Source organism: Salinicola sp. 4072 (assembly GCF_036663415.1).
GTDB classification, from domain to species: Bacteria; Pseudomonadota; Gammaproteobacteria; order Pseudomonadales; family Halomonadaceae; genus Salinicola; species Salinicola salarius_A.
This window is the reverse complement of the sequence record NZ_JAXOVV010000001.1, coordinates 335919-451261: the sequence shown is the minus strand read 5'-3', so window position 1 is coordinate 451261 and position 115343 is coordinate 335919. Positions and strand designations below refer to the sequence as shown.

103 protein-coding genes (2 of these 103 cut by a window edge) are annotated in these 115343 nt (G+C 63.6%); 51 read left to right on the top strand and 52 right to left on the bottom strand.

Features of this window, described 5'->3' with window-relative positions:
* On the bottom strand, positions 1-993 hold the 5' portion of the coding sequence (acnA, locus tag R3F72_RS01930) for an aconitate hydratase AcnA (protein WP_332778797.1). Its footprint begins 1770 nt before the window's first position; only the first 993 of its 2763 coding nucleotides appear in the window; it begins with the start codon at positions 991-993; the stop codon falls past the left edge of the window.
* A 433-nt stretch (positions 994-1426) separates the two neighbouring features.
* Between acnA and R3F72_RS01925 the strand changes: the two genes are divergently transcribed.
* From R3F72_RS01925 to trxB, 3 genes are all read left to right on the top strand, one after another.
* A complete protein-coding gene (locus R3F72_RS01925) occupies positions 1427-1633 on the top strand; it encodes a CPXCG motif-containing cysteine-rich protein (RefSeq protein ID WP_087717623.1) in 207 nt (68 codons plus the stop codon).
* Between the two features lie 145 nt (positions 1634-1778).
* The gene (locus R3F72_RS01920; protein WP_087717624.1) at positions 1779-2381 is read left to right on the top strand and encodes a peroxiredoxin; all 603 of its coding nucleotides are present in this window, start codon (positions 1779-1781) and stop codon (positions 2379-2381) included.
* A 179-nt stretch (positions 2382-2560) separates the two neighbouring features.
* Positions 2561-3511, top strand: a complete 951-nt coding sequence (gene trxB, locus R3F72_RS01915; protein ID WP_087717625.1) for a thioredoxin-disulfide reductase — start codon at positions 2561-2563, stop codon at positions 3509-3511.
* A 199-nt stretch (positions 3512-3710) separates the two neighbouring features.
* Here trxB and R3F72_RS01910 read toward each other — a convergent pair whose 3' ends face one another.
* Positions 3711-3989, bottom strand: a complete 279-nt coding sequence (locus R3F72_RS01910; protein ID WP_303853181.1) for a SlyX family protein — start codon at positions 3987-3989, stop codon at positions 3711-3713.
* 131 nt (positions 3990-4120) lie between these two features.
* Between R3F72_RS01910 and R3F72_RS01905 the strand changes: the two genes are divergently transcribed.
* Complete coding sequence (locus R3F72_RS01905; protein ID WP_087717627.1) at positions 4121-4603, top strand: cold-shock protein; 483 nt, start codon at positions 4121-4123, stop codon at positions 4601-4603.
* A gap of 67 nt (positions 4604-4670) precedes the next feature.
* Here the strand turns inward: R3F72_RS01905 and R3F72_RS01900 are convergent, their stop codons facing one another.
* From R3F72_RS01900 to R3F72_RS01880, 5 genes are all read right to left on the bottom strand, one after another.
* Positions 4671-5612 carry a cation diffusion facilitator family transporter gene (locus R3F72_RS01900; protein WP_087717628.1) on the bottom strand — a complete coding sequence of 314 codons (942 nt, stop codon included), beginning with the start codon at positions 5610-5612 and terminating at the stop codon, positions 4671-4673.
* 49 nt (positions 5613-5661) lie between these two features.
* A complete protein-coding gene (locus R3F72_RS01895) occupies positions 5662-6054 on the bottom strand; it encodes a hypothetical protein (RefSeq protein WP_087717629.1) in 393 nt (130 codons plus the stop codon).
* Positions 6038-7219: a succinyl-diaminopimelate desuccinylase gene (dapE, locus tag R3F72_RS01890; RefSeq protein WP_087717630.1), complete on the bottom strand. Its 1182-nt coding sequence runs from the start codon at positions 7217-7219 to the stop codon at positions 6038-6040. The genes R3F72_RS01895 and dapE overlap by 17 nt, the downstream gene beginning before the upstream one ends.
* Before the next feature lie 35 nt (positions 7220-7254).
* On the bottom strand, positions 7255-8280 hold the full coding sequence (gene dapD / locus R3F72_RS01885) for a 2,3,4,5-tetrahydropyridine-2,6-dicarboxylate N-succinyltransferase (protein WP_332778796.1): 1026 nt from the start codon (positions 8278-8280) through the stop codon (positions 7255-7257).
* A gap of 70 nt (positions 8281-8350) precedes the next feature.
* A complete protein-coding gene (locus R3F72_RS01880) occupies positions 8351-8713 on the bottom strand; it encodes an ArsC family reductase (protein ID WP_087717632.1) in 363 nt (120 codons plus the stop codon).
* Between the two features lie 212 nt (positions 8714-8925).
* Between R3F72_RS01880 and copM the strand changes: the two genes are divergently transcribed.
* Positions 8926-9333: a CopM family metallochaperone gene (gene copM, locus R3F72_RS01875; RefSeq protein WP_087717633.1), complete on the top strand. Its 408-nt coding sequence runs from the start codon at positions 8926-8928 to the stop codon at positions 9331-9333.
* A gap of 55 nt (positions 9334-9388) precedes the next feature.
* Here copM and R3F72_RS01870 read toward each other — a convergent pair whose 3' ends face one another.
* Positions 9389-12064, bottom strand: a complete 2676-nt coding sequence (locus R3F72_RS01870) for a [protein-PII] uridylyltransferase (RefSeq protein WP_332778795.1) — start codon at positions 12062-12064, stop codon at positions 9389-9391.
* A 39-nt stretch (positions 12065-12103) separates the two neighbouring features.
* Positions 12104-12895, bottom strand: a complete 792-nt coding sequence (gene map, locus R3F72_RS01865; protein WP_087717635.1) for a type I methionyl aminopeptidase — start codon at positions 12893-12895, stop codon at positions 12104-12106.
* 353 nt (positions 12896-13248) lie between these two features.
* Here map and rpsB point away from each other — a divergent pair, with 353 nt between their 5' ends.
* From rpsB to tilS, 18 genes are all read left to right on the top strand, one after another.
* A complete protein-coding gene (rpsB, locus tag R3F72_RS01860) occupies positions 13249-13989 on the top strand; it encodes a 30S ribosomal protein S2 (protein ID WP_071231810.1) in 741 nt (246 codons plus the stop codon).
* 172 nt (positions 13990-14161) lie between these two features.
* Positions 14162-15031 carry a translation elongation factor Ts gene (gene tsf, locus R3F72_RS01855; protein WP_332778794.1) on the top strand — a complete coding sequence of 290 codons (870 nt, stop codon included), beginning with the start codon at positions 14162-14164 and terminating at the stop codon, positions 15029-15031.
* A 159-nt stretch (positions 15032-15190) separates the two neighbouring features.
* On the top strand, positions 15191-15946 hold the full coding sequence (gene pyrH, locus R3F72_RS01850; protein WP_332778793.1) for a UMP kinase: 756 nt from the start codon (positions 15191-15193) through the stop codon (positions 15944-15946).
* Between the two features lie 10 nt (positions 15947-15956).
* Positions 15957-16514 (top strand): ribosome recycling factor, encoded by a 558-nt coding sequence (gene frr / locus R3F72_RS01845; protein ID WP_087717638.1) that lies wholly within the window; start codon positions 15957-15959, stop codon positions 16512-16514.
* 63 nt (positions 16515-16577) lie between these two features.
* Positions 16578-17339: a polyprenyl diphosphate synthase gene (gene uppS, locus R3F72_RS01840; protein WP_332778792.1), complete on the top strand. Its 762-nt coding sequence runs from the start codon at positions 16578-16580 to the stop codon at positions 17337-17339.
* Positions 17332-18132 carry a phosphatidate cytidylyltransferase gene (locus tag R3F72_RS01835; protein WP_332778791.1) on the top strand — a complete coding sequence of 267 codons (801 nt, stop codon included), beginning with the start codon at positions 17332-17334 and terminating at the stop codon, positions 18130-18132. Before uppS ends, R3F72_RS01835 begins: the two co-directional genes overlap by 8 nt.
* A gap of 7 nt (positions 18133-18139) precedes the next feature.
* Positions 18140-19354 (top strand): 1-deoxy-D-xylulose-5-phosphate reductoisomerase, encoded by a 1215-nt coding sequence (gene ispC, locus R3F72_RS01830; RefSeq protein WP_332778790.1) that lies wholly within the window; start codon positions 18140-18142, stop codon positions 19352-19354.
* Complete coding sequence (gene rseP, locus R3F72_RS01825) at positions 19354-20709, top strand: sigma E protease regulator RseP (RefSeq protein WP_332778827.1); 1356 nt, start codon at positions 19354-19356, stop codon at positions 20707-20709. The genes ispC and rseP overlap by 1 nt, the downstream gene beginning before the upstream one ends.
* Before the next feature lie 173 nt (positions 20710-20882).
* Positions 20883-23219, top strand: coding sequence for an outer membrane protein assembly factor BamA (bamA, locus tag R3F72_RS01820; RefSeq protein WP_256960996.1), 2337 nt, complete (start codon positions 20883-20885; stop codon positions 23217-23219).
* A gap of 92 nt (positions 23220-23311) precedes the next feature.
* Positions 23312-23815: an OmpH family outer membrane protein gene (locus tag R3F72_RS01815; protein WP_087717642.1), complete on the top strand. Its 504-nt coding sequence runs from the start codon at positions 23312-23314 to the stop codon at positions 23813-23815.
* A gap of 22 nt (positions 23816-23837) precedes the next feature.
* On the top strand, positions 23838-24878 hold the full coding sequence (gene lpxD, locus R3F72_RS01810; RefSeq protein WP_332778789.1) for a UDP-3-O-(3-hydroxymyristoyl)glucosamine N-acyltransferase: 1041 nt from the start codon (positions 23838-23840) through the stop codon (positions 24876-24878).
* Positions 24879-25060: 182 nt separating this feature from the next.
* Complete coding sequence (gene fabZ, locus R3F72_RS01805) at positions 25061-25504, top strand: 3-hydroxyacyl-ACP dehydratase FabZ (protein WP_071231920.1); 444 nt, start codon at positions 25061-25063, stop codon at positions 25502-25504.
* On the top strand, positions 25501-26268 hold the full coding sequence (lpxA, locus tag R3F72_RS01800) for an acyl-ACP--UDP-N-acetylglucosamine O-acyltransferase (RefSeq protein WP_087717644.1): 768 nt from the start codon (positions 25501-25503) through the stop codon (positions 26266-26268). The genes fabZ and lpxA overlap by 4 nt, the downstream gene beginning before the upstream one ends.
* Before the next feature lie 9 nt (positions 26269-26277).
* Positions 26278-27444 (top strand): lipid-A-disaccharide synthase, encoded by a 1167-nt coding sequence (lpxB, locus tag R3F72_RS01795; RefSeq protein ID WP_087717645.1) that lies wholly within the window; start codon positions 26278-26280, stop codon positions 27442-27444.
* Positions 27445-27455: 11 nt separating this feature from the next.
* Entirely contained in the window at positions 27456-28097 is a 642-nt protein-coding gene (gene rnhB, locus R3F72_RS01790) for a ribonuclease HII (protein ID WP_303853156.1), read from the top strand.
* A gap of 140 nt (positions 28098-28237) precedes the next feature.
* The gene (dnaE, locus tag R3F72_RS01785; protein WP_332778788.1) at positions 28238-31747 is read left to right on the top strand and encodes a DNA polymerase III subunit alpha; all 3510 of its coding nucleotides are present in this window, start codon (positions 28238-28240) and stop codon (positions 31745-31747) included.
* A 134-nt stretch (positions 31748-31881) separates the two neighbouring features.
* Positions 31882-32835 carry an acetyl-CoA carboxylase carboxyl transferase subunit alpha gene (gene accA / locus R3F72_RS01780; RefSeq protein ID WP_332778787.1) on the top strand — a complete coding sequence of 318 codons (954 nt, stop codon included), beginning with the start codon at positions 31882-31884 and terminating at the stop codon, positions 32833-32835.
* Positions 32836-33004: 169 nt separating this feature from the next.
* A complete protein-coding gene (gene tilS, locus R3F72_RS01775) occupies positions 33005-34297 on the top strand; it encodes a tRNA lysidine(34) synthetase TilS (RefSeq protein ID WP_332778786.1) in 1293 nt (430 codons plus the stop codon).
* 30 nt (positions 34298-34327) lie between these two features.
* Here the strand turns inward: tilS and R3F72_RS01770 are convergent, their stop codons facing one another.
* Entirely contained in the window at positions 34328-35836 is a 1509-nt protein-coding gene (locus R3F72_RS01770; RefSeq protein WP_332778785.1) for a Ppx/GppA phosphatase family protein, read from the bottom strand.
* 191 nt (positions 35837-36027) lie between these two features.
* Here R3F72_RS01770 and R3F72_RS01765 point away from each other — a divergent pair, with 191 nt between their 5' ends.
* The 5 genes from R3F72_RS01765 (at position 36028) to folM (ending at position 41318) form a co-directional block, all read left to right on the top strand.
* A complete protein-coding gene (locus R3F72_RS01765) occupies positions 36028-36360 on the top strand; it encodes a thioredoxin family protein (protein WP_332778784.1) in 333 nt (110 codons plus the stop codon).
* A gap of 407 nt (positions 36361-36767) precedes the next feature.
* Positions 36768-38027 carry a transcription termination factor Rho gene (gene rho / locus R3F72_RS01760; RefSeq protein ID WP_087717652.1) on the top strand — a complete coding sequence of 420 codons (1260 nt, stop codon included), beginning with the start codon at positions 36768-36770 and terminating at the stop codon, positions 38025-38027.
* 245 nt (positions 38028-38272) lie between these two features.
* A complete protein-coding gene (gene ubiD, locus R3F72_RS01755; protein ID WP_087717653.1) occupies positions 38273-39790 on the top strand; it encodes a 4-hydroxy-3-polyprenylbenzoate decarboxylase in 1518 nt (505 codons plus the stop codon).
* 20 nt (positions 39791-39810) lie between these two features.
* A complete protein-coding gene (locus tag R3F72_RS01750; RefSeq protein ID WP_087717654.1) occupies positions 39811-40629 on the top strand; it encodes an FAD-binding oxidoreductase in 819 nt (272 codons plus the stop codon).
* A complete protein-coding gene (gene folM, locus R3F72_RS01745) occupies positions 40626-41318 on the top strand; it encodes a dihydromonapterin reductase (protein WP_087717655.1) in 693 nt (230 codons plus the stop codon). The genes R3F72_RS01750 and folM overlap by 4 nt, the downstream gene beginning before the upstream one ends.
* 16 nt (positions 41319-41334) lie before the next feature.
* On the opposite strand, the gene R3F72_RS01740 is transcribed toward folM, so the two are convergent.
* On the bottom strand, positions 41335-42042 hold the full coding sequence (locus R3F72_RS01740; RefSeq protein WP_303853146.1) for an anti-sigma factor: 708 nt from the start codon (positions 42040-42042) through the stop codon (positions 41335-41337).
* The gene (locus tag R3F72_RS01735; RefSeq protein ID WP_276233241.1) at positions 42021-42575 is read right to left on the bottom strand and encodes a sigma-70 family RNA polymerase sigma factor; all 555 of its coding nucleotides are present in this window, start codon (positions 42573-42575) and stop codon (positions 42021-42023) included. The genes R3F72_RS01740 and R3F72_RS01735 overlap by 22 nt, the downstream gene beginning before the upstream one ends.
* 234 nt (positions 42576-42809) lie before the next feature.
* On the opposite strand from R3F72_RS01735, the gene R3F72_RS01730 reads away from it, so the two are divergent.
* From R3F72_RS01730 to R3F72_RS01720, 3 genes are all read left to right on the top strand, one after another.
* Positions 42810-42935 (top strand): hypothetical protein, encoded by a 126-nt coding sequence (locus R3F72_RS01730; RefSeq protein ID WP_256961000.1) that lies wholly within the window; start codon positions 42810-42812, stop codon positions 42933-42935.
* A gap of 130 nt (positions 42936-43065) precedes the next feature.
* Positions 43066-44142, top strand: coding sequence for a 3-deoxy-7-phosphoheptulonate synthase (locus tag R3F72_RS01725; RefSeq protein WP_332778783.1), 1077 nt, complete (start codon positions 43066-43068; stop codon positions 44140-44142).
* Between the two features lie 98 nt (positions 44143-44240).
* Positions 44241-46376 carry a PhoX family protein gene (locus tag R3F72_RS01720; protein ID WP_332778782.1) on the top strand — a complete coding sequence of 712 codons (2136 nt, stop codon included), beginning with the start codon at positions 44241-44243 and terminating at the stop codon, positions 46374-46376.
* Between the two features lie 108 nt (positions 46377-46484).
* On the opposite strand, the gene ppk1 is transcribed toward R3F72_RS01720, so the two are convergent.
* From ppk1 to R3F72_RS01645, 15 genes are all read right to left on the bottom strand, one after another.
* Entirely contained in the window at positions 46485-48713 is a 2229-nt protein-coding gene (gene ppk1, locus R3F72_RS01715; protein ID WP_332778781.1) for a polyphosphate kinase 1, read from the bottom strand.
* Between the two features lie 39 nt (positions 48714-48752).
* Positions 48753-49760: a porphobilinogen synthase gene (gene hemB, locus R3F72_RS01710; protein WP_087717661.1), complete on the bottom strand. Its 1008-nt coding sequence runs from the start codon at positions 49758-49760 to the stop codon at positions 48753-48755.
* Positions 49761-49964: 204 nt separating this feature from the next.
* Complete coding sequence (gene tatC, locus R3F72_RS01705; RefSeq protein WP_087717662.1) at positions 49965-50738, bottom strand: twin-arginine translocase subunit TatC; 774 nt, start codon at positions 50736-50738, stop codon at positions 49965-49967.
* Positions 50735-51163: a Sec-independent protein translocase protein TatB gene (gene tatB / locus R3F72_RS01700; RefSeq protein ID WP_087717663.1), complete on the bottom strand. Its 429-nt coding sequence runs from the start codon at positions 51161-51163 to the stop codon at positions 50735-50737. Before tatB ends, tatC begins: the two co-directional genes overlap by 4 nt.
* A 5-nt stretch (positions 51164-51168) precedes the next feature.
* The gene (tatA, locus tag R3F72_RS01695; RefSeq protein WP_071231840.1) at positions 51169-51450 is read right to left on the bottom strand and encodes a Sec-independent protein translocase subunit TatA; all 282 of its coding nucleotides are present in this window, start codon (positions 51448-51450) and stop codon (positions 51169-51171) included.
* A gap of 39 nt (positions 51451-51489) precedes the next feature.
* Entirely contained in the window at positions 51490-51831 is a 342-nt protein-coding gene (locus tag R3F72_RS01690; protein ID WP_087717664.1) for a phosphoribosyl-ATP diphosphatase, read from the bottom strand.
* 132 nt (positions 51832-51963) lie between these two features.
* The gene (gene ubiB, locus R3F72_RS01685; protein WP_332778780.1) at positions 51964-53586 is read right to left on the bottom strand and encodes a ubiquinone biosynthesis regulatory protein kinase UbiB; all 1623 of its coding nucleotides are present in this window, start codon (positions 53584-53586) and stop codon (positions 51964-51966) included.
* Positions 53583-54206, bottom strand: coding sequence for a ubiquinone biosynthesis accessory factor UbiJ (locus R3F72_RS01680; protein WP_332778779.1), 624 nt, complete (start codon positions 54204-54206; stop codon positions 53583-53585). The genes ubiB and R3F72_RS01680 overlap by 4 nt, the downstream gene beginning before the upstream one ends.
* Before the next feature lie 11 nt (positions 54207-54217).
* A complete protein-coding gene (ubiE, locus tag R3F72_RS01675; RefSeq protein ID WP_087717826.1) occupies positions 54218-54964 on the bottom strand; it encodes a bifunctional demethylmenaquinone methyltransferase/2-methoxy-6-polyprenyl-1,4-benzoquinol methylase UbiE in 747 nt (248 codons plus the stop codon).
* A gap of 244 nt (positions 54965-55208) precedes the next feature.
* A complete protein-coding gene (locus tag R3F72_RS01670) occupies positions 55209-55592 on the bottom strand; it encodes a DUF971 domain-containing protein (protein ID WP_303853130.1) in 384 nt (127 codons plus the stop codon).
* A 139-nt stretch (positions 55593-55731) separates the two neighbouring features.
* Complete coding sequence (gene hslU, locus R3F72_RS01665; protein ID WP_332778778.1) at positions 55732-57108, bottom strand: ATP-dependent protease ATPase subunit HslU; 1377 nt, start codon at positions 57106-57108, stop codon at positions 55732-55734.
* A 15-nt stretch (positions 57109-57123) separates the two neighbouring features.
* Entirely contained in the window at positions 57124-57642 is a 519-nt protein-coding gene (gene hslV, locus R3F72_RS01660) for an ATP-dependent protease subunit HslV (RefSeq protein WP_303856887.1), read from the bottom strand.
* A gap of 300 nt (positions 57643-57942) precedes the next feature.
* The gene (locus R3F72_RS01655; protein ID WP_332778777.1) at positions 57943-58641 is read right to left on the bottom strand and encodes an SPOR domain-containing protein; all 699 of its coding nucleotides are present in this window, start codon (positions 58639-58641) and stop codon (positions 57943-57945) included.
* A gap of 3 nt (positions 58642-58644) precedes the next feature.
* Entirely contained in the window at positions 58645-60330 is a 1686-nt protein-coding gene (argS, locus tag R3F72_RS01650) for an arginine--tRNA ligase (protein ID WP_087717670.1), read from the bottom strand.
* Positions 60331-60625: 295 nt separating this feature from the next.
* Positions 60626-62875 (bottom strand): primosomal protein N', encoded by a 2250-nt coding sequence (locus tag R3F72_RS01645; RefSeq protein ID WP_332778776.1) that lies wholly within the window; start codon positions 62873-62875, stop codon positions 60626-60628.
* 204 nt (positions 62876-63079) lie between these two features.
* On the opposite strand from R3F72_RS01645, the gene rpmE reads away from it, so the two are divergent.
* Positions 63080-63295 (top strand): 50S ribosomal protein L31, encoded by a 216-nt coding sequence (rpmE, locus tag R3F72_RS01640; RefSeq protein WP_087717672.1) that lies wholly within the window; start codon positions 63080-63082, stop codon positions 63293-63295.
* A gap of 350 nt (positions 63296-63645) precedes the next feature.
* The gene (locus R3F72_RS01635; protein WP_332778775.1) at positions 63646-64914 is read left to right on the top strand and encodes a malic enzyme-like NAD(P)-binding protein; all 1269 of its coding nucleotides are present in this window, start codon (positions 63646-63648) and stop codon (positions 64912-64914) included.
* A 176-nt stretch (positions 64915-65090) separates the two neighbouring features.
* Here the strand turns inward: R3F72_RS01635 and R3F72_RS01630 are convergent, their stop codons facing one another.
* Together R3F72_RS01630 and R3F72_RS01625 are read right to left on the bottom strand one after the other, a co-directional pair.
* Positions 65091-65837, bottom strand: a complete 747-nt coding sequence (locus tag R3F72_RS01630; protein ID WP_332778774.1) for a DUF481 domain-containing protein — start codon at positions 65835-65837, stop codon at positions 65091-65093.
* 90 nt (positions 65838-65927) lie between these two features.
* Positions 65928-68450, bottom strand: a complete 2523-nt coding sequence (locus R3F72_RS01625) for a penicillin-binding protein 1A (RefSeq protein ID WP_332778773.1) — start codon at positions 68448-68450, stop codon at positions 65928-65930.
* 232 nt (positions 68451-68682) lie between these two features.
* Here R3F72_RS01625 and pilM point away from each other — a divergent pair, with 232 nt between their 5' ends.
* The 10 genes from pilM to R3F72_RS01575 all read left to right on the top strand — a co-directional run bounded on the left by pilM (position 68683) and on the right by R3F72_RS01575 (position 82395).
* Positions 68683-69735 (top strand): type IV pilus assembly protein PilM, encoded by a 1053-nt coding sequence (gene pilM / locus R3F72_RS01620; protein ID WP_442978318.1) that lies wholly within the window; start codon positions 68683-68685, stop codon positions 69733-69735.
* Complete coding sequence (locus R3F72_RS01615; RefSeq protein WP_303855733.1) at positions 69732-70301, top strand: PilN domain-containing protein; 570 nt, start codon at positions 69732-69734, stop codon at positions 70299-70301. The genes pilM and R3F72_RS01615 overlap by 4 nt, the downstream gene beginning before the upstream one ends.
* Positions 70298-70972 (top strand): type 4a pilus biogenesis protein PilO, encoded by a 675-nt coding sequence (locus R3F72_RS01610; RefSeq protein ID WP_087717677.1) that lies wholly within the window; start codon positions 70298-70300, stop codon positions 70970-70972. The genes R3F72_RS01615 and R3F72_RS01610 overlap by 4 nt, the downstream gene beginning before the upstream one ends.
* Positions 70969-71529 (top strand): pilus assembly protein PilP, encoded by a 561-nt coding sequence (locus R3F72_RS01605; RefSeq protein ID WP_087717678.1) that lies wholly within the window; start codon positions 70969-70971, stop codon positions 71527-71529. Before R3F72_RS01610 ends, R3F72_RS01605 begins: the two co-directional genes overlap by 4 nt.
* A gap of 11 nt (positions 71530-71540) precedes the next feature.
* On the top strand, positions 71541-73598 hold the full coding sequence (gene pilQ, locus R3F72_RS01600) for a type IV pilus secretin PilQ (RefSeq protein ID WP_332778772.1): 2058 nt from the start codon (positions 71541-71543) through the stop codon (positions 73596-73598).
* Positions 73598-74158, top strand: a complete 561-nt coding sequence (aroK, locus tag R3F72_RS01595) for a shikimate kinase AroK (RefSeq protein WP_087717680.1) — start codon at positions 73598-73600, stop codon at positions 74156-74158. The genes pilQ and aroK overlap by 1 nt, the downstream gene beginning before the upstream one ends.
* Before the next feature lie 87 nt (positions 74159-74245).
* Positions 74246-75358 (top strand): 3-dehydroquinate synthase, encoded by a 1113-nt coding sequence (gene aroB / locus R3F72_RS01590; RefSeq protein ID WP_087717681.1) that lies wholly within the window; start codon positions 74246-74248, stop codon positions 75356-75358.
* Positions 75359-76036: 678 nt separating this feature from the next.
* Complete coding sequence (gene gltB / locus R3F72_RS01585; protein WP_332778771.1) at positions 76037-80488, top strand: glutamate synthase large subunit; 4452 nt, start codon at positions 76037-76039, stop codon at positions 80486-80488.
* 99 nt (positions 80489-80587) lie between these two features.
* The gene (locus tag R3F72_RS01580) at positions 80588-82018 is read left to right on the top strand and encodes an FAD-dependent oxidoreductase (RefSeq protein WP_332778770.1); all 1431 of its coding nucleotides are present in this window, start codon (positions 80588-80590) and stop codon (positions 82016-82018) included.
* Between the two features lie 137 nt (positions 82019-82155).
* Complete coding sequence (locus tag R3F72_RS01575; RefSeq protein WP_332778769.1) at positions 82156-82395, top strand: hypothetical protein; 240 nt, start codon at positions 82156-82158, stop codon at positions 82393-82395.
* 130 nt (positions 82396-82525) lie between these two features.
* Here the strand turns inward: R3F72_RS01575 and R3F72_RS01570 are convergent, their stop codons facing one another.
* Positions 82526-83731 (bottom strand): NAD(P)/FAD-dependent oxidoreductase, encoded by a 1206-nt coding sequence (locus R3F72_RS01570; RefSeq protein ID WP_332778768.1) that lies wholly within the window; start codon positions 83729-83731, stop codon positions 82526-82528.
* A gap of 277 nt (positions 83732-84008) precedes the next feature.
* Between R3F72_RS01570 and R3F72_RS01565 the strand changes: the two genes are divergently transcribed.
* The 4 genes from R3F72_RS01565 to eno all read left to right on the top strand — a co-directional run bounded on the left by R3F72_RS01565 (position 84009) and on the right by eno (position 89452).
* Positions 84009-85316 carry a solute carrier family 23 protein gene (locus R3F72_RS01565; protein ID WP_071231863.1) on the top strand — a complete coding sequence of 436 codons (1308 nt, stop codon included), beginning with the start codon at positions 84009-84011 and terminating at the stop codon, positions 85314-85316.
* Between the two features lie 134 nt (positions 85317-85450).
* Positions 85451-86176 (top strand): gamma-glutamylcyclotransferase, encoded by a 726-nt coding sequence (locus R3F72_RS01560; protein WP_071231864.1) that lies wholly within the window; start codon positions 85451-85453, stop codon positions 86174-86176.
* 138 nt (positions 86177-86314) lie between these two features.
* Positions 86315-87973 carry a CTP synthase gene (locus R3F72_RS01555; protein WP_071231865.1) on the top strand — a complete coding sequence of 553 codons (1659 nt, stop codon included), beginning with the start codon at positions 86315-86317 and terminating at the stop codon, positions 87971-87973.
* 186 nt (positions 87974-88159) lie between these two features.
* On the top strand, positions 88160-89452 hold the full coding sequence (gene eno, locus R3F72_RS01550; protein ID WP_332778767.1) for a phosphopyruvate hydratase: 1293 nt from the start codon (positions 88160-88162) through the stop codon (positions 89450-89452).
* Between the two features lie 285 nt (positions 89453-89737).
* Here the strand turns inward: eno and fdxA are convergent, their stop codons facing one another.
* Positions 89738-90061 (bottom strand): ferredoxin FdxA, encoded by a 324-nt coding sequence (gene fdxA / locus R3F72_RS01545; RefSeq protein ID WP_071231867.1) that lies wholly within the window; start codon positions 90059-90061, stop codon positions 89738-89740.
* Between the two features lie 241 nt (positions 90062-90302).
* Positions 90303-92885 carry a DNA mismatch repair protein MutS gene (gene mutS / locus R3F72_RS01540; RefSeq protein WP_332778766.1) on the bottom strand — a complete coding sequence of 861 codons (2583 nt, stop codon included), beginning with the start codon at positions 92883-92885 and terminating at the stop codon, positions 90303-90305.
* A gap of 222 nt (positions 92886-93107) precedes the next feature.
* On the opposite strand from mutS, the gene R3F72_RS01535 reads away from it, so the two are divergent.
* The gene (locus R3F72_RS01535) at positions 93108-93293 is read left to right on the top strand and encodes a hypothetical protein (RefSeq protein WP_087717688.1); all 186 of its coding nucleotides are present in this window, start codon (positions 93108-93110) and stop codon (positions 93291-93293) included.
* A gap of 122 nt (positions 93294-93415) precedes the next feature.
* On the opposite strand, the gene fabG is transcribed toward R3F72_RS01535, so the two are convergent.
* From fabG to hexR, 17 genes are all read right to left on the bottom strand, one after another.
* Entirely contained in the window at positions 93416-94153 is a 738-nt protein-coding gene (fabG, locus tag R3F72_RS01530; RefSeq protein ID WP_087717689.1) for a 3-oxoacyl-ACP reductase FabG, read from the bottom strand.
* A gap of 42 nt (positions 94154-94195) precedes the next feature.
* Positions 94196-94720 (bottom strand): ApeP family dehydratase, encoded by a 525-nt coding sequence (locus tag R3F72_RS01525; protein ID WP_332778765.1) that lies wholly within the window; start codon positions 94718-94720, stop codon positions 94196-94198.
* Between the two features lie 50 nt (positions 94721-94770).
* Positions 94771-95952: a beta-ketoacyl-ACP synthase gene (locus R3F72_RS01520; RefSeq protein WP_332778764.1), complete on the bottom strand. Its 1182-nt coding sequence runs from the start codon at positions 95950-95952 to the stop codon at positions 94771-94773.
* A 19-nt stretch (positions 95953-95971) separates the two neighbouring features.
* The gene (locus R3F72_RS01515; protein WP_332778763.1) at positions 95972-96559 is read right to left on the bottom strand and encodes a DUF3261 domain-containing protein; all 588 of its coding nucleotides are present in this window, start codon (positions 96557-96559) and stop codon (positions 95972-95974) included.
* Positions 96556-97854, bottom strand: coding sequence for an NAD(P)/FAD-dependent oxidoreductase (locus R3F72_RS01510; RefSeq protein WP_332778762.1), 1299 nt, complete (start codon positions 97852-97854; stop codon positions 96556-96558). The genes R3F72_RS01515 and R3F72_RS01510 overlap by 4 nt, the downstream gene beginning before the upstream one ends.
* On the bottom strand, positions 97847-100177 hold the full coding sequence (locus R3F72_RS01505) for an MMPL family transporter (RefSeq protein ID WP_332778761.1): 2331 nt from the start codon (positions 100175-100177) through the stop codon (positions 97847-97849). Before R3F72_RS01505 ends, R3F72_RS01510 begins: the two co-directional genes overlap by 8 nt.
* Entirely contained in the window at positions 100174-100728 is a 555-nt protein-coding gene (locus R3F72_RS01500) for an outer membrane lipoprotein carrier protein LolA (protein ID WP_179208805.1), read from the bottom strand. The genes R3F72_RS01505 and R3F72_RS01500 overlap by 4 nt, the downstream gene beginning before the upstream one ends.
* Positions 100729-100769: 41 nt before the next feature.
* Entirely contained in the window at positions 100770-101759 is a 990-nt protein-coding gene (locus R3F72_RS01495; protein WP_332778760.1) for an LpxL/LpxP family acyltransferase, read from the bottom strand.
* A complete protein-coding gene (locus R3F72_RS01490; RefSeq protein ID WP_332778759.1) occupies positions 101756-102511 on the bottom strand; it encodes a glycosyltransferase family 2 protein in 756 nt (251 codons plus the stop codon). Before R3F72_RS01490 ends, R3F72_RS01495 begins: the two co-directional genes overlap by 4 nt.
* 3 nt (positions 102512-102514) lie before the next feature.
* Positions 102515-104263, bottom strand: a complete 1749-nt coding sequence (locus R3F72_RS01485) for an AMP-binding protein (protein ID WP_332778758.1) — start codon at positions 104261-104263, stop codon at positions 102515-102517.
* Complete coding sequence (locus R3F72_RS01480; protein WP_303856169.1) at positions 104250-104876, bottom strand: hypothetical protein; 627 nt, start codon at positions 104874-104876, stop codon at positions 104250-104252. Before R3F72_RS01480 ends, R3F72_RS01485 begins: the two co-directional genes overlap by 14 nt.
* Positions 104877-104892: 16 nt before the next feature.
* A complete protein-coding gene (locus R3F72_RS01475; RefSeq protein ID WP_071231880.1) occupies positions 104893-105159 on the bottom strand; it encodes a phosphopantetheine-binding protein in 267 nt (88 codons plus the stop codon).
* 150 nt (positions 105160-105309) lie between these two features.
* Entirely contained in the window at positions 105310-106011 is a 702-nt protein-coding gene (locus tag R3F72_RS01470; protein ID WP_332778757.1) for a beta-ketoacyl synthase chain length factor, read from the bottom strand.
* Between the two features lie 250 nt (positions 106012-106261).
* A complete protein-coding gene (locus R3F72_RS01465) occupies positions 106262-107758 on the bottom strand; it encodes a PhnE/PtxC family ABC transporter permease (protein ID WP_332778756.1) in 1497 nt (498 codons plus the stop codon).
* Positions 107755-108453 (bottom strand): ATP-binding cassette domain-containing protein, encoded by a 699-nt coding sequence (locus R3F72_RS01460; protein ID WP_332778755.1) that lies wholly within the window; start codon positions 108451-108453, stop codon positions 107755-107757. The genes R3F72_RS01465 and R3F72_RS01460 overlap by 4 nt, the downstream gene beginning before the upstream one ends.
* Before the next feature lie 6 nt (positions 108454-108459).
* The gene (locus R3F72_RS01455; RefSeq protein ID WP_332778754.1) at positions 108460-109323 is read right to left on the bottom strand and encodes a putative selenate ABC transporter substrate-binding protein; all 864 of its coding nucleotides are present in this window, start codon (positions 109321-109323) and stop codon (positions 108460-108462) included.
* Positions 109324-109470: 147 nt separating this feature from the next.
* On the bottom strand, positions 109471-110331 hold the full coding sequence (gene hexR, locus R3F72_RS01450) for a transcriptional regulator HexR (protein ID WP_332778753.1): 861 nt from the start codon (positions 110329-110331) through the stop codon (positions 109471-109473).
* 234 nt (positions 110332-110565) lie between these two features.
* Between hexR and zwf the strand changes: the two genes are divergently transcribed.
* The 3 genes from zwf to R3F72_RS01435 all read left to right on the top strand — a co-directional run bounded on the left by zwf (position 110566) and on the right by R3F72_RS01435 (position 113457).
* Complete coding sequence (gene zwf / locus R3F72_RS01445; protein WP_332778752.1) at positions 110566-112050, top strand: glucose-6-phosphate dehydrogenase; 1485 nt, start codon at positions 110566-110568, stop codon at positions 112048-112050.
* Positions 112037-112711: a 6-phosphogluconolactonase gene (gene pgl / locus R3F72_RS01440; RefSeq protein ID WP_087717705.1), complete on the top strand. Its 675-nt coding sequence runs from the start codon at positions 112037-112039 to the stop codon at positions 112709-112711. The genes zwf and pgl overlap by 14 nt, the downstream gene beginning before the upstream one ends.
* Before the next feature lie 83 nt (positions 112712-112794).
* Positions 112795-113457: a bifunctional 4-hydroxy-2-oxoglutarate aldolase/2-dehydro-3-deoxy-phosphogluconate aldolase gene (locus tag R3F72_RS01435; RefSeq protein ID WP_332778826.1), complete on the top strand. Its 663-nt coding sequence runs from the start codon at positions 112795-112797 to the stop codon at positions 113455-113457.
* Positions 113458-113548: 91 nt separating this feature from the next.
* On the opposite strand, the gene R3F72_RS01430 is transcribed toward R3F72_RS01435, so the two are convergent.
* The 3 genes from R3F72_RS01430 to R3F72_RS01420 form a co-directional block, all read right to left on the bottom strand.
* A complete protein-coding gene (locus tag R3F72_RS01430) occupies positions 113549-113836 on the bottom strand; it encodes a DUF4235 domain-containing protein (protein WP_179208808.1) in 288 nt (95 codons plus the stop codon).
* Between the two features lie 187 nt (positions 113837-114023).
* Entirely contained in the window at positions 114024-115196 is a 1173-nt protein-coding gene (locus R3F72_RS01425) for an acetyl-CoA C-acetyltransferase (protein ID WP_332778825.1), read from the bottom strand.
* Between the two features lie 22 nt (positions 115197-115218).
* Positions 115219-115343 carry the end of a CoA transferase subunit B gene (locus tag R3F72_RS01420; RefSeq protein WP_332778751.1) on the bottom strand. The gene runs 523 nt beyond the window's last position, so the window shows 125 of its 648 coding nt (coding positions 524-648); its start codon lies off the right edge, out of view — the gene reads right to left on this strand; its stop codon occupies positions 115219-115221.

Below are 115343 nucleotides of genomic sequence, written 5' to 3'. Positions count from 1 at the left end.
GCGGCCGGTCAGGCGCAGGTAGTTGAGCGTCTCGTCGTCGACCGGGAAGAAGCCGCAGGTCGCGCCGTATTCGGGCGCCATGTTGGCGATGGTGGCGCGGTCCGCCAGCGGCAGGTCATCGAGGCCATCACCGTAGAATTCGACGAATTTGCCCACGACGCCTTTCTTGCGCAGCATCTGGGTGACGGTGAGTACCAGGTCGGTGGCGGTGATGCCTTCGTTGAGCTTGCCGGTCAGCTTGAAGCCGACCACTTCCGGGATCAGCATCGAGACGGGTTGGCCGAGCATTGCCGCTTCGGCTTCGATACCGCCGACGCCCCAGCCGAGAATGCCCAGGCCGTTGATCATGGTGGTGTGGGAGTCGGTGCCGACCAGCGTGTCCGGGAAAGCGTAGGTCTTGCCGTCGACTTCCTTGGTCCACACCGTCTTGCCGAGGTATTCCAGGTTGACCTGGTGGCAGATGCCGGTACCCGGCGGCACGACGCGGAAATTATCGAAGGCGTTCTGGCCCCAGCGCAGGAATTCGTAGCGCTCGCGGTTGCGCTCCATCTCGATGGCGACGTTGTCCTTGAATGCGGAGGCGTCGCCGAAGTGGTCGACCATCACCGAGTGGTCGATGACCAGGTCGACCGGCGAGAGTGGGTTGATGCGGTCGGCCTTGGCACCGAGCTTCTTGACCGCGTCACGCATGGCGGCCAGATCGACTACCCCGGGCACGCCGGTGAAGTCCTGCATCAGTACGCGCGCAGGGCGATAGCCGATCTCGCGAGTCGACTTGCCTTCCTTGAGCCAGTCGGCCAATGCCTGGATGTCTTCCTTCGCCACGGTGGGGTCGTCGGCATAGCGCAGCTGGTTTTCCAGCAGCACCTTGAGCGTCATCGGCAGCTTGTCGATGTTGCCAAGCGTCTCGGCCGCCTTGGGCAGGCTGTAATAGTGAAAGGTCGTGCCTTTGACGTCGAGCGTCGCCAGCGTATGACTCGGGTCTGTAGACATCAGGGTGGTCCTCCTCATGGCGGCGGCTGGGCCCGATACTCGGCACCAGCGAGCCTGTCCGGTTCCTTAACGGCGATACGTCAGCCTTTCTGCTTTCTGACCGTCGCTCGCCTGTCGATGGGGTGTCTTTACACCGCTCTTGTCTCGGTTACTGCCAATCCGCTTCGCCATGTCGAACGAAATCGCACGGTGTCATTCGGCGACCCGGCAAGCGCCATTGCGCAGACTTTGCCGGGCGAATCGGGTTGTCGACAATAATCATGGGCACGATAACACGCATTTTCAATCGGAGGCTTCGCGACTATCGTCCGGTACGGCCTTGAAAGTGGCTGTCGTTGCCACCAGTTTCAGCGTAGTCCGTGGCGACAGACTCTGCAGCGCTACCTGCCTGGCAGCCTGTAGACGCTACCCATTGTGTTTCGGGAGGTTGCTCATGTCGCAGGAGAGAGTTATCGACTGGCCGGTTCACTGCCCGTATTGCGATGCGCCTTTTTCGCTACTGCTGGATGTGAGCGAGGGCGGTTACGACACCTGGGAAGATTGCGCCGTCTGCTGCCAGCCGATTCACGTCGTGGTGGAAACGACGCACGAAGGCGAGTTGGCTACCGTCACCCTGGCCAGTGACGACGATGTGGTGTGAGCGGCCTCGATAGAGATACTGTAAAGACCTGATAGTTAATTGCTATGCGATCTATTACGGCAATTAAATTGGAGTATGGGCGATTAGCCATTAGTCTAGTCGTTCCAGATTCGTAACCCACGACAACCCACTTCAGGAGAAGCTCATGAGCGTACTCGTAGGACGCCAAGCCCCGGATTTCGAAACGGCAGCCGTGATGCCTGACGGTTCCATCAAGGACGATTTCCGCCTGTCCGACAGCAACGGCAAGCTGCGCGTGCTGTTCTTCTGGCCGCTGGACTTCACCTTCGTCTGCCCGTCCGAGATCATCGCCCACGACAACCGTCTGGCGAAGTTCAAGGAACTCGGCGTCGAAGTGATCGGTGCTTCCATCGATTCGCAGTACACGCACCACGCATGGCGCAAGACGTCTCCGGACGCTGGCGGCATCGGTGAAGTCGGCTTCCCGGTCGTGGCCGACGTCAAGCACGAGATCTGCCAGGCATACGGCATCGAGCACCCGGAAGCCGGTGTCGCACTGCGCGCCTCTTTCCTGATTGACGAAGATGGTGTCGTCCAGCACCAGACCGTCAACAACCTGCCGCTGGGCCGTAACGTCGACGAGATGCTGCGCATGGTCAAGGCGCTCAAGTATCACCAGACTCACGGCGAAGTCTGCCCGGCAGGCTGGGAAGAAGGCCAGGAAGGTATGAAGGACACCGCCGAAGGCGTGGCCAAGTACCTGGGCACTCACGCCGGCAACCTGTAAGCGGCGTGATCATCGAAGGCGGCCCGTCGGGCCGCCTTTGTCGTTTCTGGTATCATTTCGCCGATTGCAGTGTCCTGTGGCATGACCCGGCTGCGGGCGTGACTCGATAGCGGAGTCATGCCACAGGACGTTGAGTATCGATATACGCCAACCAAATCGTTGATTGAATCGAGGTAGTCATGAGCGACGCGCGCCACGAACGTTTGATTATCCTGGGCTCCGGGCCAGCCGGTTACACGGCCGCCGTCTACGCCGCGCGGGCGAATCTCAAGCCGTTGCTGATCACGGGCATGCAGGCCGGCGGGCAGTTGACCACGACCACCGACGTCGACAACTGGCCGGGCGACGAGGAAGGTGTCCAGGGTCCCGAGCTGATGGAACGCATGCGCAAGCATGCGGAGCGTTTCCAGACCGAAGTGCTGTTCGATCATATCAATGAGGTCGAACTGCGCGAGAAGCCGTTCACACTCAAGGGGGACAACGGCACCTACACCTGCGATGCGCTGATTATCGCCACCGGTGCCAGCGCCCGATATCTGGGGCTGCCTTCGGAGCAGCAGTTCATGGGGCAGGGCGTTTCCGCCTGTGCTACCTGCGATGGCTTCTTCTACCGCAACCAGCATGTCGTCGTGGTTGGCGGCGGCAATACGGCGATGGAGGAAGCGCTCTATCTCTCCAATATCGCCTCGAAAGTTACGCTGGTTCATCGGCGCGATAGCCTTCGTGGCGAGAAGATCCTGCAGGATCGTCTGCACGAAAAGGTCGAGAGCGGCAACATGGCAATCGAGTGGAATCACACCCTTGACGAGGTGCTGGGCGACGGCAGCGGCGTTACCGGTGTCCGGTTGCGTTCCACGCTGAGCGGCGAAACCAGGCAGCTCGATGCCATGGGTGTGTTCATCGCCATTGGCCATACGCCGAATACCGGTATCTTCGAAGGCCAGCTCGATATGGCCAACGGATACATCCGCGTTCAGTCCGGGCTGGAAGGTAACGCCACGGCGACGAGCGTCCCCGGCGTATTCGCGGCGGGTGATGTCATGGATCACGTCTATCGTCAGGCCATCACTTCCGCGGGCAGCGGCTGCATGGCGGCGCTCGATGCGGAGCGGTTCCTGGACGATTTGTAAGCCGGGCTGCGCTCGGAGTTTGAAGAGCGGCAGTGCGTGCCTGAGAGAGATAGGCTGAAAGAAAGGTCAAAATCTTCGAACGAAACATGCCAGCGACGGACGGATACGTCGCTGGCATTTTACGTTTAGGGGCCGTTGCATCCTGATTTTCGTGACTCGTGACTCGTGGCTCGTGGCTCGTGGCTCGTGGCTCGTGGCTTTAGTAATGGGGTGGCAGCTCGTCTTCAGGCCGTGGCGTATCCCCGCCCAGGTCGTCGATTGCCTGGCGCTGTTCGCTGAGTCGTTCACGCATCAACTGATTGAGACGGGTGAGTTTTTCCAGCTCGCTTGCCTGCTCTCTGACCAACCTGTCGAGTGTCTCCAGCCAATCGTCCTGGAACGCCACACGGCTCTCCAGGGCATCGAGCCGGGCTTCCAGGGACGTGCGCGAGGGCGGCTCTACCGTGTTAGACTTCCGAGGCTGTGTGTCATCTTTCATTCACGGCACCTTTAGTGACAATAGGTTGGTTAATAAAAGTAAGTTAATGATATCAGGTAAGAAAACCGCCCCTGCCCGAATTCAAGAGCAGGGCGTTTTCCTTGTTCCGACGTCTAGAGATATGAGAATCCATGAATAGCAAGGTAATTCTGCGTTGTACGCTGATCAGTCTACTCCTCTCGATACCCTCGCCATTACTGATTGGTCTCTTGATCACGCTGATCAGTAGCGTATTGGCCACCGACCTGACCTGGTTCTTGAACGTGGAAGGCGTCTCGGCCATGTACGCTGCCACGGTGATCGCCGTCTTCATCGTGCTGTGGCTGGGCACCCTGGCCATGGCGCTGTTGGCGCCGGCGACCCCGAAGACGGCCACCGCCGCCATGCTCGCCGATGTCGAAAACGACGATCGTGAGCTGGGCGAGGTCAAATGGTTCAACGTCAATAAAGGCTACGGTTTCATTACCCGAGCCGATGGCGAAGATGTCTTCGTGCATTTTCGCGCGATTCGCGGCAAGGGGCATCGAACCTTGGCCGAGGGTCAGAAAGTGCGTTATCACGTGATCGAGAATGATCGTGGGCTGCAGGCGGATGACGTGACCGTCATCACCTGAGCCGACAGCTGAACGATCGATACCCCTCGCAGGCAAGCCCTCCGAGGGGTATTTTTTCGCCACTGATTCAACTGGCGGCGTGGGATTCCGGTGGTATCTCGTCGACCCCGGCGCGGGCCTCGGCCTCGACGAACACGCGCTTGACGCTGTCGTGAGCCTGTTTGATCTCCCGGTCGAGCCTGGCGATGGTTCGCTCGATCTGCTCTGCGGTAGCGCCGCGAGCGAAGCGGACGCTGAGATTGACCAGAATGAAATTGGGTCCCATGTGCATGGTCAGCACTTCATTGACGCCCTCGACGCCATCGGCGCTCCCCGCCAGCTGCCGGATGTTTTCGACTACATTCTGGTTGGCGCTTTCGCCGATCAGCAGGCTCTTGGTTTCCTTGGCCAGCCAGATCGCGGTGCCGCCCAGCAGCAGACCGATGATGACCGAAGCGATGCCATCGAACAGCAGAATGCCGGTCCACTGCGACAGCGCCACGCCGGCCAGGGCTACCATCAGCCCCAGAAGCGCCGCCGAATCCTCGAAGATCACCACGAACATCGACGGATCCTTGCCGCGATGCACGGCCTCCACATAGCCCCATTTGCCCTTGGTCTTGCGAAACTCGTTGAGCGCGAAGGCCCAGGAGGCACCTTCGAACAGAATGCCCAGGCCCAGCACGACATAGTTGACCAGCGGCGACTCGATCGGTTCGGGGTGCAGGATATGTATCACCCCTTCGTACAGGGAGACACCGGAGCCGATCGCAAAGATCAGCAGTGCGACCACGAAACTCCAGAAGTAGATTTCCTTGCCGTGGCCGAACGGGAACTGGGGGCTCGGAGGCCGTTTGGCGCGTTTCATGCCCAGCAGCAGCAGAATCTGGTTGCCGGTATCCACCACCGAATGGATGCCTTCGGATAGCATCGCCGAGCTGCCGGTGATGGTGGCCGCCACGAATTTGGTCACCGCGATGAGCAGGTTGCCGCCCATGGCGGCATAGATGACTGCTTTGGATTCCGCCATTCGATTGACTTCCTGTCAGATGGGCCGCGTTTCGGCGGCCAGGGCGTAATTAACGGCCCGAGTCCGGCCACTCCATGATGTTCTCGCTGCCATCCGGCAGGACTTGCCAGAAGCGATCAGGATCGTCGCCGGGTTGCCAGCCGCCGAGAGAACAGCGTGCCTCGCAGCCCAGTTCGCGAGCGGCGTCACGCGCGCAGTCGGCATCCCTGGGCCAAGGAGTGGCATCGCAGTCGAACCACAGGCTGGCGTAGCCGTCAGCGGCTCGCTCGACGAGCATGATGCCGATTCCGCCTTCGGCACCCGATGCTCTGCCACGCCAGATTCCCTTGCCGGCGCGGCCCAGTGTCATCTCCTCATCGCCCAGGGCGCCCCTGAGCCATCGGGTGATGGCGTCGACATCAGCGACGGCGAGATAGATTTCGATGTCAGGAAAACGCTCCATGGGTTCCTCTGGTGAACAGCCGCTCGAGTGTCGCTTCGTAGATGCGGCTCAGGGTATCGAGGTCGTCGGCACGGATGCGTTCGTTGACCTGGTGGATAGTGGCATTGACGGGGCCCAGCTCGATCACCTGTGTGCCCAGTGTAGCAATGAAGCGACCGTCCGACGTGCCGCCCGAAGTCGAGAGCGTCGGCCGGTGTCCGGTGACGCTCTCGCAGGCGTGCTGCGTCGCCTCGAGCAACTCGCCGGCTGCGGTCAGGAACGGTTCGCCGTTGAGCGTCCAGTCGATCTGGTAGTCGAGTCCGTGAGCGGAGAGCTTCCGCTCGACCCGTTCGCGTAGCTGAAGATGCGTCACTTCGCTGGAATAGCGGAAGTTGAACGTCACTTCCAGTTCGCCGGGAACGACATTGGTGGCGCCGGTTCCCGCATGCAGGTTGGAGATCTGGAAGCTGGTCGCCGGGAAGAAATCGTTACCGGCATCCCAGGACTCGTTCACCAGCTCGGACAGGGCCGGCAGCGCCTGATGGATCGGGTTGCGGGCCAGGTGCGGATAGGCCACATGACCCTGAATGCCGCGCACGCGAAGCACGCCGCCTAGCGAGCCGCGGCGCCCGTTCTTGATCACGTCGCCGAGATGGCTGGTGGAGGAGGGCTCGCCGACAATGCAGTAGTCCAGCGCTTCATTGCGCTCGCGCAGCCGTTCGACGACCGCGCGAGTGCCGTGGACCGCTGGCCCCTCTTCGTCGGCGGTGATCAGGAAACCGATCCTGCCGTGGTGATCCGGATACGCGGCGACGAAGCGCTCGACTGCCGTTACCATCGACGCCAGGCTGCCCTTCATGTCGGCGGCCCCCCGGCCGCAGAGAAAGCCCGTCTCATCGATCAGCGGCTCGAAGGGCGAATGTTTCCATTCGCTCTCCGGGCCGCTGGGCACGACATCGGTATGGCCGGCAAAGGCCAGCATCGGCCCGTGCTGGCCCCGAGTGGCCCAGAAGTTGTCGATGCCGCCGATCGACATGCGCTCGACCTGGAAACCGATCCGCTCCAGCCGCTCGATCATCAATGCCTGGCAACCATGGTCGTCCGGCGTCACCGAAGGCCGCCTGAGCAGTTCCAGGGCCAGGGCCAGCGTGTCGGAAGGCGCGGTCGTCTGTGACGCGTCAGGCATGCAGTTCTCCAGGGCAGGCGGCCGGTCGGTCCGGATCAATTGTGAGCGTGCAGGGATTCGTTGAGCGCCACGGCACTCTTGTTGGTGCGGCACTCCAGTCGCCCGGTCACCGAGTGGCGAATGAACAGAAGATCGTCCTGGCCTGCGAGTTCGCGGGCGGCGACGGTCTTGACGGCCTCGCCCTTGTCGTCGAGCACGGTCACCTTGGAGCCGGCGGTGACATAGAGGCCCGCTTCGACGGTGCAGCGATCGCCGAGGGGAATGCCGAGGCCGGCGTTGGCGCCGATCAGGCAGTTCTCGCCGATCTTGATCACCACGTTGCCGCCGCCCGAGAGCGTGCCCATGGTCGAGCAGCCGGCGCCCAGATCCGAGCCCTTGCCGACGAAGACGCCGGCGGAGATTCGGCCTTCTACCATGCCCGGACCTTCGGTGCCGGCATTGAAGTTGCAGAAGCCTTCGTGCATGACCGTGGTGCCTTCGCCCAGGTGGGCGCCGAGACGCACGCGGGCGGTGTCGCCGATCCGGATACCCTTGGGCACGACGTAATCGGTCATCTTGGGGAACTTGTCGACGCAGTCCACGGAGAGCGCACGTCCCGCGAGACGGGCCTTGAGACGACGTGCCGACAACTCTTCGACATCGATGGCGCCTTCGTTGGTCCAGGCGATGTTCTTGAGCAGGCCGAACATGCCGTCGAGCTTGGTGCCGTGTGGCTTGATCAGGCGATGGGAGAGCAAGTGCAGCTTGAGATAGACCTCCGGCACGCTGGTCGGCGCATGATCCTCGCTCAGAAAGACCGCGACCAGCGGACGCTGCGCGTCGGCGAAGGTCTCGGCGATATCGGCCTGATCGGTGGCGCCAGCGTCGCGCAGGGCCTTGGCAAGGGGGGCTGCGTATTCCGGCAGGAAGCTGACGACTTCCTCGACCTCGTCAGCACCCAGCGCCTGGCGTGCAGCGGCGACGAGCTTGGCGTCGGGCTGGTGCAACGGAGCCGGGTAGTAGACTTCGAGCCAGTCGCCCTGACTGTTCTGGGTGCCGATTCCTAGCGCGAAGCTCAGCATCGCAGGTTCCTCATGATGGTTGTCGAAAGGTGTCGTCGAGATGATCGTGGATCAGGCGCGCCGGGCCCATTCAGGAAGCCAGCGCTGCATAGCGGACAGGGTCGAAACCGACGATCAGCGTGTCGTCGCTTTCGGGCTTCGTCCTTTGCAGTACCGGGCGCTTGATCAATGTCGGATGGGCGAGCATCAGCTCCCGCGCCCGCTCGGCATCCAGCGGCTGCTTGTCCGCGGCATCGAGCTGGCGCCAGGTCGTGCTCCGGGTGTTGAGCAGCGTTTTCCAGTCGGCCAGGCTCAGGAAGGCATCCAGTTGCCGTGGCTCGAGGCCGTCCTCGCGCAGATCGTGGTAGCGATAGGCGATGTCCTGTTCCTCGAGCAGGCGCCGGGCCTTGCGGCAGGTATCGCAGGTCTTGATGCCGTAAACGGTGATGGTCATGCAGCGGGCCGTCGAGCGTCTCTGAAGAAGCGGACGATTATAGGCGTCCGTGCACGGTGGCTCAAACCGCGCCGGTTTGCCGCGGGGTCCAGATCGGGAAAACTTGGCTGGCTCGGCCCGGGCGGTGAGATAATCGGAACCGTCAGGTCGCGCTTGACCTGTGAGTTACACCTCGGTGCTAATGTCGCATTTTTCCTGGGGAGAGATAACGAATGATGACTTCAAAGCGCTGGATGGCCGGTATCGTGGCGGCTGGCTCGCTGGTTTTCGCCGTTGGGGGTTTTGCCCAGTCCGGTGGCGGTAGTGGGGACCACCAGGTCCACTCCGGCTCGGATATCCATGCCGACCTCAGCGAGGCCGGCAATGCCTATCGCGAGGCGGCGGCGATCATGCAGCATGACATGGAGCAGGCGAATACCGGCGACCCCGATGTCGACTTTGCCACCGGCATGCTGGCGCATCACAAGGGGGCGGTCGCGATGGCCCAGGTCGAGCTGGAGTATGGCAATGACCCGGAGATGCGGGCACTGGCTCAAAAGATCATCGAGGCCCAGCAGGCAGAAATAGAACAGATGCAGGCGTGGCTGAAAGCCAACGCCGATCCTGCACCGGTCGACTGAGGGTGTTGGTGGCTGCCCCGTGAGCCATGCCTCGGGGCTTCATACGCCTGGCACTTCATACGTCTAGCACTTCGTACAGGCGCTCGCGCAGGCGCGCCTGGGCTTCCGGGTCGGTCAGCGGCTGGCCGCGCTTGTCGGTGATGAAGAAGACGTCCTCGACGCGCTCGCCGAGAGTGGCGATCTTGGCCGCCGACAAGGCGATATCCTGCTCCATGAAGATGCGTCCGACGCGAGCCAGCAGCCCCGGGCGGTCCGGGGCGATCAGCTCCAGTGACGTACGGGCATTGGCGGGGTCCTGCTCGATGATGACCTCGATCGGCACCCGGAAATGCTTCAGCTGTCGCGGGGTATGGCGACTGACGATCTGTGGATAGTCGTCCGGATCGTCGAGCTCCTCGACCAGATGACGGCGGATCGTTTCCAGTCGTCCCGGGTCGCGAATGGCTTCGTCGTCGTCATCCAGCAGGATGAAGGTATTGAGCGTCCAGTCGTCGCTGGACGTGGCGATGCGCGCATCGTGAATCGACAGGCCCAGTTGCTCGATGGCAGCAGCCGTGGCGGCGAACAGGTCATCGGCGGAGCGGGTATGGATGAACAGCTTGGTGCCGCCCTCGGTCATGTCCTCGCTGGGCGCGCTGACCAGGATCAACGGCAGATGATCATCACGATGGGCGAGAATGCCCTGGGTCTGCCAGACGATTTCGCTGGGCGTGTACTGGAGGAAATAGTCCTCGCCGAAGGTTTGCCAGAGTGCGGTGACACGGGCGATATCGGCGCCGACGGCCCGCAGCAGGCCCGACGCTTCCTCGCGGGTTTCGCTGGCCCAGCCCTGGCGATCGACGGTGTTGTCGAGCCCGCGGCGCAGCACGCGACGGGTCTCGATGTAGAGCTGGCGCATCAGCGATGCTCGCCAGCCGTTCCACAGCGTGGGATTGGTGGCGCTGATGTCGGCGACGGTCAATACGTAGAGGTAGTCGAGATGGGTTTCGTCGCGCACCGTACGGGCGAAGGCGTGGATCACGTCCGGGTCGGAGATATCGCGCTTCTGTGCGGTCTTCGACATCAGCAGATGATGCTCCACCAGCCACGCGACCAGGCGCGTATCCCAGTTCGACAGCGCGTGGCGTCGGCAGAATTCGGCGGCATCGACCGCGCCGAGCTCCGAGTGATCGCCGCCGCGGCCCTTGCCGATATCGTGGTAGAGACCGGCGATCCACAACAGTTCGAGCTTGGGCAGCTTCTGAATCACGTCGATCGCGACGGTGTACTCATCGGTGTCCCGCTCGTCACGGAAGCGCTGAAGGAAGCTCAGGAGACGCAGCGTATGCGCGTCGACGGTATAGATGTGAAACAGGTCGTGCTGCATCAGGCCGACGGCTTCGCCGAACTCGGGCAGGTACTTGCCCAGAACCCCGTAGCGGTTCATGCGGGTCAACTGGGTCGGCACATCGCCGCCGCTGCGTAACAGCTCCATGAACAGGCTCTGATGGCGCAGGTCGTCGCGGAAGGCGTCATCGATCAGATGGCGGTGATCGCGAATCTGGCGGATGGTGTCGGCGCGCACGCCTTCGATTTCCGGATGCTGCGCCATCACCAGGAACAGCTCCAGCAACGCGCCGGGGCGGTGGAGAAAGACGTTGGGATGGCGCAGCTGGATGTAGCCGCCTCGAATCTCGAAGCGTGCGTTGATCGGCTTGACCTCGAGCGACTCGCCCGCGTGGAGAATCACCTCGTCAAAATGCTGCAGCAGCATGTCGTTGAGCCCGGCCAGCGCGGTGACATGGCGATAGTAGGCCTTCATGAACTGCTCGACCGCGAGACGCTGCGGCGTGTCGGCGTAGCCGAACAGCTTGGCCAGGGCGCGCTGATGATCGAACAGCAGGCGGTCTTCGGCGCGTTCCGCGATCATGTGCAGTGCATAGCGCACCTGCCACAGAAAGGCCTGGCCCTGACTCAGAATCCGCAGTTCGGCGTCGTTCATGAAGCCTTGGGCGACGACGTCCTCGTAGCGCAGCGGCCCGAAATGGCGCTTGGCCACCCAGCCGATCATCTGGATGTCGCGCAGCCCGCCTGGCGCGCTCTTGAGGTTGGGCTCGAGGTGATACTCGGAGTTGTTGTGCTTGAAGTGGCGGGTAATCTGCTCCTGCCACTTGCCCTCGAAAAACGCGGCCGAGGACCACATGTGCCGGGTCGACAGCCGTTCCCGCATCGCCTCGCGCAGACTTTCCGGCCCCGCCAGCGTCCGGGTTTCCAGGAGGTTGGTGATGACGGTGATGTCGCCTCGGGCCTCGCGTTCGCAGTCGTTGAGCGAGCGTACGCTCTGGCCGATCTCGAGGCCGATGTCCCAGAGGAAGGTAATGAAGCCGGTCAGCGACTCGCGATACGGCGTGTCATCGTCGGTGCCCAGCAGCAACAGCAGGTCGATGTCGGAGTAGGGGTGCAGCTCGCCACGGCCGTAACCGCCGACGGCGAGCAGCGCGACGTTATCGTCCGGCCACTCGAATCGTTCCCAGGCAATTTCGAGCAACCGGTCCAGGCACCAGGCGCGACCGTAGACCAGATCGCGCACGTCGGCACCGGCGCGGAAGCGCTCGTCGAGGCGCTCCCGGATTGTCCTGAGTGCCTGTTTGAACAGCGGGATCGGTTGACGATCCCGCGCCAGCGCCTCGCGAAAGGCCGTTGCATCGAATAGCGTCGGGTCTGGGGGAAAGCGATAGTGATGCAGCAGCATGCGGCATGCGTCTCCGGTGGCGGGGCGTTGGCTGAACGATCAGGACGCCAGGAAGCTGAAGTCTTCGTCGGAACGGGCCGTCAGGACTTCCACGCCGGAGGCGGTAACCAGCAGGGTGTGCTCCCACTGCGCAGACAGGCTCTTGTCCTTGGTCACGGCTGTCCAGCCATCCTTCAATACCTTGGTGCGATAGCCGCCGGCGTTGAGCATCGGCTCGATGGTCAGGCACATGCCTTCGGCGAGTTCGACGTCGGCCTCCGGAGCATAACCGTCGTAGTGCAGCACCTGCGGTTCCTCGTGGAAACCGGCGCCGATGCCGTGGCCGCAGAAGTCGCGCACCACCGAGTAGCCGGCTTTCTCGGCGTGTGCCTGGATGACGCGGGCGATGGTCGATAGCTTGACGCCCGGTCGAACCTCGGCGATACCTTTATATAGGCTCTCCTGGGTGATACGACACAGGCGCTCACCCTGGATCGTATCCCCGATCACGAACATCATGCTGCTGTCGCCGTGATAGCCATCGGGTGTCTTCACGGTAACGTCGATATTCATGATGTCGCCATTCTTGAGCTTCTTGTCGAAGTCCGGAATGCCGTGACAAACCACATGGTTGATCGACGTGCAGATAGACTTGGGGAAGCCGTGATAATTGAGCGAGGCGGAGATCGATCCGAGTTCCTGGACCACGAAGTCATCGCAGAGTTTGTCGAGTTCGCCAGTGCTGACGCCTGCCCGCACATGTGGCGTGATCATTTCCAATACAGCGGCGGCTTGGCGTCCGGCCTCGCGCATTTTCTCGATTTCTTCGGGGGTCTTGCGTGGAATGTTCATGCGCTCTCTCGATGGGGCGGTAGGATTGACGAGTCGTTTCGGGTGTCGGTGAGTGGCTTCCTCTGGCGAGAGGGTTAGACGACCGGCGACTTCATCTTGCGTGCGTTCTATGGTATAAATCCGCGCGCTCGACTGCAATTGCCCGTCTTCAGGGCGCGCAAGCTGGCATGCGATATGCATCATATCGTTGTCATCGCGGTAGTGGGGCAGTAGCGACGAGGGCTTTCCAGCGATTGCCGCGTCATCAAAAACACACACGCACCGACACATGGTCCCGGGTGCCGTGACGGCTTGGCCGAGCGGTCGGATCCATGGGGTGTGTGGAGGCCTAACCCGATTCTTCAGGAGTCATCATGGCACAAGTCAATATGCGTGACCTGCTCAAGGCAGGCGCACACTTCGGTCACCAGACCCGTTACTGGAACCCGAAGATGGGTCAGTACATCTTCGGCGCCCGTAACAAGATCCACATCATCAACCTCGAGCACACGCTGCCGGCACTGCTGGAAGCGACGAGCGTCGTCGAGAAGATGGCCTCTTCCAACAACAAGATCCTGTTCGTCGGCACCAAGCGTTCCGCCAGCAAGATCATCAAGGAAGAAGCCAATCGTGTGGGTCAGCCGTTCGTCAACCATCGTTGGCTCGGCGGTATGTTGACCAACTACAAGACCATTCGTCAGTCGATCAAGCGTCTGCGCGAGCTCGAGACCATGCGCGAAGATGGTACGTTCGAGAAGCTGACCAAGAAAGAAGTCCTGATGGCGACTCGCGAGCAGGACAAGCTCGAGCGCTCCATCGGCGGCATCAAGGACATGGGCGGTCTGCCCGATGCACTGTTCGTGATCGACGTCGACCATGAGCGCATCGCGATCAACGAAGCCAACAAGCTGGGCATTCCGGTGATCGGTGTGGTCGATACCAACTCCAATCCGGACGGCGTCGATTACGTCATCCCGGGTAACGACGACTCCATTCGTGCCATCCAGATCTATGTGCAGGCGATCGCCGATGCCTGCGGCAAGGCGAAGGAAGGCCGTCCCGACGAGTTCGTCGAGGTGAGCGAGACAAGTGAGACGAGCGACGCCGCCCAGTAACGCAAGATGGAAACGGCATCGAATCTGCGCTGAGCATGCTCCCGCAGGGCGGCAGTCGGTTTGCCGATATCGGCGCAGATAAAAGGGGGCTCTATAGCCCCCTTTTTTCACCCGGAGCGGCGCTCGCGTGGCGCCGCTCGTCAGACGAAACAGCGATTCTCAGGGGTAGAACATGGCAGCTATCAGCGCTTCTCTAGTCAAGGAACTGCGTGAGCGTACCGGTCTCGGCATGATGGAGTGCAAGAAGGCACTGACCGAAGCCGACGGTGATATCGAGCGTGCGATCGAAGATCTGCGCAAGAACTCCGGCTTGAAGGCCGCCAAGAAAGCGGGCCGTACCGCCGCTGAAGGTGCGATCCTGACCCAGGTTTCCGAAGACGGCAGCTACGCCGCGATGCTGGAAGTCAATTCGGAGACCGACTTCGTCTCCCGTGATGACAATTTCAAGGGCTTCGCCTCGAAGGTTCTGTCCAAGGTTTTCGAGACCAAGTCCGAAGACATCGCTGCGATCATGGACGGCGAGCTGGAAGATGCTCGCAACCAGCTGGTGCAGAAGATCGGCGAGAACATCTCCGTGCGTCGCGCGGTCGTCGTTGACGCACCGGAAGGCGGCGTCGTCGGTGCCTACGTCCATGGCGACCGTATCGGCGTTCTGACCGTTCTCAAGGGCGGCAACCCGGAAGTGGCCAAGGACGTGTCCATGCACGTGGCCGCGATCAACCCGGTCGTCGCGCGTCCGGAAGACATGCCGCAGGCGCAGCTGGACAGCGAGAAGGCAATCATCCTGGCGCAGCCGGACATGGCAGGCAAGCCGGCGGAAATCGCCGAGAAGATGGTCCAGGGTCGCCTCAAGAAGTACTTGGCCGAGAACAGCCTGACCGAACAGCCGTTCGTCAAGGACCCGAATCAGACCGTCGCGGAATATGCCAAGGCCGCTGGCGGCGAAGTCGTCGGGTTCACGCGCTTCGAGGTCGGTGAGGGCATCGAGAAGGAAGAAGTCGACTTCGCCAAGGAAGTGATGGAACAGGCTCGTCGCAGCTGAGTTTCCTGTAATGCCTGGGGTTGAGAGTCAGGTATCATCGCCTGGTTCCAGCCCCATCGATGGCGTGCGCGAAAGCGCACGCCATCGCGTATCCGGCAGATGAGAAGTTCATCTGTCATGACCTGCCGAAACCGACTCGTCAAACCAGGAGAGAGCGTCATGCCTGAAGTCATCGATCGACCCAACAAGCCCAATGAGCGTGGCGATAAGTCGAAGTACAAGCGCATATTGCTGAAGCTGTCAGGTGAGGCGCTGACCGGTGAGCAGGACTTTGGCATCGATCCCAAGGTGCTCGATCGCATGGCGCTGGAAATCGGCCAACTGGTGGGCATCGGTGTCCAAGTCGGGATCGTGATCGGCGGCGGCAACCTGTTCCGAGGCGCGGCGCTGCATGCGGCGGGCATGGAGCGGGTCACCGGCGATCATATGGGCATGCTGGCCACGGTGATGAACGCGCTGGCGATGCGCGATGCGCTGGAGCGTTCCAACATCCGTTCGCGGGTGATGTCGGCGATTCCCATGAGTGGTGTCGTCGAGCACTATGATCGGCGTACCGCGATTCGCTATCTCACGTCCGGTGACGTGGTCATCTTCTCTGCCGGTACGGGTAACCCGTTCTTTACGACCGACTCTGCCGCCTGCCTGCGAGGCATCGAGATCGACGCCAATGTGGTGGTCAAGGCAACCAAGGTTGATGGTGTCTACGACAAGGATCCGGTCAAGCATCCGGAAGCCGTCAAGTACGAGCGTTTGAGCTACGATGACGTGCTGGACCAGAAGCTTGGCGTAATGGATTTGACCGCCATCTGCCTGGTACGGGACCATGACATGCCGGTTCGCGTCTTCGACATGACCAAGCCTGGGGCGCTGTTGAATCTGGTAGTCGGTGGGCGAGAAGGCACGCTGATTGATTGAGGTTTAGGACATGATCGACGATATCAAGAAAGACGCTAGCGCGCGCATGAAGAAGAGCCTGGAAGCGCTCCAGAACAACTTCCACAAGATCCGCACGGGCCGGGCACACCCGAGCATTCTCGACGCGGTGATGGTCGAGTATTACGGCAGCAACATGCCGATCAATCAGGTCGCCAACGTCACGATCGAAGATGCTCGTACCCTGGCGGTAACGCCTTGGGAGCGGCCGATGGTGCCGAAGGTCGAGAAGGCGATCATGATGGCCGACCTGGGGCTGAACCCTGCCACGGCGGGCAATGTGATCCGGGTTCCGATGCCGCCGTTGACCGAGGAGACACGCCGCAACTATATCAAGCAAGCGCGTGCCGAGGCCGAAAACGCGCGCGTTGCGATCCGTAGCATACGCCGTGACGCCAATGGCGACCTCAAATCGTTGCTCAAGGACAAGGAGATCAACGAAGACGAGGAGCGCCGCGGCGAAGAGGAAATCCAGAAGCTGACCGATAAGCACGTCGCCGACATCGACCGGCTCCTGGAAACCAAGGAACACGATCTGATGCAGGTATGAGGGTCGGGCTGCCCGGGTTCGATAGGGTCCGGGCGCCACTGCCCACCTGTCTTGCGAGCTATCATGACAGACATGCAGTCGCGTGACGTTCAAGCGATGTCGCCGATGCCTCGCCACGTGGCGATCATCATGGACGGCAACAATCGCTGGGCGCGCGCCAGAGGACTTTCCAGCGCGCAAGGACATCGTGCTGGCGTCGAATCGCTGCGTGCGGTCATTCGACGTGCGGCAGAGCAACGTATCGAGACCCTTACGCTCTTCGCCTTTTCAAGTGAAAACTGGCGCCGGCCCTCGGCCGAGGTCAGTGCGCTGATGGAGCTTTTCATGCTGGTGCTCAAGCGCGAGGTGAAAAAGCTTCACGAGAACGACATCCGTCTCAGCATCATTGGTGATCGTCAGCGTTTCTCGTCGTCTCTGCAGAAGTCGATGAGTCGTGCCGAAGCACTGACTCGCGACAATTCGGGGATGCATCTCGTGGTGGCTGCCAATTATGGCGGCCGTTGGGACATCGCTTCCGCAGCACAGCGCCTGGCGCGCAAGGTTGCCGAGGGTGTGATGAGTCCCGATGCCATCGATGAGACGGCGCTGGATCGCGAGATATGCCTGAGTCAGGAGCCGCCGATCGACCTGTGCATTCGCACCAGTGGGGAGCAACGAATCTCTAATTTCCTGTTATGGCAGCTTGCCTACGCGGAGTTCGTCTTCGCGCCGGAGCTATGGCCAGACTTCGACGGCACGGCGTTCGACGCGGCGCTCGAGGCCTTTCAGCAACGTCAGCGCCGTTTCGGCATGAGCCAGCAGCAGATCGAGGCCCAGGGTGCTTAAGCAGCGCATATTGACGGCGCTGGTATTGGCGCCTCTGGCACTCGGTGGCCTGTTCGGGTTGTCGGGGGGCGGCTTTGCGACGTTTACCGCCCTGGTGGTGCTGCTTGGCGCGTGGGAGTGGGCGCGTCTCGCCGGGTTTGACGACGTCAAGCCGCGACTGCTCTACACCGTCGGTCTCGGGCTGTTGCTATCGATTGCCTGGTGGGCGGATTGGATGCTGGATCGTTGGCCACTATGGATCGGCGCCATTGGCTGGTCGATCAACGCCTGGTGGGTTTCGCGCTATCCCCAAAAGACCGAACAGTGGCAGCCGCCGGCGCTGCGCCTTGGCATGGGAGCTTGGGTGCTGTTGCCTTGTTGGGTCGGGCTCTACCAGTTGCGGCAGGACGGTAGCGAGTGGCTGCTGTTCGTACTGCTGCTGGTCTGGGTGGCAGACATCGGTGCGTATTTCTCCGGTCGGCGCTTCGGCCGCCGCAAGCTGGCGCCGCACGTCAGTCCGGGCAAGTCCTGGGAAGGCGTCTACGGTGGCTGGGTAGCCGTGGCGATCCTGGTCTTCATCTACGCCGCGTGGTTCTCGCTCGACAGTCGTCAGACGCTGGCCTTGCTGGCCGTGGCGCTGGTCGTGGCGTTCATTTCCGTCATCGGGGATCTACTCGAAAGCATGCTCAAGCGCTTTCGCGGCCTGAAGGATTCCAGTCATCTGCTACCGGGGCACGGGGGCGTTCTCGATCGTATCGATAGCCTGACCGCTGCCGTTCCGCTCTTCGCTCTGATTCGCCCTTGGCTGGGATAGTACGCTGATGCCCTCATCATCTTCTCGCAAGGTCACCCTGCTGGGTGCAACCGGCTCCATCGGTCGCAGCACGCTGGACGTGATCGCTCGGCATGCCGACCTGTATCAGCTCCATGCGGTGACCGCGCATCGTTCCCGAGAAGCGTTGCTGGAAATCTGTCTGCGCTTCGAGCCGGAACGAGCGGTGATCGGCACGGCCTGCGACGCACAGTGGCTGAGATCCCAGTTGCGAGAGGCCCGCCTCGCTCATATCGATGTCAGTCATGGTGAGGCGGCGCTGCTGGAGGTGTCTCGGGCGCCCGAGGTGGATGTGGTGATGTCGGCGATCGTCGGCGCAGCCGGCCTGTTGCCGACGCTGGCAGCCGTGGAAGCCGGCAAGCGTGTCCTGCTGGCCAACAAGGAAGCGCTGGTGATGTCCGGTGGATTGTTCATGGATGCCGTATCGCGCCACGGCGCCACACTTTTGCCCATCGACTCGGAACATAATGCCATCTACCAGTGTCTTCCTATGCAGCATCGTGGCGGGTTGTCCCGTCACGGCGTGTCGCGGCTACTGTTGACCGCCTCGGGCGGGCCGTTCCGGGAGTGGTCTCGGGAGGCGCTGGAAGCGGTGACGCCGGAGCAGGCCTGCGCCCATCCCAACTGGTCGATGGGTCGCAAGATTTCGGTGGACAGCGCGACCCTGATGAACAAGGGGCTCGAATTGATCGAGGCCTGCTGGCTGTTCGATGCCGAACCCGATCAGGTCGAGGTGGTCGTCCATCCGCAAAGCATCGTTCACTCGATGGTCGGCTATGCCGACGGCTCGGTGCTGGCGCAGATGGGGAATCCGGACATGCGGACACCGATTGCCTATGGGCTGGCGTGGCCGGCGCGAGTCGAAGCCGGGGTCGAGCCTCTCGACCTGTTCGCGGTATCCCGGCTCGATTTCGAGGCGCCGGACGAAGCGCGCTTCCCCTGCCTGCGACTGGCACGAGAGGCCATGACGGCAGGCGGTACCGCGCCGGCGAGCCTCAATGCCGCCAATGAAGTGGCGGTGCAGGCGTTCCTCGATGGAGAGCTCTCTTTCCTGGGTATTGCCCGGCTGGTCCAGGCGACCCTGGAGGCCACCGAGGTGCGCGCGGCCGACTCGCTCGACGTGGTATTGTGCGAGGATGCACGGGCACGGCAGTTGGCCGAGCGTTTGCTGCGTCAGCGGTCTTTCCAGGAGGGGTGGACGTGATGGATACGATCCAGAACGTGCTGGCGGTCATCGTCGTACTCGGACTGCTGATCACGTTTCACGAGTTCGGGCATTTCTGGGTGGCTCGGCGCTGTGGCGTCAAGGTGCTCCGCTTTTCGGTCGGTTTCGGCAAGCCGCTGTGGTCGCGCTTCGATCGGCAGGGTACGGAATATGCCATCGCCGCCATCCCGTTGGGCGGGTACGTCAAGATGCTCGACGAGCGCGAGGGGCCGGTGGCGCCGGAAGAGCTCGGCCAGGCTTTCAATCGCAAGAGCGTCTGGGCCCGGATCGCGATCGTGGCGGCGGGACCGACTGCCAATTTCCTGCTGGCCCTGGTGGCCTACTGGGCGCTGTTCGTCTACGGCTCGACCACGGTAGCGCCGGTGGTCGGCGATGTGGCGCCGGATTCGCTCGCGTTCCAGGGCGGTTTGCGCAGCGGTCAGGAGATCGTCAGCATCGAGGGTCACGAGACGCCATCGTGGAACGAGGTGAATCTGCAACTGATCGCCGCAATCGGCGCCGATGGCGAGCTGCGGTTCACGACTCGTGATCCCTCGGGTGGCGCGACGCGAACGCACGACGTGCCGGTGCAGCGGTGGTTGGTACGTCAGGATCCGCCGCAGCCGATGTCGTCTCTCGGCATTACGCCATGGCGGCCCGAAGTCCCGGCGGTGCTGGGACGCGTGCTCGAGAATAGCCCCGCGAGCCGTGCCGGACTGGAAGCGGGCGATCGGATCGTCAGCGTCGATGGTGAACCGGTTGCCGATTGGGTGGCGTTCGTCGATGTCGTTCGCAGCCATCCTGGTGCCGAGCTTTCCCTGAACGTCGAGCGAGATGGCGCGACACGCAGCGTCACGTTGCGGCCCGAGTCGAGGCAGGCCGAAGATGGCGAGCACATCGGTTACGTTGGTGCCGCATCACAAGCGGTGGAGTGGCCTGAGTCCTATCGCCGGGAGATTCGCTATGGTCCGATCGAGGCGATCGGGCAGGCAGTGACCAAGACGGGCGAGATGACGTGGCTGACAGCGGACTCGATCCGCAAGATGATCGTCGGCTGGATATCGCCTTCGAACCTGTCGGGGCCGATCACCATTGCTCGCATTGCCGGAGATTCGGCACGCAGCGGGGTCGAGACATTCATCGGCTTCCTGGCTTATCTGTCGATCAGCCTGGGGGTTCTGAACCTGTTGCCGATTCCGGTACTCGATGGGGGGCATCTGGCCTATTACCTGATCGAGCTGGTTCGAGGCAAGCCGGTGTCGGAAACCGCCCAGGCGATGGGCCTGCGCGTCGGCGTGGCGCTGGTCGGGTGCCTGATGATGATGGCGCTCTACTTCGATCTGATGCGACTGTGATGACAGGGATTTGATGCGGCGCTAGCGACGGGATGTCGTTGGCGGTCAGTGTCGAGGATGTCGGTGCACGGGAAGACCCCACGTGTGGCAGGCGCGAGCTTGTCAGTCGTAGGGAGAAATGTATAAGGTGCCTGTTCGATACGCGGGCGGACCCCACAGAAGCGATTGATTGCATGAAACTCAAGACCATCGGATTGGCAGGACTACTGCTGGCCAGCTCTCCCGTTGCGCTGGCGGCACCTTTTGAGATTTCGGATATTCGTGTAGAGGGGCTGCAGCGCGTCTCGGCTGCATCCGTTTTCAACGCTTTCCCCGTCAGCGCCGACCAGACGGTCGATGAGCAGAAGCTGGGCGAGGCTGCCCAGCAGCTATTCGACACCGGGCTGTTCGACGACATTCGGCTTTCCCGCGATAACGACGTGCTGATCGTCAACGTGGTCGAGCGGCCATCCATTGCCGAGATCAATATCGAAGGCAACTCGCAGATTTCCGACGATGACCTGCGCACGGGTCTGACCGACGCCGGCCTGGCCGAAAGTCAGGTGCTGCAGCGTTCGACGCTGGAGGAGATGCAGCGCGAACTCGAGCGTCTCTACCAGTCTCAGGGGCGTTACAGCTCGAACATCAAGACCTCGGTCGAACAGCTCGAGCGCAACCGGGTCCGCGTCAATATCGATATCAACGAAGGGGAAGTGGCGAAAATTCGCCAGATCAACGTCGTCGGCAACGAAGCCTACGACGACGACACCCTGAGCGATCTGTTCCAGCTCGAGGACAAGCCGGGCTGGTTCTTCGGCTGGTTCTCCGACGACGAGTATTCCCGCGAAGCCTTGTCCGGCGATCTGGAGACGCTGCGTTCCTGGTACCTCGACCGCGGTTACGTCAACTTCGCGATCAGCTCGACTCAAGTGTCGATCAGTCCGGATAAGTCGCGGATCTTCGTCACCATCAATGTCGATGAAGGCAAGCGCTACAAGCTCGACGAGATCAGCTTCGATGGTGATCTGAAGATCGACGAGTCTACGGCGCGCTCGCTGGTGACGGCCAAGTCGGGTGAATATTTCTCCCAGAGCAAACTGACCGAATCCTCGGAAGCGCTGCGTCAGAAGCTCGGTGCCGAGGGCTTTGCCTTCGCGGATATCCAGGCGGTGCCTACCGTGGACGAGGCGGGCGATACCGTGGATATCACCTTCCGTGTCGATCCCGGCCGCCGTGCGTACGTTCGCCGGATCAACTTCGAAGGCAACACCACGACACAGGACGAAGTGCTGCGTCGTGAAATGACCCAAATGGAAGGGGCACCTGCCTCGACCGATCAGATTTCGCAGTCACGTCAACGTCTCGAGCGGCTCGGTTTTTTCAAGCAGGTCGACGTGGACACCCGGCCGGTGGCCGGCGAGCCGGATCAACTGGACGTAACCTACAACGTTCAGGAGCAGCCGTCGGGCTCCATCTCGGCGAGCGTCGGTTTTTCTCAGACGGCCGGAGTCATCTACGGCGCGGCGCTGTCCCAGAACAACTTTTTGGGGACGGGTAACCGGGTCAATATCGGCGCACAGCGAAGCGACACCTTCACCAACATCAATTTCGGTTTCACCGATCCGTACTGGACGCTCGACGGCATCTCGCGCGGCTATAACGTCTTCTACCGCGAGACCGATTACGAAGATTCCTACATCTCGACCTACTCGACCGACTCCTATGGCGGCAACATCAATTTCGGCTACCCGATCAACGACCTGTCGCGCCTCAACTTCGGTGTCGGGCTCGAGAACCTCTCGATCGATACCTACGACGACACGTCGGCGGAGATCGTCCAGTACACCGATGATCAGGGCGAAGACTTCTTCAACTACAAGCTGACAGCCAGCTGGACCCGCAACAATCTGAACCGCGGGATCATGCCGACGGCGGGCAGCTATCAGCGGGTCTCGCTGGAAGCCGCCATCCCGGGGTCGGATGCGGAGTATTACAAGCTGCGCTACCGTGGCCAGAAGCTGTTCGAACTCAATCCCGACTGGTCGCTCAAGTTCAGCAGCAATCTGGGCTATGCCGATACGCTCGGCTCCAACGATCCTTACCCGTTCTACGAGAACTTCTACTCGGGCGGTCTGGGCTCGGTGCGCGGCTACACCGGCAATACGTTGGGACCGAAGACGACGGAGCGTGGCGATGGCGACGACGATACCCTGGGCGGTAACGTCCTGGTCGAAGGGTCTGCCGAGTTGATCTACCCGTTCCCGTGGATCGAGGACCGCCGGTCCCTGCAGACCAGCATCTTCCTCGATGGCGGTAATACTTACCTGACCGACTGCTACGCCGTCCCGGACGGCTACACGTCGAGCTGCGACAGCGGGGTCAATCTCGATGACCTGCGCTATAGCGTGGGCCTGGGGCTTTCCTGGCTGACGCCGGTCGGACCGCTGACGTTCAGCGTGGCCAAGCCACTGAACGAGAAGGACGGCGACGACCCGCAGGTGTTCCAGTTCTCGCTGGGTCAGACGTTCTAATATCATGCCCTGGATTCACGGCATCCTGGTGGCGTCGTGAGTCCAGACCGATTTTCAGACAGTTGGTCTGTCTAGTTTCAAGGAGATGCCGCATGCGCAAGATAGCAGGAGTTCTCGGGCTCGGTTTGCTGACGATGGTTTCCGTACCGGCGATGGCGACGGAAGTGGGCGTGCTCGATTGGCGTGAAGCGCTGATGTCTTCCAATTCTGCCCAGGCATCGATGAATCAGCTGAAAAACCGTATCAGCGCTCAGCAACAGCAGGCGCAGTCGTTGAGCCAGGAGCTGCAACAGCTGCAGCAGCGTTTGCAGAAGGACGGGGACGTGATGTCCGAGTCCGAGCGCAATTCGGTAACCCAGCAGCTGCGCCAGAAGGGCGGCCAGTTCCAGCAGCTGCGGGGCCAGATTTCCCAGGCGCAGCAGCAGGCCGAACAGCAGTACCTGAAGAGCGCCAAGCCCAAGCTCGACCAGGCGATTCAGCAGGTCGTCGACGAGCGCGATCTGGACATGGTCGTGGATCGTGATGCCGTGGTCTATTCGGGTGACAGCCTCGATATTACCTCCGAAGTCACGCAGATCTTCAATTCGCTCAACTAATGGTTCAAACCGGCGCCCGTTCATGAAGAGAGATGCTTCTACCTCTTACACGCTTGGCGAACTCGCCGAGCGGATCGACGCTCGCGTGGTCGGTGACGCGAACCTGCGTGTCAGCGGGCTGTCGACGCTGACCGATGCCGGCCCGTCGGATCTGGCATTTCTCGCCAATCGGGCTTACCTGAAGTATCTGGCCACGACTCGCGCCGGTGCCGTGCTGGTCAATCCGGCTCATGGCGACAGCTGCCCCTGTCCGCGACTGGAGCTGGACAACCCCTATCTGGGCTACGCCAAGCTGTCGCGGCTGTTCGATCCGCTGGTCAATCAGGTCTCTCGAGGCGTGCATTCGACGGCGGTGGTATCGCCCGAGGCGACCCTGGGCGAGGGTGTCGAGATCGGTGCCCATTGCGTCATCGAAGCCGGCGTCGTCCTTGCTGATGACTGCGTCATCGGCGCAGGGTGCTTCATTGGCGCCGATACCACGATCGGTCGCGGCTCCCGGCTCCATGCCAACGTGACGCTTTATCACGGCGTGATCATCGGCGAGCGTGCCATCCTGCACAGCGGTTGTGTCATCGGCGGTGACGGGTTCGGATTCGCCCACGACGGCAAGCACTGGGAGAAGATCGCTCAACTGGGCGGTGTGACGCTGGGTGACGATGTCGAAGTCGGCAGCTGCTCGAGCATCGATCGCGGGGCGCTGGGCGACACGCAGATTGGCAGCGGGGTCAAGATCGACTCCCAGGTCCAGATTGCCCACAACGTGCAGATCGGCGACCACAGCGCGCTGGCAGGCTGCGTCGGAATCGCCGGTTCCACCAAGGTCGGCCGTCACTGTCTGCTGGGCGGCGGCGTCGGGCTCTCCGGTCATCTGACCCTGGCCGATGGCGTCCAGGTGACCGGCATGAGCTTGGTCACGAACTCGATTCTGGAACCTGGCGTCTATTCCTCCGGCACCGGTTCGATGTCGAATAGTCAGTGGCGAAAAAACGCTGTACGCTTCAAGCAGCTCGACGAAATCGCCAAGCGATTGACCCGTCTCGAGCGCAATATTCGCGACGCCTGAGGGTTCTCTGATGGATCCGGGGAGCCCTCCCGGGCCATCTCGATCACGCCCCCGAAGCTGGCAGTCGTCCGGTGCGCCTGTATAATGCCCGCCCAAATGGGTGAACGCCGTTTTGCCTCCCTGTGCCTGCCCTTGGTCAAAAGTGCAGGGGCAGGCATTTCGTTATTTCAGAGGTTGTATTGATGATCATGGACATCAACCAGATTCGCGAGTATCTACCGCATCGTTATCCGTTTTTACTGGTAGATCGCGTGATGGAGATCACGCTGGGCGAATCGATCGTGGCGTACAAGAACGTCAGCATCAACGAACCTTTCTTCAACGGCCATTTCCCTCATCATCCGATCATGCCCGGTGTGCTGATCATCGAAGCGATGGCGCAGGCTTGTGGCATCCTCGGCTTCAAGACGGTCAACAAGCTGCCGGCCGACGGCTACGTCTATTATCTCGTCGGCAGCGATAACGTACGCTTCAAGCGTCCGGTCATGCCGGGAGACCAACTGCGTCTCGAGGCCAATGTCATCAAGGGCAAGAGAGGCATCTGGAAGTTTGCCTGCCGAGCCACGGTCGATGGCGAATTGGCCTGCGAAGCCGAAATCATCTGTGCCGAGAGGAAAGTCGCTTGATTCATCCCTCCGCCATCGTCGATCCCTCCGCCCGACTGGCCGATGACGTCGAAGTCGGTCCCTTCAGCGTGATCGGACCCGACGTCGAAATCGACGCCGGCTGCGTGATCGGACCGCACGTGGTGATCAAGGGGCCGACTCGAATCGGTAAACGTAACCGGATCTTCCAGTTTTCGTCGGTCGGAGAAGAGTGCCAGGACAAGAAGTACGCTGGTGAAGCGACACGGCTCGAGATGGGCGACGATAACGTCGTTCGCGAGAGCGTGACGATTCACCGCGGCACCATTCAGGATCGCGGCGTGACCACCATCGGTAACCGCAATCTGTTCATGGCGTACTCCCACGTGGGCCATGACTGCCTGATTGGCAGCGATTGCATTCTCGCCAACCAGGCCACGCTGGCCGGCCACGTGACGCTGGGTGACTTCGCCATCATGGGGGGGCTCTCGGCCATTCATCAGTTTGCCCACATGGGTGAGCATGCCATGGCGGGTGGTGGATCGATCATCACCAAGGATATTCCCGCGTTCATCATGGTCAACGGTAACCCTGCCGCGGCGCATGGCCTGAACTCCATTGGCTTGAAGCGTCGCGGTTTCTCGGCGGAAGCGGTGCGGGCGCTGGGCGAATGCTATCGTCTGGTCTACCGCAAGGGGCTGACGCTCGAGCAGGCCATCAGCGAAATGGAGAGCCGCTTCTCGTTCGACGAGACGCGCCGCTTCGTCGATTCGTTGAAAGCCTCCAAACGTGGAATCACCCGTTAGGGTGGGCGCATGCGCGTCTATCTCGTCGCGGGCGAACTCTCGGGGGATATTCTCGGCGCCGGCCTGATGCAGGCGCTCAAGCGCCGGCATCAGCAGATCGAGTTCAGAGGCATTGGCGGTCCGCGGATGCAGGCGCAGGGGCTCGAGTCGCTCTACCCGTTGGAAACCCTGTCGGTGATGGGGCTGGTCGAGGTGTTGAAGCACCTGCCGGGCCTGATCAAGGTGCGTCGCCACCTCAAGCGCGATGCCCTGGCGTGGCGGCCGGATATCATGGTGGGCATCGACGCCCCGGACTTCAATATCGGTCTCGAGCGTCAGCTGCACGATCAGGGCATCCGTACGGCACACTACGTCAGTCCGTCGGTCTGGGCCTGGCGCCAAGGGCGGGTCAAGAAGATCGCCAGGGCGGTCGACGGGATGTTGACCTTTCTGCCATTCGAGGCGGATTTCTACGCCGATCACCATGTGCCGGTCGCTTATGTCGGCCATCCGCTGGCCGACGAGCTGCCCCTGGTCAACGATCGGGCGTCGGCGCGGCAGGCTCTCGGGCTTGCTCTCGATGTGCCGACCCTGGCCGTCCTGCCGGGTTCTCGCGGCAATGAAATTCGCTTCCAGGGAGAGATATTCCTGCGGACGGCGGCTGCGTTGCGTGAGCGCCTTGGCGCGCTTCAGGTAGCGATCCCCGCAGCCTCGCCCGAACGTCGGCAGGAGCTCGATTCCCTGCTCGAGCGGTTTCCGGAACTGGCGGCCAGCACGGTCGTCGTCGAGGGGCGTTCGCGTGAGGTGATGACCGCATCGGATGCCGTGCTGCTGACCTCTGGTACGGCGGCGCTGGAAACCATGCTCTGTCATCGTCCCATGGTGGTCGCCTACCGCATGGCACCGGCGACCTACTGGCTGGCCAGACGAATGGTCAAGACGCGCTGGATCTCGTTGCCGAATCTGATCGCGCAGGAAACACTGGTGCCGGAGCTGATTCAGGACGCCGTGACTGCCGAAGCGCTGGTCGATACGCTACTGCCGTGGTTCGAGGACGAACAGGCGCGCTCGGCGCTCGAACAGCGCTTCGCGGCACTCCACGCCGAACTTCAGCGCGGGGCCAGCGAGCGAGCCGCCACGGCCGTCACCTCGTTGGTCGAGCACGGGTCGCTGGATCCTGAAACTGGAAAGGTCTGACGAGAGAAGTCATGTCATTGAAGTCTCCGATTTCCGCCTGGCCGGACATCGTCATCGAATATGATGGGCATCTGATTGCCGGCGTCGACGAGGTCGGGCGAGGACCGCTGATCGGTTCGGTGGTAGCCGCGGCCGTGATTCTGGATCCTGATTGCCCGATCGAGGGTCTGACCGATTCCAAATGCCTGAGTGCGGCACGGCGCGAAGCCTTCGATTTGCAGATCCGGGAATGCGCGCTGGCCTTCGCCATTGGTGAAGCCACGCCGCAGGAGATCGATTCACTCAATATCTATCACGCCACGCATCTGGCGATGCGTCGTGCCATCGATGCGCTGCCGACACCGGCCGAATACCTGCTGGTGGATGGCAACCGGCTGCCGGGACATGCGTGCCCGGGGCAGGCCGTGGTCAAGGGCGACCTTCGTCACCCTGCGATCAGCGCGGCATCGATTCTGGCCAAGGTGGCTCGAGATGCGCAGATGGTCGCGCTCGACGCGCGCTATCCGGACTACGGCTTCTGTCGCCACAAGGGATATCCGACGCCGGAGCATCTCGAGGCGCTGGTCAAACTGGGTCCGCTGGGAGAACATCGCAGCTCTTTCGCCCCCGTTCGTGAGCGGCTTGCCGAGAGCGAACGCTCGATTTGCCGATAGGCCATTGTGGCCTGTCCCACCTTTAGGCATGCTGATCCTGCCGGTGCGCTGACCATGGTAGACGCTACGGCGTCACCGGCAGCATGACGGGATCGCGTGCCCGATATCCGCATTCATTCGCCGCCTGACTCGAGTTCGTCATGACAACACCCTTCGTTCATCTTCGTGTCCACAGCGAATACTCCTTGGTCGATGGCCTGGTCCGGCTCAAGCCGCTGATCAAGGCAACGGCCGAGGCCGGCATGCCGGCGGTGACCGTGACCGACGACACCAACCTGTTCGGCCTGGTCAAGATCTACAAGGCAGCCCAGGGCGCCGGGTTGAAGCCGATCATCGGCGCCGACCTGTGGCTGCACAATGCGCACGACGAAAGCCATCCCTATCGTTTGACGCTGCTGGCGATGAACGATACCGGCTATCGCAACTTGACCGAGCTGATCTCGCGAGCCTGGACTGAAGGTCAGCGCCAGAACATGGCAATCCTCGACAAGACTTGGGTCTTCGAACAGAGCGAAGGGCTGATCGCGCTGTCCGGCGCCCGGGAAGGGGAGATCGGCCGGTTTCTGATCGCTGAGCACATCGACACGGCACGCCAGCTGCTGGCGGAGTGGCAGCAGCACTTCCCCGGCCGCTTCTATCTGGAACTGCAGCGTACCGGCCGCCAGTACGACGAAGAGTGCGTGCACCATTCGGTGCGGCTGGCCAGCGAGAGCGGTACGCCGGTGGTAGCGACCAACGATGTTCGCTTTCTCAAACGCGAGGACTACTGGGCTCACGAAACCCGCGTCTCGATCGGCGAAGGCAAGGCGCTGGAAGATCCCCGGCGCGAAAAACGCTATAGCGAAGAGCAGTATCTCAAGACGCCCGAAGAGATGGCCGAGCTCTTTGCCGATATTCCCGAGGCGCTCGAGAACAGCGTAATGATCGCGGCGCGCTGTAGCGCCAGCGTGCGCCTGGGCGAGATTTTCCTGCCGGAATACCCGGTCCCGGAAGGAATGACCCAGGACGAGTTCTTCCGCAAGATCTCTCACGATGGTCTCACCGATCGTCTCAATCAGCTGTTCGGCGGCGATACCCCGATCTATCCGGGGCGATCACTGGCCGAGCACGAGCCCGCCTATCGCCAGCGGCTCGACTTCGAGCTCGATATCATCCTCAAGATGGGGTTCCCCGGTTACTTCCTGATCGTGATGGACTTCATTCAGTGGGCCAAGGACAACGACATCCCCGTCGGCCCCGGGCGAGGGTCGGGCGCCGGTTCGCTGGTGGCCTACGTGCTCAAGATCACCGATCTCGATCCGCTGGAATACGACCTGCTGTTCGAACGCTTCCTCAACCCGGAGCGTGTCTCCATGCCCGACTTCGACGTCGACTTCTGCATGGAGAAGCGCGATCGGGTCATCGACTACGTGGCCGATCGCTACGGCCGCAATGCGGTATCGCAGATCGTCACCTTTGGCACCATGGCCGCCAAGGCGGTAGTGCGTGACGTGGCACGTGCCCAGGGCAAGCCGTATTCGATGGGTGACAAGCTCTCCAAACTGATCCCGTTCGAGGTCGGCATGACGCTGGCCAAGGCGATCGAGCAGGAGCCGCAGCTCAAGGAGTATCTCGAATATGACGAAGAGGCTGCCGAAATCTGGGAGATGGCACTCAAGCTCGAGGGCATCACCCGCGGTACCGGCAAGCACGCCGGGGGCGTGGTCATTGCGCCGACCAAGCTGACCGATTTCTCGCCGCTGCTGTGCGAGGAAAACGGCTCCGGCCTAGTAGTGCAGTTCGACAAGAACGATGTCGAGGATGCCGGGCTGGTCAAGTTCGACTTTCTCGGCCTGCGCACGCTGACGATCATCGACTGGGCGTTGGAGATGGTCGACGTGGTGCGTGCCCGCGATGGTGTCGGCCCGCTCGATATCAGCACCATTCCGCTGGACGACAAGCCGACCTTCGACATGCTCAAGAAGGCCGAGACCACGGCGGTGTTCCAGCTCGAATCCCGCGGCATGAAGGAACTGATCAAGCGCCTGCAGCCGGATTCGCTGGAGGACATGATCGCGCTGGTGGCGCTGTTCCGCCCGGGGCCGTTGCAGTCCGGCATGGTCGACGACTTCATCAATCGTAAGCATGGCCGTGCCGAGCTCGCCTATCCCAGCGCGGATTACCAGCATGAACTGCTCAAACCGGTACTGGAGCCGACCTACGGCATCATCCTGTATCAGGAGCAGGTGATGCAGATTGCCCAGGTTCTGGCCGGCTATACCCTGGGTCAGGCGGATATGCTGCGGCGTGCCATGGGCAAGAAGAAGCCCGAGGAGATGGCCAAGCAGCGCGCCGGCTTCATGGAAGGGTGTGCGGCCAACGGCATCGACAAGGACCTGGCCGGCAACCTGTTCGACCTGGTGGAAAAATTCGCCGGCTACGGCTTCAACAAGTCCCACTCGGCCGCCTACGGCCTGGTGTCGTATCAGACCGCCTGGCTCAAGGCGCACTATCCGGCGCCCTTCATGGCGGCGGTGCTCTCGACCGAGATGGACAACCTCGACAAGGTCGTGCCGCTGATCGAGGAGTGCCGTCATATCGGGCTGACGGTGACGCCGCCCAACGTCAACGTGGGGGCCTACAAGTTCACCGTCGACGAAGGCGGCCAGGTCGTCTACGGGCTGGGCGCGATCCGTGGCGTTGGTGAAGGGCCGATCGGTGCCATCGTCGAAGCACGCGAAGCGGATGGCGAGTTCACGGACCTGTTCGATTTCTGCCGTCGTATCGATGGCAAGCGCATGAACAAGCGCACCCTCGAAGCACTGATTCGCTCCGGCGCGCTGGACACGCTGGGGCCGTCCCGCGCGGTACTGGCGGCGTCGCTGGATGCCGCGATCAAGGCCGCGTCGCAGAACCAGACCAACCAGAACCTGGGCATGATGGACATGTTCGGCGAGGCCTTCGCCGAAGCCGACGAGAATCAGGACATCTACGCCGACTACCGCCACGCGCGCGAGTGGAGCGACAAGGAGCGCCTGGCCGGCGAGAAGGACACACTCGGGCTCTACCTGACCGGTCATCCGATCGACGAGTACGAGCATGAACTCAAGCGCTTCGTGGCGACGCGCATCGTCGACCTCAAGCCCTCTCGCGAACCGCAGCGGGTCGCCGGGCTGGTCGTGGCGATGCGGACCATGAAGTCGAAGCGCGGCGACACCATGGCGTTCGTCACCCTCGACGATCGCACCGGGCGCATCGAGGCCTCGCTGTTCGGTGAGCTGTTCGACCAGGTCCGCGGGAAGTTGACTGCCGACCAGGTGCTGATCATCGAAGGCGAAGTCTCCAGCGACGACTATTCCGGCGGTTTGCGTCTGCGCAGCAAGGACGTCACCCTGATGGCCGACGCTCGCGCCCGCTTCGGCGAGGCGGTAGAGCTTTCGGTGGATGGCGGGCGTCTCAACGGCCAATTCTCGCGTTCGCTGCATGATAGCCTGTCGCCATGGCTGAGCGACGGCGGCCTGCCGGTCCGCGTACGTTATCGTAACGCCAAGGCCAGTGGCTGCTTCGAGCTTGCGGAGGCGTGGAAAGTCTCGCCCAGCGACGAGTTGATGATGGCCCTGCGCGAAGTCGAGGGTTACGAAAAGGTTGCGCTACGCTATCGGGGTGGTTGACCCGCCGAAGCAGGGCGCCTCCTTGCTAACACTCGTGGAGGTGCGATAATAATCCGTTTCGCGGCACGCCAGTCGCCCGTGTTTCGCTCGTATTCAGAAACCGAAGCTTGCCAGGATCACACAGTAGAAGCTCTATGAATCCCAATTATCTAGACTTTGAACAACCGATTGCCGAACTCCAGGCCAAGATCGAAGAGCTGCGACTGGTCGGCAACGATAGCCGCATCAGCCTGAGTGACGAGATCGGTAAGCTCGAAGAGAAAAGCCGTAAACTCACCGAGCAGATCTTTCGTGACCTGACCGCCTGGCAGGTGACGCAACTGTCGCGTCATCCTCAGCGCCCTTACACGCTCGACTATCTGGACAACATCTTCACCGATTTCGACGAAATGCACGGCGATCGCAATTTCGCCGACGATGCAGCCCTGGTCGGTGGTGTGGCGCGTCTCGACGACAAGCCGGTAATGGTCATCGGCCACCAGAAGGGGCGCGACGTCAAGGAGAAGGTGCGCCGCAACTTCGGCATGCCGCGCCCCGAAGGGTATCGCAAGGCGTGTCGTCTGATGGAGATGGCCGAGCGCTTCAAGATGCCGGTACTGACGTTCATCGACACCCCTGGCGCCTATCCCGGCATCGATGCCGAGGAGCGCGGCCAGTCGGAAGCGATCGCCTACAACCTCGCCGTCATGTCGCGCCTGAAGACGCCGATCATCGCCACGGTCATTGGCGAAGGCGGTTCCGGCGGCGCTCTGGCCATCGGCGTCTGCGACGAACTGCAGATGCTGCAGTATTCCACCTATTCGGTTATCTCGCCGGAAGGGTGCGCCTCGATTCTCTGGAAGAGCGCCGAGAAGGCCTCCGAAGCCGCTCAGGCCATGGGCATTACCGCCTCGCGCCTAAAAGAGCTCGGCTTTGTCGATTCACTGATCGAAGAGCCGCTGGGCGGCGCGCATCGCAATCCGCGCAAGACCGCCAATCAGGTCAAGGAAGCGTTGACGGATAGCCTCGATCGGCTGCGGGCGATGGATACCGAGACGCTGCTGGAGCGAAGGTATGAGCGCTTGATGAGCTACGGCGCCCCTTCGTGAAGATGACCGGCTGCGCTCACTCATACGGCGTTGAGCGCTCACTCGGTCTGCTCATGTAGTGAACTACACTGCGCGCCCTCGATCGCGCTCGCCTTGTCTAAGTATCGCTCGCACGGTCACGCGGCGGTATGGGATTTTGTCGAAAGGTCGAGCGTCCAGGAGCCTCGCGTTGCAGCATTCTCTAGAAGCTCTCATTGATAACGCCCTGGCATGTCACGTGCCGGGGCGTGTCGTCTGGGTGGCGCTTTCCGGCGGTCTCGACTCTTCCTTGCTGTTGAGCGTGGCGGCGCCGCTGGCGCGCAAGGCCGGGGTCGAGCTGCGTGCAATTCACGTCAATCATGGCTTGCAGGCGGCGGCGGGCGGCTTCGAGACGACTTGCCGCGAACTGTGCGATTCGCTGGCCGTGCCGTTGACCGTGGCTTCGGTCCGGGTCGACGCCGCGGGGCAGGGGATCGAGGCGGCCGCTCGGGAGGCCCGTTACCAGGCTTTCGCGACGCATCTCTCTCCGGGTGACCGCTTGTGGCTGGCGCAACATGCGGACGATCAGGTCGAGACCTTTCTGCTGGCCGCACTGCGCGGTAGCGGCGTGCGAGGGCTGGCCGGCATGCCTTCCCGGCGCGAGTGGCGAGGCATCCAGATCGAGCGGCCCTGGTTGAGCCTCGCCCGGTCGGTCTTGCTGACAGAAGCGCATCAGCGTGGGCTCGAGTGGTTCGAAGATCCGACCAATACCGACCTGGCGTTCGATCGAAACTACCTGCGCCATCGGGTGGTGCCGCCACTGCGCGAGCGTTGGCCGGGCGTGGCCGGGGCATTCGGACAGAGTGCCGAGTGGCTGCAGGAAGCCGACGAGCTGCTGGCAGAGCTGGCGGCGATCGATCTGGATCAGGCCGGGGGCGAGCCCGGTCGCTTGCGGTTGGCGACGCTGGCCGCGCTAAGCACTTCTCGCCGTCGCCTGCTGATTCGTCATGCGCTCGAATGTCTGGGTATTCCCGCGCCGCCGGCTGCGCGCCTGATCGAGCTCGAACGGCAACTGACGATGGCGGGGGCGGATCGCCTGCCGGTCATTCGTTGGCCGGGCGGCGAGGCGCGGGTCTGGCGGCATCATCTCTATCTGATGGCGCCGCTGTCGCCGGTGGATCCCGCTTGGCAGACGGCGTGGAACGGGCAGTCGCCGCTCGTCACCCCCTGGGGCGTGCACCGCGTGAGCCTCCATCGACCGCACGGGGCTGCCACGCCAGCGCTGCGGGTCGGGCTGCGTCAGGGGGGCGAAAGCCTGCGACTGGCGGGGCGTGGCAGCCGCGATCTCAAGCGCCTGCTGCAGGAGGCTGGGATTCCTCCATGGCAGCGTGATCGTCTGCCGTTGATCTGGTGCGGAGACGAGCTGGTGGCCGTGCTCGGCATCGTTTCGGCCGAAGGTTGGCATCAATCGCCGGCATCGCCTGATCCCGAAGCAGAAACGTGAACGTGTCTCCCGACGGTCACGACGCAGGCATCAGGCGTCGTAGTTCAACGTCAGTCCCGCAGCCTTCTGGTAGGCCGCTTCCTGTTCCAGATCATTGAGCAGCAACGCCTGATGCCGGGTTTCCGGCAGCGTGAGATGCAGGGTGTCGCCGTCGCAGGCGAGACGGAAGTCGATGATCGCCTGTTCCGGCCGGGCGTGGTTGAGCATCACGGCGAGCCGGAGCAGGCGGGCCAGTCGTTGGTAGGTCGCCTGCACGGCGCTGGGCAGCGCCTCCAGCTCCTTCTGGGCGAATTTGCGCCGATGGGCGCGTACCAGAAACGCCAGCGCCTGCTGCTCGGGACGGGAAAAGCCGGTCAGGTCGGAGTACTCGATGAGATAGGCACCGTGGCGATGAAACTGGCTGTGGGAGATCGCCAGGCCGATTTCATGCACCTGAGCTGCCCAGTAGAGAAACAGGCGCTGCTCTTCGCCAACTGCCCAGGCATCCCGGACCTGATCGAAGGCGGCCATGGCGGTCGCTGCCACATTTTCGGCATGGACCGTCTCGACGCTGTAGCGCCGCATCAGCAGGTCGACGCTGTGGCGGCGGGAATCCTCGGGAGTGTTGCGTCCGATCAGGTCGAACAGCACGCCTTCACGCAGTGCGCCGTCGGAATAGCGCATGCGTTCCAGGTCGAAGGCTTCGAAGACCGCACAGAGGATGGCAACACCGGCCGGGAAGACCCGCGCCCGATCCTCCTTGAGGCCTTCCATCGCGACCTTGTCCAGGTGGCCGAAGCCGATCAGCTTCTTGCGCAGTTTCATCAAGGCTTCGCGCTCGATCAGCGTAGCGTCGCCATCGCCTCGGGCAGCGATGACCGCTGCCGCGGCCTTGATCGTGCCACTGGAGCCGATCGGATCCTGCCATCCCAACTGGCGGTAATGGCGCTGGATGTTGGCCAGTTCGGAAAGCGCGGCCATCTCGGCGCGCCGGAAGCGCTTTTCGCTGAGCTCGCCGTCGGTGAAAAAGGCGCCGGTATAGGCCACGCAGCCCATATGGAGACTCTCCAGCGCCTGCGGCTCGAAGTCCTCACCGATGATGAACTCGGTGGAGCCGCCACCGATATCGACGATCAGGCGCCTGCCGTGTACTTCGGCCAGCGAATGAGCGGCGCCGAGATAGATCAGGCGCGCCTCTTCGCGGCCGCCGATGATCTCGATGGTGTGGCCGATCAGCGCTTCGGCGCGATCGATCAACGCCTGGGCGTTATGGGCTGCGCGAAGGGCGTTGGTGCCGACGATACGCAGGTCGGCGGGCGAGACGCCTTCGAGAAAAGGGGCAAAGCGCTCAAGGCAGCCGAGCGCACGATCCATGGCGGCTTCGGTAAAATTTTCGTCGGCATCGAGGCCGGCGGCGAGCTGCACTTTTTCGCCCATCTTGGCGACGACCTGGAGTTGGCCGTGCTGGTAATTGGCGACCAACAGGTGGAAGCTGTTGGAACCGAGATCGATAGCGGCCAGACGGCGCGTCGCGTCTTCGGCGGTCGAATTCCCGCTCATGGCGTGGCGTCCTCGAAAGCTGGCAGTAGACAGGCGCGCGCTGAGCGTCGCGACATAGAGTCGTTCCAGAGCCTGTTGCCGTTTCAGCGCGTCGGGTGCACCAAGATTGCGGCGGGGGCGCGGCCTTGTCAATCGCTGAGGCGGCAGGCATGCTGGCGGCACCGGCATCATACCCACCGAGAATCGAGCACATGCAGCCACAGCGGCGCCATCTGGACAGCGAAGCATTCGAGCGTCAGCGCGAAGAAGCGCAAGCACCCTGGCTGGCGGTCTTCGTTGCCGACTGGTGTCAACCCTGTGAAACACTGCTGTCTCGGCTCTCGTCGGCTTCGCAGGAGTCGATCCGCGCGCTGCCGGTGGCGGTCGTGGATATCGATCGCGAGCCGGCACTGGCAGAGCGCTACGGCGTCAAGGGGACGCCGACACTGATCCTGTTCGTCGACGGCGAACCTCGGCTGACGCGTGTCGGGGCGTTGTCGGAACAGCAACTGCTGCAGATCGGTGAAGAGTGCGGGCGCCATTAGTCGAGGGCACTTGATAATGCAGCCGGTGATCGCCATATCGATACTTGCTTTCGGAAGATAGCTTGTCTACCATCTGGACGTTCGCCTGTTCCGAATGCTTCTCGACCGCGTCGCGGTCCCCCAAGTCGTCAGTCAATCCCAGTACCGATCTTTGGATAGTGACCACTCTCTCGGATGACACTTTCCGCGAGATGGCAGGCGAATCGAACCGCTCTCCCGGCACCTTCGTCACACGGCCAGTCGGCATCCCGACATGCGTCGACGCTGGGCCAACAGACCATACGAATGCCTGACATCCTGGGACGACTGAACGCGCCGCGCGGCGTTTGAACTGACCGCCTCTTGTCCTTCTTTTCTATCTCGGCAAAAGTCATTGCCTGCGACACGAGCCTTCTCTGACCGAACTCATGAATCTAACCGAACTCAAGCAAAAATCCGTTCCTGAACTGCTGGATATCGCCCGCGAAATGGGCATCGATAATCTGGCGCGCTCACGCAAGCAGGACATCATCTTCGCCATCCTGAAAAAACATGCGAAGAGTGGCGAGGACATTTACGGCGATGGCGTCCTGGAGATTCTGCAGGACGGATTCGGTTTCCTGCGTAGCGCCGACTCCTCCTATCTGGCCGGCCCCGACGACATCTACGTCTCGCCGTCCCAGATTCGTCGCTTCAATCTGCGCAAGGGCGACTCGATTGCCGGCAAGATCCGCCCGCCGAAGGAAGGCGAGCGCTACTTCGCGCTGTTGAAAGTCAACGAGATCAACTTCGACAAGCCGGAAAACGCCAAGCACAAGATCCTGTTCGAGAACCTGACGCCGCTGTTCCCGCAGGAGCGCATGGTGATGGAGATCGGCAACGGCTCTACCGAGGACATCACCGCGCGGGTCATCGATCTCACCGCGCCGATCGGCAAGGGCCAGCGTGGCTTGATCGTTTCGCCGCCCAAGGCCGGTAAGACCTTGATGCTGCAGAACATCGCCACCTCGATCACGCGCAACAACCCCGAATGTCACATGATCGTGCTGCTGATCGACGAGCGTCCGGAAGAGGTGACCGAAATGTCACGGACGGTGCGCGGTGAAGTCGTGGCATCGACCTTCGACGAGCCGCCGGCCCGTCACGTCCAGGTGGCCGAGATGGTCATCGAGAAGGCCAAGCGTCTGGTCGAGCACAAGAAGGACGTGGTCATCCTGCTCGACTCCATCACCCGCCTGGCGCGCGCCTACAACACCGTGGTGCCGTCTTCCGGCAAGGTGCTGACCGGTGGTGTCGACGCGCATGCCCTCGAGAAGCCCAAGCGCTTCTTCGGCGCCGCGCGTAACATCGAAGAGGGCGGCAGTCTGACCATCCTCGCCACGGCGCTGGTCGATACCGGCTCGAAGATGGACGAAGTGATCTTCGAGGAGTTCAAGGGTACCGGCAACATGGAAGCCCATCTGGATCGCAAGCTGGCCGAGCGCCGCGTCTATCCGGCTCTAAACATCCGTCGTTCCGGCACCCGGCGCGAGGATCTGATCGCCTCCGAGGAAGAAATGCAGCGCATGTGGATCCTGCGCAAGCTGCTCAACCCGATGGACGACGTGGCCGCTACCGAGTTCCTGATCGATCGCCTCAAGGACACCAAGACCAATCTCGAATTCTTCGAAGCCATGAAAAGACGTTGATTCCGGCTGGCTGCACTCGATGATACTGCGTTGGAAAATCGCTCAAGCTGCTCATTTACTCCCGTAAACTCCGCGCTCTCGCGATTTTCCGCCTTGTCTCATCTTCGTTCGCTCAGCCAGCTCTCAACGCTTCGTGAGATCTTGGGGTCAAAGCAGAAAATAAAGGGCAGCATGTTATGCTGCCCTTTTTGCGTTCTGGGCCGCCGGGCGTAGTGGAAAGAGTGGGGAGGGATACGGGCAACGCCATGAAATATCATGATTTACGGGACTTCATCGCGGCGCTGGAAGCACGCGGCGAGCTCAAGCGCGTCACGGTGGAGGTGGATCCCTACTTGGAGATCACCGAGATCTGTGATCGCACGCTGCGAGCCGGTGGGCCTGCGCTGCTGTTCGAGAACGTCAAGGGTAGCGAGATGCCGGTGCTGGGGAACCTGTTCGGTACCCCGGAGCGCGTGGCCATGGGCATGGGGCAGGAAAACGTCGAAGCGTTGCGTGAGGTGGGCAAGCTGCTGGCTTTCCTGAAGGAGCCCGACCCGCCCAAAGGTCTCAAGGATGCCTGGGAGAAGCTGCCGATCTTCAAGCAGGTCATGAGCATGGGACCGAAGACGTTGCGTTCGGCGCCGTGCCAGCAGGTCGTTCTCGAAGGCGATGAGGTCGATCTCGATCGTCTGCCGATTCAGCACTGCTGGCCGGGCGACGTGGCGCCGCTTGTGACCTGGGCGCTGGTGGTGACCAAGGGGCCGCACAAGTCGCGCCAGAACCTGGGGATCTATCGTCAGCAGAAGCTTGGCAAGAATCGATTGATCATGCGTTGGCTGAGTCACCGCGGCGGGGCGCTGGATTTTCGCGAATGGCAGCAGACGCATCCCGGCGAACCCTTTCCCGTCGCGGTGGCGCTGGGGGCCGACCCGGCGACCATCCTGGGCGCCGTGACACCAGTGCCGGACACGCTCTCCGAGTACGCCTTCGCCGGCCTGCTGCGCGGCTCGCGGACCGAACTGGTCAAATGCGGCCACGCCGACCTGCAGGTCCCGGCTTCCAGCGAGATCGTGCTGGAAGGTTTCATCCATCCGGACGACATGGCCCCCGAAGGGCCCTATGGCGATCACACCGGATACTACAACGAAGTCGAAAGCTTTCCCGTCTTTACCGTCGAGCGGATCACCCATCGGCGTGATCCGATCTACCATTCGACCTACACCGGCCGCCCGCCGGACGAGCCCGCGGTGCTGGGGCTGGCGCTCAATGAAGTGTTCGTGCCGATCCTGCGCAAGCAGTTTCCCGAGATCGTCGACTTCTATCTGCCGCCGGAAGGATGCTCCTATCGCATGGCGGTGGTGACCATGAAGAAGCAATACCCCGGTCACGCCAAGCGGGTCATGATGGGCGTCTGGAGCTTCCTGCGCCAGTTCATGTACACCAAGTTCGTGATCGTGCTGGACGACGATGTCGATGCCCGCAACTGGGAAGACGTGATCTGGGCGATCACCACCCGGATGGACCCTGCCCGGGATACGGTGATGGTGGAGAATACGCCGATCGACTATCTCGACTTCGCCTCGCCGACGGCGGGGCTGGGCTCGAAGATGGGGCTGGATGCGACCAACAAGTGGCCCGGCGAGACGACACGGGAGTGGGGAGAACCCATCGTCATGGATCCGGCGATCAAATCACGGGTCGACGAGCGCTGGGAAAGCTATGGTATCGATATCGCGCCACCACAGGCGCGAACCGGAAAACCCTCGGACGGCGGGGCGGCATGACGGCAAACGATGAGGTGAACATGACGGTCAGAACGTTGACCTGCCAGGTGGAAACCGTCGAGGATCTGACGCCCGATGTGTTCCGGGTCGTGCTCGAAGGGCGTGCCGAGGCGATTGCCCATGCGCCCGGGCAGTATCTCGAACTGGAACTGCATGAAGAGACCTGGGTGCCGTTCTCGATCGCCTGCGCCGAAACCGGCGACGGCCGTCTGGAGCTGCACATTCAGCATTGGCCGGAACGCACCCACTCGGCGCGCCTGCGGGAGCTGCTGACCCATCGCAATCGGCTGTCGGTCCGGCTGCCCAGCGGCGAGTGCACGCTACCTGCAGGCCGTTCGGAGCCGCTGCTGCTGATCGCCGCCGGTACCGGCTTTGCCCAGCTCAAGGCCATCGTCGAAGCCGCCCTGACCGAGAATCCCGAACGGGACATCTCGATCTGGTGGGCCGTGCGCGAGCGCCGCGATCTCTATGCCGAAACCCTGGCGCGGGAATGGGCCCAGGCGTATGCGAACGTTCGTTTTCACGCTGTGGTCGAAACCCCGGAGGCCGCGCTCGAGGCGCTGCCCGGCGTGCGCTGGCACACCGGGCGTATCGATGAGGTGCTGGCATCGCAGCTGGATACGTTGGCAGGCGTCGAGATCTACCTCGCCGGATCTCCCGGCATGGTCTATGCCTGCGTGGATACGCTGGCCCCGTTGGGGCTGGTCGAATCGCAGGTCCATTCGGACGTCTTCAGCTATGCGCCGCGGGTGCCGTTTCTGCCACTGCCGGAGAGCGACCCGGATCAGGCGCCGTTGGCCCCGGGCGAGATCGCCTCGTCCCCGGAGAAGAAGTCGTGAGCCAATCCCCGATCCTGATCACCGGTGGCACTCAACGCCTTGGGCTGCACTGTGCCGAGCGGCTGCTCGACGACGGCCATCCGGTGATCGTCACCTATCGCCGCGAGCGGGAGTCGCTGTCGGCGCTACGGGAGCGTGGCGCGGTGACGCTGGCGGCGGACTTTGCCACCGAAGCCGGTATTCTCGACTTCATCGCCCGGCTGCGGGATAACACCGCGAGTCTGCGCGCCATCATTCACAACGCTGGGGAGTGGTTGTCGGACCCCGGTCCCGAGGCGGCCGGCGAAACCTTCGAGCGTCTGTTCCGGGTCAACATGCAGGCGCCGTATCTGATCAATATCCATGCCCGCAGCCTGCTGGACGCCTGCCAGGAGCCGCAGCGCGACATCGTGCATATCACCGACAGCGTAGTACAGCGGGGCGCGGCGGGGCAGTCCGCCTACGCCGCCACCAAGGCCGGGCTGGAAAGCCTGACCCGGTCGTTCGCCGCCCAGTTCGCGCCCACGATCCAGGTCAACGCCATCGCGCCCGGTCTGGTGATGCTCGCCGAGGGCGACGACGTGGATGGCGGCCGCGACCGGCGCGTGCCGGGGCCAGGGGTGATCTACCAGACCCTGCGTTACCTGCTCGACAATGACTTCGTCACCGGCACGATAATGCCGGTTGACGGCGGCAGCCACCTGGGCTGAAAGCGCCGCGATTCGTCTATAGCGAGACGGTGCTGTTGCGAATCTGTACCAGTTTGCCTTCGTCGATCACGGGGCCGGATGGCTTGCCTCCCGGCGCGCCGGAGCTCGGCTCCATGCTGACGGCGAAATCGGCGGTCTTCATCAGGCCCAGCATCTTGGCGGGCAACTGCATGGTGGCCTGGCCCTGAACCGGCAACATGCCTAGCGAAACCGGCGTACCGTTCTCCATCATCCACAGCTCGCCACCCTTGCCTGCGGGCATCGGGCCGGGTTTGACCGCCTGAACCATCATCTTGCCGTCGAGGGTGGCGTTGATAATCCAGGCCGGCTGGCCGCTGGCGTGGTTGATCACGAAGACATATTCACCGGGCATCATCGCCGGCTCCCGTGGCGTCAGCGCGATCACTGCCAGAACCAGCGCCGCCGCCGTCGCGAAACCGCTGAACGCCCGCCAGAAGCCGAGACGCTGCAGCAGGCCCACTCTCAGCCCCAGGCGCGCGACAATGCCGGACCACAGATGGCCGGGCGGCGTCACCGGTTCCAGCTGCTGGTTGAAGATCTGCAGGTGCTCCCGCCAGGCATCGACGCTACGCTGCAGATCCGTGCTGACCGCCAGCAATGCCTCGAACTCGGCGCGCTGGTCTCGATCCAGCGTACCGAGAACGTACTCTCCGGCGGCCAGCTCGCGCGCTTCGGGGTCGCTCAAGTCAAACGTGTCATGCATGCCTTCAACCTCTCGAGGCCTCTGCGGACCCAGCTCTTGACGGTTCCCAACGGCGTGGTGAGATGCGATGCCAGATCTTGATGGGTCAATCCTTCGAAAAATGCGAGCTCGAGCACCTGGCGCTGTTGCGCCGTCAATTCGGTCAGGCACTGCTGCAGCGATTCCGCCTGCTGATTGATGTCGCTCTCGCTCTCGACATCGGATTCGCCGGGCAGTGAATCGATGATCGCTTCGCTATCGGCTTCCTGGGGGCGCTGACGCCGGAGCCAGTCGATGCCGATGTTGCGCGTGAGGGTCGAAAGCCAGGTCATCGGGCGGGCGCGGGAAGCATCGTACTGTCCGGCCACCTGCCATACCCGCAGGTAGACCAGTTGCAGGCAGTCCTGCGCGGCCGCTTCCTGCCGAACGATACGCAATAGCTGGGCGTATAGATGCGGACTGGTCGCGCGGTAGAGCTTCTCGAAAGCGAGACCATCGCCACGGGCGCTGGCGTGAAGATTGTCGATCAGCACGTCATGAGGTGGGTAGGCCATGAAAGTCCTTGGAATCCTTTCTTTTTCTGATTTCCCAGTCTCGTCAACGGGCGAGAACAAGTAAAGCTCGGCGGCTCGTCGGCCAGCGTTTGCCTCAAAAGACTTGTCAAAAAGCGCCGGGGCGTTAGGATAGAGACACGATTTAGCGACATCACGTCTTTCGTGACGAATGATGTTTGCGAACGCTTGCGCTTGCGAAAGAACGTCTTCGAAAGAACGTCTGCGAGAAAGACCATGACCGAACGCCTCGATTCACGTTTCATCGACACCGCCAACGCCGTTGGCGGTGCGATGACGTTTGCGTTCTTCGGTTATGGCTATTGGTTTAGGACTGGCGTGCCCGCCGGTTGGTCAACATGACCTGAACCCGCGAGGCACGCCCGGAACTGGGCTGCCTCCTCGCATCAAGAACCCCCGGATGGCAGGCCCACCCGGGGGTTCTCGCGTTTTCGGGTCTCAATTCTTGAACATCACCTGGAATGAGATCGTTATGGACGCTGCCACATCCGAATTGAAGCCGGCCCTATCGACACCGGCATCATCATCTTCCATCAGAGCGCTGCCATTGCCGACGGCGCAGGAACTGCGCCGGCAGCTGCCGGTGAGCGCGGCACTGGAGGCCCGGATCGCCGCGAGCCGCGAGGCCATACGGGCCATCCTCGAAGGCGAGGACGATCGCCTGCTGGTCGTGACCGGCCCCTGTTCGGTGCACGACCCTGCCGCGGCGCTGGAGTATGCCGAGCGTCTGGCGGCACTCAATGAGGCGGTGGGAGACCGGCTTTTGCTGGTGATGCGCGTCTACGTCGAGAAGCCGCGGACCACCGTCGGCTGGAAAGGGCTGGCCTACGACCCTCACCTCGACGGCAGCGACGACATGGCCGCGGGCCTGGCCATGGCGAGACGGCTGATGCGCGATATCGCCGAACTGGGCCTGCCGGTCGCGACGGAGCTGCTACAGCCGATGGCTGGGGCCTACTTCGATGATCTGCTGAGCTGGGTGGCGATCGGCGCGCGGACCACCGAGTCCCAGATTCACCGTGAACTCGCCAGCGGGCTGGCGGCGGCGGTCGGATTCAAGAACGGCACTCAGGGCAATGTCGATGTCGCCATCGCCGCCATGCAATCGGCGGCCCATTCGCATCGCCACTTCGGTGTGACCGCCGATGGCAGCCCGGCGATGATCGAAACGCCGGGCAATGCCGCCACCCATCTGGTGCTTCGCGGTGGCCGCAACGGGCCCAACCATGATGCCGAGAACGTGGCTGCCAGCCGCCGGGCGATGACGCAGGCCGGGCTCGAGGCGAGGATCATGGTCGACTGCAGCCACGCTAACTCGAACAAGGACCACCGGCGTCAGACGGAGGTTCTCTACGATGTGCTGGAACAGCGCATGGCCGGTGATCGCAGCCTGATCGGCGTGATGCTCGAAAGCCACCTGTTCGAAGGCAAGCAGGCGCTCAATCCCGCGGCGCTGCGCTATGGCGTGTCGATCACCGACGCCTGCCTGGGCTGGGAGACCACCGAACAGCTGTTGCTGCGTGCGGCGGAGCGGCTTGGTCAGGCCTGAACCGTGTCCCCGGCGGTCGCCGGGGGGACATCATCTCGTCATATTCCCGGCTTAGCCTCGTCACGACGAGCAATCCGTGACGAGTCAGGGAGATAAACATGAGCCGGGATGTCGAAGATCATCGAATTCACAACAACAGCCAGAATCTGCCTTTCGGTGAGGTTGTCGAGCGCCATCTTTCGCGTCGCCAGATTCTCCAGGGTGGCCTGGGGCTGGCCGCGCTTTCCATGATGGGAGGGTTCGGGCTCGGCGGCAGCAATGGTGCCTGGGCCCAGAACAAGACGCCGCTGGCGCTGGCCTTCGAATCGATCAAGGGCTCGCACACCGATGCGGTCGTGGTGCCGCCCGGATATCGGGCACAGGTGCTGATTCCGTGGGGAACGCCGCTCAATGCCCGGGCCAGTGCCTGGCAGAAGGATCTCGCCATGACCCCCGAGCAGCAGGCGAACAGCGTGGGCATGCATCATGACGGCATGCACGCCTTCCCCCTTGATGCGGAAAGTGGCTCGCGCCGTTTTCTGCTCGCGCTCAACAACGAGTACATCGATCAGGATGCCCTGTGGGCGCCCCAGGGTGGCCCGACCCAGCCGGACGGTGTGCGGCCGGCCGATGAGGTTCGCACCGAAATCAATGCCCACGGCGTCACCATCGTCGAGATCCGCCGCCAGGATGATGGCGGCTGGACGCATGTGGTCGACTCTCCCTACAACCGCCGGATCACGACCGCCACACCTATCATGCTGGCCGGGCCGGTCGCAGGCAGCGACTATGTCAGGACACGCTACTCGATCGACGGTACTCGAACGCGCGGCACCAACAACAACTGCGCCAATGGCTACACCCCCTGGGGAACTTACCTGACCTGCGAGGAAAACTGGCCGGAAGTCTTCGTCAATACCGGCGAGCGCTTCAGCGACGATGCCCGCCTGGGCTTGCCGACCGATCGCGGGCGCTACGGCTGGGAAACGGCGGCCGGCGATGGCGAGCAGGAAGACGAGTTCTCGCGTTTCGATGTCACGCCCCGGGTGGGCGAGGCGAGTGAAGACTATCGCAACGAAGCGCGGACCTTCGGCTACGTGGTCGAGATCGATCCGTATACCCAGGCCATGGCCGTCAAGCGCACGGCGCTGGGACGTTTCCGCCACGAGGGGTGCTGGCCCGGGCCGGTCCGCGCCGGCGAGCCGCTGACGTTCTACACCGGTCACGACTCGCGCAACGAATATATCTACAAGTTCGTCAGCGCCGCCAAGTGGGACCCCGCCGATGCCCCTCGGCCGGGCAACGAAGCGGATCGTCTGGCCATCGGCGGCAAATACCTCGATGAAGGCACGCTCTACGCGGCGCGCTTCGATGAAGACGGGCGAGGCGAGTGGCTGCCGCTGACGCCGGATGCGAAAACGCCATCCGGCCAGACGCTGGCCGCGGCGCTGGGCCTGGCGGCCGACGATACCGCCGGCATCATCATCCACACCTGTGACGCAGCCGACCTGATGGGCGCGACGCCGATGGATCGGCCGGAATGGTCGAGCGTGGACCCTGTCTCCGGCGAGGTCTACTTCACCTTGACCAACAACTCGAAACGCACGGCGGCGGATACCGAAGCCAGTTTCACCAACGACGGCACGGCGATCGATGCCGGCGGCGTGGGTTACGCCACGGCGCCCGCCAATGTCGCCAACCCGCGCGCCAACAACGAGAACGGACACATCATTCGCTGGCGCGAGCAGCCGGACAATCGCTTTGCCTGGGAGATCTTCGTGTTCGGCAGCGACGCCGGCGCAGGCGACAATCGCTCCGGCCTGACCGAGGACAACCAGTTCGCGAGTCCCGACGGCCTATGGTACGACGCGCGTGGCGAAGGGCAGGGCATTCTCTGGTTCCAGACGGACAACAGCGACAATGCCGTGGCCGAATACACCAACGATCAGCTGCTGGCGGTGGTGCCGGGCGCGCTTGGACAGCAGAACGCCAGTGGTGCCGGCTCGGTCATTGATGCCGCCAATCAGAGTCATCTCAAACGCTTCGCCGTGGGGCCGAATGGCTGTGAGGTGACCGGTATCTTCGCCACGCCGGACCGCACCGCGCTGTTCATCAATATCCAGCATCCCGGTAACTGGCCGGCGGATGGCGACGCCTTGGGCCAGGACGCCACCCGGGCCACGAACGGCCAGGTTCGCCCCCGCGCGGCGACGGTAGCGATCTGGAAGGAAGACGGCGGTCAGGTCGGCCTCTGATCGATCGAGAGCGGGCGCATGAAGAAGGCTGGATGCGAAAGCATCCAGCTTTTTTATCGAGTCATCAATTCATCCGGTCACCGCTATCGAACCATGAGATGACCGCGCTCACGCCTGGCTGGCGTAGGCGTAAAGCAGCGTCTCCTGAGCACTGATCGGCTCGGCATCGCCCGAGTCGCAGAGATGGTACTGACCCTCGGTGTCGAGTTCCCAGCTCTGGCAGTTGTCCAGTAGATAGGTGTCCAGATCCTTGCGCACCTGCTGAGCGACCTTCTTGTCCAGCAGCGGGAAGCAGGTCTCCACCCGATGGAACATGTTGCGCTCCATGGCGTCGGCGCTGGAACACCACACCTCGTGCTTGCCATCGTTGTGAAAGTAGTAGACGCGGGTATGCTCGAGGAAGCGACCGATGATCGAGCGTACCCGGAGATTGTCGGAGATACCCGGTATGCCGGGGCGGAGGCAGCACATGCCGCGAATGATCAGCTCGCAGGTCACGCCGGCCTGGGAAGCCCGATAGAGCGCGCGAATCAGCTTGGGCTCGGTGATCGCATTGCACTTGAGAACGAGCCTGGCCTTCTTGCCGCTCTCTGCCAGTTTGGCCTCGCGCTCGATCATCGCGATCAACGTCTTGTGCAGCGTGAATGGCGCATGCAGCAGCGTCTGGATCTTGCGTGGCTTCCCCATGCCGGAGAGCTGCTGGAACACCTTGTGCACGTCGTCGCACAGCGCCTCGTTGGCGGTCATCAAGCTGTAATCGGTGTACAGCTTGGCGGTCTTGGCGTGATAGTTGCCGGTGCCGAGATGGGCGTAGTGACGGAGCGTGCCTTTCTCGCGGCGCACGATGTGCATCATCTTGGCGTGGGTCTTGTAGGCCATCACGCCGTAGATAACGATGGCGCCGGCTTCCTGCAGCCGAGAGGCCAGGGCGAGATTGTCGGCCTCGTCGAAGCGCGCCCGCAGCTCGATGACGACGGTCACTTCCTTGCCGCCGCGCGCGGCCTCCACCAGTGCGCCGACGATCGACGAGTCGGCGCCGGTGCGATAGAGGGTCTGCTTGATGGCCAGCACGTCGGGATCCCGTGCCGCCTGCCGCAGCAGGTCCTCTACCGGGGTGAACGACTGGAAAGGATGATGCAGCAGGATGTCGCCCTGAAGAATGGCGGAGAACAGGTTGACCTCGCCGCGTAACGGCTTGGGCAGGCCGGGAGTGAAGGGGCGATAGCGCAGGTCGGGGCGTTGGACGTCGCCGAGTACCGCCATCATCCGGGTCAGGTTGACCGGACCGTTGACCCGATAGAGATCCTCCTCGCCCAGCTCGAACTGCTTGAGCAGGAAATCGATGAGGCTGTCGGGGCAGTTGTCGGCCACCTCCAGACGGACGCCGCTGCCGTAGCGTCTGGCCAGCAGCTCCCCACGCAGCGCGGAGGCCAGATCCGAGACTTCTTCGGGATCGACCGACAAATCGGCGTTGCGCGTCAGCCGGAACTGATAGCAGCCGCCCACTTCCATGCCGGGAAAGACCTCGTGGGCATGGGCGTGGATCATCGACGACAGGAAGACGTAGTCGGTGAAGCCCTCCTCGCAGAGCGCATCCGGCAGCCGGATCAGTCGCGGCAGCGAGCGCGGTGCGGGCAGGATCGCCATGCCGCCCTCGCGGCCGAAGGCATCGGTGCCATCGAGCTCGACGATGAAGTTGAGGCTCTTGTTGACCAGTCGCGGAAACGGGTGAGACGGGTCGAGCCCGATCGGACTGATGACCGGGGCGATCTCCTCCTCGAAATAGTCGGCAACCCAGGCCGCCTGCTCGGGTGTCCACTGGGCGCGGCGCCGGAAGCGTATCTTTTGCTCTTCCAGTGCCGGCACCAGCACATCGTTGAGAATGCGGTACTGGCGTTCCACCTGCTCGTGAGCGATACGTGACACCTCGCTCAGAACGCGAGCGGGCGTCATGCCGTCGGCACCGGTCTCCTCGCGAAACGAGGCAAGCTGATGCTTGAGCCCGGCCACGCGAATCTCGAAGAACTCATCGAGATTGGAGGAGAAGATCAGCAGGAACATCAGGCGGTCGAGTAGCGGATGCGAAGGGTCCAGAGACTGCTCGAGCACGCGGATATTGAACTGCAGGTGCGACAGCTCACGGTTGAAATAGAGCGCAGGGTCGTCGAGATCCGCCTGGGAGGAGGGCGTCTCCTTGGCATGGATGCCCTTGCGCGTACGGTTGACGCGCAAGGGTGTCGCATTGATCTCCTCCCCGCTAACCGATAATGGCGTATCGGTTGAGGCGGCGGGTGTATCGATAGTATTGGGCGTGTCTGGTGTGCCTGAGTCTGTCATCTAAAGTCTCCGGTACCGGGGCAGACACGCCCGCGGCCCTCAGGAATTGAGCAATTGTGCGGCGCGTTTGGCGAAATAGGTCAAGATCCCGTCGGCACCCGCGCGCTTGAAGCAGGTCAGCGACTCGAGAATCACGCTGTCGGCATCCAGCCAGCCCTTTTCGAAGGCGGCCATGTGCATGGCGTATTCGCCGCTGACCTGGTAGGCGAAGGTCGGGACACCGAAGGAGTCCTTCACGCGCTGGATGACGTCCAGATACGGCATGCCGGGCTTGACCATGACCATGTCGGCGCCTTCCTGAATATCCAGTGCCGTCTCATGCAGCGCTTCGTTGGTGTTGGCCGGATCCATCTGGTAGCTGAACTTGTCCGCCTTGCCCAGGTTGCCGCTGGAGCCGATGGCATCACGGAACGGGCCGTAATACTTCGAGGCGTACTTGGCCGAATAGGCCATGATCTGCGTCTCGTGCAGCCCCTCGCGTTCGAACGTGGCACGAATCTCGCCGATCCGGCCATCCATCATGTCGGAAGGCGAGATGACGTCTGCCCCGGCCTCGGCGTGGGACAGCGCCTGCTTGATCAGCGCCTCGATGGTGCGATCATTCATCAGATAGCCGTTCTCGTCCGGCACCCCGTCCTGACCATGGGTCGTGTAGGGGTCGAGCGCCACATCGGTGATGATGCCGAGATCCGGGAAGCGCTCGCGCAGCGCCCGAATCGCACGCTGGATCACTCCGTCCGGATTCCACGCTTCGGCACCGTCGCTGGTCTTCTTTTCCGCCGGCGTGAAGGGAAAGAGATCGATCGCCGGGATACCGAGTTCGACCAGCTCTTCGGTCTCGCGCAGCAGCTCGTCGATGGACAGACGCTCGACGCCCGGCATCGACGCGACCGGCTCGCGGCGCTTCTCGCCGTCGAGCACGAAGACGGGAAGAATCAGGTCGTCAGTCGTCAGTGTCGATTCTCTTGCCAGACGGCGGGAAAAGTCGCTCTTGCGTAGACGACGCAGGCGGGTGGCCGGGTACTGACGAGGAAGGTTGTAACGCATGAATGTCTCCACGGTGGACGGCGAACATGTCTTGCGGCACGTTCGCGGCGCCGGTAGCTACCCTACCGACGGCGAATGACAGAACGATGACAGTGGGTTCTATGCCTCAGTATAACAATCGTGAGGGCCGACAGGATGAGGGCGGTTGTCGCAGCGGCTTGTCACGAAAAGGCTGCGCGAACGGACCAGTGCTGCGCGAACGGATCAGTCCGCGCCGGTCGGATCTTCTGCGCGACGACGCTGGACGATACGGCCGAAGATGATGCCGACCTCGAACAGAAGCCACATGGGCACGGCCAGCAGGCTCTGCGAAATGATGTCCGGCGGGGTGAGCAGCATGCCGATGATGAAACAGATCAGAATCACATAAGGGCGCTTCTTGCTCAGGCTCTTCACGTCGGTGATCCCGGTCCAGATGACCAGGAAGGTGGCGATGGGAATCTCGAACGCCACACCGAAGGCGAAGAACATCTTCAGCACGAAATTGAGATAGGCGTTGATGTCCGTCATCACCGTGACATCCTGCGGCCCGGTATGCACGAAGAAGCTGAACAGCAGCGGGAACACGATATAGTAGGCGAAGGCGGCACCGCAGTAGAACAGCAGAATGCTGGAGGCGAGCAGCGGGAATGCCAGCGCTTTTTCGTGCTTGTAGAGCCCCGGTGCGATGAACGCCCAGGCCTGATAGAGAATGAACGGGATCGCGGCAAAGATCGCCACCACCATGGTCAGTTTGAAAGGCGCCAGGAACGGCGAGGTGACCTCGGTGGCGATCATCTTCGATCCCGTCGGCAACAGGGCCACTAGCGGGTCGGCGACGAAGCGGTAGATGTCGTTGGAGAACGCGTAGAGCCCGACGAAGATCACCACGACGACGATCACGGCCTTCATCAGCCTGGAGCGCAACTCTATCAAGTGCTCGATCAGTGGCGCCTGTGGCTGCTGTTCATCTGGCGGTGGAGAGGAGGCATCGCTCATCGGGAAGCCGAATCCTTGTCCGCGGGAAAGGAAGAAGGGGCAGCGGGGGGTGTCTCAGGGGACGACGACGGCTGCGGGTCGGCGTCGGAGGTTGCCCCGGCCGATTGGTGGTTGTTCCCGGAAGAAGGCGTCGGCGTCGAAGGAGACGAGCTGCCTTTCGAGTCGCTTTCGAAGTGCTTCTCGACGCCTCGGCGTGCCTGATTGATGCCCTCGTCCAGTTTCTTCTGCTGCTCGGCCAGTTTCTGGCGCAGCTCCTCGGCCTCGAGCTGGGAGGTGATCTCCCGCTGCATGGTCGAGACGCTGCGCTTGATCCGGCCGACCCAGAGGCCGGCGGTACGGGCTGCCTTGGGCAGGCGCTCCGGTCCCAGTACCAGCAAGCCCACGATGCCGATCAGCAGAAGTTCGAAGAAACCGATATCGAACATGTCGGTTACTTGCGCTCGGCCTTGTCGCTGGACGTCTGCGTCTCGTCGGCGCGGCTATCGAAGTTGCTGTCCTGGGTGGTGTGGTTCGCCGAGTCCTGGGAGTGGTTGATGCTATGCTGCGTCGTGCTCCCCTTCTTTTCGTCCTCGTCTTCACCGACGGCCTTCTTGAAGCCCTTGACGGCGCCGCCCAGGTCGCTGCCCACGTTGCGCAGTTTCTTGGTGCCGAAAATCAGGATGATGATCCCGAGGACGATCAACAGTTGCCAGATGCTAATCCCGCCCAGCATAACTTTCTCCTTACCGATGCGCGTTGGCGCGATGATGACTCATGAGTCTCGCTGGCGCGACGCCTTTTCGTCCAGCCCCGAAACGCCGAAGCGCCGGGCCAGTTCCGCCAGTACCTCACGGTGGTCGATATCGAGGTGCGACAGCATGACCAGACTGTGAAACCAGAGGTCGGCCACTTCGCCGACCAGATCCTGGCGGCTCTTTGCATTATCCGCCTCGACATCCTTGGCGGCAAGCAGCGTTTCCGTCGCTTCCTCGCCGACCTTTTCCAGGATCTTGTTGAGGCCTCGGTGATGCAGCTGCGCGACATAGGAACTGTCCGGGTCCGCGCTACGACGGGCGTCCAGTACCGCCGCCAGTTGCTCGAGAGTATCACTCATGAGATGACATTCCTGCTTCTGAGGCTAGATTGGCTTCGAGATTCGAGATTCGAGATTCGAGATTCGAGATTCGAGATTCGAGATTCGAGATTCGAGCTCGATGACTTCGACGTTCGGGTCATCATCATACACTCAGCGCCACGCCAGCAGCACTACGCCCAGGCCGGCCGCGATCAGCACCGGCCACGGTTGCTGTTCCGCCCACGCCAGCATCGGCTGCCAGGCCAGCGCCACGGCCAGCAGAACGGCGCCCAGGCGCAAACGCCTAGCGCGGGGGGCGGCTCGCTGAAAGCGGGCTTCCAGGCTCGTCAGCGCCTCGGTCTGCTGGCGGTTGAGCCGGCGCTGCTGCTCGCGGTCGGAAAGGGCCTGATGCGCGAGCACCGGCAGCTCCGGAATCTGATGCGCCAGTTCCGGCGCGTGCTTCTGCAGTGTCTTCCAGAAGCCCTTGGGCCCGGCGCGCTCGCGCATCCAGCGCTCGAGATAGGGCTTGGCCGTGCTCCACAGGTCCAGATCGGGATAGAGCTGGCGACCCAGGCCTTCGATGTTGAGCAGGGTTTTCTGCAGGAGTACCAGCTGTGGCTGGACTTCCATGTTGAAGCGCCGCGCGGTCTGAAACAGCCCCAGCAGCACCTGACCGAAAGAGATGTCTTTGAGCGGCTTCTCCAGAATCGGCTCGCAAACCGCGCGGATCGCCGAAGCGAACTCGTTGGCCCGCGTGCCTTCGCCGACCCAGCCGGATTCGATATGCAGCACCGCGACTTCGTAATAGTCCTGGCGGAAGAACGCGAGCAGGTTCCGCGCCAGGTAGTCCTGGTCTTCCCGGGTCAGGCTGCCGACGATGCCGCAATCGATGGCGATGTAACGGGGTTCGGTGGGGTTGTCCCGCGAGACGAAGATATTGCCGGGATGCATGTCGGCATGGAAGAAATTGTCGCGGAAGACCTGGGTGAAGAATATCTCCACACCACGCTCGGCCAGCTTCTTGAGATCGGTGCCCTGGGCGCGCAAGGCATCGATATCCGCCACCGGAATGCCGTTGATGCGCTCCTGGACCATGACCTGACGATGGGTCAGCGACCAGTGAATGGCGGGCACGTAGAGCAGCGGCGAGCTCTGGAAGTTGCGCTTGAGCTGCGAGGTGTTGGCAGCTTCCTTGTTGAGATCGAGCTCGTCGAACAGCGTCGCTTCGTAGTCCTGCACCACTTCCACCGGGCGGAGGCGACGCGCTTCGGGGATCCGGCGCATCAAGCGCGCGAAGGTGTACAGCAGGCCGATATCCTCGCGCATGATGCGATCGATACCGGGGCGAATGATCTTGACCACGACCTGCTCGCCGCTGTGCAGCTCGGCGGCGTGAACCTGGGCGATCGACGCCGAGGCCATCGGCTCGGTCTCGAACGCCGCGAATGCTTCCTCGACCGTCTGGCCCAGCTCGACCTCGACCATGGCGCGGGCGGTCTCGCCGGGGAAGGGGGGGACCTGATCCTGCAGCCGTTTGAGCTCGTCGGCGATATCCGGCGGCAGCAGATCGCGGCGCGTCGACAGCATCTGGCCGAACTTGACGAAGATCGGGCCCAGCGATTCCAGCGCCAGACGTAACCGCTTGCCGCGCGAATGGTCGCCGATCGGGATCAGGCGAACGGGAGCAAAGCGCCACAGCCAGCGAATGACTGGTGGCAGGCGCTCCTGGGGAACCAGGCTGTCGAGACGATAACGGGAGACGGTCCAGGCGATGCGAAATAGCCGCAAACTCATGAATGGGACTCCCGACGACGTTGGAGCCGAGCCACTCTGGCGCCGAGGCGATCGACGGCTTGCTGGAGTTCGGTCAGGTGGTCGCGGGCTACGGCCAACTGGTCACGTCCCGCCAGCCAGCGCCGCTCCTCGAACAGATATTCACGCATGTCCTGTTGCCATTCGTTGGCCAGAAAACGGGCCTGACGGTCGAGATGACGGATGCCGCTGGCCACGCCGTGCGCGGTGCCATTGCCCAGGATGCTGGACAATGCGCCTTCCCAGTCGATGTCGAGATCCATGAACAGGGTCTGGATTGGAGTCAACAGCCCCGTCTGGCCGGTAACCGGCAATTGCCCGCTGAACAGCAGGCGCTCGGGCGAGTCGCCCGCCATCAGACGGGTGACGACGTCTCGGGTGACGGTGATTTCGAGATCGTCCGCGTCGTGCCAGTCATGCACGCGCCCCAGCGTGACGCCATCGTCATGAAAGGCCACGCGCAGTCCGAGCCGGGCATCGGCGAAGACCAGGCGTAGGGTATGGCCGGCCAGCGCCGCCAGCCGGGCGGGCGATACGGGGTCACGTCGCAGCAGCGTGTTCAGCGAGCGCTCCAGCGCGACCAGGGCGAATGTATCCAGCATGACGCCAGCCCTCAGAGCTTGATGCCGCGGTGGAGCGCGACGATGCCGCCGGTCATGTTGGTATATTCGACGCGCTCCAGTCCGGCAGCCTGCATCATGCCCTTGAGCGTTTCCTGATCGGGATGCATGCGGATCGACTCCGCCAGATAGCGATAGCTGTCGGCGTCGTTGGCCACCAGCCGGCCCATCTGCGGCAGCAGGCGGAAGGAGTACTGGTCGTAGGCTTTCGACAGCAGGCCGTTGACCGGCTTGGAGAATTCCAGCACCAGCAGGCGTCCGCCCGGCTTGAGAACCCGCGCCATTGAACGCAGCGCTGCGTCCTTGTCGGTGACGTTGCGCAGGCCGAAGGCGATGGTGATGCAGTGAAAGCTGTTGTCCGGAAACGGCAGGCTTTCGGCGTTGGCCTGCACGTATTTGACGTTGTCGCCGACACCGTGGTCGATCAGCTTGTCGCGTCCCACGCGCAGCATGGATTCGTTGATGTCGGCGAGAATGACGCGGCCACTGGGGCCGACCCGTTTCGCGAATTGGCGGGTCAGATCGCCGGTGCCGCCGGCGATGTCGAGAACGCGGTGGCCCTGGCGAACGCCGCTGCGCTCGAGCGTCAACTGCTTCCAGAGACGATGGATACCGAACGACATCAGGTCGTTCATGACATCGTAACGCGCGGCCACCGAGTGGAAAACGTCCGCCACGCGGGCGGCTTTCTCGTCGATCGCTACTTTCTCGTAGCCGAAGTCGGTCGTGCGCTTGTCCATGTGCTTTTCTCCGAGATGACGCGAGCGGCGATCGTGCGCCATTGGGCGGTGATGTCGCTGTCTGGGCGGTGTGCTGCCAGGCGGCTCGAGCGGGTGCGAAAGGCACGCCCGCGGCCGGGGTAAATCGATGTGAATCGACCGAGTCCGCATTGTAGCGTCTGGTCGCAAACTTGTCTTTGCGCATCATGACGCGCCAAAAGAAGACGGCGGCCCGTTGGCCGCCGTCATGCTCAAGGGTCTGGCATCAGACCTGATGGATCTGGATCACGCTGGCCTCACGCGAAGCGCCGGCGCGCTGCAGGCGGGCGAGATAGTCCTCCCACCAGGCTTGCCGATGAGTCGCCATGTCGTAGAGATATTCCCAGGTGTAAAGCCCGGTATTGTGTCCATCGTCGAAATGCAGCTTCAACGCGTAGCGACCGGCCTGGGAGATATCCAGCAGCCCGACGTGGCGCTTGCCCGTCTGCAGCACGGCTTCGCTGGGATGATGACCCTGGACTTCCGCCGAGGGCGAATAGACGCGCAACAGCTCGATCGGCAAGCGATAGCTTTCGCCATCGGGGTAGCCAAGCTCGAGCTCGCGATCGCCCTTGTGGTAGTGAACGCGGTTGGGAACGGGGGCAGGCATTGGAAGACTCCTAGCTTCGACCGCGCCGGAGTTGGGGCGCGATAGAGAGTAGCTTCGAGTGAAGCCGCTTGTCGATGCGACAAGCGGCGGTCATCGTTTCGCGGCTCGCGGCTCGCGGCTCGCGGCTCGCGGCTCCTCGTCAGAGGATATACCGCGACAGGTCTTCGTCCACCGCCAGTTCACCGAGCTTCTCGTTGACATAGTCGGCGTCGATGACCAGCGGGCTGGCGAAGTCGCCGCCCTGGAACGAGGCTTCCTCGAGCAGTCGCTCCATCACCGTGTGCAGGCGGCGGGCGCCGATGTTCTCGGTGCCGTCGTTGACCTGCCAGGCGATCTCGGCGATGCGGGAAATGCCGTCTTCGGTGAACTGGACTTCCAGCCCTTCGGTGCCGAGCAGTGCCCGGTACTGCTTGGTCAGCGCGGCCGACGGTTCGGTCAGGATGCGCTTGAAATCGTCCGGCGTCAGCGCCGTCAGCTCGACCCGGATCGGCAGGCGACCCTGCAGTTCCGGAATCAGATCCGACGGCTTGGAGAGGTGGAAGGCGCCGGAGGCGATGAACAGGATGTGGTCGGTACGCACCATGCCGTGCTTGGTGGAGACGGTGGAGCCCTCGATCAGCGGCAGCAGGTCACGCTGGACGCCCTCGCGGGAGACATCGCCGCCGCTGCCGGATTCGCCGCGCTTGGCGACCTTGTCGATCTCGTCGAGGAACACGATCCCGTTCTGTTCGACCGCTTCCAGCGCGCGCTGCTTGATCTCTTCCTCGTTGACCAGCTTGGCGGCTTCCTCGTCCTGCAACAGCTTCCAGGCGTCCTTGACCGCCACGCGGCGCGTCTCGGACTTCTGCTTGCCCATGTTGGCGAACAGGCTCTGGAGCTGGTTGGTCATCTCCTCCATGCCGGGCGGCGTCATGATGTCGACCCCCTGGCTGGCCGGTGTCACCTCGATGTCGATCTCCTTGTCGTCGAGCTGGCCTTCACGCAGCTTCTTGCGGAAGACCTGACGGGTAGAGGAGTCGTCGCGGCCGGCATCGTACTCGCTGCCCCGCGGGCGCGGCAGCAGGGCGTCGAGAATGCGGTCTTCTGCGGCATCCTGTGCCTTGTGGCGAACTTCGGTCTTGGCCTGCTCGCGCACCATCTTGATCGCCATTTCCATCAGGTCGCGAATGATCGATTCGACATCGCGGCCGACATAGCCGACTTCGGTGAACTTGGTCGCTTCGACCTTGAGGAAGGGGGCGCCGGCCAGCTTGGCCAGACGCCGCGCGATCTCGGTCTTGCCGACGCCGGTCGGGCCGATCATCAGGATGTTCTTGGGCACGATCTCGCCGCGCATGTTCTCGTCGAGACGCATCCGGCGCCAGCGGTTGCGCAGCGCGATGGCGACGGCACGCTTGGCGTCGTGCTGGCCGATGATGTACTGGTCGAGCGAATGGACGATCTCACGCGGCGTCATCGAAGACTGGGTCAGCGCCGGCTGCGTGCTGGCGGTTTCCTGGGAAGGAGTCTGAGACATGGGAATGGGGCCTCGTTACAGCTCTTCGAGCGTGATCTGGTGATTGGTGAAGACGCAGATGTCGGCGGCGATGTTGATCGACTTCTCGGTAATCTCGCGCGCGCTAAGATCGGTATTCTCGAGCAGTGCCCGCGCCGAGGCCTGGGCGAAGTGGCCGCCGGAGCCGATGGCGATGATGCCGCGCTCGGGTTCGACCACGTCGCCGTTGCCGGTGATGATCAGCGAGGCAGTCTTGTCGGCGACGGCCAGCATCGCTTCCAGGCGGCGCAGCGCGCGGTCGGTGCGCCACTCCTTCGCCAGCTCGACCGCGGCCTTGGTCAGATGCCCCTGGTACTTTTCGAGTTGAGCCTCGAAGCGCTCGAACAGGGTGAAGGCGTCGGCGGTGCCGCCAGCGAAACCGGCCAGAACCTGGCCGCGATGGAGACGGCGAACCTTGCTGGCATTGCCTTTCATTACCGTATTGCCCAGCGACACCTGGCCATCGCCGGCCAGGGCAACCTGATCGCCACGGCGCACGGATACGATTGTGGTCATGCAATTAACTCCCAATGGCGCGCCGTCAAGTCTGGCCGACGGCGCCGAAAAACCGGTGTCATCACGTCCGAATCAAAGATGACGGGTACGACGCGATGCAGCATGAATCATCAAGTGCGGGCAGGGCTTGCGGAAATCAAGCCATTGGGGCGTAACGGCGGGAAAGCGGCGAGGCACAACGGGGCAAATGGAAGGGAAGGACTGTGGAGAAAGCCGCGGACGCTGGACGGCCGGCAACGAGTGCCGGCCGTATTCGGTAACGTTCCCGCGAGCTTGTCGCAGGCGCCTGGCCTGCGGGCCTCAGTTCTGCAGGCGCAGCAGTAGCGGCTCGATGCCCTGGGTCACCATCAGATCCTGCGCACGCGAGAGCTCGCGCTTGTCCTCGTAGGGGCCGACCTGGACCCGGTGCCACAGCTGATCGCCGTTGGCGCGGACATCGGTGATCTTGGCCAGCAGGCCGAAGTCCTTGAGCCGGTTGGCCAGGCGCTCGGCGTCGCCGAGATCCCGGAACGAGGCGGCCTGCAGGACGTAGCGACCACCGCTGGGCGTCGGCTGCTTGGTCTGGTTCGCAGCATCGTCGGCGGCGGCTTCCCGAGTCGTCTTGGCGGTCGGTTCCGGTGCCGAACTGTCGCTGTTGGGCGCGATGACCTCCGTTTCCGGCAGCAGCGTGTAAAACTCGAATGTCGGGGTCGCCGGCGCCGACTGTTGGGTGCTGCTGGCGCCGCCCCCGCTCTGCTGGCCGTCGCTACCGCTGGTGGTCTGAGTGGAGGTCGGGCGGGGCACGACGGCAGCGACGGGCTCCGGCGAGGAGCGATCCAGATACTGCGACAGGGCGAAACCGGCGATCAGGCCGGCGATCGCCCACAGCCACCCCGGAATGCCGCCGAGACCACCGCCTTGACTGCTGTCGGATCGGCGCGGGCGAGCCTTCGTCGTCGCGCCTTTGGGCGAAGAACGAGAGGGGGACGGGCGGCTGTTCTGAGCGGGGCGGCGTGCCATGTCTTACATCTCCTCCGGGGCGCTGACGCCGAGTAGCGCCAATCCATTGCCGATGACCTGGCGTGTCGCCAGACCCAGTGCCAGGCGTGCGTTACGCAGCTCGGCATCGTCTACCATGACTTTCTGGGCGTTGTAGCAGGTGTGGAAGTCGCTGGCGAGCTCGGTCAGATACTGCGCGATCTGATGCGGCTCGCGGGTGCGGGCGGCGCGCTCGACGACATCAGGGTAGCGTGCCAGACGATTCATCAGCGCCTTCTCCTGGGACGCATCGAGACGTTCCAGGTTAGCCATCGCGACGGCGTGGTCGAAGGCGAGATCGTCGCTTTCCGCCTTGCGCAGCACGCTGCAGACGCGGGCATGAGCGTACTGAATGTAATAGACCGGATTATCGTTGGTCTGCGACCGTGCAAGATCGATATCGAACGTCAATTGGGAGTCGGCGCGTCGTGCGGCGAGGAAGTAGCGCGTGGCATCGCGGCCCACCTCGTCGATCAGGTCCCGCAGCGTGACGTAGCTGCCGGCACGCTTGGAGAGCTTGACCTCGACGCCGGAACGGGTCACCAGCACCATCTGATGCAGCACGTAGTCCGGCCAGCCCTGCGGGATGCCGGCTTCCAGCGCCTGCAGGCCGGCGCGCACACGGGTGACGGTCGAGTGGTGGTCGGCGCCCTGTTCGTCGATCACGGTAGTGAAGCCGCGCTGCCACTTGTTGTAGTGATAGGCGACATCGGGCACGAAGTAGGTGTAGTCGCCGTCGCTCTTGCGCATCACCCGATCCTTGTCGTCGCCAAAGTCGGTGGTGCGAAGCCAGAGCGCGCCGTCGGCCTCGTAGGTGTGCCCGCCGGATACCAGCGCTTCGACCGTCTCCTCGACCCGGCCTTCAGCGTACAGCGACGATTCCAGGAAATAGACGTCGAACTCGACCCCGAACGCCTTGAGGTCGAGATCCTGCTCGCGACGCAGGTAGGCCACGGCAAAGGCGCGGATGGCATCTTCGTCTTCCGGATCGGCCTTGGCGGTGACTTCGCGGTCGTCGGCGGTCACGGTTTCGCCGGCCAGATAGGCCTGGGCGACATCCTTGATGTAATCGCCGCGATAGCCGTCCTCGGGCCAGCCTTCGTCGTCGGGGCCGAGGCCGAGGGCGCGGGCCTTCACCGAGCGCATCAGGTTGTTGATCTGGGCGCCAGCGTCGTTGTAGTAGAACTCGCGGGTCACGTCGAAGCCGGTCGCTTCCAGCACCCGGCACAGGCAGTCGCCGATCGCTGCGCCACGGCCATGGCCGACATGCAACGGCCCGGTCGGGTTGGCGGAAACGAACTCGACCTGCACCTTTTCGCCGGCGCCGATCATGCTGCGACCGAAGGTGTCTCCGGCATCCAGGATCTGGCTGACGATGCCCGCAATGGCATCGGTCGCGGCAAAGAAGTTGATGAAGCCCGGCCCGGCGATCTCCGTCTTGCGGATCGCGTCGTTGTCGGGGAGGGCCGCGACCAGCTTGTCGGCGAGATCGCGCGGTTTGCAGCCGGCCGGCTTGGCGAGCACCAGTGCCAGATTGCTGGCGTAGTCGCCATGCGCCTTGTCGCGGGTCGGATCGACCTTGATCGCCGGACTCACGTCCGCCGGTAGATCGCCTGTCTGCTGCAGCTTGGCGATGGCGGCTTCGAGCAGTTCTGTAATCGTCTCTTTCATGGGTTACTTCGTAGTCGTGGGGCCTGGGCTTGGGGCTCTCGGCCCGACCCGGCGCGGGGTGCCGCGGATCTGGGCGTCGTGAACCTGCCGTCACGACGCGGGAAAAGGGCGGCCATTATCGGTGATTGCGGCATGGCTTTAAACCCTAACCACCGAGCTTCGAGCTTTGAGCTTTGAGCTTCGAGCTTCGAGCTTCGAGCTTCGAGCTTCGAGCTTCGAGCTTCGAGAAAGGGATTGCGAACTTCGTGAGTTGGCGAGGATCGTTTTCGCGGCACGCGGCACGCGGCACGCGGCTTCAACTCAACGTCATCGGGTCGATATCCAGCGACCAGCGGACGCGTCGCGAGGCGGCGTTCTCAAGCCAGCCGACCAGCCAGGCGCCGGCTTCGTGCAGGGCGCTGCGTTTTTCCGCCGACAGCATCAGTTGCAGGTGATACCGGTTCTGGCGCCGTTCCATGGGCGCCGGCACGGGGCCGAGACAGTGGACTGCCAGACGACGTTCGGCAAGCCAGGTTCGCACGGCATCACCGGCCGCGTCTGCGGTCTCGCGGGCGTCTTCCTCGCGGGTGGCTTCGAAACGCGCCAAGGCCAGATAGCGATAGGGCGGCAGCCCGGCCAGGCGTCGCTCTTCCAGCATCTGATAGGCCAGCGCGTCGTAGCCGCTATCCGCCAGCAGGCGCAGGTTCGGGTCGTCGGGATGCAGCGTCTGGACCAGCACGCGGCCGGCTCGGTCCGCCCGCCCGGCGCGTCCGGCCACCTGCACCAGTAGCTGGGCGCTCTGCTCGAGCGCGCGGAAGTCGCTGGCGTAGAGGCCGGCGTCGGCATTGACCACGACGACCAGTGTCACGTGGGGAAGATGGTGGCCCTTGGCCAGCATCTGGGTGCCCACCAGGAGGCTCGGTTCGCCGCGGCGGATCTCGGTCAGCAGCTGGTCGAACGCTTCCTTGCGCCGCGTGCTGTCCCGGTCGATGCGATAGACCGGGACGTCCGGAAACAGCGTAGTCAGCGTCTCCTCTGTGCGTTCGGTCCCGGCGCCGAGCGGCCTCAGGTCCGCACTGTCGCAGCTCGGGCAGGCGTCCGGCTGCGGCGTCTGGTGTTCGCAGTGATGGCAGACCAGCCTGGGCGGCTGGCGGTGCAGGGTCATGCGCGAGTCGCAGTGGCGGCATTCGGCGATCCAACCGCACTGGTGGCAGGCCAGCGAAGGCGAGAACCCGCGCCGGTTGATGAAGACCAGTACCTGCCCCTCGGCTTTCAGTGCCTGGCGGATGGCATCGATCACTGGCGGAATCAGGCCGCCCTGGCGCAGGCGGCCGCGCAGATCGACCAGCTCCAGCTTGGCCGGGGCATGACGACTGGCGCGCTGGGTCAGGCACAGGTGCCGGTAGCGGCCGCTGCGTGCCTGGGCCAGCGTTTCCAGCGATGGCGTCGCGCTTCCCAGCAGGATCGGCACCCCGTCGCGTTGCGCGCGGGCCATGGCCAGGTCGCGGGCGTGGTAGCGCAGGCCGTCCTGCTGCTTGAACGAGCCGTCGTGCTCTTCGTCGACGATGATCACGCCGGGCCTCGCCAGTGGCGTGAAGATGGCGGAGCGGGTGCCGATGATGATCGGAGCGCGTCCGCTGCGGGCGGCCTCCCAGGCATCCAGCCGCTCCAGGTCGGTCAGCCCGGAATGCAGTGCCACCACCGGCGCGCGAAAGCGCTTGCGAAAGCGCGATAGCGTCTGCGGTGTCAGGCCGATCTCCGGCACCAGTACCAGCGCTTGGCGGCCCTGTCCGAGCACGCCTTCGATCAGTTGCAGGTAGACCTCGGTCTTGCCGCTGCCGGTAACGCCATGGAGCAGGCAGGGGTGGAAGCGGTCCAGCCCTTCGTGTAACGCGGCCAATGCTGCCGACTGCTCGCGATTGAGCGGCAGGGCGGGTTCGGCCAGCAGCGCTCCCGACCACCCTTCGCCGGCGGTCAGCGGCTCCCGAATGCAGCCGATCAGCGCCTTGTCGAGCAGCCCCTGCAGTTGGGCGCGGGTGTAACCTTGTGCGGTTATTGCGGAGGTGATCATGCCGTGGCGATGCTGGGCCAGGAGCTTTACCAGTTCACGCTGGCGCGGCGCGCGGCCCAGTGCGTCGAGGGCGAGGGCTTCCGAGGTGTTCAGTTTCCAGCGTTCGCGAATCCGGGCCTCGAGCGGCCGCCCCTGGCGTAGCGGGCCGGGCAGGGCATGATGCAGCGTATCGCCCAGCGAATGCTGGTAGTAGCGGGCGGTGAACTGGCACAGCCATAGCCAGTCCGCCGGCAGTGGCTCGTCGTCGAGGCGCTCGGTGATCGGCTTGAGCTGATGGGCGGGCAGTTCGCTGTGCGTGGCGCATTCCATCACGATCCCGACCAGGTAGCGCCGGCCGAACGGGATCTTGACGCGCAGTCCCGGCCGCCACCCGCCAGCGGGCGGTTGACCGGCGGGACGATAGTCGAAGAGACGCCTCAGCGGCGTGGGAACGGCAACGCGAAGAATCCGAGGGGGCGGTGGCGCGCTCTCGGGGGCGATACTGGAATCTGCCAATTGGCCTCCATGAAGAGTTCTGATAAAATACGCCGCCTTCCGACGTAGGGTGCGTCTCTTATCCGTGGTACAGTTATCGCCTGGCGATGCTGACTACGGGATTCCAGGCGGGCCGGTCGCGCGGGAGTGAACCGCGATTCCCTATCCGTGTACGGTGCCTGGCAAGAGATCAGGTGGCGGTACACCGCAAAGCGAGGCTTCACGATGAAACAGTCTATTCATCCCGAATACAAGAAAGTCACGGCGACCTGTTCCTGTGGCGCGACCCATTCGATCGGCACCACGGCCAGCGAAGATTTCCATGTCGACGTCTGCTCGCAGTGTCACCCGTTCTACACCGGCAAGCAGAAGCAAGCGACCACCGGTGGCCGCGTCGAGCGTTTCAACAAGCGCTTCGGTGCTGCAGTGCGTCGCGGTTAAAACGCGTCTCACTACAACCGATTGGTTGTCGAAAAGCCCGCCTTGATGGCGGGCTTTTTTGTGCCCGCTCGATGGCTTTTTAAGTTTTAAAAGGCAAGGGTTAAGTTTTAAAAGATAAGGGGTATCGAGATTTATCGACTGTCCCGAGGAGATGGATAAGGAATATTTTATGGCTGGGCTTCCAAGTATAAGTGTCGCCAAATGCATCCAAGTGGTTCAAACAGGCGCTTAAAATTCGCGAAAGGCAGAGAATGGGCGAAAGTTGTGTAAGGTGGTGTTTTTCTATAATCTGACATGACTTCAGGCAAGACATTGCCGAGAATTCCCACCATTGTCTTTGGAAAATCCTCATGAGTGACGATAAGAGACAGGCGGCGCTCGATTACCACGCGAAGCCGATTCCGGGTAAGTTGTCGGTCGAGCTGACCAAGCCGACCAATTCCGCCAAGCATCTGGCACTGGCCTACAGCCCCGGCGTGGCGGAACCGTGCCGGGAAATCGCGCTGGATCCGGAAAACGCCTACCTCTATACCGGTAAGGGAAACCTGGTAGCCGTCGTTTCCGACGGTAGCGCCATTCTGGGTCTGGGTAACCTGGGCCCGCTGGCGAGCAAGCCAGTCATGGAAGGCAAGGGCGTTCTGTTCAAGCGCTTCGCCGGCATCAACTCGGTCGATATCGAGGTCGAGGCCGACTCTGCCCAGGCATTCATCGACACCGTGGCCAACATCGCCAATACCTGGGGCGGTATCAACCTGGAAGATATCAAGGCGCCGGAATGCTTCGAGATCGAAGCGGCCCTCAAGGAGCGCTGCAGCATTCCGGTATTCCACGACGACCAGCACGGTACTGCGATCGTGACCGCGGCAGGGTTGCTCAACGCGCTGGATATCGCCGGCAAGACGCTGGCCGACGCGCGCATCGTCTGTCTCGGGGCCGGGTCAGCCGCCATTGCTTGCATGAAGCTGCTCATCGAGTGTGGCGCCAAGGCCGAGAACATCTTCATGCTGGATCGCAACGGCGTCATCCATAGTGGCCGCAACGATCTCAATCAATACAAGGCGCAGTTCGCGACCGAAACGCCGCTGCGTACGCTGGATGACGCGATCGAAGGCGCCGATGTCTTCGTCGGCCTGTCCGGGCCGAGCCTGTTCAAGCCCGAGCAGCTCGAGAAGATGGCCGCGAATCCGGTGGTCTTCGCCTGTTCCAATCCGGACCCGGAGATCCACCCCGACGTGGCGCGGGCGACCCGGAGCGACGTGATCATGGGCACGGGGCGCTCCGATTACCCCAACCAGGTCAACAACGTGCTGGGATTCCCGTTCATCTTCCGTGGTGCGCTGGACGTTCGGGCCACGGCCATCAACGAGCAGATGAAGATCGCGGCCGTTCATGCCCTGAAGGACCTGGCGCGAGAGCCGGTGACCCAGGAAGTGCTGGATGCCTACGAAATTGACTCGCTTGAGTTCGGTCGCGGCTACATCATCCCGACGCCGGTGGATTCGCGCCTGCTTGATAAAATTCCGGCGGCCGTGGCTCAGGCCGCGGTGGAATCCGGCGTGGCCCGGAAGCCTTATCCCGCGCATTACCCGCTGAAGAGCGTCAAGGAGATCTACGGCTGATCGCGAGCCTGTCATCTCCAGACGACGATGCCGCCCACACGGGCGGCATCTTGGTTTTCGGCGTCTGGCAGGTGTCTTCCTATGCTGTTCCACCAGGATCATCCTGCGGCTCGTGGCTCGTGGCTCGTGGCTCGTGGCTCGTGGCTCGTGGCTCGTGGCTCGTGGCTCGTGGCTCGTTACCAGCCGTAGAGAATCGATACCGACGTCGTGGTGTCGGTGCGCGCTTCGGCATCGGGCGGCGGATGCGTGTTGCTCCTGACATCGTAGGAGATGCGTAGCGCGAGATGGGAGTTCAATTGCGATGTAATCGTCGACAGCGAGCGGGTCGTGACGCTGATATGCGTCGCTTCCGCGGATAGCTCCTGGTCGAAGGAGATGTCGTCACTGAAGTTGTAGGTGTAGTCCAGTGCCGAGTAGACCAGGGTCAGGTCGTCGCTGCCACCGGCCGCGTAGGCATCGTGACGATAGCCCGGACCGACTTCGGCGGAAAGCGTATGGGTGGGCCCGTCCAGCAGCTGGCGGCCGTAGCCGGCGATAGTGGTGAGCTGCGAGTCGTAGCCGCTGAACCGGTCGCGTTCCCAGCGCGCGAAGCCGAACAGGTAGTTGTTGTTCTCCAGCTCGTAGCGTTCGCGGGCGCCGACCAGATACCGCTCGGACGTGGTGTTGTCGTTGTCCTGGACGCTACGGGTCTCGGCGCGGAACGTGTGGGTGTTGCGCCCGGTCAGCCAGGTCAGGCGAGCCTTGGCGAGCAGCGTCTGGGTATTGGTATTGCCGGTCAGCTTGGTGTAACCGAGTTCCGCACTGCCGCTGAAGTTGGGCGCATTCTCGTCCGGCGCCGGCGGTGCGTAGAAAAGCTCTGCGTATGACGGTGATGCCATCAGGCAGGTGGTCAATAGCCACCAGCGGCAACTGGGCAGGGGCATGACATTTCTCTCAGCGTCGCTGCGACGTCCTGTTGCGGTGAAGAGCGAGTGTGGAACGAAAAAGTCGGGGCCAGGGCCCCGACTCATGTATCAGAAGATCGCTTCGTAAGTGCCGGTGCCCTGCGAGCCGCTCTCGTCTTCCAGTTCCGGGCGAATGCCGCGCGGCTGATATTCAGGCAGGTTGTCCTTGCGGAATATCTCGCTGATGCCGCCGGGCTGGTCGTCGTGCAGGCGCTTGCCGGTATCCGGATCGATGCGAACCTGAACGATGTCATCGGGAGCCTCCGGAACCACCTCGGGCGTGCCTTTCAGTGCCGGACCCATGAACGCTTTCCAGATCGGCAGGGCGGCTTGAGCGCCGTATTCCGCCGTGGTGGTGTTGTCGTCCTTGCCGACCCAGACAGTGGTCACGAGCGAGTTGTTGAAGCCGGAGAACCAGGCGTCTCGCTGATCGTTGGTGGTGCCGGTCTTGCCGACGATGTCGCTGCGATCGAGCGACAGGGCGCCGCGTCCGGTGCCGTGTTCGATGACGTCGCGCAGGATGCTGCGCAGGATGTAGAGCGCATCGGGGTCCACCACACGAGGCGCGATGCGACGCGGCTCGCCATCGATCTCGGTCTGTGTCGCGTCGGGCGCACAGTCACGGCACGCCACCAGCGGATTGGCCTGTTCGACCACGGTGTTCTGGCTGCCCTGGGTAATCTTCTGAATGTACCAGGGCGACACCTGGAAACCGCCGTTGGCAAGCACGGCATAGGCGTTGGCGATCTCCAGCGGAGTCAGCGAGGCGCTGCCGAGAGCCAGGGAGAGGCCATGCGGCAGGCGGTCTCGCGCAAAACCGAAGCGCTCGAGGAAGTTCAGCGCGTTGTCGAGTCCGAGCGACTGCAGGACGCGGATGGTCACCAGGTTGCGCGAGGTATAGAGCCCGACGCGCAGGCGAGTCGGCCCCTGGAACTGGCGCTCGGCATTTTCCGGGCGCCAATCGTCGCCGCTGAACTGCGACATGACCACCGGCGCGTCATTGATGATGGTCGCCGCGGTCATGCCGCCTTCCTGCAGCGCAGCCAGATAGACGAACGGCTTGAAGTTGGAGCCGACCTGGCGCTGGGCCTGAATGGCGCGGTTGAACTTGCTGGCGGCGAAGCTGAACCCGCCCTGGAGCGCCTCGATGGCACCGGTCTGCGGATCGAGAACGACGATGGCCCCTTCGGCGCCGGGGCGCTGCGACAGGCGCCAGTGATCGCCTTCCTTGAGGATGCGTACCAGATCGCCGCGGCTCGCGATTGCCGCGGCGTTGGCGGGGACATCGCCGCGCCACTTGGCGCTCTTGTACTCGCGCGCCCACTTCAGGCCATCCCAGTCCAGCGTGATCACCTTGCCGTCGGCATTGAGCACGCGCATCTGCTTGCCGTCGGTGGCGGTGACGATGGCCGGCTGGAGCGGGCCGAACGACGGCGTGCGCTCGAGCACCTTGAGCCAGTTGCTGACGTCGCCATCGACACCCTCGATCGTGGCCTGACTGCTCTGGGCCGCCTGGCGGGCGGTTTCGATGACCTCGGGGGACTCCGACAGCTCTTCTTCCAGGCCTTGGCGTTCGGTCCGGTCCTGCGCTTCGACCAGGCTCGGCGGTACGTCCTTCTCCTCGGGGCCGCGCCAGCCGTGGCGAGTATCGTAGTCGATCAGGCCCTGCACCAGCGCATCGCGGGCCTCGGTCTGCAGACGGCTATCGAGGGTGGTGGTGATGCGAATGTTGTCGGTATAGGCCTTGTCGCCGAAACGCTCGACGGCGTAGGCGCGCGCCATTTCCGCGACGTAGGGGGCATCGACTTCCGAGCGTGCCGTATGGCGGCTGGCCGTGATCGGTGCCTTGACGGCCTGATCGTAGCTGGCCTGGTCGATGGAGCCGAGCTCGCGCATGCGATAGAGAATCCAGTTGCGGCGGATCAGAGCGCGTTCCGGATTGGTCAGCGGGTTGAAGCTCGACGGCGCCTTGGGCAGACCCGCGATCATGGCGTACTGCGGCAGGGAAAGATCTGCCAGCGGCTTGCCGTAATAGGTGTTTGCTGCGGCGGCGATACCGTAGGAACGATGGCCCAGATAGATCTTGTTGACATAGAGCTCGAGAATTTCCTGCTTGTCCAGGATCTGTTCCATCTGCAACGCCAGCAGAATTTCACGGATCTTGCGCGTGAAAGTCTGATCCAGGGTCAGCAGGTAGTTACGCGCGACCTGCATGGTGATGGTGCTGCCGCCGGACTGGATGTCGCCCGAGGAGGCGAGCTCGACCGCGGCGCGCAAAAGCCCCTTGGGATCGACCCCGGGGTGGTTGTAGAAGTTGGCGTCTTCGGCAGCCAGCAGCGCGTCGATCAGCGACTTGGGGATCTCGTCGTAGCTGACGGGCATGCGGCGTTCCTCGCCGTATTCACCGATCAGCTTGTCGTCTTCCGTATAGATGCGCAGCGGGGTCTGAAGCTCGTAATTCTGGAGCTGGCGCACGTCGGGCAGGCCAGGGGCGAAGTAGAGCCCGGCGCCAATGACCGCCAGCACCACACCGGCGCAGAGCGACAGCAGGAGCCAGAAGGCAGTCGTCAGTAGGCGGGTAAAAAGCTTCATATAAAGGGGTGATCCTTGACTGGTGGCGGTCCGGCCGCGTGCTCGCTATCCCTGGCGTCGGACATGATTCAGCATCGGGGCATTATATGGATGCGGTGGAGCCGGGGCCAGTTTCGCCCCCGCCACTTCCTGCAAGTAAAGCGAAATAAGTGTAACGGAACGTCTCAAGTTGGCTGTGTCACCGCCGTTAAATCCGATTAGGCTTTTCCAGTTCCGGCGAGGTGAGACAGTGTTGCGCTTGAAAAGATCCTCGAAAGGATTGGTGGGAGTGGACATCACGTCCGCCACCGTCAAGCTGCTGGAGCTGGAACATCGCGCCGGTGGCTTGAGAATCGACAGTTACGCGGTGCGCCCGCTGCGCGAGGGGGCCGTGGTCGAAAGGCGCATTCGCGACAAGAGCGAAGTCGTGGATACGCTGGGTCGGGCGGTCGATCACGCCCGCTTGCAGTCCCGGCGCGCCGTGGTCGCGGTGCCCAACTCGGCAGCCATCACCCGGACGCTGTCGTTGCCCGCATCGCTGAGTGACGAGGACATCGAAGCACGGATTCAGATGGAATCCGACAAGTACATCCCGTTTCCGCTCAATGAAGTCGCCTTCGATTTTCAGCGACTGGGCCGCCATCCGCGTTACGACGACCAGCAGGAAATCATGCTGGTGGCCTGCCGAATGCAGGATATCGATACGCTGACGTCGGTGCTGGACGCCGTGGGGCTCGAGACGGTGGCCGTCGATGTCGAGGGCTTCGCGCTGGAGCGCGTCTGTCGTGCGCTGCAGACCTCCGAAGATGAAGAGGGAGATAGCACGGCACTGGTCGATATCGGCGCCAACCTGTGCGCGTTCCATGTGATCAAGGAGGGGCGGATCGTCTACAGCCGCGACAACCTGTGCGGCGGGCGGCAGCTCACCGATGCCATCAGCAAGCGCTACGGCATGAGTTTCGACGAAGCCGGTCGCGCCAAGAAGCGTGGTGGATTGCCCGACGATTATCGCCAGCAAGTCCTGCTGCCTTTCATCGATACCCTGATCCAGCACATCGGACGCTCGCTGCAGCTTTATTACACCTCTGCGGGCCAGCAGCAGATCCGCCGTCTGATCCTGGCCGGTGGGTCGAGCGCGCTGCCGGGGTTTGCGGAACGGCTGCGTGCTCAGAGCGGGCTGGAAGCAACGCTCGCCAATCCTTTCACGCACATGCGGATCCATCCGCGGCTGGATGTCACCGCGTTGGCCGCGGACGCGCCGGCCATGCTCACCGCCTGTGGGCTTGCCATGCGAGCGCTGCCATGACGATCGAAATCAACCTGCTGCCATGGCGGGAGCAGCGCCGCCTGCGGAAGACCCGACGATTCAAGCAGGGCCTGCTGCTGATGCTGCTGCTCGGGTTGCTGGTCGGTTGGGGCATCGCCCAGTACGAAAAATCCATGGTGCGGGCGGGGCAGGCCCGGTTGGCGCTGATCCAGCGGGAGACCGATGCGCTCACTCGCGATATTCAGGAGATGCGCAATTTCCGCCAGCTGCGAGAACGCATGTTGAAGCAGATCGATCTGATCGGCGAGCTGCAGTCGAGCCGACCGTTGACCATCCGCGTTCTCGATCAGCTGACGGCCACGCTGGTCGATGGCGTCCACTATACCGAGCTGAATCGCAGGGGTAGCCGGCTCGAGCTGAGCGGCGTCGCGACTTCGAATCGCCAAGTTTCCGACCAGATGCGAGCGCTCGACAACAGTTCCGCGTTCGACATTCCGTTGCTCTCGGACGTGCAGTCCGCAGAAGGGCCGGCAGCGGCCAAGCGTTTTCACATGAGTGTCGATGAGCATCCCGTCGATGAAGCCAAGCCGGGAGCTGGCTCATGAAGCGCCCGACGCTGGAAAGCCCACGATTGAATGCCTTGCGAGAGACGTTCCGGGAGCAGTGGCGCCAACTGCGTGAACTGCAGTGGCGTGAACTCGACCTGAAAGAAGCGGGAAGCTGGCCGGCCAGCCTGCAATGGCTGATCGCGCTGGGCGTGCTGCTGGGATCGATATGGGCCACGCAGTGGCTGCTCGCCTCCTCGCCCCGGGAAACGCACGAGAGCCTGGTCATGCAGGAGCAGCAGGCGTTACAGCGCTTCGAGACGCTCTCCTACCAGGCGGTCAACCTGCCGGCGATGGAGCATCAGATGGAGGTGCTCGAGGGGCGCATGCAGAGCGTGCTCGAAATGTTGCCCAGCGATGCGGAAGTGCCCGCGCTGCTGGATGCCATCAGCGAGGCAGCGCGGCAGCAGCAGCTCGATATCGACAGTATCAAGTTGCGACCGGCGGTCGAGCAGGAGTTCTATGTCGAGCAGCCCTTCGATATCCAGGTGCGCGGCGATTTCCACCAGATCGCGTCGTTTCTGGCGCGCGTTGCCGCGATGCCCCGCATCGTCACGCTTCACGACTTCACGCTGACGCCGGTGGGTGACAGCCTTCGGCTGGCCATGCTGGCGAAGACGTACCGCTATCGCGAGGATATCGACCCGGCCAAGGGGGGTAAAAAGCCTTGAGTTCGAATCGTGGCATTCTCACCGGACTGTTGCTCGCAAGCATCGTGCTGAGCGGATGCGAGGACGCCGATCTGGGGGGATTGCAGGCTCGACTGGATGCCCTGCGGAACAACCCGAAGGGGCAGATCGCCTCGTTGCCGGAGATGCCCCGGTACGCTACTGCCAGCTACGACCAGCAGCAACGACGGAGCCCGTTCGTGGCCGAGCAGCCAGCGGAGGCGGCAGCCGCCGATCCGGCCGAGGCGTCGCCGCTGCCGGATGCCGACCGGCCGCGCCAGCCGCTCGAGGCCTTCGAGCTGGACAACCTGAGCCTGGTCGGCACGATGATCGTGGGCAAGACACCCTCGGCACTGATTGCTGCGCCGGACGGCAGGGTCCACCGGCTCTTCGAGGGGGATTATCTGGGCCGGGACTACGGCCGCATCATCAGCGTGGAACCTCGCGGGTTGACGCTCGTCGAGACCGTGCGCGGTTCCGGGGGAGAATGGATCGAGCGTCGCCAGCGCCTGGAAATGGCAGGACAAGACTCCGACGGTACCAGCCGGCGGCAACAGTAGCAGGGGACAACATGACTTCTCGACGGCGCCTGGCCGCAGGCCTGGCAGCACTGACATTGTGGGGACTGGCGTTTTCTGCCTGGGCGGCACCGACCTTGACGGCGATGACCTTCACCGATCAGGGGGCCGGCCGCCTGGACGTCGGGCTCGATTTCGTCGGCGGCGTCCCGGAAATTCGCGGCTATCGCACGGATGCGCCGCCGCGGCTGGCGCTGGATCTGCTGCAGGCCCAGAGCGGCCTGTCGCAATCGAGCTTCGCCATCGGCAGCGCCGGCGTCGATTCCGTCAGGGTGCTGGGGTCGGGAGCGCGTACGCGGCTGGTGTTCGATCTGGCCTCGCCCACCGATTATCGGCTCGAACGTCTGGATGAAAGGGTCATCGTTCACTTCGGTGACGAAGCTGCGCCAGCTGAGACCGACGCGTCGGCCGAGCGGTCCGCGGCGGCGCTGCCGCGCCAGCCGGAGGTGACCTCGATCGATTTCCGCCGGGGCGAGGACGGGGTCGGCCAGCTTGACCTGGCGCTCGACCGCGCCGGAGTGGCGGCGGAAGTCTCCGGCCAGGGGCGTCAGGTCTCGGTCTCGCTACCTGGCGTGACCTTGCCCGACGACCAGTATCAGACGCTCGATGTCAGCGATTTCGGCACCGCCGTCCAGCGCATCGTGCCGCGTCGAAGCGCCGATGGGGTCACCTTCGATATCGTGGCATCCGATGCCGTGGAGCCGCTGGTGACCCAGAACGGGCGTCGTTTCACGATCGAACTGACCTCCTCGGGCAGCATCGAGCGCCCCGAGACGGACTCCGGCCCCAGCTATGCCGGTCACCGTATTACCCTCGATTTCCAGGACATCCCGGTGCGTGACGTGCTGTCGATCATCGCCGAGGAGTCGGGGCTCAACGTGATCGCCAGCGATGGCGTGCAGGGCAACGTGACTCTCAATCTGACCGATGTGCCCTGGGATCAGGCGCTCGATCTGGTACTGCGCAACCACGGCCTGTCGGCGCGACGTGAAGGCAACGTGATGATGGTGGCGCCGACCGGCGAGCTGGCCAATCTGCAGCGCCAGACGCTGGAAACCCGCGAACAGACGAAACAGCTGGCTCCGCTGACCACGGAGTTCGTGCAGATCCGTTACGCCAAGGCCGAGGATCTGGCGGCGTTGCTGCGCGGTGGCGAGGGCGTCGGCATGATGTCGGAGCGCGGACGCATCACCGTCGATCCGCGCACCAATACCCTGATTCTGCGGGATACGCGGGAACAGATCGATGCCATTCGGCGAACCATCGAGCATCTCGACGTCCCGGTGCGTCAGGTGCAGATCGAGGCCCGAATCGTGATCGCGAGGGATAGTGCCACCCGAGAGCTTGGCGTCAACTGGGGCATGTCGGCCAATGGCGGGCGCCATTTCGATCTCGACGGCGCCGCCGATGGCGATGCCTCGACGGTGCCCACGACGTCGGACGATCCTGCCTCCTACGGTGGCGGGCTGGCGGTGGATCTGGGCAATGACACCAACCCGGCCAGCGCGTTCAGCTTCGGTTATCTTTCCGGCGACATCCTGATCGATCTGGAGCTGCGGGCGCTGGAAAGCGAAGGCAAGAGCCAGACCATCTCCCAGCCCAAGGTGATCACCGCCAACCAGCGCACGGCGATCATCAAGCAGGGCCAGGAAGTGCCTTATCAGGAAGCTTCGTCCAGCGGCGCCACCTCCACCGAGTTCAAGGAGGCCGTGCTGTCGCTCGAGGTGACACCGCAGATCACTCCGGACGATCGCATCATCATGGATCTGCGTATCAACAACGACGATATCTCCGACACCCGCTACGACGGCGCGCCGGCCATCGATACCAACGAGATCCAGACCCAGGTACTGGTCAACAACGGTGAAACCGTGGTGCTGGGCGGGATCCTGACCTCCGAACAGCTGCGGACACTGTTCAAGACACCGTTCCTCGGCGACCTGCCGGTCATCGGCAATCTGTTCCGCTATACCCAGAACAGCAACGAGAAGGTAGAATTGCTGGTATTCATCACGCCCAAGATCATCGAGGACGGACTGGCCATTCGCTGATGCGGTCGCTTCCCAATCTTTTTCTCATCGGTCCCATGGGGGCCGGCAAAAGCACAATCGGCCGCCTCCTGGCGGCCGAATTGCAGCGCGAATTCCTGGATAGCGACCATCAGATAGAGGCTCGCTGCGGGGCGAATATCCCATGGATTTTCGATGTGGAGGGTGAGCAGGGCTTCCGGGACCGCGAGACGGCCATGATCGACGAACTCACCCAGCGCAGCGACATCGTCATGGCGACCGGTGGCGGCGCGATCATGCGCGAGATCAATCGCCAGCTGCTGCGGGAGCGGGGGACGGCCGTCTATCTCGCCACCACCGTCGAACAGCAGATCCGGCGCACCTCCCGGGATCGCAACCGGCCGCTGCTGCAGACAGCCAACCCCGAGCAGGTGCTGCGGGATCTGTTCGCGGTTCGCGATCCGCTCTATCGCGCGACGGCGGATATCGTCGTGCGTACGGATCGCCGAGGCCCCAGGAGCGTGGTGAACGACATCCTGCGTCGGGTTTCGCATCTGACGGAGCCGCTCGGCGAATCGGTATCTCTTTCGCACCAGAGGTGATGTCTCTTCCTCATTGGTCTTTTCCACGTCCGTCTTTCCTACACTCGTCTTCCTACATCCGTCTTTCCTACAACAAAGGTAACGCCCATGTCCTCCGTCTCGTCGCTTCCCGTGGAATCGCTGAACGTTTCGCTGGGTGACCGCAGTTACCCGATCCACGTCGGCGCGGGCATTCTGTCGAGTCGGGAACATCTGCTGCCTTATCTGGCCGGACGTCAGGTCATGATCGTGACCAACGAGGTGATCGCGCCCCATTATCTCGCGGCGCTCAAGGCGACGCTTGCCGATGCCGACCTGGATGTCCGGGAAGTCGTTCTGCCCGATGGCGAGGCGACCAAGACGCTGGCCTCGGTCGAGCGCATCTGGGACGCCCTGCTGGCGGCCGGATTCAACCGCCGCAGTACCCTGATCGCGCTCGGTGGCGGTGTCATTGGCGACATGACGGGCTACGCCGCCGCCAGCTATCAGCGCGGGGTCGCTTTCGTCCAGATTCCCACCACGCTGCTGGCGCAGGTAGACTCCTCCGTGGGTGGCAAGACCGGGGTCAATCACCCGCGCGGCAAGAACATGATCGGCGCGTTCTGGCAGCCCCGGGCGGTGATCATCGATACCGATACCCTGCGAACGCTGCCGGCGCGCGAGCTCTCCGCCGGGCTGGCGGAAGTGATCAAGTACGGTCTGATCTGGGATTCGGCGTTTCTCGAATGGCTGGAGAACAACCTGCCCGCGCTGCGCGCGCTCGAGGAATCTGCCATTCGCCACGCCATCCGGCGCAGTTGCGAGATCAAGGCGGAAGTGGTGGCCGAGGACGAGACCGAGCAGGGCGTGCGAGCGCTGCTCAACCTGGGACACACCTTCGGCCACGCCATCGAGGCGCATCAGGGCTACGGCAACTGGCTGCACGGCGAAGCGGTGGGTGCCGGCATGATGATGGCCGCGCAGCTCTCCTTCGAGCGCGGCTGGCTGAGCGAGGCCGATGTCGAACGTGTCGCTGCGATTCTGAAGGCGGCGGATCTTCCGGTTACGGCGCCGGCCAACATGCAGACAGAGGATTTCCTTTCTCGCATGCGGCTCGACAAGAAGAACCTCGACGACCGGCTGCGGCTGATTCTGCTCGAGGCGCTGGGTAAGGCGTGCGTTCGAGACGATACGGACGCCGAGCGGCTCGAACGTCTGCTGGTGAATTTCCCTCGAGCCTGACCGGATCGTTCCTCGGGTGCCGGATCGCCCGTGATCCGACCCCGGTCAGGCGAGGCCGGCTTTCTCGTCTCTGTCGATGATCTTGCCCGCTGGCGCCGATCGGCGCCTGTTCCCTATCGTTCCCTGCTGTTCCCAAAACCGCCGGTCCGGTAGCGCGGTCGTCCGGACAGGAACGCTCGACGCCGTTCCTCGTTTTCTGTTGATGCATGCTGGTGCGTGCGGCCGGTGCCGCGTGTCGACAACCTTGGTCGCCGCTGCTGCTTTTTCGAGGCGTTGACGATATAATTGGTATGCTCCATGCCGTATCGGTATGGGGTCCGCGCCACGATCTCACCCTGATCGGGCCATGGCTCAAAAAATTAAGACTTTAGTCTTACCTGCAAGTCTAAGCCTTTGAGCTAGCAGCGTATTTTGGCCGATATTCCGCTAAGTCTTCGATTTTAAATGCGTTTGCGGGGAAAAAGCCCGGCGGCTCAATTGCGCTGTGGCGGGTAACTGGCTATCCTGTCCGGCCCTTTGGCGACCGTCAGTGACGATATTGTCGGTATCTCGAGACGAAAATGAGCCGGATATTCAGTCATTAATACGGCCATAAAAATAAAAAAACCAAAAATTATCTCTTTTTATTCGATCGAATACAAGACCCTGTATTCTGACACTGCTTTGTGAGGCACGCCCATGATGAGAGGTCTTCACCAGCCCGGCGAATTCCGCGACAACTGCGGTTTCGGCCTGATTGCTCATATGGAGGGGCAGGCCAGTCACGATCTGCTCAAGACGGCGATCGAATCCCTGACATGCATGACCCACCGCGGCGGTATCGCGGCGGACGGCAAGACCGGCGACGGTTGCGGCCTGTTGCTGAAGATGCCGATGAGCTTCATGCGAGCGCTGGCCCAGGAGCAATTGGACGTGACCCTGGGCGAGCGCTTCGCGGTCGGCATGGTGTTCTTCCCCGATGACGACGCTCGCGAGCAGCATGCACGGGAAATCCTGGAAGGCGAGCTGGCCGAGCGGGGCTTGAGCGTCATGGGCTGGCGCGACGTGCCCACGGACCCCAGCGTCTGCGGGCCGATGGCGCTCGAGTGCCTGCCGCGCATTCGTCAGGTGTTCGTCGAAGGGGAGGCGTCCCAGTCCGACGCCGCGTTCAATGTCGAGCTGTTCATGGCCCGTCGCTTGGCCGAGCAGAAGCTGCGTCAGGAAGAAGAGTTCTACGTCTGCTCGCTGTCGTCCAAGGTGGTTTCCTACAAGGGCCTGATGATGCCCGTGGACCTGCCTACCTTCTATCAGGATCTGGGCGACGAGCGTCTCGAAACCGCCGTCTGCGTCTTCCACCAGCGTTTCTCGACCAATACGGCGCCGCGCTGGCCGCTGGCGCAGCCGTTCCGCTTCATGGCGCACAACGGCGAGATCAACACCATCGAGGCCAACCGCGGGTGGGCCAACGCGCGCAAGGCCAACTTCGTCAGCGAGCTGCTGCCGGACATCGAAGGCCTCGACGAGATCGTCAACACCACCGGTTCCGATTCGTCGAGCATGGACAACATGCTGGAAGTGCTGCTGACCGGCGGCATGGATCTCTACAACGCGGTGCGCATGATGGTGCCGCCGGCGTGGCAGAACGTGGAGACCATGGACGGCGACCTGCGCGCCTTCTACGAGTACAATTCCATGCACATGGAGGCGTGGGACGGTCCCGCCGGTATCGTCATGACCGACGGCCGCCATGCCGTCTGCATGCTCGACCGCAACGGCCTGCGTCCGGCGCGCTGGGTGATCACCGACAACGGCTACATCACCCTCTCCTCCGAGATCGGGGTATGGAACTATCAGCCGGAATCCGTGGTGGCCAAGGGCCGTGTCGGGCCGGGGCAGATTCTCGCCGTCGATACCCAGACCGGCGAGGTGCTGCATACCGACGATATCGACCAGCGGCTCAAGTCCGCCTATCCGTATCGCCGCTGGCTCAAGGAGCACGCGCACTATCTCGAGTCGGCGCTGACCGAACTGGCCCGCTTCCAGCCGATGGAGACCGACGAGCTCAACGTCTATCAGAAGATGTTCTCGGTGACCTTCGAGGAGCGCGATCAGCTGCTGCGCCCGCTGGCCGAGAGCGGTCAGGAAGCGGTCGGCTCGATGGGCGACGATACGCCGATGGCGGTGCTGTCTCGGCAGAACCGTCTGCTCACCGATTTTTTCCGCCAGAAATTCGCCCAGGTCACCAACCCGCCGATCGACCCGTTGCGTGAAGCGATCGTGATGTCGCTGGAAACCTGCATGGGCGCGGAACTCAACGTCTTTCAGGCCACGCCCGAGCATGCCAATCGCCTGATCCTGACCACGCCGGTGCTGTCGCCGCGCAAGTTCACTGCCCTGGTGACCCAGGAAGATCCGGCGTTCACCTCGATCCGGCTGCCGCTGCACTACGACCCGGAGACCACCTCGCTGCGCCAGGCGCTGGTAACGCTCTGTCAGCAGGCCGAGCAGGCGGCCCGGGATGGCAAGGTGATCCTGGTGCTGTCGGATGCCGAGCTCGAAAAAGGCAAGCAGCCGATCCAGGCGCTGCTGGCCACCGGCGCGGTGCATCATCATCTGGCCAGGCTGGCGCTGCGCCCGCGCGTCAATATCGTGGTCGAGACCGGCTACGCCCGTGACGCGCACCAGATGGCGGTATTCTTCGGGGTCGGCGCCACCGCGGTCTATCCGTACCTCGCCTACCAGGTGATGGCGGACATGCACCGCATCGGCGAGCTGGTCGGCAACCCGGCGGACGCGCGCGAGAACTACCGCAAGGGGATGCAGAAGGGGCTTTACAAGATTCTGTCGAAGATGGGCATCTCGCAGATCTCTTCCTACCGGGGTTCGCAGCTGTTCGAAGCCGTCGGGCTGGGTTCCGAAGTCATGCAGATGTGCTTCGACGGCATGATGTCGCGCATCGAGGGCACCGGCTTCAGCGAGCTGCAGATGCAGCAGACGCTGGCGGCCCGCGATGCCTGGATTCCCCGTAAAGGCATCCGCCAGGGCGGCCTGGTCAAGTTCGTCCACGGGCACGAATACCACGCCTACAATCCCGACGTGGTGATGCTGCTGCAGCAGGCGGTCCAGCAGGGCGACTACGCCAAGTGGAAGGCCTTTGCGCGGCTGGTCAACGAGCGTCCGGTGGCCACGATCCGGGATCTGCTGAAGCTCAAGCCGGCTCCCGAGCCGTTGCCGCTGGACGAGGTCGAGCCGGTGGAAAACCTGCTGCCGCGCTTCGACAGCGCCGGCATGTCGCTGGGCGCGCTGTCGCCGGAAGCCCACGAGGCGCTGGCGCAGGCGATGAACGAAACCGGCGGCCGCTCCAACTCCGGTGAAGGCGGCGAGGATCCGGCCCGCTACGGCACCATCCGCTCGTCGAAGATCAAGCAGATCGCCTCCGGCCGCTTCGGCGTGACGCCAGCCTACCTGGTCAACGCTGAGGTTCTGCAGATCAAGGTCGCCCAGGGCGCCAAGCCCGGCGAGGGCGGCCAGCTGCCGGGCGGCAAGGTCAACGAAACCATCGCGCGGCTGCGCTATGCGGTGCCGGGCGTGACGCTGATCTCGCCGCCGCCGCATCACGACATCTATTCGATCGAGGACCTGGCTCAGCTGATCTTCGATCTCAAGCAGGTCAATCCGAGCGCTCAGGTTTCGGTCAAGCTGGTCTCCGAGCCGGGCATCGGCACCATCGCCACCGGCGTGGCCAAGGCCTACGCGGACCTGATCACCGTCTCGGGCTACGACGGTGGTACCGCGGCGAGCCCGATCACCTCGATCCGCCATGCTGGCAGTCCGTGGGAGCTGGGCCTGCCGGAAGTGCACCAGGCGCTGCGCATCAACGGCCTGCGCGACAAGATCCGGCTGCAGACCGATGGCGGCCTGAAGACCGGGCTCGACGTGGTCAAGGCAGCCATTCTCGGCGCCGAGAGCTTCGGCTTCGGCACCGCGCCGATGGTGGCGCTGGGCTGCAAGTATCTGAAGATCTGCCACCTCAACAACTGTGCGACCGGCGTCGCGACCCAGCATCAGGAGCTGCGGGATGAGCACTTCCGTGGCACGGTCGACATGGTCAAGCACTACTTCCGCTTCATCGCCGAGGAAGTGCGTGAGCTGATGGCGCTGCTGGGCGTACGCCAGTTGACCGACCTGATCGGGCGCACCGATTTGCTGGAGATGCTCGAAGGCGAGACGGCGGCACAGCGCAAGCTCGATCTGAGCCCGCTGCTGGCCAACGACTTCGTGCCTGAGGACGCACCGCAGTTCTGCCAGGTCAGCCGCAACGTGCCCCATGATCCGGGTGCCAAGAACCAGGAAGTGTTCGACGCGCTGCTGCCGGCGATTGAATCGAAGTCCGGTGGCGAGTTCTCGTTCACGATCACCAACTGCGACCGCTCGGTGGCGGCTCGGGTTTCCGGCGAGATCGCCAAGCGCTATGGCGAGGCGGGGCTGGAAGACGCGCCGATCACGGCGCGCTTCACCGGCGTCGCGGGGCAGAGCTTCGGCGTGTGGAACGCGCGGGGGCTGAACCTATACCTGGAAGGCGATGCCAACGACTACGTCGGCAAGGGAATGAACGGTGGCAAGGTGGTGATCGTGCCGCCCAAGACCAGCCGCTTCCAGAGCCATGAAACGGCGATCATCGGCAACACCTGCCTGTACGGTGCCACCGATGGCAAGCTGTTCGCTGCCGGCATGGCTGGTGAGCGCTTCGGCGTGCGCAACTCCGGTACCCACGCGGTGATCGAAGGCGCTGGTGACCACTGCTGCGAGTACATGACCGGCGGTCTGGTCTGCGTGCTCGGCAAGACCGGGATCAACTTCGGTGCGGGCATGACCGGTGGTTTCGCCTACGTACTCGACGAGGACCGTGGTTTCGTCGACCGCTACAACCACGAGCTGGTGGAGATCCATCGGATCAACACCGAATCGATGGAAGCTTATCGCCGTCACCTGCGCGAAGTGATTACCGAGTACGTGGAAGAGACGGACTCGCCACGCGGGCGGGCGATTCTCGAGGATTTCTCCGACTTCATCCGCCACTTCTGGCTGGTGAAGCCCAAGGCCGCAAGTCTCAACGGTTTGCTGGCCCAATCCAGGCGGCAGCCTGAATAAGAGGCGGCGACAGCCCGAACGGCCCCCGGCGTCAGTCACTGGGGGCAGAGGCAAAAGCTGCAATCCGAGAGCGTCGTCGGCCCAGTGAGGAGAAAAGACATGGCAAACCGTTTGAGTAACGACTTTCAGTTCATCGATGTGGGGCGACGCGATCCGCAGAAGAAGGATGCGCGCAGCCGGGCGAAGGAGTTCGCCGAGATCTACGAGCCGTTCAAACCCAGCGAGGCGGCCAGCCAGGCCCATCGCTGCCTGCATTGCGGCAACCCGTACTGCGAGTGGAAGTGCCCGGTTCACAACTACATTCCCAACTGGCTCAAGCTGGTCAGCGAGGGCAACATTCTCGAAGCGGCGGAGATGTCGCACCGCACCAATTCACTGCCCGAAGTGTGTGGCCGGGTCTGCCCTCAGGATCGCCTGTGCGAGGGCGACTGCACGCTGAACGACGGCTTCGGCGCCGTCACCATCGGCTCGGTGGAGAAGTACATCACCGATACTGCCTTTGCCATGGGCTGGCGTCCGGACATGTCCAACGTGACCATGACCGACAAGCGCGTGGCCGTGATCGGTGCGGGACCGGCCGGACTGGGCTGTGCCGATGTGCTGGTGCGCAACGGCGTCAAACCGGTGGTGTTCGATCGCTACCCGGAGATCGGTGGCCTGCTGACCTTCGGCATTCCCGAGTTCAAGCTCGAAAAGCACGTGATGGAGCGCCGTCGCGCGGTATTCGAGGAGATGGGGGTCGAGTTCCGGCTCAACACCGAGATCGGTCGGGACATCACCTTCGAGCAGCTCAACGATGAATTCGACGCGGTCTTTCTCGGCATGGGCACCTACAAGTACATGGTCGGCGGTTTCCCCGGCGAGGAGATGGACGGCGTCTACAAGGCGCTCGACTTCCTCATCGCCAATGCCAACCACCACATGGGCTTCGAGAAGGATCCGGCCGACTACGTGTCGATGGCCGGCAGGCGCGTGGTGGTGCTCGGGGGCGGCGATACCGCGATGGACTGCAACCGCACCTCGATTCGTCAGGGCGCGGCCAGCGTGACCTGTGCCTATCGTCGTGACGAGGAGAACATGCCGGGCTCCAAGCGCGAGGTGGCCAACGCGCGCGAAGAGGGCGTCGAGTTCCTGTTCAACCGTCAGCCGGTGGCGATCGTCGGCGAGGGCAAGGTCGAGGGCGTCAAGCTGGTACGCACCCGCATGGGCGAGCCGGACGAGAAGGGCCGGCGCAGCGCGGAAGTGGTGCCGGGCTCCGAAGAGATCCTGGCCTGCGATGCGGTGGTCATCGCGTTCGGCTTCCAGCCCAGCGAGATCGAATGGTTCGACACGCACCAGATCGAGGTGGACGAGCGCGGCCGCGTACTGGCACCGGAGATTCCGGCGCAGATGGAACGCTTCGCCTATCAGACCAGCAACGAGAAGGTGTTTGCCGGCGGTGACATGGTGCGCGGTTCCGATCTGGTGGTGACGGCTGTCTACGAAGGGCGTCAGGCGGCGGAAGGCATCCTCGACTATCTCAAGGTTTGACGGTTGCGGCTCGTGCCGGCGGTAGCGTCGGCACGAGCCGCCCGGCACGACCGATCGCCCCCAGCGGTGGTATAAAGTCGGGTGAGCCTTTACAGTGGCGCGCTCGAAACGAACTGCAATTCTTAAAAGGTCACACCATGATCAGGCTTGAACGCAACATTCTCGACCAGGCAAACACGCAACTGCGAGCGCTGGAAGACCATGTGCTGGATCAGGACGGCGGCTATCAGGCCACCATGATCAGTGGCCAGTTGAAGGCCCTGTTCTCGCTCGCCAAGCTGCGTGACAGCGGAATGTCGGACGAGTGTGCAGGGATGCTCGAGGAGATCGAGCGTCGCTCCAATATCCTGGTTTCCCGCCTGCCCGAATCCAACTGACGCCGAAGGTCACCAGGCCCGGTTACCGAGTTGCCGGATCAAAAGCGCCAACGTCATCGTTGGCGCTTTTTCGTTGAAGGCAGTCGCAGGAATGTCAAAGGCATTCGCATGATTGTCATGCCGGACGGGATCACGACCGGGCAATACGGCCCATCAGGGTATCGGAGCGCTGCGGTGACTTGTCCGCCAATACCTCGCGCGCCTCGTCGAGCTTGTCGGCTTCCAGGTTGAGCAGCAGTACGCCGATGACGCTCTCATTGTCGAGATCGTGGTTGTCGAGATAGTAATAGACGCCTTTGTCGTCTTCCACGTCCTCGACGGTTGTCAGCGAACTGTCGAGCTTGCCCACGGCTTTCCAGGCGAAGTCAAAGACGTTCGAGTAGAAGTAGGGCGTGTAATCGTAGGTCTCGTCGCTGCTGGCCATGATCCGGCCGACTGTCGCGCCCATCTGGTTGGCGTTGTCGACGTGCTCGGCGTGCCAGCGGCCGAGAATGCGATCCGGGTAGGTCACGATATCGCCGGCGGCAAAGATGGCGTCATCGCTGGTCTCGAGGCGTTCGTTGACCACGACCATGCCGTCATCGACCGCCAGCCCTGCCTGAGCTGCAAGCTCGACTCGCGGCTTGACTCCCAGCCCGAAGACCGCCGCGTCCACCTCCAGGCCGTTGCCATCGTCGAGTTCGAGCGTGACCTTGCCGTCGGCCTCGCGCCCGCCGCTGACCTTGCGGCCATTCAATAGCTCGACGCCCTTGTCGAGATAGGTCTGGTGGAAACGGTTGGCGAGGCTGGGCGGGAACATCTGGCTTCCCAGTACCTCATGGGGATGTATCAGGGTCACCCGGCACCCATTCTGGATCAGTGCCGCGGCCAGTTCCGTACCGATATAGCTGCCGCCAATGACGGCAATGTGCAGCCCCTTGCCGGCAAGCCTTCTCAGGCAGTCGTAATCCTCGACCGTGCGGAAATAGCGCACGCGATCGCTCGCCGGCAGATCGATCGTCATCGGTGCGCCGCCAGTCGCCAGCAGCAGTTTGCCGTAGCCGATGGTGTCGCCGTCATCCGTCGTCACCGTTTTCTGGTCGCGATCGATGGCCGTGACGCGAGTGCGGGTATGCAGCGTGGTGCCGTCGTCCTGCTCCGGCTGCATCCAGATCTTGTCGTAACCGAATTCGGGGTCGGTCCAGAGCTTTTTCGTTAGCGCTGGCCGCGTGACCGGGCCATTGGGCTCGGCGCCCAGGATGCCGATCGTGCCTTGGGTGTCCTTCTCTCTGATGCCTTGAACGGCATTGGCGGCGACCATGCCGGCGCCGACGATCAGGTAGTCGTAGCGTTGCATATCCACTCCCTGGCATGCCTTGAGTTTAGACGAGACACCACCGTTCAAAGTGGCATCGCTCGCTCGGTATTCCCGTTCGATCCTTGGGGTCGATGGTGTCAGCGTAGTTCAGTCGTGAGGCACTGTGCCAAAAACGCGAGGTCGGGAGGCATCCCGCCATCGCTGAAGGTAGAATGCGCGTCGGGTCGGTTATCCGCCGCTCGTACATACAACAATCGCTTTCACGCATTCGGAAATCGCCGGCGTCGACCGGTCGTTTCCCTGGAGAACAAGTTCGATGTCATCCTGGTTCCCCCGCTGGCGCCGCGTCGATGCCGCTCGCCAAGATCTGGTCGCACCCGACGAGACGCTGCCACCCGCGCAGACGCTGTTGATGGGCGTGCAACACGCCGTCGCCATGTTCGGTTCCACCGTGCTGGCGCCGCTGCTGATGGGGTTTGATCCCAACCTGGCGATCCTGATGTCGGGGATCGGTACGCTGCTGTTCTTCGTGATCGTCGGCGGGCGGGTTCCCAGCTACCTGGGGTCGAGTTTCGCCTTCATCGGGGTGGTGATTGCCGCCACCGGTTACGGCGGGAGCGGCGGCAATCCGTCGATCGGGCTGGCGCTGGGCGGCATCATCGCCTGCGGCGCGATCTATGCGGTCATCGGCCTGATCGTGATGGCCATGGGCACGCGCTGGATCGAGTTCCTGCTGCCGCCGGTCGTGACCGGAGCCATCGTCATGACCATCGGTCTCAACCTGGCTCCGGTAGCCGTTTCCAGCGTGGCCGGCTCCAACTTCGATGCCGCGATGGCGCTGGTGACCATCCTCTGCATCGGCCTGGCGGCGGTGCTGACTCGCGGCATGCTGCAGCGGCTGCTGATCCTGGTCGGGCTGGTTGCCGCCTACGCGATCTATGCGCTGGTCACCAACGGCCTGGGCTGGGGCACGCCGATCGATTTTTCGATCATCGAAGAGGCCGCCTGGTTCGGGATGCCCGCGTTCACCGCCCCGACGTTCAGCCCGCACGCCATGGTGCTGATCGCCCCGGTCGCGATCATCCTGGTGGCGGAAAACCTGGGCCACATCAAGGCGGTGGGAGCGATGACCGGGCGCGATCTCGATCCCTATATCGGCCGGGCCTTCCTGGGTGACGGACTGGCGACGATGGTCTCCGGGGCGTCCGGCGGCACCGGCGTGACGACCTATGCCGAGAACATCGGCGTGATGGCGGTGACGCGGGTCTACTCGACATTGATCTTCGTCGCGGCGGCGGGATTTGCCATTCTGCTCGGGTTCTCGCCGCGCTTCGGCGCGCTGATCCAGACGATCCCCGGCCCGGTGCTTGCCGGCGCTTCGATCGTGGTGTTCGGCCTGATCGCGGTTGCGGGCGCCCGCATCTGGGTCCAGAACCAGGTCGACCTGGGGGAAAATACCAATCTGATCGTCGCGGCGGTCACCCTGGTGCTGGGCGCGGGCAACTTCTCGATCGATTTCGGCGGCTTCACGCTCGACGGAATCGGTACGGCGACGTTTGGCGCGATCCTCCTGCATCTCGTCCTGCGTCACGGCACCGGAGGCGGGCGGGGTCGCGCGATCTGACGTTTGCATCTCGTCCAACTAGCGCTTCGCTTTGCGCCCGTTGGACGTTAGTCTGGGGTGATGGCATCGCCACGTCGATGCCATCACCCTTGTTTTCCATGAACGTATCGATCGCGCCCGAGATTAGAGTCCCAATGAGTGAGCCGCAGCCCAGCGCTATCAGTGTCGATGAAGAAGAGACTTCCGCCGGAAAGTCGATCGCCATGACCCGCGAGGTGCTGGAGCAGGATCTGATTCGTCGCCACTTCGAAGCCGTCTACCCCGACGTGGCCTTGAAGAGCCACGAAGAGCTGCAAAGCTCGATCCATCAGGTGCTGGCCTCGGCGCCGCCCGGCGTGCAGTGTCGCGACGGTGTCTATCTGTTCGCCTACGGCTCGTTGATCTGGAACCCTTGCGTGGAGGTCGACGAACGCCATACCTGCCGCCTCTACGGCTACCATCGCGATTTCTGCCTCAAGCTCGACCACGGCCGTGGCACGCCAGATACGCCCGGACTGATGCTGGCGCTGGCGCCGGGCGGCTCCTGCCGTGGCGTCGCGCTGCGGGTTCCCGGTGACAATCTCGAACGCGAGCTGACGCTGGTGTGGCGGCGCGAGATGCTGACCGGCGCCTACCGCCCGCGCTGGATCAAGCTGAAGACGGACGTCGGCCCGATCTGGGGCATCGCCTTCGTGATCAACCCGCATCACGACCGCTATATCGGTCGCCAGCCCGACGAGACGGTAGTGCATCTGCTACGGACCGGCCGCGGCGTGCTGGGGTCGTGTCGCGAGTATCTCGACAACACGGTGGGCGACCTGCATGCGCTGGGAATCCGGGATCGTCGCCTGGAGTCGTTGCAGCGCGCGGTGGCGAACTGACGTCCGGATGTCGGCGCGGCACGCGATCCAAAATTGAGCCTTTCGATCGAGTCTGGTAATCTGACGTCCCATCCTGGCCCGACTTCTCCCCCGGGTCTTTTCTCACGAGCTTTACGACCACGATTCGACAGGTTTTCCATGACACGATATATCTTCGTGACCGGCGGCGTTGTGTCCTCCCTGGGCAAGGGTATTGCCTCCGCTTCGCTGGCTGCGATCCTCGAGGCCCGCGGCCTCAAGGTCACCATCCTCAAGCTGGACCCGTACATCAATGTCGATCCGGGCACCATGAGTCCGTTCCAGCATGGCGAGGTGTTCGTCACCGAGGATGGCGCGGAAACCGATCTCGACCTGGGCCACTACGAGCGCTTCATCCGTACCAAGATGACCCAGAGCAACAACTTCACCACCGGCCGGGTCTACGAGCACGTGCTGCGCAAGGAGCGCCGTGGCGACTATCTCGGCGGTACGGTGCAGGTGATTCCGCACATCACCGACGAGATCAAGCATCGTGTGATCAAGGGGGGAGAAGGTTACGACGTGGCGCTGGTGGAGATCGGCGGCACCGTCGGCGACATCGAATCGCTGCCGTTCCTGGAATCCATCCGTCAGCTGCGCAGCGAAGTGGGTGCCAACCGCGCGCTGTTCATGCACCTGACGCTGGTGCCCTACATCAAGACCGCCGGCGAGACCAAGACCAAGCCGACCCAGCACAGCGTCAAGGAGCTGCGCTCGATCGGTATCCAGCCCGATATCCTGATCTGCCGCAGCGAAGTCGAGCTCGAGGAGAGCGAGCGGCGCAAGATCGCGCTGTTCACCAACGTCGAAGAGCGTGCGGTCATCCCGCTGCAGGATGCCGATACCATCTATCGCATTCCGCTGATGCTGCATGAGCAGGGTCTCGACGATATCGTCTGCGACAAGTTCCGCCTCGAGGCGCCGCAGGCGGACCTGGCCGAGTGGATCCACGTCCTCGACGCCAAGCTCAATCCGCTCAAGACGATCAACATCGCCATGGTCGGCAAGTACATGGAGCTGCTCGACGCCTACAAGTCGCTCAACGAGGCGCTGATCCATGCCGGCATCCAGACGCGGGTGAAGGTCAACGTCGAGTACATCGATTCCGAATTGATCGAACGTCACGGCACCGAGCGTCTGGCCGGCAAGGATGCCATCCTGGTGCCGGGCGGCTTCGGCGAGCGCGGCGTGGAAGGCAAGATCCAGGCCGCCCGCTTCGCGCGCGAGAACGACGTTCCCTATCTCGGCATCTGCCTCGGCATGCAGGTCGCGGTGATCGAGTTCGCGCGCCACGTGGCGGGTTGGGAAGACGCCAACTCCACCGAATTCACCCGCGATACCCAGCATCCGGTGGTCGGCCTGATTACCGAATGGATCAACCCGGAAGGGCAGATCGAGTTGCGCGACGAGGCCTCCGACCTGGGCGGCACCATGCGTCTCGGCGGGCAGGAATGCCGACTCAAGCCCGGTTCCAGGGCGCACGAGGTGTACGGTCTGGACACGATCACCGAACGTCACCGTCATCGCTTCGAGGTCAACGAGCAGTTTGTCGAACAGCTCGAAGCCGCGGGCCTGATCGTCTCGGGCAAGAGCGGCGATCAGTCGCTGGTCGAGATGATCGAGCTGCCGGACCACCCCTGGTTCCTGGCGTGCCAGTTCCATCCCGAGTTCACCTCCACGCCCCGCGACGGCCATCCGCTGTTCACCGGCTTCGTCAATGCGGCGCTGGAGCACAAGGCGCAACGCCAGCGCCAGCATGGCATGGCGCATCAGGAGTGATCGAATGACCGGCGGGGGATGAAGCGATTCATCCCCCGCCATCGTTGGAGACGCTGGACCTGACCCGCCAACGCTGGATAAGCTCCAGAACTGCTACCATGACCGAATCATCGCGCCCGGAGTCCGCGCAAGAGCCGGGCGCTTCACCCTCGATCATTGATTTTTCAACCGACAGGACGACGTAACATGGCTGAGATCGTTGATATCCGCGCCCTCGAAGTACTCGATTCCCGCGGCAACCCCACCGTCCAGGCACAGGTCACGCTGAGTGGCGGCATCACGGGCAGCGCCTGTGCGCCCAGCGGTGCTTCCACCGGCTCGCGTGAAGCGCTGGAACTGCGCGACGGGGACAAGTCGCGCTATCTGGGCAAGGGCGTGTTGAAGGCCGTCGACGCCGTCAACGGCAAGATCCGCGAGCGCCTCCTGGGCATGGATGCCAGCGATCAGCGTGCCCTCGACGACGCCATGCTGGCGCTGGATGGCACCGACAACAAGGCAAGCCTGGGCGCCAACGCGATTCTCGCCGTCTCGCTGGCCGCGGCCAAGGCAGCGGCAACCGAGAAGGGCGTGCCGCTCTACGCCCACATCGCCGAGCTCTACGGCCAGCCGGGCCAGTACACCATGCCGGTGCCGATGATGAACATCCTCAACGGCGGCGAACATGCCGACAATAACGTCGATATCCAGGAATTCATGATCCAGCCGGTGGGCGCGCCGAACTTCCGCGAAGCGCTGCGCACGGGCGCCGAGATCTTCCATTCGCTGAAGAAAGTGCTCTCTGCCAAGGGGCTTTCCACCTCGGTCGGCGACGAGGGCGGTTTCGCGCCGAACCTCTCTTCCAACGCCGAAGCGCTGGCGGTCATCAAGCAGGCGGTCAGCGACGCGGGCTACACTCTGGGCAAGGACGTCACGCTGGCGCTCGACTGCGCCTCCAGCGAGTTCTTCAAAGACGGCACCTACGATCTCGCCGGTGAGGGCAAGCAGTACGACGCCGCCGGCTTCACCGACTATCTGGCCGATCTCTGCGACCAGTATCCGATCGTCTCCATCGAAGACGGCATGGACGAGTCGGACTGGGATGGCTGGAAAGCGCTGACCGACAAGCTCGGCGACAAGATCCAGCTGGTCGGCGACGATCTGTTCGTCACCAACACCAAAATCCTGAAGCGCGGTATCGACGAGAAGATCGGCAACTCGATTCTGATCAAGTTCAACCAGATCGGTTCGCTTTCCGAAACGCTGGATGCGATCAAAATGGCGCAGGATGCCGGCTTCACCGCGGTCATCTCCCACCGTAGCGGCGAAACCGAAGACACCACCATTGCCGATCTCGCCGTGGGCACCGCCGCCGGCCAGATCAAGACCGGCTCGCTGTGCCGCTCCGATCGTGTCGCCAAGTACAACCGCCTGCTGGTGATCGAGCAGGAGTTGGGTGAGAAAGCCGCCTATCCGGGCCTAAAGGCGATCAAGGGCCAATAAATGCCTGCACGGGCAAATCACTACGTTGCACGGTGCGCGGAATCCTCACCTATAACCCATAGGCTCCGGTTCCTGTGCGCCGTGCGCCTTGTGCTTTACTCCGTTCGGCTATTTATTCAACTTTCACTAAGCACGGTTTTCGCTTCAAGTCAGTCGAGCGACATCGATGGCGATCTAAAAGTAGCTTGCTGAAACTCGTAGCGAAGACTTTGGTTTGTAAATGCAAGAAGGCCGCTCATTGAGCGGCCTTCTTCGTCTGGTGCTGACATCCGATCAATGCCGGAATTAACGCTCCAGCAGTTCGATCTTGTTCGGCTTGCCATCCCACTCCTTGGCGTCCGCCGGCGGGTCTTTCTGTTCGGCGATGTTGGGCCACACCTCGGCGAGTTCGGCGTTGAGTTCGATGAACTGCTGCTGGCCTTCGGGCAACTCGTCTTCCGAGAAGATCGCCTCCGCGGGGCATTCCGGCTCGCAGAGCGCACAGTCGATGCACTCATCGGGATGAATGACGAGGAAGTTGGGGCCCTCGTAGAAGCAATCCACCGGGCAGACTTCGACGCAGTCGGTGTATTTGCACTTGATGCAGTTCTCGGTGACGACGAACGTCATGGGTGTTCTCTCCTGATTGACGGCCCGGCCACGTGACTGGTTTTGCCACAGCCCTAAGTCGAAGCTCTATGTCACAGCTCTTGGTCACGGTATTGGCGGATAGGAAGACGTTGTTGAAATCACCGTTTCCACGGTGCCGCCGCATGCTGTTCGAATGGCGCCATATTTTAGGCGGGTGGCGCCAGCGTCGGCAAGCCGCGGCGTGAAACATCGAGGAATGGTGTTATAGCCACCGGGCCATTCAGCACTGCTCGCGCCAGGCATAGAGCAGGTCCAACGCGGCCCGCGGCGTCAGCGAGTCGACGTCCAACGACGCCAGCGCTTCCAGTACCGGGTGCGGCGTCGCGGCAAACAGATCCGCCTGCTGCGGCCCGGCGGGCTGCGTGCGGGCGTCGGTGGCGACCGGCATCGCCGCGGGCTGTTCGAGACTGGCCAGCTTGTCGCGGGCACGGGCGATTACGGTCTGGGGCACGCCGGCGAGCTGGGCGACCTGCAGGCCATAGCTCTGGCTGGCCGGGCCCTCCTCGACGCGGTGCATGAAGACGATGCCGTCCTTGTGCTCGGCGGCGGTCAGGTGAACGTTGGCCACCGTTTCCTGCTGTTCGGCCAGCGCGGTCATCTCGAAGTAGTGGGTCGCGAACAGCGTGAAGGCGCGCTGGGCCGCCAGGTGTTCGGCGCTGGCCCATGCCAGCGAGAGACCATCGAAGGTGCTGGTGCCACGGCCGATCTCGTCCATCAGCACCAGACTTTCCGAGGTGGCATTGTGAAGAATGCTGGCGGTCTCGGTCATCTCCACCATGAAGGTGGAGCGCCCGCCGGCCAGATCGTCGCTGGAACCGATCCGGGTGAAGATGCGATCCACCGGGCCGATTTCGGCGCTGTCGGCGGGCACGAAACTCCCGGTGTGGGCGAGCAGGGCGATCAATGCCGCCTGGCGCATGTAGGTCGACTTGCCGCCCATGTTGGGGCCGGTGATGACCAGCATGCGGCGGTCATCGTCGAGACGCAGGTCGTTGGGCACGAACGGATGCTGGCTGACGTGTTCCACCACCGGATGGCGGCCGCCCCGAATGTCGAAGCCTGGCGTCTCCAGCAGATGCGGGCGCACGAATTCCAGATGCTGGGCGCGCTCGGCAAAGGCGCAGAGCACGTCCAGCGCGGCCAGCGCGCGTCCGGTGGCCTGCAACGCATCGAGATCGGCGTTGAGCGTGTCGATCAGGCTCTCGTAGAGCAGCTTCTCCCGAGCCAGCGCGCGGGACTTGGCGGAGAGAGCCTTGTCCTCGAACTCCTTGAGCTCGGGAATGATGAAGCGCTCGGCATTCTTCAGCGTCTGGCGGCGGATGTAGTCGGCCGGCACCTCGCGTGCCTGGGCGCGGGGGATCTCGATGTAGTAGCCGTGGACCCGGTTGTAGCCGACCTTGAGACCGGGCAGGCCGGCGCGTTCGCGTTCGCGGACTTCGAGCTGGACCAGATAATCGCCGGCGTGCTCGGCCAGGCCGCGATACTCGTCGAGCTCAGCATCGAAACCCTCGCGGATGACGCCGCCGTCCCGGATCACCACCGGCGGGTTGTCGATCAGCGCCTGGATGAGCGTCTCGGCGAGCTCGGGATAGGGATGAATATGGCGGGCGAGATCGTCCAGCGCGCTGTCGCCCTCGATGCGCTGCAGTTCGCTCTGGAGCGCCGGCAGCACGTTGAGGGCATCGCGCAGGCGGGCCAGGTCTCTCGGCCGGGCGCTGCGCAGCGCCACACGGGCCAGGATGCGCTCGACGTCGCCGACCTCGTTGAGAGGCTCGCGAATCAGCAGATACTGGTCACCATCCAGCAGCAGTTGCACGGCGGCCTGGCGCCCGCCGATCTGGGCGCGATCCCGTAGCGGGCGATTGAGCCATCTCTTGAGCAGCCGCGAGCCCATTGGCGTGACAGTGGTGTCGAGTACGCTGGCCAAGGTGTTGTCGCCGGTGCCGCCGAGATTGATGTCGATCTCGAGATTGCGCCGGCTGGCGGCATCGATCACCACGGATTCGTCGCGGCTCTCGACGCCCAGCGCGGTGACATGCGGCAGGCGGGACCGCTGGGTATCCCGCGCGTAGTCGATCAGTACGCCGGCCGCGATCAGCGCGGTCTCGAGATGCGTGCAGCCGAATCCTCGCAGATCGGCGACCTCGAACTGGTCGCACAGCAGCCGGTGGGCGGTCTCCAGATCGAAGTGCCAGTCGTGCTGGCGGCGCAGGCCGGTTCGGTCGGCGAGCGAGGGCGGCAGGTCCAGGCTCTCGGCGGCGAGCAGTTCGGCGGGCTGAAGGCGGTGGATCTCGGCCAGCATGTCGGCCTCGCCGTCGACCTCGAGCACGCTGAAGCGGCCGCTGGAGAGTTCGAGCCAGGCGAGCCCCCAGCAGTTGCCCGTCTGGTGCAGAGCCACCAGCAGGTTGTCGCGTCCGGCATCCAGCAGCGCCTCGTCGTGCAGCGTGCCCGGCGTGACGATACGCACGACGCGACGCTCGACCGGCCCCTTGGAGGTAGCGGGATCGCCGATCTGCTCGCAGATCGCCACCGATTCGCCCGACTTCACCAGCCGGGCCAGGTAGGACTCGGCACTGTGGTAAGGAATGCCGGCCATGGGGATGGGCTTGCCCGCCGACTGGCCGCGCGCCGTCAGCGTGATGTCGAGCAGCCGCGACGCCCGCTTGGCATCATCGAAGAACAGCTCGTAGAAATCACCCATCCGGTAGAAGAGCAGTACATCAGGATGCTCGCGCTTGATCTTGAGGTATTGCGCCATCATCGGCGTATGCTGAGTGCTCTTGCTGGAGGCCGCGTCCTGCATGGTGTCTCGGTAAGCTCCGTCGATTCTTGGGGCACAGAGGAGGCATCGAAATGCCGGGGGCGTACGGTGAAGGGCAAGGTTACCACGCCGTGGCCGGGTCCAGCACGGCGCGGGGCGACGGCCTGCCTTAGAGGGGATCATGCCTCAGGTCTAGTGATTTCAGCCTGAGTGCCTGTCGATAACTCGTTACAGTGTTCGAAACCGGCACACGAGGACTCCCATATGGCCCGGTTGGTGCTCAACCACCTCAGCGACTCCACCTATCGACTACTGGCGACCGAAGCCAGCAAACGTAACGTCAACATCAGCGAGCTGGCCGTGGTCCTGCTGGAGATCGCCGTCGCCGAGCTGGCGGCCCGTCAACCGACAACCGTAACGCCGCCCGTTGGAAAGCCCCGCGAGCCGTAATAGTGCCCGCGCCAATGGCGGGACTCGATCAAGCCTGTCTTTCGAGCCGGCTCGCTGCCGGGCGGCCGGACGAACATCTTGCCGGAGGCATTAACCGTTCACCTCGGTACCGGAAAGAGCGATCAATACATGCCGCCATTCACCGCGATCACCTGACGCGTGATGTAGGCTGCATCCGCCGAGCAGAGAAAGCTCACGGTGCCGGCAACTTCCTCGGCCGTACCGGTGCGCTGCATGGGAATCAGCTTGCGAATCTCGTCGCGGGGCAGCTCATCGGTCATGCGCGTCTCGATCCACCCCGGCGCGACGCAGTTGACCGTGATCCGGCGTTTGGCCAGCTCGACGGCCAGCGCCTTGCTGGCGCCGATGATCCCGGCCTTGGCCGCGCTGTAGTTGACCTGGCCGCGATTGCCTATCAGTCCGGACATCGACGAGAGCGCCACGATACGACCGGGCCGGCGCCGCTGGATCATCGGCATGACCAGCGGATGCAGGACGTTGTAGAAACCGTCCAGGTTGGTTCGCAGCACGCCGTCCCAGTCCTCGCCCGTCAGCGCGGGGAATGGCTTGTCTGCGGTGATGCCGGCGTTGCAGACCACGCCGTAGTAGCAGCCGTGTTCGGCGATGTCCGCCTCCAGTACCGCCTTGACGGTTTCCCGCTCGGCGACGTCGAAGTGGACGATGCGCGCCCGGCGTCCTTCGGCTTCCACCGCAGCCTTGACCGCATCGATGTCGTCGCCGGGGCGCCGGCAGTGCAGTACCAGATCGTGACCGTCGCGGGCCAGGCGTCTGGCGATCGCTTCGCCGATGCCGCGATTGGCACCGGTGACCAGAATCGTCTCGGGATGTCGTTCTTCCATGGGGCCTCGCGCGTAGAGCTGCGGATTGTGAAGTCAGGGGCGTCAGGCGCCGTTCAATGTCGGCATCGCGGCGGGGCGATAGAGCGTCAGGCTGCCGCGAGCCAGCGGCTCGGCATCCTCGGGCATCGCCGTGGCGTGCTTTCCGATGTCATACTTTTCGATGGCATGCTTTTCTATGGCGTACAGGGCGCCACTGACCTGCGTGACGCCGTTGTCGGCGACGAAGTCGATGGTGACGGTGATACGGATCCGCTGGTCGAAATCGAAGACCGGCACGCGCGCCCGGTAGCGTTTGGCGCCCAGCAACAGACCCGGGGCCGGCGCCTCGCCCGATGCGGCGGCCCGAAAACCGGCCCAGGCGGCGACGGCCTGAGCCAGCCACTCGACACCGACCCAGGCCGGAATGCCGTCGGGCTCGGCGAACAGATCGTCGCGCCGGGTCACGGTTTCGGCAGTCGCCCCCTCTTCGCGGACCTCGACCAGCTGCGTCAGCAGGCACATGCCTCTGGCGTGGGGGACCAGCGGTGCAACGGGGCAGGGGAGCGAAGGCATATCGGATGCAGTCAAGGGAATTCCGTCGTCGTTCTTGCGTTTCTCTTTCCGGGCAAACCGGCGCTTCATTCGGCCCGGGACAGCAGTAGGCTGGCGTTGTTGCCGCCGAAGGCAAAGCTGTTGCTCAGGGCATGATGCAACGGGCGAGCCGGCATGGCATCGGCAGTCACCAGCGGCAGGGCGGGAATGTCCGGGTCGTATTCACCATCGAAAACGTGCCTTGGCCGCTTCCCCTGCTCGAGTGCCAGCCAGCAGAACGCCGCCTCCAGTGCGCCGGCCGCCCCCAGGGTGTGGCCGGTCAGCGCCTTGGTCGAACTGCAGGCGGGGGGCGTGGCGAACAGCGTCGCGACGGCTGCGGCTTCCATGCTGTCGTTGAGTCGGGTGCCGGTGCCGTGGAGGTTGAGATAGTCGATCTCCGCCGGATCGCGTCCGGCCATCGCCATGGCCTGGCGCATGGCCTCGGCGGCGCCGCTGCCGTCGGGCCGCGGTGCCGAGATGTGGTGCGCATCGACGCTCTCGCCGACGCCGGCAAGCTGGATGCCGCCGGCTTCCGGAGTGACCACGAACAGCGCCGCCGCCTCGCCGAGATTGATCCCGTCGCGATGGCGGGAAAAGGGCAGGCAGGGCGCGTCGCTGACGGCCTCCAGGCTGGCGAAGCCGTTGACCGTAAGGCGACACAGGCTATCCGCGCCGCCGGCGATTACCGCATCGCACTGGCCGCTCTTGAGCAGTCGCCTGGCGCTGGCCAGCGCTCGGGCGCTGGAACTGCAGGCGGTGGAGAGGGCGTAGCAGGGCCCGGTGATGCCCAGGCGCTCGGCGATGAAGCGTGCCGGCGCGCCCAGTTCCTGGCGGGCGTAGGCGAAGTCTTCCGGCAGCGGCCCTTCCCGGCCGCTGTCAGCCAGCGCCAGCTCGGTTTCGCCGATGCCGGAAGTGCTGGTGCCGATCACCACGCCGATCCGGTCGCGGGGAACCCTAGCCAGCAACGGTTCGAGCTCGGCCGCGATTCGCTCCAGCGCCAGCGCCAGCAAGCGGTTGTTGCGGCTGCGGTGATCCTTCGGCCAGCCGGTGGCGTCCGGCAGTTCGCCGACGACCCGGCCCAGGGGCAGGGGGCGGCCCGGCGTGAAGGCATCGCTGATCGTCAGGCCGCGTTCCCCGGTAAAAAGGGCGCGAGCGATCGTGTCCAGATCGTCACCCAGCGAGCAGACCACGCCGGGGCGGGACAGGCGACAGGGAAAGGCAGCACTCATAAGTCAGCGCTCTTCTGCATCAGTTCTTCTCCATTGGCTCTTCTCCATCATCGCGCGCCCGCATCGGGTCGATCGTCAGTCGATAGTCGCCCTGGCGATCGTCCAGGGTGAGCGTCCTGGCGTGGTCGCGATCCGGCACCGGGGTGATGCGGGCGGCCAGCTCGCCACGATAGAGGATGTCGCGATGCGTCGAGCTGTCGGCGACCTGCCAGGCGCTTCCGTCGAAGGCGTCGCGCAAGGCGTCGAGCGGCCACAGGCTCCATTCCAGGCGCGATGCCAGCCACGCTGGCGGGATCGGTAGCGGCGATTCGCCCGGGGCATCGCCGGCCTCGAATCGCGCGCCGTCGGCATCGCGGACCAGCGTCGTCACGCGCTGGCCGTACGGCGTCACCAGCACGGCTCGCAGTCGGTCGGGGTCGATTTGGATGAAGGCGATCAGCGTACGGGATTCGCCTTCGTCAGGCTGGAACGTCAATCGACTCTTCAAGGTGTCGGTGGTGGTCGCGGCGGCCAGGGGCGGCGTCGGCGACAACGGCGGCGTCAGGCTACAGGCGCTCAGGACCAAAGCCAGGTAGAGCAGTCCTAGCGGTCGCAGGCTGCGTTTCATGGGCTGCTCTCCGTCGTCCGGGCGGCCGGCCGCAGGGGCCCGGCCTGTGTCGTCGAAGACGCCGCCTGCCTCTCGCAGATCGCGGCGAGCGTGTCGATATGGCGGCGTGAAGCATTGGCAAACGGATTGCTTCGGTCCCACGCGTAACCCGCCAGAATCGCGCTGATGCGGCTCTTGATATCGCTCGGCGCGTTGGCATGGAAGATGATCGTCTGCAGGCGACCGTCGTACCAGGCATCGACGAAGGCGCGAAACGTCTCGATACCCTCGCGCAGCGGCACCTCGAACTCGGCATGCCAGTCGACCGTATCGCCGGCCAGTTGGCGGTCGACCAGCGGCGCTGCCAGGCTGGCCGATCGCAGGGCGATGGTCACGCCGGACGAGAACACCGGATCCAGAAACTCGCCAGCGTTGCCCAGCAGCGCATGGCCGGGGCCGTGCAGACGCGTCACGTCGGCGGAATAGCCGCTGAGCTCGCCCACCGGACGCGTGAGTCGGGCGCCTTCGAGGAGCTGGCAGAAACGGGGTTCGGCGTCGATCAGCGCTTGCCATCGTGCTGCCGGGGTCGCGCCGTAGGCTTCGAGACGCTCGGTCTCGCCGACCACGCCCACCGAGGCACGCTGGTGCCGGAACGGGATCAGCCAGTACCAGATGCCGGCATCGTCGGGATGCACACCGATCAGGATCTTTTCGCGGTCGTGGCTCGAATCCACAGGGCAGGCCTCGAGGTGGGTGAACAGCGCCGTGCGGGGATCCTGACGCGCGTCGCGCTCGAGATGCTCGAGCCGGGTCAGCACACGGCCATAGCCGCTGGCGTCGAGCACGAAGCGGGCGGTCAGCGTACGGGCGTTGCCGGATTCATCGACCACGTCGACCTGGGGGCGGTCGTCGTCGGCCCGGAACGCGGTGACGGTGAGGCCGAATTCGACCTCTGCACCCTGGTCGCGGGCGCCGTCGATCAGCCGCTGGTCGAAGTCGGCACGTTCGACCTGGAACGTGGTGCCCCAGCCCGGGGTGAACTTCTCGCGGAAGTCGATCGCCGTCTCCCGGCCGTTGCGAGTGAACGCGGCACCATTCTTGGGCTGGTAGTCGGCGGCCAGGACGCTTTCCAGCAGGCCGGCCTCCTCGAGATGGCTCATGCACTGCGGCAGCAGGCTCTCGCCGATGGAAAAACGGGGGAAGTGGCTGCGCTCGACTACCAGCACGCGTCGGCCGCAGGCTGCCAGGCGTGCGGCGGCCGCGGCACCGGCCGGCCCGGCACCGATGACGATGACATCGTGGTCGACTTCACCCATCTTCGTTCTCCTGTTGATGAATCCGGTCTGGATCGACAGGTCGTACCCAGGGAACCAGAACCCACACGCTGGCCAGCCCGATCAGGCAGGTCAGGCCCAGATAGTGCAGCGCCGGCGTGACGCTGAAGGCGAGCATGCCGAACGCCAGCAGGCTGGTAAGCGTCGATAGCGTGATCGCGAGCCAGGCGGATGGCTGTCTGGCGTGCTCCACGTTGAAGATACCGGCATCCAGCCCGATCCCCAAGACCAGCAGCAGGCCCAACTGGTTGAAGATATTGAGCGGAACGCCAGCCAGAGCAAACGCGGTCAACACGATCAAGGTGGCACCGAAGGGGGGGGCGATGACGCGCCAGGCGCGGCGCCGATAACGCCACACCAGTGCCAGTGTCATCAATGCCATCGCGAGCACGACCCAGACTGCGGTATGACGGCGTAATTCGCCGAGCAGGGCGCCGATCCGATCGACGCGATCGACATATTCGACCCTGACTTGCGGGCTGCCCACGGCGTCGGCCACTGCCTGCAGGGTGCGCCCGGTCTCGGCGTCTCTAGCCCCCGAGACGACCACCATCGCGGCGACGCCGCCATCCGGTGTCTCGCCCAGCCATAGCCGCTGCTGGTACTGGCCCAGCGGCGTGTCGAGCCAGTCGGCCACGGTCAGCGGGGCAGAGGTGTCGAGCCGCGCCCTGGCTTTCTCGGCCACCTCGGCCGGTAATCCTGCGCGTTGGACGAGGTCGTCCAGCGGCTCGCCATAAAGGGAACGCACCCGCGCCAGGTTGGCCTGCTGCTGCGCTGCCGTCGGCACCGAGCCGGCCAGCGATTGATACTCGACCCGGAGCCCGTCGGCAATGGCGCGATCGAGCGCGGCGTCGAGCGTGTCGAGCCGGGTCAGCAGGGCCTGGGTATCCTCGGCCTGAACCAGGAAGTAGCGGCTGCCGGTATCGCGATCGAGCAGTTGCTGTACCCGCTGTTCGTCCTGCATCAACGCCGCCGGAGACGGGTTGAGCAGCTCCAGGCTGTCGTCGCTGGTCAGGCGCAGAACGCAGATGACGACCAGCACGACGGCGCCGACCAGGGCGAGCCAGGGCGGCAAACGCCAGCGAGGTTGGCACAGCCGCCACCAGCGTGTCGCCAGACGCGCGGTGAACGGGCTGGCATGGAGCGTGAAGCGAGGCAGCCACAGCACGACCGTCAGCCAGGCACCGACGAGGCCGAAGGCGGCGAAGGCGGCCATCTGGCGCAATCCCGGCATCGGCGTCAGCGCCTGCGCCACGTAGGCGACGACGCTCGAGATCAGGCCCAGCGCGAGGCTCGGCAGCAGCCGGCGCAGGCGAAACCCGGCGCCGGCGATGGCGCGATCGCACTGCAGGTGCAGTACGTAATCGATGGCGATACCGATCAGGCTGGCGCCGAAGGCGAGCGTCAGCAGGTGCAGGCGGCCGAAGAAGCCCAGGGTCAATGTCAGCGCGAACAGTGAGCCGGCCAGCAGTGGCACCATCAATTGCAGCAGCACCCGGGGCGAACGAAAGACGAATCCTATGATCAGCAGCACCCCGAGCAGGGAGGCCGCGCCGATGGTGGACATCTCGTGCTTCGCCTGACGCGCGCCGGCGGCGGCGTGGAACACCAGGCCGGAGCGCAGCAGCTCGGCGTCGGGATGCCGCTGCTGGAACTGTTCGAGCGTCGCGTGCAGGGCGTTCTGCATCGGCAGGTCGTAGGGCGAGCCCTTGAGTTCGCCGATCAGCACGCTCCATTGCCGGCCGTCGCGATCCAGCGTCAGCAGGCCATCGGCGGCACCGATCGGGCTGCCGGGCAGCCGTGCAAGCCAGGTATCCAGCAAGCCGAAAGGATCGGCGACGGGGTCCGGGCGCGCCGTCGGCGAGAACAGCCGGCGCAGCGCCGGCTCCACCAGCGTGCCGGCGTCGCCGCGATCGATGATTTGCTGCCATGTCGGCGTCAGTAGGCGATAGCGCCACTGGCCCATCCAGTCGTGGGGATCGGCGTCGGCCAGGTCCAGTTCGCGCCAATCGATGGCGGCGAGCTGGCCGTCGTCGACCAGCGTCTGCAGCGCCTGCCCCAATGCCCGGGTCGTCGCGACGCGCTCGTCGTCGCCGAGCAGCAGCAGGAAGCGATTCTCGAAGCCGCGTCCCAGTTCGCGGTCCGCCTGCTCGATCAACGGCGCCTGTCGATCGGCAGGCAGCAGCGCGGTGAGGTCGGTGTCGGCGGGTAATCCGTGGCGAAGCATCCACCCGAGCCAGATGGCGCAAAGCGTCAGTATCGCGAACCAGAGCCAGCCGAGCCGGCGATAGCCCGCGCGCGTCATGAACCGTTCAGCGGATGCTGGTCGAACAAGCGGACCTCGAGCCGGTCGCCGTCCGGCGTGCGCATGTCGAGACGGTCGATGGTGCGATCACCCTGCAGGGTGATCCCGGCGATACGCTCGCGCAGCGCCGCCTCTTTCGGCGTCAGCGCGACCTGCCAGGCGTCCTGGTCGCCGGAGAGCGCCAGCGTGAAGCGCGACTCCAGCGCCTGCCAGTCGCCTTCCAGCAGTTGCAGGAACAGCTGGGCCACCTGTTCGCCACCGGGGGGCGCACTTTCGCCGCTGCCATCGGTGATCGCTTCCGGAGTGAGCTCGATGCGCTCCTCGACCGGGGTTTCGAGCTGCCAGACGACGCGCTTGCCGCGCTCGAAGAGGAACGTGCCCCGGCTGGTGAGAGAACTATCGAGATCCGCCAGTTCGCGCCGCTGTTCGAAACTGCCTGCCAACGCCGGCGTGGTGGCGAGCTGGCGTTGCAGGTCGTCCAGATCGAAGGCTTGGGCGCTCAATGGCGCCAGTAGAAGCAGAAGCGTGATCAACCATCGACGAAGCGGCATGCGAAAGTCCTTGTGGGGTTTCAGATCTCGAATGGCGAGGATCAGCCGACGGGGCGCCCGTCCTCGGAGCCGGCGTCCGAGTGGGCGTCGTCGCAATCCAGCCAGAAGGGAAAGAAGTTGAACCACTGCAGCGGCGTCTTCTCGCATTGCCGTGTCAACCAGTCGACATAGCGCTGCATGGCGCCGTCGATCCAGGCCGCCCGATCCCGTCGGCTCAATTCGGTGGTGTCGTCGAAGTGATCGAAATCGATCCGGTAGCTGGTGGCCTCGCGAAAGCAGCCGATGGTATAGACCGGACAGCGCAGCAGGCTGGCCAGCCAGAACGGCCCCTCCGGGAATCGTGCCGGGTGGCCCAGGAAGGGCAGGGTTCGGGCACGGCCGCTGTCGCTGATCGGCACGCGGTCGGCGGCGATGACCACGAAGCCGCCTTCCGCGATCCGGCGGCCCAGCTTCATTGCCGTCGTCGGGGTGATCTCGCTGACTTCGATGATCTCCGGCGGGTTCTCGCGGTGGGTCGAGCGCGCCAGGACCTCGTCGAACTGCTGTGCGTTACGCGTGTGCATCAGCAGCGTCGCGCGGAAATCGTCCTGCATGTCGCTCATGGCGGTACAGATTTCCATGTTGCCGACATGAGAAACGAACATGATGCCGCCGCGCCCGCCGGCGACTGCCTGGCGAAACCGCTCTCGAGTGTCGCCCTCGAAGCTGAGCGTGGGTGGAATGCCGCTCCAGGCGTCGATCTTGTCCATCAGACTCTGGCCGAAGCTGCGGAAGTGGCGCAGGCTCAGCCAGGTCAGATGGCTGGGCGCCCGACCGTGGAGATGCCGCCACAGCCGGGTCAGGTAGGTATGGGAGGCGCGTCGATGCAGACCGTGGGCGATGTAGTAGTAGACGATCACCAATAGCAGCATGATCTGGAACGGTAGCCGACCCAGCTTGCGCCGGATCCAGACCATGGTGCGAATGCCGCCGGCGGTGCCGGTTTCGCGGATTCTCGACCAGTGATTGGGGTTACTGCTGACCGGTGTCATGAAGGCGTTTCCTGGCGGCGTCGCAAGAGGGTGGGAAGGCGTCCGAGCATGCCGAGCACCAGGCGTAGATGCATGCGGGCCAGCAGCACATTGTCTCGCCACAGCTTGAAGTGGGAGACGCCGTCGATCGGATAGTGGACCCGGACCGGCAGATTGCCGACGCGCCCGCCCTGCCAGTGCCAGCGAACAGGAAGCTCGCTGTCGAACTCCATGCGATCTCCGCAGGGGTATTCGGCGATCAGGCGATTGACGGCGGCAACCGGGTAGAGCTTGACCCCGCACATGGTATCGCGGAGGTCGAACGACAGCGTCGCCAGCCACACCAGCGAATGGGTGATGTAGCGGGAATAGAAACGATGCCTGGGAACGCTGGCGTCGAATCGCGGATAGCCGAGCAGCAGGGTTTCATCGTCGGCGCGAAGCCCTTCGACGAAAGGCGGCAGGTCTCTGGCCTCGTGCTGGCCGTCCGCGTCCACCTGGAGCACATGAGTCAGCCCGCGCTCGGCGGCTCGCGCCAGCCCGGCGCGAATGGCGGCGCCCTTGCCGCGGTTGACAGGCAGCCTGACCAGGTCCATCTGTGGGTCGCGGGCGAGATCGTCCAGTACCCTGGCGCAGTGGGCGTCGCTACCGTCGTCGACCAGGATGATCGGCAAGCCCAGCAGCTCGAGCCGAGACAGCGTCTGGCCGATGGCTTCGGCGTGGTTGTAGACGGGGACCAGCACCGCGATGCGGGCGGTATCTTCACTCGACATCGACTACCTCTTCAACTCTTGCCGCGCCGTTAGCGCGATGCGGCCGCTGACGTGCTTGCCGCGCTGGCTGTCGCACTCGATGCGCAGGCTCCCTCCGGCGTCGTCCTGGCGATGACCGAGCGTCATCTCGAAGCGGTCGCCGGGCAGCAGCGGCTGCGGGAATCGCAATCGCTCGAGGCCGCTGAAATCGGCATTCAAAGCGAACAGTCGGCGCGCCTGCCGCATCGCCCAGTGTACCAGCGCGATGCCGGGGAGGACGGGCTGGCCGTCGAAGTGGCCGTCGACATAGGCGCAGTGCTCGGGCACTTCCAGCGTGATGCGCCAGCCGTTCTCGTGCAGGCACTCGCCCAGCCAGCGCGGTGCGCGTCGGTCTTCGAGATCCTGAAACAGCCGCTGGCGAATCTCCGCGCTCAGCTTGCCCTGGGGGTTGGTGGGCCAGTCATCCACGAAGCGCCAGTAGCGGGGCAGCGATGGCGTCTCGAATCGCGCGCCGAGTGCCCGGCGCAGCCGTTTTACCGTTTCGCGATGCTGTCGGTGGTCATGTGGCATCGCATCGGGCGTCAACTGAATGACCGCGGCCAGTCGCAGGTCGCGTCGCTGCAGCGTCCAGGTGGTCGCCCGCTCGACGTCGGGCAGTGTTGCGAGGGCGCGATCCATGGCCGTCAGCGAGAGTCGCTTGCCGCCGATCTTGACGATGCGGTCGGCCCGGCCCAGCAGCTCGAACCCGTCATCGGTCAATGCGATCAGGTCGGCCTGGCGCTGCCACTGGTTCGGCGTCTCCAGATGACGGGAGCGCAGCCACAGGCGGCTCTCATCGTCATGACGCACCTCGACGCCGGGCAGAGCGGTCCATGCCGCGCCGCGCTGCTGAACACGCCAGCCGATGCCGCCGGTCTCGGAGCTGCCGTAGATCTCGTGAACCGGCTTGCCGAGTCGCTCGAAGACCTGGTCGCTGGCGTCCTTCGATAGCGGCGCGCCCGAACTGTAGATGGTCGCGAGCGCTGTGTTTACCGGTTGCCACTCGAGCGCTTCCGGTAGCCGCGATAGCGCCGGCGGGGCGCTGACGAGAACGATCCGGCGACCCTCTGCCTCACAGCACCGCAGCCAGGTATGCAGGGTCTCCGGGTAGCGGCAAGGCTGCGCCGAGAAGGGGCTAGCCTCGCAGAGCGGACGCAGAATCGAGAACAGCAGCCCGTAGATATGCTGATGACTGACCTGGCTGACGACCAGTCGGCCGAGCAGGGGCCAGAGCGATGCCTGGGTGGCGAGTTCGGCATCCAGCTGGTCGAAACGCTTGTCGATACGCTGCGGGTCACCGCTGGACCCGGAGGTATAGAGCGAAACGGCGACGGCGGGCAGCAGTTCGGACGACCACCGAGGCGGTCGGCTCGGGAGCCTCGTCGACGAGCCTTGTTCGGGCGTCTGTCCGCTCGACCCCAGAACGACACCCGTATCGCGCAGGCCAGACAGCGTTTCCGGCTGGTTGTCCGCCGGCAGAATGACGCGATCGCCGCGCTCCCAGATCGCAACCAGTGCGGCGCTGAATTCGATCGGATCCGGTTCGTAGAGTCGCCAGCTGTCGCTGTTGTTGGGTGTATCGAGCAGGTGCTGCTGCCAGGCGCCGATCCGCTCGTGCCATGCGCCGACGCTGAACCAGCGCGCGGGCGTATTGCCCTCCGGCGGTAGCCAGGCGAAGGGCTCCGAAAGAGGGCGATGGCGCCACGGGCGTGCGGTCAATTCACGAAACGTCATGCGGCCTCTTTTCGTCGTGTCCTGCTGCGTCATGCATCCTCTCGTCGTGCGCTGCGGCCCGGCGCTTGACGCGCTGGCGGATGCACCATTCGCCCAGGAACATGACAAGCATCAGCGCGTAGACGATGCCGCCGTTGTACCAGGCCCAGACGTCGAGATCGGCATGGATCGCGGTGATCAGTGCCACGCTGCCGTTGAGCACGAAGAACACGCACCAGGCCTGGGTGACCCGACGGGTATAGCGTACGGCGTGAGGCGGCAGATCCGGTTCCTGGCGACGGGCGAACCGCTCGATCAGCGTTGGCGGATGGCGCAGGCCGTGGGAGAAGAGCAACAGCAAGGCGAGGTTCACCACCACAGGCCATAGACGAAGCCCCAGCTCGGCACTGTCGGTGATCAGCAGCAGCAGAATCAGCGGCAACAGACCCCAGCCCCAGCGACGCTGTGCCGGCGGCAGGCGCCACCAGGCAATGGCGGCTAGCGCGATCAGCAAGGGCCAGGCGCCGTAATGCGGCAGCAGGTAATGCACCACCAGCGGCCAGAGCAGGCCAACGAGACCCGCCGCGGCCCACAGAAGACGGTTGCGGCCCTGGGCAGGCGCTGACGGAATCAAGAGGGCACCACCGGGTTCATTTCTGGCGACGCGATTCGACCAGTGCCGCCAGGCTTCGCAGGTTGGCGAAATGCTGGCGAGACGATTCCGCTTCGGATTCCAGCGTGATGCCATAGCGCTTCTGCAGCGCGAGCCCCAGTTCCAGCGCATCGATGGAGTCGAGCCCCAGCCCTTCGACGAACAGCGGCTCGTCGGGGTCGATGTCATCCGGCGTGACATCCTCCAGTTCCAGGGTCTCGATGATCATCTCTTTGAGTTCGTGTTCCAGCGCTGTCGTTGCCATCGGTCTTGGTCGTCCTTGTCACTCGTTCATTATCAGTTGCGGGCGGCCGATCCCGCAGCGGGCGCGTTGCCGGTGTCGTCCGGCGTAGCAGGCCTGTCACTTTGGCCTCGGGAGGTTCCATGCGGTGATCGTCGTGTCATGGGCAGCGGATCATGGCCGAACGTTGGCGAGTTGCCAACCACGACGGCTCATGGGACACGCCACGTCTGCACGCTTGTCCATCAACCAGTCGATGATATCGAGGGGTTGCAGGGTCGAGGCCTCGGTCGTGACCGGAGTTTCCACGATTCGCCCGGCATCCAGCGATGCGTCGGCTGTCGGCGCCTGACCGATACGCAGCGCGACGGCGGCGAAAGGCGACTCCGGGGCATGAGACGCGAACCGCGCCGGGACTGGTTGATCGCTGAAAACGATCACAAGGCTCGAGTGGGTGTCGGCGAGATATCCGCGGGCTTCTGCCATCAGCGCCGCCCACTCGCCGCCGCTGGCGGCGATGGCCTGCTGGCTGCGTCGGTTGCCACTGGCAATGGAGTAGACGCCAACGGTGGCGTTATGCACCGACAGGCCGAAGCGCGCCGGAGACAGCGGCTCGCCTTCGTTCAGGCCATATAGCATCTCCAGCGTGCGCTCGCCGTCGCCATGGCGCGAGGCGTGAAGCACGACGCTGTCGGCATCGGGATCGAGGTCCGAGAGCATGTCGCAAACCGCGCGTCCGAGCAGGTTGAGACGACGCCGCAACATCGATGGGATGGCCTTGCCGGCAGGCTTGTCACTCGTGTCGAGCCGGGAATCCCCTTCCGCCTCGCGATGGGGTGTCCAGGCTCGCCAATCCTGTAGGTAAAGGTCCGTCATGGCGTCGTTTCAACGATCCGTATTGCGACAACTTTACGCATCATAACGGAAAAGAAGGCCTGCGCGGTGCAAGCTTTATGCATTCTGAAGGGTGGTGGTGCCATGGGGCGGAGGGCATCAGAGCGCCGAACCGGGGTTCGACGCACCCTGGGAGGACGATCCCTTGGGCCTGGATAAGCCTATCCTCGGTTTTCTCGATTGAACTTGATGCAGATCAAATATCGGCGGGCGTTGGCCCACAAGCCGGCCTCTAGCGACTGCAGGGATCGTCGAGCGGGACTTGGCGAGGCCGGAAGCGGCGGGATAGAGCGTCGATGGTGATGTTGAGGCCGGCGGTCACCAGCAGCAGGAAGAAGGCGTGGTCGAACATCAGGTACTGAAAGCTGGAGTCGATGTAGAAGCCCAGCGTGGCGACGCCCAGCATGCCGAGCAGGGCGGTCTCGCGCATGATGACTTCCGCGCGATAGCAGAGCAGTGCCAGCAGGTTGGGATAGAGGCGCGGCAGCAGTTCGTACGCGTAGCGTCCGGAAGCCGGCAGACCTGCCATGCCGATCGTCAGGCCGTCGGCGTGGCGTGCGACCAGGAAGGCGATCACGGCGCCGTTATGCAGGGCGAGGGCCAGCCATGCGGGCAGCATCGAGGGGCCGAGCATCAGCAGGAAGATGAACGCCAGCATCAGTTCCGGCGTCGAGCGCAGCACGATCAGCATCAGTCGCCCACCCATCCGTTGCCACGGCCGGCCGAAGTGACGGCTGGCCAACGGCCACAGCAGCAGCGCCAGGATCAGGCTGCCGACGGTACCCATCAGCGCCAGCAGCAACGTATTGCCGATCGCCGGCAGCAGATCGGGCAGGCTCGTCACCCATTCGCCCAGGCCGGCTAGATCGCCATCGAGCAGGGGAGCGGGCCATAGATCCTGGCTGACGAAGCGCCACAGCAGGTCGCTATCGACATCCGGCCACGGGCCCAGGCAGAACAGTGCGCCAAACAGCAATAGCGGCAGCAGGCGGCGGTGCCCCCACCACTGCAGCGTGGCGATGAGCGTGTAGAAAACCCACAGCAGGGCGCCGGCTTCACCGAAGCGTCCTTCGCGGAAGGCACTTTCGAGATAGAAGCCGAGGGTCGGTAACCCCACGAAGCCGAGCAGCACGCTGGCGCGCATGGCACATTCGAAACGGTAACGGGTGTAACTGGCGAGACGATCCCACACCAGCGGCAGCTCGGCATAGAGAAAACGCGACAGCCGGTCGACGCCGCCGGGCAGCGCGTCGGTCGGGGCTCTGGGCGTGAGTTCCAGGATTTCCGCATAGACCTTGGCGAAGATACCGGCATAGGGGATCGCCAACGCGGCGAGCGCGGTGACCGCGGAGAGGCCGAAGACCTGCAGGAACAGCAGCGCCCAGAACAGCTCATGGATGGCGCGCACGAAAGCGCAGAACGCGCGCACGAGTCTCGAGCGATGAAAGATCAACGCCAGCGGAAAGCCCAGTAGCGCACCGATGAGGGTTCCCCACAGCGCGACGCTGACGGTCAAAACGATCGCTCGAAGCGGGCTTTCCAGCGCGACGAAGTCGGGCCAGACGAAACCTTGCACCATTCGCCACAGTTCGCCCCACGGATCGGCGGCGATGACCCGCAGGTCGGCGAAGGGGAGCAGCAGCAGGCACAGCAGAGTCAGCGCCAGCGAGCGTCGGGCGAGCGTCAGGCCGGGGCTAGTGCCTTGCAGCAGTCCGGGAGGCGCGCTCATGTCGTGGCATCTACCTCGGTCTCGCGACTCGATTTTCCCGCGTCCGGGTAGAGCGCGTCGAGGTGCGCCAGCGTCAGCTCGCAGGCAGGCGCGTTCAGCACCACGCGCCCGTCACGCAGGCCGACGATGCGGTCGAAATGCGCCAGTGCCAGCCGATGCTGGTGCAGGGCAATGATGCTGGAGGCATGGCGAGTCTGGATATGCTCCAGCAGTCGCAACGCCTGATGAGGATCCACGCTGGCCAACGGCTCGTCACCGAGGAAGATTTCGCGCTGCTGGTAGAACGCTCTGGCGATCGCGACCCGCTGACGCTGACCGCCGGAAAGCTGCGCCACGGGGCGACGCAGCAATCCTTCGAGGCCCAGCTCGTCGGCCAGGGTCTCGATGGCCTGCCACGCCTGGCGACGAGGCTTGAGGAGATTGCAGAGGTTGCTCAGCGCGGTGTGCCGTTCGAGCTGCCCCATATAGATGTTGTGATACACCGACAGCAGCGGCACCAGCCCGTATCCTTGCGGGCACCAGGCGGCGGTATTGCCCAGCCGGCGGCGAATCTCGGCAAGCAGCGTCGACTTGCCGGCGCCGCTCTGACCCAGTAGCGCGACGCGCTCGCCAGCCTCCAGGGAGAGCGTCAACGCCGGCAGCACTACCTGCGTCCCGTAGCCCAGGTCGGCGCTATCGAAGGTTAGTAGCGGCATGGGGTCTCAGCGCAGCAGGCCGATGGATTTCCCGACCGACTCGATCGGGCCGTAGTCATCGTTGCTGGCCGGAATGAAGCCCGAGCGCGGGAAGCTTTCCAGCAGTGCCGGATCGGTCATGTCGACCAGTGCCTGCTGCACCTTCTGGGTGAAGCCTTCGCCGTAACGCTCGTCGGCGTCGCCGCGCAGCGTCCACTGATAGTCCGGGTAGGTCGGCGACTCCCAGATCACTTCGACCTTGTCGGTATCGACGCGCCCATCCTCGACGGCAGCCTGCCAGACGGTGAAGTTCACCGCGCCGACATCGTAGGTGCCGGATTCCACCAGCGCGATGGTGCGCGTGTGATCGCCGGAGAAGCCCACGCGGGAGAAGACCTGCTCGGGAGCCTCGTCGAAACGCTGGCGGATGAAGTGCTCCGGCATCAGTCGGCCGGACGTCGAGGTCTTGGCGCCGAACGTGAACGAGTGGCCGACCACGGATTCGGGCAGCGCTTCCTGCTGCGGCTCGATACCGGTGGCGGTATTGGCAATGAAGTAGCTCACGAACGCGGCATCTTCCTTGCCCTGGGCGATGGCTTGCGAGCCCGGTACCAGTTGGCGGGCCTGAACGCCCGAGAGGCCGCCGAACCAGGCCAGTTGTACCTGATCGTTGCGGAAGGCGGTGACCGCGGCGCCGTAGGACGTGACGGGGACGTATTCGACATCGACGCCGAGCCGATCCGAAAGGTAATCGGCCACCTTGGAGAAGCGCTCGACCAGGCGAGACTGGTCTTCGTCGGGAATGGCGGTGAAGCGGAACGTCGCGTCGGCATGGGCGAGCGAACAGCCGATCGATGCGATCGACAACAACAGGGCAAGCATCCAGCGCATGGGGAAGAGCCTCGATGTTTTTGGAAGGGAATGGTGTCGGAAGGCGCCCATGATAACCGCATGAGCGCATCGGCGTTAAGCCGCGTGTGGTTATCCACGTTGATGGACGTCTGGCTGCCCGGTGACTCGAAGGCCGAGAGACTGTCGTCACTTATCCTTCGGCGGGAATTTGGTCGGCCGCAGGCTCTCCTTGATCTTCTTGAGATGAGGCAGGAACGACTCGCCTCGGCGCAGCGTGACGCCTGTCGCGAGCACGTCGATCAACGCCATGTGGATCATCCGCGAGCTCATCGGCATGTAGACTTCCGTGTCTTCCGGCAGGTCGACCGGCAGGATGTCGGTGCAGACTTCCGCCAACGGCGACCCATCGCGGGTGATGCCGATGACCAGTGCACCGCTGTCGCGGGCCACCTTGGCGACTTCCACCAGTTCACGGGTGCGGCCGGTATAGGAAATCACCACGATGACGTCGCCGGTATGGGACGCCGCCGCGATCATTCGCTGCATCAACACATCGTTGTAAGCGCCGACCGGCAGGTTGAAGCGAAAGAACTTGTTCTGCGCATCGAAGGCTGCCGGCGCCGAAGCGCCGAGGGCGAAGAAGCTGATCTGGCGGGCCTGGGAAAGATGATCGACGACGCGCTCGATCCGCTTCGGGTCGATCTCGCGGCGAGCCTCGTCCAGTGCAGCGATCGTCGCGCCAATGATCTTGTCGGTATAGGCCGCCGCATCGTCGTCGCTCTCCACGCTGCGGCTGACGTAGGGCGTTCCGCCTGCCAGACTCTGGGCCAGCTGGATCTTGAAGTCCGGATAGCCTTTGGTTTCGAAATTGCGGCAAAAGCGGTTGACCGTGGGTTCGCTCACCGTGGCAGCCTGTGCCAGAGTGGCTATGCTCATGCCAATTGCCGCGTTGGGGTCCTGCAGGATGACGTCGGCGACCTTGCGTTCCGAGCGATTGAGGTCGTCGACCCGCGAACGAATGCGGGCGATGAGATCGTGCATTGCCATGGTTGCGGGGCATCTCCTTGCGGCGGATTGACGGGTGATTCATCACAGGCTCTGCATCCTAGCCTCTGCCGGCAACAGCGCCAAGCGGTGATAGGCCAGAGGTGTACGCGCTCGGCGGCCCTGCGGCGCGGTATACTGGTACGAGAACGGTAATTTAATGACGAAGTCGAATGTCAAATGACGCCTGGATGGCGTATTTTATTCGTAAATTAACGACTCTGGCGGAGGGAGGCAATGACTCGAGAGGCAACGCCCAACGTGGATTTGGCTCTGTTCGGTGCGCTTGGCGACCTGGCACTGCGCAAACTTTACCCCGCGCTCTATCATCTGGATCGCGATGGCCTGCTGGGCAACGACACCCGGATTCTGGGGCTGGCACGTCGCGAGCATGACGTCGACAGTTTCCGCAACACCGTACTCGGGACGCTCAAGAAACGTATCAAGCCCAAGGAGCTGGAGCAGAAGTGCCTCGATCGCTTTCTGGCCCGGCTCGAGTACACGCAGCTCGATTTCGACACCGTCGACGGCTACGAGAAGATTCGGGACTGGCACGCCCAGAGCCCGGATGCCCAATGCCCGCTGACCATCTACCTTGCCGTGCCCGCTAGCATCTACGGGGCGATCTGCGCCAATCTCGAGCAGAGCGGCAGCCTGGATGGCGAATCGCGGGTGGTGGTCGAGAAGCCGATCGGTTATGACCTCGAGTCCTCGCACGAGATCAACGACGCCATCGGTGCCGTCTTCCCCGAATCTCGCATTTACCGTATGGATCACTATCTGGGCAAGGAAACGGTCCAGAACCTGATCGCTCTGCGTTTCGCCAACCCGATGTTCGGCAACCAGTGGAACCAGAGCCAGATCTCCCACGTCGAGATCACCGTGGCCGAGCAGGTGGGCATCGAAGGGCGCTGGGGTTACTTCGACAAGGCCGGCCAGCTGCGTGACATGGTCCAGAACCATCTGCTGCAACTGCTGACCATGCTTGCCATGGATCCGCCGGCCAATCTCGATGCCGACGCCATCCGCGACGAAAAGGTCAAGGTGCTCAAGGCGCTCAAGCCGCTGGAAGGCGACGACCTGAACCGCCATGTCGTGCGCGGCCAGTACGTGGCCGGCTCGATCGCAGGCGAGAACGTACCGGGTTATCTCGAAGAGCCGGACGCCAATACCTCCAGTACCACCGAGACCTTCGTCGCCATGCGCCTCGAAGTGGCCAACTGGCGCTGGGCCGGCGTGCCATTCTATCTGCGTACCGGTAAACGCATGCCGGAGAAGCTGTCGCAGATCGTGATTCACTTCCGCCAGCAGCCGCACTACATCTTCGACCCCGACCAGCGCAATCTCGCTGCCAACAAGCTGGTGATCCGGCTGCAGCCGGAAGAGGGCATCGCGTTGCAGGTGTTGACCAAGGACGGCGGTCTCGACAAGGGCATGCGCCTGCGCCCCGGCCCGCTGCATCTGGATTTCAACCACGCCTTCCCCAAGGAGCGGATTCCGGACGCCTACGAACGCCTGCTGCTCGAGGTCATGAAAGGCCAGCAGTATCTGTTCGTGCGTCGCGACGAAGTCGAGTACGCCTGGAAGTGGGTCGATCACCTCATCGCTGGTTGGGAAAAGCGCGATATTCCGCCGCGTCGCTATCCGGCGGGATCCTGGGGGCCTGTCGCCTCCATCGCGATGATCACGCAGGACGGTCGTTCCTGGTATGAAGACTACTGATAGCGCTCGCGAACAGATCGGGGCGCAGCTGGCTTCTGCCGCCGCTCATGCATTGGCGACGGATCTGGCCAGCCAGCCGCGTGCGCTACTGGTCGTTTCCGGCGGGACGACACCGGAGCCGTTCCTGCGTCGCCTCGCCGAACAGCCGCTGGCGTGGTCTCGGGTCGATATCACCCTGACCGACGAGCGCTGGGTGGCCGAGGATCATCCAGACAGCAACGCGCGCCTGATTCGCGAGACGTTGCTGGTCGGGCCAGCCGCCGCGGCGACCTTTCATCCGCTGACGACACCCGATGCCACACCGGAGCAGGGCGCAGCGGCGGTTGCCGCCCGCCTGGCGACGCTGCCTTGGCCAGCCAGCCTGATCGTGCTCGGCATGGGCAATGACGGCCATACCGCTTCGTTGTTCCCGGATAGCGGCGAGCTCTCGCTGGCGCTGAGTACGGATGAGAGCGTCGTCGCAGTACGCGCGCCCAGCGTGTTGCAGCCTCGCATCACCTTGAGCGCGGCGCGACTGCATGACGCGCGCCGCCTCGCGCTGCATCTGGTCGGTGACGCCAAGAAGGCGGTGCTGGCCCAGGCGCTCAGTGGCGACGATGCTCGCGAATTGCCGATCAGAGCCTTTCTGACCTGCCCCCTGACCCTCTACTGGGCGCCCTAGCGCTCGCCGGCATCTGTTCGCCGATCGGGCGAGTGCCGGATATTCTTCAAAGGAGTCTCCTCTCTATGTCATCCGCTCAACCTTTGTCATCCACTCAACGTTTGCCCGCTTCACACATCGAGCGCCTGGATGAAATCTGTCGTTCCGGCGCCATCATTCCCGTTCTCGTCATCGAGCGTCTCGAACATGCCGTACCGCTGGCCAAGGCGCTGGTCGAGGGCGGTCTCGATGTCCTCGAAATCACGTTGCGTACCGATTGCGCGGTCGAGGCCATCAAGCAGATCAAGCAGGCGCTGCCGGATGCGATCATTGGCGCGGGCACCGTGCTTGGCATCGATCAGTACCGGGTCTGCGAGGAGATCGGCGTCGATTTCGTCGTCACGCCCGGCACGACGCCGGCCCTGTTCGAGTATGGCGCCGGTAGCGACGTGCCGCTGCTGCCGGGTGTGGCCACCGTCTCCGAAGTCGTGACCGGCTGGGGGTACGGCTATCGTCGTTTCAAGTTCTTCCCGGCGGAAGCGAATGGCGGTGCCAAGGCGCTGAAGTCCTTCGGCGGTCCGCTGCCGGAAGCGCTGTTCTGCCCGACTGGCGGGGTCACCGTGGACAACGCCGCCGACTATCTGGCGCTGCCCAACGTGATGTGCGTCGGCGGCTCCTGGATGGCGCCGAAGTCGCTCATCGATAAAGAGGACTGGGCGGGCATCACTGAACTGACACGAGCCGCCACGCAGCGTTATCCGCGCTGAACCGCTATCGAGCGTCCGACCTTCCGGTCTCGGGCGCTCGGGTCGCGCTCCCCGGTGATCGACCGGGTCGACCGGGGAGCGCGATGCGGTATCAGTCCTCGAGATGCGCCAGAAGGCGCTGACCGCGACGCGAGCGGCGGGTACGCCGCATGCCAGCCGATGCCAGTTTCCAGCCGACGATGCGAGCCATTCCTACCGCCATCCCGGATGCTGCCCCCCAGAACAGCGCCTGGCGCCATTCGACATCATCCTCGTCGGGATTGATCGGCGGCTCGAAAACGCCCTTGCGAAAGGTCTGCTTGAGGCTTTGACGAGCCAGCACGCCGGATAGAACCGCCGTGCTCGTGCCAACGATGGTCCACAGTGTCTGAGGCTTCACGAAACACTCCTTCCTGGATAGATTGTCCCGATAGTCTGGTCGATCCTTCGAAGACTCACCAGTCGAATGCCCGAGGCGCACGCCGGTCGAATCCAGCGGCCAGGGCTTACGGTTTTGGGAATCACGGCTTCGGAGGATCACGGCTTCGGCCGGCCCGACGGCGTTCTGCCGTCTGTCGTTCTGTCGACTACCGTTCGATCGCCGTCGCCACGCCCTGGCCGCCGCCGATACATAGCGTCGCCAGTCCTCGCCTGACATCGCGACGCTGCATCTCGTGCAGCAGCGTTACCAGAATGCGGGCGCCAGAGGCACCGATCGGGTGGCCCAGCGCGATGGCGCCGCCGTTGACGTTGACCTTGCTGCCGTCCCAGCCGAGATCCTTGGCTACCGCCAGTGTCTGGGCCGCAAAGGCCTCGTTGGCCTCGACCAGGTCCAGCTCGTCGATCGTCCAGCCGGCGCGTTCCAGACAGCGCCGGGTCGCCGGTACCGGGCCGATGCCCATGGTTGCCGGGTCGACGGCGGCGTTGGCGTAGGCACGGATCGTCGCCAGCACGGGTAATCCGAGTGCCTTGGCCCGCTCGGCGCTCATGATGAGCAGGGCGGCGGCACCGTCGTTGAGCGAAGAGGCGTTGCCGGCGGTGACGCTGCCGGTCTTGGAGAACGCCGGCTTGAGCTTGCTCAGCGATTCGGCGGTGACGCCGTCGCGGGGCTGCTCGTCGCGTTCGACCACGATGGGGTCGCCGCGCCGCTGGGGCACGCTCACCGGCGTGATCTCGGCATCGAAGCGTCCGGCTTCGCGGGCCTGCGAGGCGCGCCGCTGGGACTCCGCTGCATAGGCATCCTGATCCTCGCGGGAGATGCCCCAGCGCTCGGCCACATTCTCCGCCGTGATGCCCATGTGGTAGTCGTTGAAAGCGTCCCACAGGCCGTCGTGGATCATGCTGTCGAGCAGCTCGGCGTGACCCATGCGCAGCCCGGTGCGGGCCTTGGGCAGCACGTAGGGTGCCAGACTCATGCTTTCCATGCCGCCAGCGACGATGGCCTCGGCATCACCGCAGCGGATCGCCTGGACCGCTAGGTGCACTGCCTTGAGCCCGGAGCCGCAGACCTTGTCGATGGTCATCGCTGGCACGCTGTCCGGCACGCCGGCTTCGATCGCGGCCTGGCGTGCGGTGTTCTGGCCCAGGCCGGCGCGCAGCACATGCCCCATGATCACTTCGTCGACACCGGCCGGGTCGATCCCTTCGAGGACACGACGGATGACGGTCGCCCCGAGGGTGACGGCAGGCACGCTGGAGAGGCCGCCCTGGAAGGTGCCGATCGGCGTGCGCGTGGCGGCGACGATCACCACGTCGCGCATGGATGTGGTCGGTCCGGAAACGTCAGGCATGGGAAGTCTCCCGTTTGTCGATCAGCTTGCAGCCCGTGGCCGCGGAAATTTCCTCCAGGGTGACGTCGGGTGCCAGTTCGACCAGGGCCAACCCTTCCTCGGTGATATCCATCACGC

Coding starts and splice junctions, on each gene's coding strand:
- R3F72_RS01925 (WP_087717623.1), top strand. CDS start 1,427: ATGTCGCAGGAGAGAGTTATCGACTGGCCGGTTCACTGCCCGTATTGC.
- R3F72_RS01920 (WP_087717624.1), top strand. CDS start 1,779: ATGAGCGTACTCGTAGGACGCCAAGCCCCGGATTTCGAAACGGCAGCC.
- trxB (WP_087717625.1), top strand. CDS start 2,561: ATGAGCGACGCGCGCCACGAACGTTTGATTATCCTGGGCTCCGGGCCA.
- R3F72_RS01910 (WP_303853181.1), bottom strand. CDS start 3,989: ATGAAAGATGACACACAGCCTCGGAAGTCTAACACGGTAGAGCCGCCC.
- R3F72_RS01905 (WP_087717627.1), top strand. CDS start 4,121: ATGAATAGCAAGGTAATTCTGCGTTGTACGCTGATCAGTCTACTCCTC.
- R3F72_RS01900 (WP_087717628.1), bottom strand. CDS start 5,612: ATGGCGGAATCCAAAGCAGTCATCTATGCCGCCATGGGCGGCAACCTG.
- R3F72_RS01895 (WP_087717629.1), bottom strand. CDS start 6,054: ATGGAGCGTTTTCCTGACATCGAAATCTATCTCGCCGTCGCTGATGTC.
- dapE (WP_087717630.1), bottom strand. CDS start 7,219: ATGCCTGACGCGTCACAGACGACCGCGCCTTCCGACACGCTGGCCCTG.
- dapD (WP_332778796.1), bottom strand. CDS start 8,280: ATGCTGAGCTTCGCGCTAGGAATCGGCACCCAGAACAGTCAGGGCGAC.
- R3F72_RS01880 (WP_087717632.1), bottom strand. CDS start 8,713: ATGACCATCACCGTTTACGGCATCAAGACCTGCGATACCTGCCGCAAG.
- copM (WP_087717633.1), top strand. CDS start 8,926: ATGATGACTTCAAAGCGCTGGATGGCCGGTATCGTGGCGGCTGGCTCG.
- R3F72_RS01870 (WP_332778795.1), bottom strand. CDS start 12,064: ATGCTGCTGCATCACTATCGCTTTCCCCCAGACCCGACGCTATTCGAT.
- map (WP_087717635.1), bottom strand. CDS start 12,895: ATGAACATTCCACGCAAGACCCCCGAAGAAATCGAGAAAATGCGCGAG.
- rpsB (WP_071231810.1), top strand. CDS start 13,249: ATGGCACAAGTCAATATGCGTGACCTGCTCAAGGCAGGCGCACACTTC.
- tsf (WP_332778794.1), top strand. CDS start 14,162: ATGGCAGCTATCAGCGCTTCTCTAGTCAAGGAACTGCGTGAGCGTACC.
- pyrH (WP_332778793.1), top strand. CDS start 15,191: ATGCCTGAAGTCATCGATCGACCCAACAAGCCCAATGAGCGTGGCGAT.
- frr (WP_087717638.1), top strand. CDS start 15,957: ATGATCGACGATATCAAGAAAGACGCTAGCGCGCGCATGAAGAAGAGC.
- uppS (WP_332778792.1), top strand. CDS start 16,578: ATGACAGACATGCAGTCGCGTGACGTTCAAGCGATGTCGCCGATGCCT.
- ispC (WP_332778790.1), top strand. CDS start 18,140: ATGCCCTCATCATCTTCTCGCAAGGTCACCCTGCTGGGTGCAACCGGC.
- rseP (WP_332778827.1), top strand. CDS start 19,354: ATGGATACGATCCAGAACGTGCTGGCGGTCATCGTCGTACTCGGACTG.
- bamA (WP_256960996.1), top strand. CDS start 20,883: ATGAAACTCAAGACCATCGGATTGGCAGGACTACTGCTGGCCAGCTCT.
- R3F72_RS01815 (WP_087717642.1), top strand. CDS start 23,312: ATGCGCAAGATAGCAGGAGTTCTCGGGCTCGGTTTGCTGACGATGGTT.
- lpxD (WP_332778789.1), top strand. CDS start 23,838: ATGAAGAGAGATGCTTCTACCTCTTACACGCTTGGCGAACTCGCCGAG.
- fabZ (WP_071231920.1), top strand. CDS start 25,061: ATGATCATGGACATCAACCAGATTCGCGAGTATCTACCGCATCGTTAT.
- lpxB (WP_087717645.1), top strand. CDS start 26,278: ATGCGCGTCTATCTCGTCGCGGGCGAACTCTCGGGGGATATTCTCGGC.
- rnhB (WP_303853156.1), top strand. CDS start 27,456: ATGTCATTGAAGTCTCCGATTTCCGCCTGGCCGGACATCGTCATCGAA.
- dnaE (WP_332778788.1), top strand. CDS start 28,238: ATGACAACACCCTTCGTTCATCTTCGTGTCCACAGCGAATACTCCTTG.
- accA (WP_332778787.1), top strand. CDS start 31,882: ATGAATCCCAATTATCTAGACTTTGAACAACCGATTGCCGAACTCCAG.
- R3F72_RS01770 (WP_332778785.1), bottom strand. CDS start 35,836: ATGAGCGGGAATTCGACCGCCGAAGACGCGACGCGCCGTCTGGCCGCT.
- R3F72_RS01765 (WP_332778784.1), top strand. CDS start 36,028: ATGCAGCCACAGCGGCGCCATCTGGACAGCGAAGCATTCGAGCGTCAG.
- rho (WP_087717652.1), top strand. CDS start 36,768: ATGAATCTAACCGAACTCAAGCAAAAATCCGTTCCTGAACTGCTGGAT.
- ubiD (WP_087717653.1), top strand. CDS start 38,273: ATGAAATATCATGATTTACGGGACTTCATCGCGGCGCTGGAAGCACGC.
- R3F72_RS01750 (WP_087717654.1), top strand. CDS start 39,811: ATGACGGTCAGAACGTTGACCTGCCAGGTGGAAACCGTCGAGGATCTG.
- R3F72_RS01740 (WP_303853146.1), bottom strand. CDS start 42,042: ATGCATGACACGTTTGACTTGAGCGACCCCGAAGCGCGCGAGCTGGCC.
- R3F72_RS01735 (WP_276233241.1), bottom strand. CDS start 42,575: ATGGCCTACCCACCTCATGACGTGCTGATCGACAATCTTCACGCCAGC.
- R3F72_RS01730 (WP_256961000.1), top strand. CDS start 42,810: ATGACCGAACGCCTCGATTCACGTTTCATCGACACCGCCAACGCCGTT.
- R3F72_RS01725 (WP_332778783.1), top strand. CDS start 43,066: ATGGACGCTGCCACATCCGAATTGAAGCCGGCCCTATCGACACCGGCA.
- R3F72_RS01720 (WP_332778782.1), top strand. CDS start 44,241: ATGAGCCGGGATGTCGAAGATCATCGAATTCACAACAACAGCCAGAAT.
- ppk1 (WP_332778781.1), bottom strand. CDS start 48,713: ATGACAGACTCAGGCACACCAGACACGCCCAATACTATCGATACACCC.
- hemB (WP_087717661.1), bottom strand. CDS start 49,760: ATGCGTTACAACCTTCCTCGTCAGTACCCGGCCACCCGCCTGCGTCGT.
- tatC (WP_087717662.1), bottom strand. CDS start 50,738: ATGAGCGATGCCTCCTCTCCACCGCCAGATGAACAGCAGCCACAGGCG.
- tatB (WP_087717663.1), bottom strand. CDS start 51,163: ATGTTCGATATCGGTTTCTTCGAACTTCTGCTGATCGGCATCGTGGGC.
- tatA (WP_071231840.1), bottom strand. CDS start 51,450: ATGCTGGGCGGGATTAGCATCTGGCAACTGTTGATCGTCCTCGGGATC.
- R3F72_RS01690 (WP_087717664.1), bottom strand. CDS start 51,831: ATGAGTGATACTCTCGAGCAACTGGCGGCGGTACTGGACGCCCGTCGT.
- ubiB (WP_332778780.1), bottom strand. CDS start 53,586: ATGAGTTTGCGGCTATTTCGCATCGCCTGGACCGTCTCCCGTTATCGT.
- R3F72_RS01680 (WP_332778779.1), bottom strand. CDS start 54,206: ATGCTGGATACATTCGCCCTGGTCGCGCTGGAGCGCTCGCTGAACACG.
- ubiE (WP_087717826.1), bottom strand. CDS start 54,964: ATGGACAAGCGCACGACCGACTTCGGCTACGAGAAAGTAGCGATCGAC.
- R3F72_RS01670 (WP_303853130.1), bottom strand. CDS start 55,592: ATGCCTGCCCCCGTTCCCAACCGCGTTCACTACCACAAGGGCGATCGC.
- hslU (WP_332778778.1), bottom strand. CDS start 57,108: ATGTCTCAGACTCCTTCCCAGGAAACCGCCAGCACGCAGCCGGCGCTG.
- hslV (WP_303856887.1), bottom strand. CDS start 57,642: ATGACCACAATCGTATCCGTGCGCCGTGGCGATCAGGTTGCCCTGGCC.
- R3F72_RS01655 (WP_332778777.1), bottom strand. CDS start 58,641: ATGGCACGCCGCCCCGCTCAGAACAGCCGCCCGTCCCCCTCTCGTTCT.
- argS (WP_087717670.1), bottom strand. CDS start 60,330: ATGAAAGAGACGATTACAGAACTGCTCGAAGCCGCCATCGCCAAGCTG.
- rpmE (WP_087717672.1), top strand. CDS start 63,080: ATGAAACAGTCTATTCATCCCGAATACAAGAAAGTCACGGCGACCTGT.
- R3F72_RS01635 (WP_332778775.1), top strand. CDS start 63,646: ATGAGTGACGATAAGAGACAGGCGGCGCTCGATTACCACGCGAAGCCG.
- R3F72_RS01630 (WP_332778774.1), bottom strand. CDS start 65,837: ATGCCCCTGCCCAGTTGCCGCTGGTGGCTATTGACCACCTGCCTGATG.
- R3F72_RS01625 (WP_332778773.1), bottom strand. CDS start 68,450: ATGAAGCTTTTTACCCGCCTACTGACGACTGCCTTCTGGCTCCTGCTG.
- R3F72_RS01615 (WP_303855733.1), top strand. CDS start 69,732: ATGACGATCGAAATCAACCTGCTGCCATGGCGGGAGCAGCGCCGCCTG.
- R3F72_RS01610 (WP_087717677.1), top strand. CDS start 70,298: ATGAAGCGCCCGACGCTGGAAAGCCCACGATTGAATGCCTTGCGAGAG.
- pilQ (WP_332778772.1), top strand. CDS start 71,541: ATGACTTCTCGACGGCGCCTGGCCGCAGGCCTGGCAGCACTGACATTG.
- aroK (WP_087717680.1), top strand. CDS start 73,598: ATGCGGTCGCTTCCCAATCTTTTTCTCATCGGTCCCATGGGGGCCGGC.
- aroB (WP_087717681.1), top strand. CDS start 74,246: ATGTCCTCCGTCTCGTCGCTTCCCGTGGAATCGCTGAACGTTTCGCTG.
- gltB (WP_332778771.1), top strand. CDS start 76,037: ATGATGAGAGGTCTTCACCAGCCCGGCGAATTCCGCGACAACTGCGGT.
- R3F72_RS01580 (WP_332778770.1), top strand. CDS start 80,588: ATGGCAAACCGTTTGAGTAACGACTTTCAGTTCATCGATGTGGGGCGA.
- R3F72_RS01575 (WP_332778769.1), top strand. CDS start 82,156: ATGATCAGGCTTGAACGCAACATTCTCGACCAGGCAAACACGCAACTG.
- R3F72_RS01570 (WP_332778768.1), bottom strand. CDS start 83,731: ATGCAACGCTACGACTACCTGATCGTCGGCGCCGGCATGGTCGCCGCC.
- R3F72_RS01565 (WP_071231863.1), top strand. CDS start 84,009: ATGTCATCCTGGTTCCCCCGCTGGCGCCGCGTCGATGCCGCTCGCCAA.
- R3F72_RS01560 (WP_071231864.1), top strand. CDS start 85,451: ATGAGTGAGCCGCAGCCCAGCGCTATCAGTGTCGATGAAGAAGAGACT.
- R3F72_RS01555 (WP_071231865.1), top strand. CDS start 86,315: ATGACACGATATATCTTCGTGACCGGCGGCGTTGTGTCCTCCCTGGGC.
- eno (WP_332778767.1), top strand. CDS start 88,160: ATGGCTGAGATCGTTGATATCCGCGCCCTCGAAGTACTCGATTCCCGC.
- fdxA (WP_071231867.1), bottom strand. CDS start 90,061: ATGACGTTCGTCGTCACCGAGAACTGCATCAAGTGCAAATACACCGAC.
- mutS (WP_332778766.1), bottom strand. CDS start 92,885: ATGCAGGACGCGGCCTCCAGCAAGAGCACTCAGCATACGCCGATGATG.
- R3F72_RS01535 (WP_087717688.1), top strand. CDS start 93,108: ATGGCCCGGTTGGTGCTCAACCACCTCAGCGACTCCACCTATCGACTA.
- fabG (WP_087717689.1), bottom strand. CDS start 94,153: ATGGAAGAACGACATCCCGAGACGATTCTGGTCACCGGTGCCAATCGC.
- R3F72_RS01520 (WP_332778764.1), bottom strand. CDS start 95,952: ATGAGTGCTGCCTTTCCCTGTCGCCTGTCCCGCCCCGGCGTGGTCTGC.
- R3F72_RS01515 (WP_332778763.1), bottom strand. CDS start 96,559: ATGAAACGCAGCCTGCGACCGCTAGGACTGCTCTACCTGGCTTTGGTC.
- R3F72_RS01510 (WP_332778762.1), bottom strand. CDS start 97,854: ATGGGTGAAGTCGACCACGATGTCATCGTCATCGGTGCCGGGCCGGCC.
- R3F72_RS01505 (WP_332778761.1), bottom strand. CDS start 100,177: ATGACGCGCGCGGGCTATCGCCGGCTCGGCTGGCTCTGGTTCGCGATA.
- R3F72_RS01500 (WP_179208805.1), bottom strand. CDS start 100,728: ATGCCGCTTCGTCGATGGTTGATCACGCTTCTGCTTCTACTGGCGCCA.
- R3F72_RS01495 (WP_332778760.1), bottom strand. CDS start 101,759: ATGACACCGGTCAGCAGTAACCCCAATCACTGGTCGAGAATCCGCGAA.
- R3F72_RS01490 (WP_332778759.1), bottom strand. CDS start 102,511: ATGTCGAGTGAAGATACCGCCCGCATCGCGGTGCTGGTCCCCGTCTAC.
- R3F72_RS01485 (WP_332778758.1), bottom strand. CDS start 104,263: ATGACGTTTCGTGAATTGACCGCACGCCCGTGGCGCCATCGCCCTCTT.
- R3F72_RS01475 (WP_071231880.1), bottom strand. CDS start 105,159: ATGGCAACGACAGCGCTGGAACACGAACTCAAAGAGATGATCATCGAG.
- R3F72_RS01470 (WP_332778757.1), bottom strand. CDS start 106,011: ATGACGGACCTTTACCTACAGGATTGGCGAGCCTGGACACCCCATCGC.
- R3F72_RS01465 (WP_332778756.1), bottom strand. CDS start 107,758: ATGAGCGCGCCTCCCGGACTGCTGCAAGGCACTAGCCCCGGCCTGACG.
- R3F72_RS01460 (WP_332778755.1), bottom strand. CDS start 108,453: ATGCCGCTACTAACCTTCGATAGCGCCGACCTGGGCTACGGGACGCAG.
- R3F72_RS01455 (WP_332778754.1), bottom strand. CDS start 109,323: ATGCGCTGGATGCTTGCCCTGTTGTTGTCGATCGCATCGATCGGCTGT.
- hexR (WP_332778753.1), bottom strand. CDS start 110,331: ATGGCAATGCACGATCTCATCGCCCGCATTCGTTCGCGGGTCGACGAC.
- zwf (WP_332778752.1), top strand. CDS start 110,566: ATGACTCGAGAGGCAACGCCCAACGTGGATTTGGCTCTGTTCGGTGCG.
- pgl (WP_087717705.1), top strand. CDS start 112,037: ATGAAGACTACTGATAGCGCTCGCGAACAGATCGGGGCGCAGCTGGCT.
- R3F72_RS01425 (WP_332778825.1), bottom strand. CDS start 115,196: ATGCGCGACGTGGTGATCGTCGCCGCCACGCGCACGCCGATCGGCACC.